Below are 115,343 nucleotides of genomic sequence, written 5' to 3'. Positions count from 1 at the left end.
GTGCAGACGACCCGCGCCGCGCTCGAAGACCTCAAGACGCGGCACATCGCCTTCCTGCGAGCGCGGCTCTCCTCGCCCGCGGCGCGCGCCGAGTGGCAGAAGACCGTGGCCGACGTGCTCGACGAGCTCCGGTTCGCGCCGCTCGGTCGCGTCGTCGAGCCGAGCTCGCTCGTCTCCGCCCTCGACGCGGCGATCACCAAGCAGACGGTCGACACCAAGCTGCGCCCCGCGATCGAGCGGCTCGCGCGCGAGGTGCACGCGGTCCTGGTGAAGGAGGACGCGACGATCGGCTCGTTCGTACCGGAGCACGCGAGGCGCGAGCTCGCCGCGCTCTTCGCGCGCCCCGACGTCCTGCCGCCGAAGCTCGTGCGCGAGATCGCCGAGAGCGAGGCGGCGCGCGAGGTCATGCGCGAGGTGATGGCCGACGCGCTGAAGCAGTTCTCCGAGCGCGTGAACCCGTTCGTCGCCGAGTGGGGGCTGCCCTCGCTGATGAAGAAGCTCGGGCCGTTCGGGCTCGGCGGCGTGGGCAAGGCGATCGACGGGCTGCGCGTAGATTTCGAGAAGCGGCTCGATCCGGAAATCCGGAAGTTTCTGCTGGGCTTCTCGGGCAAGGCCGTGAAGAACGCCGCGGAGTCGATCCTCGCGCGCGGCAGCGAGCCGCCCTTCGTCGCGCTGCGGCAGAGGCTGGCCGAGTTCCTCCTCGAGCAACGCTTCGCCGAGGTGATGCTCGACGTCGACGCGACGACGCAAGGCGCACGGATCGGCGTCGACGTGGCGGCGCACCTCGCGGCCCACGCGACGCTCGCGGCGCGGCGGCGGGCGTTCGTGCTCGCGTGGGTGAAGGAAAACGAAGAGAAGCCGGTCTCCGAGGTGCTCGCGTCGCTCGGGCTCCCGGACAAACCCCCGCGCGAGCTCGTCGAGAAGCTCGCGGACGCGACGTTCCCCGCGCTCCTCTCGACGCTGGGGACGCCGGCGGCGCAGGCGTGGCTCGCGTCGATCGTGGCCGAGTTTTACGATGGGCTCGTCGCTGCGGACGAGGGGACGGGCTGAGAGCCCCTCGCCCCCGGCCCCTCTCCCGCACGCGGGAGAGGGGTGAGGGAGGGCAGGTTCAGGCCGCGCGGCGGCGGCGCGTCGCGAGCAGGAGGCCCGCGACGAGGGTGAGCGTGATGGGCAACGCGCCGCCCTGCGAAGGCGCGGTGCGGCAACCACAACCTTCGGCGCTGCCCGGCGTGCCCGGCACCTCGTCGACGGGCGGCTTCGGCTCGCACTGGCCGGCCGCGTTCGTCGTCGAGTTGCACACCTGACCCTCGGGGCAGGTGTTGCCCTCGACGCCGCGGCAGCCGGCGACGCAGCTCCCGTCCTCGCAGATCATGCCGCTCGACGTGTTGCCGCAGTCCGCGTCCCGCCCGCAGCCGGGCGACGTCCCGAGGTCGTCGCCGGCGAAGAGCGGGTTCGTCTCGTCCGCGTCGACGACGCCGTTGCGGTTCTTGTCCTCGTCGCCGTCGTTCTTCGAGCCGCCGTCCGTGTCCGCGACGAGCACGAGCGTCTTCGTCACGCCGCTGTCCATGTCGGCGATGCACTTGTCCGCCGAGAGTTCCGTCCCCTCGCCGTCACACGCGCGGCCCGCCTCCGTGCCGTCGAACAGGCCGTCGTTGTCGGCGTCGAAGTCCTTCAGGTTGATGCCGCCATCGCCGTCGTTGTCGTCGCTCGGGTTCGGCTCGTCGCCGTCGGCGAGGCCGTCGTCGTCCGAGTCCGCGTCGTTCACGCCCGTCTTGAGCGCGCCCTCGAGCGCGTCGCTCAGGCCGTCGCCGTCGCTGTCCACGACGTTTTGATCGTCGTCGCCGCTCCGCGGGTCGAGCTCGCCCGCGTTGACCACGCCGTTCAGGTTCGCGTCCTCGGAGCCGTCGATCACGCCGCCCTTGTCGGTGTCGCGCGAGACCACGGACGTCTTCGTGCCGCCGAGATCGCCGTCGGCGCGGCAGTGGCCGGCCATCTTGTCCGTCGAGGGGTGCTGGCAACCCTTGCCCGCCTCGGTGCCGTCGAAGAGCGCGTCGTTGTCGCTGTCGACGTCGAGCACGTTGATGAGCCCGTCGCCGTCGGTGTCGTCGCTCGGGTTCCGCTCGTCGCCGTCGAGCAGTCCGTCGTCATCGCTGTCGGCGTCCTTCTCGTTCGTGCCGAGCGTCTTCTCCAGCGCGTCGCCGAGGCCGTCGTCGTCGAAGTCCTTCGTCTTGCTCGCGTCGCCGGGGTTCTGCGGGTCGCCCTCGTCGAGGTCGATGACGCCGTTCAGGTTCGGGTCCTCCGAGCCGTCGCTCTTGTCGTCGCCGTCGGTGTCGGCGTTCAGCGGATCGGTCACCGTCTGGCCGCTGTCGCCGTCGGGCTTGCAGTGGCCGAGCTCTGCCTCGGTGGCCGGGTCGTCGCAGTTCTTGCCGAGCTCGGTGCCGTCGAAGACGCCGTCGTCGTCGCTGTCGGGGTCGAGCGCGTTGATGAGCCCGTCGCCGTCCGAGTCCTCGTCCCAGAGCGGCTCGTCGTTGTCGAGCACGCCGTCGTCGTCGCTGTCGGCGTCGTTCGGGTCCGTGCCTTCGCGCTCCTCGACCCCGTCGAAGATGCCGTCGCCGTCCGCGTCGCCGCAGCCGTTGTCGACCGTGCCTTCGCAGTCGTTGTCCAGGCCGTCGAAGCAGACCTCGAAGACCGGCGTGCCCGCCGTGCCGCTGCAGACCACGGCGCCCTGGGCGCCGCAGACGTTCACGCCGCTCGCCTGGCACTCGCCGAGGCCCGACGTGCAAGCGTCCCCGAGCCCGAGGTCCTCGTCGACCTCGCCGTCGCAGTCGTTGTCCATGCCGTCGCAGAGCTCGGAGCCGGGGCCGTTGGCCATGGCGCTGCACTTCGTGCTCTCCGGCCCGTCGCAGACGATCTTGCCGTAGACCTGGCACACGCCGATGCCGTCGGAGCAGTCGACGCCGGTGCCGTAGCCCTCGTCGGCCTGACCGTCGCAATCGTCATCGATCGTGTTGCAGGTCTCGGGCACGCTGCCGGGCGCGACGTCGCCCACGCACTCGAGCACGCCTGCGTTGCAGTTCGTCACGCCCGGCTTGCAGATCGAGGGGAACGGCGTGTTGCAGGGCAGGTTCGACTCGGGGTTGTTGTCGTCGACCGTGCCGTTGCAGTCGTCGTCGATGTTGTTGCAGATCTCGGGCGACGGGTTCTTGGGCACGGCCGTGCACACGACGTTCGGCCCGGAGCACTTCAGGATCCCCGGCGTGTAACAAGCGCCGACACCCCCGCTGCAGGGCGTGCCGTACTGGGGGCACTGGGGCACGGTGATCGTGGCCGTGCAGTAGCCGCTGATGTTCTGCGGGGTCGTGAAGATGACCGCGAGCACGTGTGTGCCCGCGTCGAACTTGCTCGGCGTCCAGGTGAGCGTCGTCCCGAACGGGCTCGGGTTCGTGGTGTTGATGCCCGGGTTCAGGACGCCGATCGAGCCGATCGACGTCAACAGGAGCGTCGAGTTCGGCAGCGTGCCGGTGAAGGTCTTCGTCAGCGTATCGCCGACCTCGGCGACCCAGCTCCCGCTGCCCGTGCACGTGGGGACGGGCGACTGCACGAGCTCGAGGATGAAGTCGAGCGCGGCGCTGCTCACGTTGTTGTTCTGCGGGTTCGTCGACTCGAGGACGACCTGGACCGCATAACGCGAGCCGCCCACCCCGGCGGTCGTGTCCCAGGTGAGCGTGCAGCCGGGAGGGTTGCTGCTCTGCGTGAGGGTCGGCGCCGTGCCGCCGATCACGGGGGGCATGATCGTGGTCGTGTCGCCGATCTCGTTGTTCTTGGCGAAGCGGCAGCTCACCGGCGCGCCGTCGGGATCGATGGCCGGGATCTGGATCGTGCGGATCCCGCCCACCTGCATCTGGACGATCGCGGGGAGCACGGAGATCGCGTTGCCTCTGTTGCCCGGCGTGAGGTCGACCTTGGCCTCGACGCGGAAGGTATCGTCGCCGGCGTTGATGAGCTCCGAGATGCGGCAGCAGCTCGTGAAGAACGCCGTGTATTGCCCGGCCGTCGCGTAGGTGTGCAGGACGCGGTACCGGTAGAACGAGTATTCATTGCCCCCGGTGTCGAACCCCGTGCCGAGGAAGGTGCCCTGCGTGGAGGGGTTCGTGGAGCCGTCGCCGAAGTTGAGGATGGTCGAGTCGATGTAATCCGAGCGCCACGCGACCGTGACCTCGAACGCGACCGTGCGCGGCTCCTCGTTCGGATTGGGGACAGTCCAGGTGATGTTGCCGTAACGGAAGTGCGTCGCCTCTGCGCGCTGCGCGAACACGAAGACGCACAGCGCCGCAAGGACGGCGAGGAAGCCCTTGAATTTCGACATCGGTCCTCCGGAGGGCGCGAGCGAGGCGGGAGCCTCGGCGAAGGCGCTGCAAGTAAATGTGAGCGCGCCCAAGCTGGGTCGTACTCTGACCAGGGGGCCGGATGGTCGCCTTTCCCGCCGCGCTCCGCAAGCGCGGCGCTCAGACACGCACGTGTGTCCGCCGAGCCACGACGAACCCGTGGGCCCTCGCGAGAGGATCGATGTGCAGGGGGGTCAGGAAAAGTGCGCCAGCGCTTCGACGGCCGACTCGACGTCGCCGAAGCCACGCGAGGGGCAGGCGGGGACCGCGGGGGCGAAGGCCTCGACGTCGAGCAGGAGCTCCTGCCCCGCCTCGGCCGTCCAGAGCACGAGCGGGAGCCTCGGATACACCTTCCGCACCTCCTCGACCTCGGCGTGCGGGTGATCCTTGGTCGCGAGCACGAGCACGTGCGGCCTGCGCGACGAGACCGCGCTCCGGGCCCCGTCCAGGGCGGAGCAGGTCGCCACGTCGTAATGATGGGCCGTGAGAAACGACGCGAGATCACCTGCGCTCGTGGGGTCGGCGTCGATGACCAGGACGCGTATCGCGGAATCGTTCACCATGATGGTTCGCCCCTAGCAAAAGACACGCCGAAGGCCCAGCAGCCGGCAAAACCCACGAAGCGAGGTTCGGCGCGGCGCGAGGGGCGGCGTGGTGCGATCGGGGTTGCACATCACGTGCCGCGTCAATTCGCGGCAGGCGAGGCCAGGCGCGTAGCCCTAGCCGCCGAGATAGGCCGCGCGGACCTCTTCGTTCGCCGCGAGCGCTTTCGAATCGCCGCTCATCGCGATCTCGCCGGTACGGAGCACGTACGCCCGCATGCTGTATTTCAGCGCCAGGCGCGTGTTCTGCTCGACGAGCAGGATGGTCGTGCCGGCCTGCGCGACACGCGCGATCGCCTCGAAGATGTCCGCGACGAGCCGGGGCGCGATGCCGAGCGAAGGCTCGTCGAGCAGGAGCATGGAAGGCCGCGCCATCAGCGCGCGGCCAATCGCGAGCATCTGCTGCTCACCACCCGAGAGCGTGCCGCCCTCCTGCTTCATGCGCTCGCCGAGGCGCGGGAAGAGGCGCACCACGTCCTCGAGCGTCTCGTCCATCGTCACGCGGTCCTTGTGGTTCCACGCGCCGATCTCCAGGTTCTCGCGCACCGTGAGGTTCGGGAAGATCGCGCGGCCCTCGGGGACGAGCGAGATGCCGAGGCCAACGATCTGCTCGGCGGGCACGCCCGCGAGGTCCTTGCCGTCGTAGACGACCTTGCCCGAGGCGATCGGCAAGAGCCGCACGATCGTCTTCAGCGTCGTGGTCTTGCCCGCGCCGTTCGCGCCGATCATCGCGACGATCTCGCCGCGCCGCACCTCGAGGCTCACGCCCTTCAGCGCCTTGATCCCACCGTACGAGACCGCGAGGTCTTCGACGACGAGCAGCGGTGTGCCCGTCTCGGCCGCGGGCGCTTTGCGCGTGGGGTGCGCGGTCTTCACGTCGCGGCCTCCTCCTCTTGCGCGGCGGGTCGCGCGGCAGGCGCGCCCTCGTCCGGGGCCTCCTCGCCGAGGTACGCGGCGAGGACCTTGGGGTTCTTGCGGATCTCCTCGGGCTTGCCGTGGGCGATGGTCTCGCCGTGGTCGAGCACGTGGATCTCCTCGCACACGCCCATGACCACCTGCATGTTGTGCTCGACGAGGATCACCGTCAGGTCGAAGCGATCCCGAAGCCACTGGATCTGCTTCTTCAGGCCCTCGGCCTCGCCGTAGTTCATGCCCGCGGCCGGCTCGTCGAGCAGGAGGATCTTCGGCTCGAGCATCATCGCGCGGGCGATCTCCAGGCGGCGCTGGTTGCCGTACGAGAGCGAGGTCGAGGTCTCGTCGGCGAGTTTGTCGAGGTCGAAGATCGCGAGCAACTCGAGGGCGCGCTTCTGCATCTCGGCCTCGTCCCGGTAGAACGAGCCCGAGCGCAGGAGCGCCGAGAAGAGGCCCGAGCGCCTGCGGTTCTCGCACGCCACGAGCACGTTCTCGAGCACCGTGAGCTGGCCGAAGAGGCGGATGTTCTGGAAGGTGCGCGCGACGCCGCGGCGCGCGATCTGCGCGGGCTTCAGGAGCGAGAGCTCGTCACCGGCGAAGCGGATCGTGCCCGCGTCGGGCTTGTAGACGCCGGTCACGAGGTTGAAGACCGTCGTCTTGCCAGCGCCGTTCGGCCCGATGAGGCCGAAGATCGAGCGCTCGGGCACGCTGAAGGTCACGCCCCCGACGGCGCGCAGGCCGCCGAAGGTCTTGGTCACGCCCTGGAGCTCGAGCGCGCTCACTTCTCCGCCTTTCCCGTGAGCGGACCCGTGCCCTCCTCCGGGTGGGCCTCGGCCTCGGTGCGCGCCGGCAGAGGCTCGGGAGGAGCCTGGTTCAGGCGATGCCGCGGCTTGCGCCGCACGAGCTCACGCTCGCCGAAGATGCCCTCGGGGCGCAGGATCATGAGGCCGATCAAGACGGAGGCGTAGACGACCATGCGCAGCGCGTTGAGGTCGAGCGCAGGGTAAGCCGCTTGGAGCGCCTGCACCGACTCGAAGCGCTGGAGCTGCTCGATCATCTTCACCGTGAAGGTGACGAACACGCCGCCCACGATCGCGCCCGACACGCTGCCCGAGCCGCCGAGGATCACCATGGTGATCGCGTCGAACGAGTAGGCGAACGTGAACTGATCGGGCTGCACGGTGGGGTTGCCGTTGCGCATCGACGCGAGCATCGCGCCCGCGATGCCGGCCCCCGTCGCCGCGAGGACGAACGAGGTCACCTTGTACCGCGTCGGATCGACGCCCACGCTCGCCGTGGCGATCTCGTCCTCGCGCAGCGCCCGGAGCGCGCGCCCCCAGCCCGAGAACTTGAGCCGCCACGCGATGATCACGCAGACCACGACCGCGCCGAAGATCCAGAACGGGCCGGCGTACTGCGGCACGCCGTTGCGATCGGGACCGGCGTAGCCGTTCTGCCCGCCGAGGTAGGCGAGGAACTCGGCCACCGGCCCCTCGACGTCGCCGCCCGTCTGCGCCGTGGCGATCACGAGCCGGAAGATCTCCGCGAAGCCGAGCGTGACGATCGCCAGGTAGTCGCCCCGGAGCCGGAGGCTCGGCAAGCCCACGACGAACCCGAAGATCGCGGCCACGACGCCCGCCGCGAGGATCGCCGCGGGCATGACGATGAACGAGTTCGAGAAGAACACGTCCTCGGCGCCGAGCGCCTTGTGGATGTGGCCGGCGACGATGGCCGCGGTGTACGCGCCGATCCCCACGAAGCCCGCGTGGCCGATGGAGAACTGCCCCGCCATGCCGTTGATGACGTTCAGCGACAGGGCCACGATGACGTTGACCATGGCGAACAGCGCGAGCTGTTGCAGGGCCACGTCGGGGATCAAGAGGTCGAACGAGAACTCGAGCCCCACGACCGCGCCGATGAGGGCCAGCGTGACCAGGATGCGGCGCAGGAGGGAATCGGGCGACACGGCTCGGCTCGTCCGAGCAGCGTCCCCCACGGTCGAGGGGGGCATGGGCGGTGGAAAACTCGCGCGGTCGGCTCCCACGGTCAAGCAGGAGTGACGCGCGTTGCTACTTGACCACCCGCAGGTAGGGCGGCAACTCGCGGCGCGGCTTGCGGCCCGGCGCCGCGGGGGCAGGCGCGGGGCGCGCAGGCTCCGTGGCTTCCTCGATCTTCGGCTCTTCCGCGGCCTCGGCGGCCGCAGGTTCGACCGACGAACTCTCCTTCGCTGCCACCTCCGCCTCGCGCTCGGGCTCGGGCTCGGGCTCGGGCTCCGCGGGCACGACGCGCATGGGCGCCTCGGGCTGGGGCTTCTGCTCGGGCGGCGCGTCCGCGACCGCGGCGAGCTTGGCCCGCGGCTTCTTCTGCGCGGGCTTCTGCGCGTCCTTCGCCTGCTGCGGCGGGGCCTGCATCTGCGCCACCACCTCGGGCGGGATGTCGGTCGGCCACATCATGCCGCGGCCGTCCTCGCCGACGAGGGCGTAGATCGCGTTCCACGGCATGCGGCACCAGAAGGGGGCCCGATCGAACGAGAGCGTGCAGGTGATGCCCTCGTCGTCGACCTTGAGGTCGGTGATCGGGACGAACATGTTCATGCCGACCTGCAGGACGAGCTGCGGCTGGTCGAGGAAGCGCTTCGGCACCAGCACGCCCTGGCGTCGGGGGTCGAGGTGCACGAACATGCTGGGCCCCTCGAGCAGGGCGAGCGCGACCTCCTTCTTGGGCGGGAGCTTCTGGCGACCGTCGGACATCCTCTCTCCGATACCCTGTAAGCGCGCATCTCGCCAAGCCCGGAATGCGAGACCAGGCAGCCTCAGGCGAGGCGCAGGACCTCGGCGTACAGGGTCTCGTAGGCGGAGATCATCTGGCCGATGCCGTACCGCGCTTGCACGAGCGCGCGGCCGGCTCGGCCCATCTGCGCCCGATCGGGGCGCGTCCACACGCTCGAGATCGCGTCCGCGAGCGCGGCTGGCTCGCCCGCGGGGACGAGCAGGCCCGTCTCGCCGTGGGTCACGATCTCGGGATTTCCGCCGACGCGCGTGGCCACGATCGGCAGGCCCGCGGCGGCGGCTTCGAGGAGCGTGAGGCTCGTCCCCTCGGTGCGCGAGGCGAGCGTGAAGAGGTCGAAGCCGGGCAGGAGCACGGGCACGTCGTCGCGGTGCCCGAGGAAGTGCACCGCTCCTTGGAGCCCAAACTTCTTGACCAGCGCCTCGAGCGCCTCGCGCTCCGGCCCGTCGCCGACGAGCGTGAGCCGCGCGCCCGGGTGGCTCGTGCGCACGCGGGCGAAGGCCTGGATCAGCGTGGCGTGATCCTTCTCGGCCGAGAGGCGCGCCACGCAGCCCACGTGGAGCACGTCCGCGGGCACGTCGAGCGCCTGCCGGGCTCGCGCGGCGTCGCCGGGCTCGTAGACGCGCGTGTCCACGCCGTTGCGGATGGTCACGAGCCGCCGCGCGCTGCCGCGCTCGATCTCGAGGGCCACGCGCCGCGCGTCGTCGCTGACGGCCACGATACGATCCGAGAGGGCCGAGGCCATGCGGCTCGCGAGCACGCGCCCGGCGTCGTCCGGGTAGTTGCGCCCGTGCTTCGTGTGGACCACCCGCGGTCGCTTGCCGATCACGCGCCGCGCGGCGAGGGCCGCGAGCGCGCCGTGCACGTGCGGGCGCGGGTTGTGCGTGTGCACGAGGTCGATCCCTTCGCGGCCGAAGAGCTCCGCGAGATCACCGATCACCGCCGGATCGAGCCCCTGCCCGCGCCGGAGCAGGCGCAGCGGCACATCCATCGGCGCGAGGCGCGGCGCGAGCTCGCCCGGCTCGTCGAGCGCGATGATCATGGGATCGAAGCGCGCGCGGTCCATGCCCTGCACGAGGTCGAGCACCACGCGCTCGAGCCCGCCAGCCCGGAGCCCGAGCACCACGTGCGCGACCCGCGTGCGAAGCCGACGCGACCCGAGCCCGCCCCCGAGCGACGTCGGCTGGTCCCTCTCCCGGTTCGGCCGGGTGATCGTCACGCTGCCGAGATCCACGGGCACCTCCGAGACGGTAACGCGGTGTTTGCCCGCGGCGGTGAGCGGGATGTCGCGCACGAGCTGCACGTCGAGCGGCGCGTTCGGGCCGAGCACGAGCCGGAGGCGCTCGTCGACGAGCTTCGTCACCTCGGGCCCGTAGTCCGGGCCGGGCACGATCTTCAGCGTCACCGTGCGATCGGCGCGCTGGTGGACCTGGTAGCGCTCGACCGGCAGGTCCTTGAACAGGAAGGGGAACATCTCGCCGGCGACGATGCGGCTGTCCTCGCCGAGGATGAGGTCGAGCGTGCGCCCCTCGACCGAGGCGAGGCGCGGCAAACCACGGCCGCACGCGCAGGCCCCCGCCTTCGCGATCGCCACGTCCTCGTTGCGGTAGCGGATGAAGGGCATCGCGCGGTTGTAGAGGTCGGTGACGACCACCTCGCCGGGCGTGCCCACGGCGGCCGGGCGTCCTCCGGAGAGCAGCTCGACGAAGACCCCCTCGGCGTGCAGGTGCAGGCCCTCGTGACGCTCGCACTCGGCGCCGATGAGCATCACCTCGCGGCAGCCGTACCGATCGAAGACGGGCGCCCCGAACGCGCGCTCGATCACCTCGCGCTGATGATCGAAGACCTTCTCCGCGGCCGTGATGATGCCCCGCGGCGGCGGGATCTCGATGCCGTGCTCGAGCGCGGCGCGCGCGATCAAGAAGAGCGGCGTCGTGTACCCGACGACCACGCGCGGCGCATACGCGGCGATCTCGCGGACGGTCTCGCCGAGCCGATCGGCGCGCAGGTGGAAGGTCGAGATGTACTTGCGCCGCCACACGGCCTCGTGGATCGCGCGCTTCGTCGTGGCGAACCCCTTCTTCTCGCCCGGTGGCCTTCCCCAGACGTGCAGCTCCTTCTCGCCCATCTCCGCGCCCGCCCAGCCGTCGGCGCGCATCGCCGCCGCGACGCGCCGCTCGTAGGTCGCGTGGTCGAAGGCGAAGCGCATCGGGTCTCCGGTGGAGCCGCCCGTCGAGCTCGGATGCAGCTTGCCCTGGAACGTCTCGGCGACGAGCTCCTCGCCGTGCTTGCGCACGTCCTCCTTCGTCAGGATGGGGAAGGCGGCGAGGTCCTCGGGCGCCTTCACCTGGCTCGCGCGCACGCCGTACTCCGCGAAGCGCCTCCGGTAGAAGGGGATGTTCTGCTCGGCGTGGCGCAGCGCTTCGAGCAGCCGCCGGAACGCGTCCTCGGCGACCTCTTCGGGCCTGCGCCACTGCGACTGCTCGAGCTCGGAGAGCGCGCGGAGCGTGTCGCGCTTCCGGAGGTGGGTCTCGTACAGCGGGAAGAGCACGGACTGGAACAGGCTCGCGTACATCGCAGCGAGCGTCCTCCCGGACAGGCCCGTGTCAAGCGCGCGACTGTGCTGGATCCAGCAGCAAATCGGCCTCGATCACGTCCCGGTCGCCCTGCGTGCGTCCGGGTCTTCGGCGGCGCGCGGCGCGTCCGTCCGGCCCTCCGGTCCGAGGATCGCGACGAGCACACCGGCGAGGATGACGGCCCCGCCCACGAGCTCGAGGCCCGTCGGCAAGAGGCCGAGGAAGAGCGCGCCGATCACGATGCTGCCGAGCGTCTCGCCCGGCGACACGAGCGCCACGATCGCAGGCGGCAGCGTGCGCGCCGCGGCCTGCACCGAGGTGTGCCCGATGATCGTGGGGACGACAGCGATCACCACGAGCGCGACGAACGACCTCGCGGGCAACTGCGTCACGCCGTCGAGCGCGCCGAGCGGCGGGAGGACCACGAAGATCGTGATCGCGGCGACGCCGTAGATGAGCGAGCCCGCGTGCCGCGCCGGCAGCGCGTCCTTGATCGCGCGCGCGGCCGCCACGTAGAGCCCGTACAGCGAGACCGCGCCGAGCACGAAGAGGTCGCCGGAGAGCCTGTGATCCCCCGCGCCCGCGGCCTGCCCGATCACCACGGCGCCCGCGGTCGCGAGCAAGACGCCGATCTGCTCACGCCGCGTGGGGCGCACGCCGTGCACGAGGAACGCGCACACGACCACGCTGAGCGGCTCGAGCGAGACCAGCGAGACGGCGGCGGGCAACGAGGTCTGGAAGAGGCCGACCTGGAAGAGCGCGAAGTGCGCGCCGAGCAACACGCCACACGCGACGATGCGCAGCCGCACCGCGGGCGTCACGGCGCGCGCGTGCCGCACGACGCCCGCCGGATCGAAGGCGAAGAGCAGGATCGAGGCGAGCAGGACGCGCCCGAACGCGAGGAAGAGCGGGTGCGCGGGCCTGGCCACCATGGCCATCGGCGAGCTCACGGCGAAGGACAAACTTGCGAGCGCCACGATGAACGCGGCGCGCGCCCGCCCCGACGCGCCGCTCACAGGCTGATCTCGCCCGCCCACGAAGACGCGAACGCCACGCGCGCCGCCGCGACCCGCCCCTCGCCCTCCGCGCGGCCGAGCGTGATCATGAGCTTCGTCAGGGCCGCCTCGGTCGTCATGTCGCCCGCGCCGATCGCGCCTGCACGCGCGGCCGCGACGCCGCCCTGATACCGCGCGAGATCCACGGCGCCGCGCGTCGACTGGCTGACGATCACCACGGGCACGTCCGCCGCGCTCGCCGCCTCGATCACGGGCACGAGCGAGTTCGACAGGCGCGGCACGTTCCCCGCGCCGAAGCCCTCGATCACCACGCCGCGCACGCCCGCCGCGAGCGCGCCGGAGAGCAGCCGCGGATCGAGCCCCGGGAAGGCGCGCACCGCGAGCACGTGGGGCTCGAGCCTGCCGTCGAACGGCGCCCTCGGCCGCGGCGCGAGCACGTGCGGCGCGAGGTGCACGCCGAGGCCGAGCTCGGCGAGCGGCGGACACGCCGGTGATCCGAAGGCCTTCATCCCCCACGCGTCGAGCTTCGTCGCGCGGCAACCGCGGAGCAGCTCCGAGTGGAACGCGATGCCGACCTCGGGGATCCGCGTCGTGGCGAGGTGACACGCGTCGACGAGGTTCGTGCGCGCGTCGGTGCGCACGTCGATGAGCGGCTTCTGCGCGCCCGTCAGGATCACCGGCCGATCGAGCCCCGGCAGGAGGAACGCGAGCGCGCTGGCCGTGTAGGCCATCGTGTCGGTGCCGTGGACGATCACGAAGCCGTCGTACCGATCGAGCGAGCCGTGCACGCACGCGGCGAGCTCGACCCAGTGATGCGGCTGGAAGTCGGCCGAGTCGAGGTTGTAGAGGATCCTCGTCTCGATCTCGGCGAGCTTGCGCAGGACGGGCAGCTCCGCGACGAGGTCGCGCGTGTACACGTCGGGCTCGAGCGGCGTCGGATCGCCGCCGCGCATCATGAGCGTCCCGCCCGTGTGGATCAGCAAGAGCCGCACGGCCGCGAGACTAGCAAAGGTTTTACGTTCCGCTCATCCACCCGGCGAGAACATGATCGGGTAGACCACCGACACGATCCCGCCCTCGGGCTTCGGGAAGCTCAGGCCGTGAAAAGCGCGCACGATGCACGCGATGACGCCGCCGTCGGGCATGTCCGAGCCGCCGTTGCCGACGTTCGACACCGCGCCGTCGGCCCCGATCACGAACCGCACGGCGACGCGCCCCTGGAGGTTCGGGTTCAGCCGCAGGCCGTTCTCGTAACAGAGCCGGAAGCGCCCGAAGTTCTGCCGGATGATGCGACGGACCACCTCGGGCGGCAGACGACCGTTCAACGCCATCGCGCCCGGGCGCGTCTGCGTCGAGGCGCGCCCGGTGGGCGCGGGCTGCGGGGCCGGGGGCTTCGGCGGCTGCGGGGGCCGCTCGTAAAGCAGGCCGATCAGGCCGGTGTCGCGCGTGTCGCTCGGCTCCTCGGCGCGCGCGCGGGCGAACTCTTCCGCGGCCCAGCGCTCGCTCGCGGTCTGCAGGAACCGCATGTACGCGTCGTCTTGATCGGCCTCCGAACGAAGGCGACGCGCTCGCCGTCGCGCCCTGCGTTCGAGGGCCGCGAGCACGCTCTCTTCCCCTTCACGCTCGGCCCACTCCATCTCCTTCTCGGCGGCCCGCTCCAGCATCTGCTGGATGTAGAACCGCTGATCATCGGTGACGCCGTCGTAGTCGTCGTCGTCGATGGGCTGGAAGCGCGAGCCCACGAGCGCGAACACGAGCAGGTGGAGCAGCACCGAGGCCAGGTGCGAGAGCCCGAGGCGCCTCTCCATCACGGGCTGCCTGGGCGCGCGGGGAGCGCCTTCGCTGCCGGTGATCTCGATCGTGATCGGCCCGATGCGCACGGCGATCGTCGCGGCCAACCCGAGGAGCACCTCCGCCGCGTCTCGATGAACACGCGAAGCCTCGGCGAGGCCCCGCGCGACCGCGCGCGCCGCCGTCATCGGCTTGCCCCCGTCGATCACGACCTTCGCGCCCTTCGGCACGACGACGCGCACGTCTCCGTCCCAGCGCGCGAGCAGCACGGGCACGCGCGACGCGCCCACGATCTCGGCCGGCAACGCGACGTCGCAGCCCGGCTCGTCGCCCACGAAGAACGGGCGCGGCGGCGAGAGCTCGTGCGCGGCGAGCGTGCAGTCGTCCCCCCAGCGCACGACGACGTCGACGGCGCGCGCCGCGGCGCTCACCCTTGCATCTCGAACCGGCGGATCGGAGGCCACGGAGACACCGACCACGAAACCCTCCCGATCGTTCCAGCCGAGGACCTTCGCCTCGCTCGAAGGTACACGAGCTCCCGAGGCGCAGGAAGGGAGGGGGGCTCGCTCAGGCCCAGATCACCCGCACGCGCCGCCCTCCGCGCGTGACCACGTCCTCCTTGCGCACGGGCTTGCGCGCGAGCTTGCCCCGCGCGTCGAAGATCCAGAGCGTCCCGCGCGAGAGGCCGAGCTCGCCGAGGTACACATCGAGCTGCGCGAGCCCCTTCTTCAGCGGGTTCTTCTGCCCGCGCCGCCACACCTTGATCTCCATGGCTCGCCGCTGCTCGGCGCGCGTGCCGTCGGGCTTTCGATAGGGGTAACGCACCAGGAGATCGATCCGCCCTCGACCGACCCCGTACTCGCGATCGATGTACCCGCCGCCGTTGACGATCCGCTGCAAAAACGCCATCAGCACGAGCTGCGGCCCGGCCTCCGGGTAGGGCATCCGCGTCGCGAGCGCTTGCCCGTGCTCCCGCCAGAACCGCGAGAACGCCCGCAGGAGCTTGCGCCACGCGAGCCTGCCGTCCGGGAGCACGAACGCGCGAGGCTCGTCCATCACCTGATCCTCGGCCTTGTTCCCGAGGACCCGGACGATCACCTCCTTGTAGATCGGGTTCGCGATCCGCAAGGGCCGCGTCAGCACGAGGCCGAGGTCGCGCACGTAGGAGACGTCGTCGTCGTAGGTCACGTCGGCGCCTTCGTCCCCCGGCACGCCGACGAGCATCGGCTCGATCACGCGGCGCACGCGCGGCTCCATGAGCCTCGCCACGAGCGAGTCGAGGTGCGTCTGGCGCGCGAGGATGAGCCGCTCCTTCGCGGCGTCCACGTGCGCGGCCGTGATCGGCTCGGTCGCGGGCACGCGCATCACCTCGACGATCTCGCGAGCGAGCGCGTTGACGAGCCACGGCTGCCCGCCGGTGACCTCGAAGGCATGCGCGACGGCCTCGTCCGTGAACACCTGCCCCGTCTCGGTCGTGTGCTGGCGGTAGAGCTCCGCGACCTCCTCGCCCGAGAAGTTGCCGAGGCGCAAGGACGCGACCTTCACGTTGAACGGGCTCGAGGTGCCGAGCCGGTTCGGATCGCCGCCGCTCGCGACCTTGTACTCGCGCACGTCGCGCAAGCCGCAGAGCACGACGGATGCGGGGAAGGCGTGCGGTCGCTCGGCGTATCCCGCGCGGAGCTGCCGCAACACGCTGAGCAAGCTCTGCCCGCGCAGCGCGTCGATCTCGTCGAAGAAGAGCACGAGCGGCCGGGGACACGCTTCCGCCCAGGCCTTGAGGGCGCCGTACAGGAGGAATCCATCGGGGGCGACCTCCGAGAACGGCGGCGGCTGGAGCTCCGGCGGCAGGCTGGTCTCGGCGCGGCTTCGCAGCGAGGCGAGGATCGTCCGCTGGGCGCCCTCGAAGTCGTCGCCCGCGACCTCACCCGCCTCGCAGGAGAACTGCAGCGCCGCGTAACGACCCGAGGCCGTCAGCTCCTCCGCGAGCGCTCGCAACGCCGTGGTCTTGCCCGTCTGCCTGGGCGCATGGAGCACGAAGTAACCCATCGTCTCGATGAGCGCGATCGCCTCCGGGATGCGCCGCAGCGGCGGGAGCATGTAGTGCATCTCCGGCCGGCAAGGCCCCGCGGTGTTGAAGAGCTTCATGTGCGGGAGCATGCACCACGAGGGCCGCATCCGCACCGTCCCCGCTCGCCGACGAACTCGACCCCCGGCGAAGAAGGGCCTCGACCGACTTCGCCGGAGGTTGACCCCCAACGAAGACGGGCCTCGACCGACTTCGCCGGAGGTTGACCCCCGGCGAAGTCGGTCCTCGAACCCTCTCGCTCCCGATCAGCTCCCGGGCTGGAAGAGGATCGGGTAGGTCACGGTGACGATCCCGTCCTCCGGCGCGGGGAAGCTCATGCCGTAGAACGAGCGGACCACGCAGGAGACCACGTTCTGATCGGCGATGTCCGCGCCGCCGTTCGACACCTGCGACACCGCGCCGTCGCGACCGATCACGAACCGCACGGCCACGCGACCGCCGAGGTTCGGGTTCTGCCGCAGGCCCTGCTCGTAGCAGAACCGGAAACGCCCGAAGTTCTGCCGCACGGTCCGCTGGATGATCTCGGCGGGCAGACGACCACTCGCCGAGACGCCCTGGGGCCGCACGATCGGCGCGCTCGTCTTGTGCTCCCGCGGCTTGAACTGGCGGTTGAAGCCGCCCGGACCGCCGAGGTTCGCGCCGATCGTGCCGATACGATCGATCCCGATGCCCTCACCCTTGCCACCACCTCCCTGATCGAGCCCCGTCAAACCGAGCCCACCCGCGCCCGCGGCGTCGTCGAGCGTCGTGCCCCAGAGGTTGCCGACGGCGTCCCGCGGGTCGCTGCCGAGGGAGGTCTCGCCGCCCCAGGACGCGGTCACGGGGCTGCCCCCGTTCATCACGTTGAGCATGCCGATCATCCCGAAGTTGCGCGCCTCGTCGAGCGCCGCGTGCCGGGCGATCTGCGGGTCCGTGTTGTCCCTCGGCCCGCTGAACGCGAGCCGACCATCGGTGTTTCTGCTCGTCGTGCTGCCCGTCTTGCCCTCGCTGTCCCTGGCGCGCGCGCCGGAGCTGCCGCCGGGGCTCTGCGCGTCCGTCTCGACGAGCTCGGGCGTCTCCTTCTTCTCCTGCTCGCGCTCCGCGCTCACGTCGAGCGCGTGCTGGATGAAGTACTTGTCCTCCGCCGAGATCCCGTCCTGCTCGTCCACGCCGAGGGGCGGGAGGAAAAACGCGGCCGCCGCCAGCAGCCCCGCGTGCACCGCGAGCGAGACACCGTGCCAGGACAGACCCTTGCCCTGCGTCGCCACCACCGGGCCCTTGACCTTGCGGCCCGCCTTCACGCTCGCGACCTGGATCGTGAGATCGCCGATCGCCACCTTCACCATCTGGCCGAGCGAGAGCGCGATCTCCACGCTGCCCGCGAGCGCCGCGCACGGCGCCGCGTTCGTCGCGTCGACCGGGGCGCGCTTGCCCTCGGTCTCGATCGAGCCCTTCGCCGACGCCGGCACCACGACGCGCGCCTTGCCGTCCGCGCCCACGAGCACGACCGGGAGCCGCGAGGCGCCGAGCGTGGCCGAGGGGATCACGAAGTCGGCGTTCTCCTCGCCGACGTGGAACGGGCGCGCCGGCGAGAGGTGCGCGACGTGCAGGATCGAGTCGCCCCAGAGGATCATGATCTCGATCGCCTCCTCGGCGCGCTCGCACTCCTCGCTCGGGACCTCGGGGCCACTCTTGACGAGCGCGTACGTGTACGAACCCTCGGGCGCGTCGGCGCTCACCTCGACGGGCTCGTTCGTCTTGTCGGCGAAGAGGGCGCGGGGATCGAAGGGGCGCGCCTGGGCCGCGCCGAAGAGATCCACGGGCGCCTTGGCGACGAACGGGTTGTTCGAGTCGAGTGCCTGCTTCTTCTCGTTGCGATGCTCCATGACGAACCTCTCCTGATGTCCTCCGCGCTCTCGCGGGGATGGCTGCATTCGTTTGCCGTGAACCTCTGCTACGCGGGCGACCCTCGGCGACGCCCTCTCCAGGGCGTCCCTGCGTCTCATCCGGCGTTCAGCATCGCGTCCACGTACGAAGCGACAGCGAGATCGTGGACGGGTTCCAGAAAAGCGACAGGGGGCTGAAACGGCGGGGAATGAAGGGGATTCGTGGGCTCTGGGGCCCTAGCCCGCGCGTGTCTCGGCCGGAAGGGGGGCGCGGCCGAGCAGGGCCCTTCCCGACTCGACGAGCAGGGCCACGGCGAGGCCGACGAGCAGGACGCCGACGACGCCGTTCATGGTCGCCGTGTTCAACGAGAGGCCGCCGTCGCGCAGCGATCCGAAGGCGTGGCGGATCTGGGCGACGAGGGCCCAGAGGGTCACGGTCATGACGAAGAGCATGGGCACGGCCGTGTACCAGATGCGGCGCTTCTCGCGGTGGAGCCAGACGGTGATCGCGAGGAGCGTGAGCGCGGCGAGGAGCTGGTTGCTCGTGCCGAAGAGCGTCCAGAAATCGAGGTAGGCCGGCCGGACGCCGGGGCCCGGCGGGCGCGCGGTGGCGACGAAATACGCCGGCGGGAGCAGGGTCAAAGCCGCGGCGATCGCGCCCGCTTTGCGCTTCTTGCTCCAGCCGAAGAGCTCCTCGAGCACGTAACGGCCGAGGCGCGTGGAGACGTCGAGCGTGTCGAAGACGAAGGTGGAGAAGGCCATCGCGCCGAAGGTCGCGGCGAAGAGGAAATGCTCTTTGCCGAGGATCACGGTCATGAAGCGGCCCACGCCATCGCCGTAGATCTTGCCAGGACCAGGGAGCTTTCCCTCCGGCGCGAGGGTGATGACCGTCGTGAGCGCGATGATGGCGACGAAGGCCTCGAGGAGCATCGCGCCGTAACCGACGGGGTGCGTGTGCGACTCCTTGGCGATCTGCTTCGAGGTCGTGCCGGAGCAGACGAGGCCGTGGAAGCCCGAGCAAGCGCCACACGCGATGGTCACGAAGAGGAACGGAAAGAGCGCGCCGAAGGGGCCGCCGGCGTCGAAGGTCTTGAAGGCCGGCATGCGGATGTCGAACTCGCCGGGATAACGCAGGCCACCGAAGAAGAGGCCGATCATGCCGGCCGCGAGCGCGAGGTAGAGGACGAACCCGCCGAGGTAACCCCGCGGCTGGAGCAGCAGCCACACGGGCAGGAGCGAGGCGATGAAGCAGTAGACGAGGATGCCGAGGCCAAAGGCGCGTTGCGGGTTCTCGAAGGGGAGCACGAACGCCGTGGAGACCTTGGTGCCGAGCCAGACGACGCCGAGCGTCGCGGGCACGAAGACGAGCGTCATGAGCCAGAGCGGAGGCTTGAAGCGCCGCTCGACGAGGCCCATCACGACGGAGAGGCCGAGGTACATGACGCTCGCCGCCGCGACGGCGCCGCCCGGGTTGAAGCTGTAGGTGCCGCCCTCGAACTCCTCGGTCTTGCCCACGAACGTGCTCGCCGTGATGTCGGCGAAGGCCACGATCACGTAGATCAGCGCCAGCCAGATGAACGCGAGGATGAGCAGCCACGCGCGCCGGCCGAGCTGCCGACGGACGATCTCGGCCACGCTCTCGCCCTCGTGTCGCACGCTCGCCACGAGCGCGGAGAAGTCGTGCACGGCGCCGATGAAGATCACGCCGAAGCCGATCCAGAGCACGCACGGGCCCCAGCCGAACATCTGCGCCGCGAGGATCGGGCCCGCGATGGGGCCAGCCGCGGCGATGGCGCTGAAGTGCTGGCCGAGGAGGTAAAAGGGCTTCGTCGGCACGAAGTCCTCGCCGTCGGCGCGCGTGACCGCGGGCGTCACCTTGGCGTCGTCGAGCGCGTAGTTCCTCGCGACGAGGCGGCCGTAGGAGAAGTAGCCGACGGTGAGCAGGACGATGACGCCGAGCGCGAGCAGGGGCAACACGCGGCGAGTATACGGCCACGCCGCGCAGATCGAGGCGCTACGAGCTCCGCGCGAGGGCCTCGAGCGCCCGCTCCGCAGAGCGTCGCCTCGCGTCGGCCTCGTCCTTCAGCCTGCGCAGCTCCGCCTCCATCGGGCCGATGCGCTGCTGCATGGCGTCGAGCTCGCTCACGTACCGCGCGCGCAGCGCACCCTCCGGGCCCACGTCGCGCAGCACCGCGAGCTGCTCGGCGATCTTTCCGTGCCGGGCGAAGACGTCGACGAGCTCGCGATCGAGCCGCACCCGCTCCGCCTCGATCGAGGTCGCCTGCTCGAGGTCGCGCGAGAGCCCGGAGAGCTCGTCGAGGCGTGATGCTTCGACCCGCCCGGACGCTCGCCAGGCCTCGATCTGCGAAGGCGCGACAGACTCGTAGGCGAGGCGCGTCGCCTCGGTCCACGCCTCCGTGACCTCGATCGAGGCCTCGCCGCGCGACGGGGCCTCGACACGGAAGCGCGTGGCGCGTGACGTCTCCGCGAGCGGCGCGAGGCCGCTGGCCGTGAGCGTGCGGCCCTCCTTGCGCGAGAGCTCGACCACGACGTCGACGGCGGCGAGGTGATCGTTTCGCACGCAGACGACGTGGCGCTCCTCGACGCGCCGCTGCTCGATGAGGCCACCCGCCTCGAAGACGAGGCCCGCGAAGGTCGTGTCCCTGCGGCTCGTGCGGCTGCAACGGACCCCCGGGTCCTTCGTGAAGGTGACGCGCGCCGACGCGCCACGCGCCGCGGGGCCGAGGGCGGACTCGCCGACGTAACGGCCGTCGTCGTAGACCGCGCATCGGCCCTCTTCGAGGCGAACGCCGGTGTCGTTGTCGAAGCAGAGCACGAGGTCGGGGTTCGGGCCCGCGCCCTCGCGGAAGAGGCGCTCCTTGCGCACACGGACGCTCTTGGCGAGCACCGGGATCATGGCGGCGCCGCGGCGCGGGATGGAGACGGGACCCTCGGCGGTCCACTCCCTCGGCTCGGCGGCGATCGCGGCGGCGAGCTCGGCGGCGGCGAGCTCGGTGTCCATCGTGTCCGCCTCGTCGAGCCGCTCCTGCGCGCGGCCAGCGAGCGCGACGAGCGTGCCGAGCGGCGCGGCGGCGCGGATCGTGGCCGGCTGGCCGTGCGCGCGGCGGGTGCGCTCGAGCTTCGTGGCGTTCTCGGGCTCGTCGTCGTCGCCCCGCCGATCGACGCGCCCGAACGAGTCGCTCGTCGCCGCGGCGGGCTGCGCGGACGTGAGCACGAGCTCCACGTCCTCGAGGTCCTCTTCGAGCGGGTTCTGCACGAGGGCGAAGGCGAGGAGCCGCGCCTCCGCGCCGGAGAGCGCGAGGCGGTACGAGACCTGGAACGGCGCCGCGGGCACCACGTAGAGCACGCGCACGTCCTCGACGTGGCCCTCGAGCGTCACGCGCACGGCGCGACCGTCTCCGCCGGCGGAGGCGCGCCCGCGGCTCACGAGCACGTCGAGGCTGCCTTGCAGGGCGGGATCGGCGAGCTCGATCTTCCGCACCGAGGCGAGGTCGACGACCTCGATGTGCCCGGCGCCCGTGCGGAGCAGCAACCACCTGCGTGGACCTTGGCCGCCGGGCGACTCCTCGAAGCCGAGCACCTCGCCCTCGATCGGCCCGTCGCTGCCGGAGACCCGCACGCGCCGCCCGCGCGCGGCGTGCACGATGCCGCGCAGCGTCGCGCCGGGCTCGAAGCGGAGCTTTCGTTCGGCGAGCGCGGCGTCCGGATCCTCGGGCGCGTCGAAGCCGAGCGCCGTGGCGCGACCCTCGCCGCGCTCGACCCAGACCACGAGCGAGCGCAGCACCTCGCCGAGCTCGGCGCGGCCGAAGGGCAACTCGAAGCTTCCGTCGGCGCTGCCGCGTCGCTCGACGTGGGCGAGGCCTTCCTTGGAGAGGACCACGCGCCGGATGCGTGGCCCAAGGTTTCGTCCCATGCGGACGCAAGGGTATCGCCGAAGCGCACCCCGAGAAAAGCGCGGGCGCTTGACCCGCCGCATCGGCTCGGAAACGATGCCTCCATGCGCCACCTCCTCGTCGCCCTCGTCGCGCTCTCGGGCCTCCTCGCCGCATGCACCCACCGGCCGCCGCCCCGCGCCGCCGATCCGGGCTGCGGCTGCGCGGCACGGCAAAACAACCAGCAGCAGAACCAGTGGTCGCGTTGACGCGTGGGTCGCGCGGCCTGTCCGGGTCATCAAGACACCATGCGAATCCTGCCTGACGTCTCCGCGCGCCTCGCGCGCTTCGTGCCCACGCCCATCGACGCCGACCTCGACGCGCTCTCGCCGGAGGAGCGCGAGGTCCTCGCGCACCTCGTCCGGGCGTCCTTGCCGATCGACGAGATCTTTTTGCGGCAATCGTTCGCCGAGGCGCCCGCCTTGCGCGAGGCGCTGGCGAAGGAGGCGTCGCCACTCGCGAAGGACGCGCTCGTTTATTTCGACCTCTCGGCCGGGCCCTGGGACAGGCTCGATCAGGCGCCGTTCGTGGGCGAAATGCCGCGGCCGCCCGGCGCCGGTTATTACCCGGTCGACATGACGAAGGAGGAGCTCGAGGCGCACATGGCCGCGTCTCCGGGCGAGGCCGACGCGCTCCGGAGCCTCTACACGCTCGTCCGGCGCGCGGAGAAGGGGCTCGTGACGATCCCGTACCGCGACGCCTTCCGGGTATTCCTCGGGCCCGTCGCCAGGGAGCTCGAAGCGGCGCGGAAGGCGTCGAAAGACGAGGGGCTCTCGCATTACCTCGGCGCCGTCGTCGAGGCGCTCGGCGTCGATGATTATTACGCGAGCGACATCGCCTGGATGGATATGGCGAGCCGCGTCGAGGTCACGATCGGCCCCTACGAGACCTACGAGGATCGGCTCTTCGGGTACAAGGCCGCGTTCACCTCGTTCGTGACCGTGATCGACCCTTCGGCGTCGAGCACGCTCGCGCGGCTGAAGTCCGAGCTGCCCGCGATGGAGCAGAACCTCCCCCTGCCGGACGAGCACAAGAACCCGAACCGCGGCACCGATTCACCCATTCGCGTGGCCGACCTCGTCTTTTCGGCGGGCGACACCCGGGCGGGCGTGCAGACGCTCGCGTTCAACCTGCCGAACGACGAGCGGGTCCGCGAGGCGAAGGGGAGCAAAAACGTCCTGCTCCGCAATGTGATGAAGGCCAAATTCGAGGGGATCCTGAGGCCGATCGCGGCGCGTGTCCTCGCGCCCGAGGAGCTCGGGCGCCTCTCGGCCGACGCATTTTTCCACCACACGCTCCTGCACGAGCTCTCGCACGGCCTCGGGCCGGGCCGGATCGTCGTGGACGGCGCCTCCACGGAGGTGCGGCTCCGGCTCCTGGAGCTGCATTCGCCGCTCGAGGAGGCGAAGGCCGACGTGATGGGGATCTACAACCTCCTCTTTTTGATGGATCGTGGCGTCCTGCCGGCCGAGGGGCGGAGCGCGCTGTTCTCGACGTTCCTCGCCGGCATGTTCCGCGCGACGCGTTTCGGAGTCGAGGAGGCGCACGGCAAAGGGACGGCGCTCCAGTTCCATTGGCTGATGGAGAAGGGCGTCATCCGCGAGGACGCGGCGAGCGGGCTGTTCTCGATCGATCACGACGCTGTGCCCGCGGCGATCCGCGAGCTGCTCGGCGAGATCCTCCTCGTGCAGGCCCGCGGCGACAAGGAGGGGGCGCGGGCCATGTTGTCGAAATACGGCGTGATGTCGGCGGCGCTCGAACGGGCGCTCGGCAAGCTCGGCGATATCCCGGTGGATATCCGTCCGATCTATCCGGCCGCCGAGCGCCTGCTCGGCGTCAGGTCATAACTCGAGCGATGACGGGGACGTGACGCGGGCCGCCGGCTTGCGCGGCGGGGGCGGGATCTCCGGGTCGAGCGCGGCCGGATCCGCCTCCGCGGGCGGCGGCGGCATGGAGAACGGCGCGTTCACCAGCGTTCGCGTGCGCTCGTAGAGCGCGCGGCAAATCGCGAGCGACGGCGTCGTCCGGTTCTTGGCGAGCGCGTGGACCTCGGCCTGGACCGCCGCGTTGATGGGCGTGGCAATGCCGAGCGAGAGGCCGCGGCTCACGATTTCGCCGTTCAGGAAATCCACGGCGGGCGGGCGGCCTCGCTCGATCGCGGAGAGCATCGACGAGCGCATCTTGCGGAAGCGCGCGCCCACGGCGAGCAAAATGGCGTGCTTGGCGAAAAGCGAGGGCGAGCCGACGGAGGCGCGGTCGGCGTCGGAGAGCGCGATCCAGTCGAGATCGAGCGTACCCGAGACCTTCTGCAGCCGGACGCCCGAGGCGCGGGCGACGAGCACGACCTCGGTCATGATCTCCAGCGCGAGCCGACGAATGAAGCGATGGCGCAAGAGCACGCCGAGCCGCTCGCCGCCGAGCGCGCCGAGGGAGGTGATCGTGCAATTGATGGCGAGCTTCGACCAGCGCGCGCCGGCGAGGTTGTCGGTGAGGATCGTCTCGCCGATCGAGCCGAGCGCCTTCGCGAGCGGAGGAAGCCTCTCGTCCGGCAGCCCATCCATCCGCCCGAGGACGAATCCCCCGGGCGAGGTGCGCTCGTACACGCCGGGCTCCAGCATGGACGCGCCCCAGGCGACGACGCCGCCGAGCACCCGCTCGGGCCCCGCGATCCGCGCGATTCGTTCTTCGCACAGGCCGTTCTGGAACGTCACCATCGCGCCCGCCTCCGCGAGGAACGGAGCCACGCCGCGCGCGGCCTCCTCCACCTGCGGCGGCTGCGTGGCGAGCAGGATGTAATCAAACGGCTCGGTGCCCGCGGGCAGCGACGAGACGGCCCGCCCGCGCACCGTGCCGGGGCTGTTCTCGCCGAGGACGCGCAGGCCCTTCGTATTGATCGCGTCCGCGATTCGTGTATTCGTGGTCAGCGCCGTGACGTCGTGCCCACCCGCGAAGAGGTGCGCGGCCACGAGGCCACCGATTCCGCCGCATCCAACGACCAAAAAGCGCGGTCCAGAGGAGCGCGCGCCGCTCGAGACGTCGTCCTGGCTCATGAGGCAAGAGATTCTACAACCAATTCAGCGGCGCGCGAGCCAATTCCGCAATGCCGCACCGCATTATTGCTTGGGGACGAGCACCTCGATGGCGCCGGGCACCATCTCGACCTCGAGCGGCAAGCGGCCGAGCGGCTCGCCGTCGACGTCGAGCAGGAACCGATCCGCGACATCCTGGTTCAAAAGTTCCAATTGGATGCGCTCGCAGCGGTAGTGCTTCACGTCGAGCGAGTGCACGTGCGTGCCGGTGTACATGCGCGAGGAGACCATGAAAAAACGCAGCCTCGAGGCGGCGCCGAGGTCCACGACGTCGAAGAGCCCGTCGTCGGGGTGGGCCATCGGCGCGACCTGCATGCCGCTGCCGAAGAAGCGGCCGTTGCAGATGGCGAGGCAGCGCGTCTCGATCGTCTCCTCGCGCGAGCTGTCCTCCCGCCATATCGTGCATTTGACGCGGCCCACGACGCTCTGCGCGAGGCCTTTCACCGAGGACGTGAAATACGCCATCGTGCCGCCGAGCGTGCGCGTCGACTCGGCCACGAGCTGGTCGACGAGGCCGCTCATGCCGACGGAGAGGATGTTCACGAAAAAAGAGCTCTTCCGCTCCCCGGCTTGCGTCGCGTACGAGAATCGGCCGATGTCCACCGCGCGCGTCTTGCCCTCGGCGATGGCCTCGCAATAACGGTCGAGGCGGTTCTCGAAGCCGAGCGTGCGCCGGTAGTCGCCACCCGTGCCAGCGCCGATGATGCCGAGCTTCGGCGGCTTCTTGCCCGCCTCGCGCGCCTCCATGAGCCCGCAGACGACCTCGTGGATCGAGCCGTCGCCCCCGACCGCGACCACCATCTCCCGCCCCTCGCCCGCCGCGTCGCGCGCGATGTCGACCGCGTGGCGCGCGCGCTCGGTGAACGCGACGTCCACGTGCCCGAGGTGGCGCTCGATCGGGCCGCGCATCTTCTCGAAGAGCGCGCCGGTCTTTCCGCCAGCCGAGCGAGGGTTCACGATGAGGAGCGGCTTCATCGATCCAACCCTTGCCACGACATGACCGCGCGCCACAAGATCGAACCGGCCTCGTTCTCCACTCCGTGACGCGCCGCGAAATGTTTTTCGCGCCTCGCGCCACGAACGAAGGACCCGAACGACACGAGAGCGTCACGAAGGAACAATGGTCGACAAACGAAAAACGCCGGCGGACGAGGTGGTGATCGCGGGGCGAGGCCTGCATACGGGTGAGGTCGCCGAGGTGCGCATTCGGCCCGTCGCGCCGGGCGAAGGCCGCTTCTTCGTGCGGATGGATCTGCCGGACGCGCCCGTGATCCGGGCCCGCGCGACGTTCGTCGCCGATACGACCCGCTCGACCACGCTCGCGAATGGAGACACGAAGATCAGGACGCCGGAGCATTTGCTCGCGGCGCTCGCCATGATGGACGTGGACGACGCGCGAATCGAGCTCACGGGGCCGGAGGTGCCGATCCTCGACGGCTCGGCCCTGCCGTGGGCGGAGGCGCTCGCGCGGGTGGGGCTCTCGGCGGCCTACGCGCCGCGGCTCGAGACGACGCTCGAAGCGCCGATCTGGATCCCCTCGATGGAGGGCGGGTTCGTCGCGGCCGTCCCCTCCCCCGAATTGCGTTTTTCCTGTGGAATCGCGTTCGACGCGGCGCCGATCGGCGAGCAATGGTTCTCCTTCGTCGCCTCACCCGAGCGATTCTTGCGAGACATCGCCCCGGCGCGGACGTTCGGCACCCTCGCGGACGTGGAGATGATGCGGGCGCGCGGGTTGCTCGCGGGGGCAAACCTCGATGTGGGGATCGTTTGTGATCAGACGAGGTGGCTGAACGGCCCGCTGCGCTTCCCGGAGGAGCCCGCGCGCCACAAGCTGCTCGATTTCGTGGGGGATCTGTCGCTCGTCGATCCGCTGCCGCGGGCGCATTACCTCGCGTTCAAGGCGGGGCACGCTTTGCACGTGCGGCTCGCGAGGCGGCTTTTGGAGGGCGGGTAGCCGGGCGTCAGGCGTCGGGATCCCGCAGCAGATAACCCGCCATTTCATCGATCAGCGGGATCGCGTCCGGCTCGCTCGCCTCGGCGACCTTGCGGGCCGCGTCGAGCGCGCGCCGCGCCGTCTTCACGTCGTTCGTGGCCACGCAGAGCTGCGTCGTCGCGAGCAGCACGGGCAGGAGCGCGGCCGGATCCTCGGCGAGCTCGGCGGCCATGCGGGCCCGCGGCAAGAGCGCGCGCGCGCCTTCGATGTCGCCCACGGACAGCGCCGCCACGATCTTGTTCGAGAAGAGCACCGCGCGCTGGACCGGATCCTCGGCTTGTCGCTCCAGGTCGTCCGCCGACATCGAGGCGAGCCGCTCCATCTCGAAGGCCTGCGCGAGCCCGGCGCGCAGCCGCCCGAGGCCCTCGACGTGCTCGGGCAGGTTCGCCGCCTCGGCGTCCTTCTGCGCCCGATCGAGCACCAAGAGCGCCTCCTCCCCGCGCCCGAGGCTCGCCAGCGCCCGCGCCTCGAGCGCCCGCGAAGGCGCGAGCAGGTCGGGCGTCGCCGATAACGACGGCTGGAGCGCCTTCACCCGCGAGAGCGCGTCCTCGAATTGCCCCGCCCCGAGCTCGTTCGCGGCGAGCGCGAGCGCGCTCCGCGGATCGTCCGTCCCTTCAACCGTCATGACAAACCTCTCCGTGGCGCCTCAGCGCTCCTCCGCGGGCCGCCGGGAGGGCGGCACGTAATGGGTCGAAAAACCCTTTTTTTCGAGCCAGGAGGCGAGCAGCTCGCCCCGCTTCGGCTCCTCGAGCCCCGACTCTTCGAGGCCGAGATCGACGGCGACGCTCGCCATGAGCGAGCAGGGGTGCTCGCCGGGCGCTTGCTTCGCCTTCTCCGTCTCCTCCTTGCATACCCGGAACACCGCCTCGTACTTCTCGAGCGCCGCCTTGGCCTTCGCTTCCTTCGAGCAGCCGAGGGCGAGCAAGGGGAAGGCGAGGACGAGCGCGGGGAGGGCGCGCAGGGAGCGTGTTTCCATGGTCGGTGTTCCTGCCGCGCGGGCGGCGGCGCACCGTACACGAGGGTGGGGCGAAACGGAAGGGGCGGGCCCGATCGAGATCAGCCGCGACGCAAGACCACGGCGGCCTGCGGCTCGATCACCCGGAAGGTGAACGACTCCGTGAGGAAGAGCTCGACCTTGTTTTTCTCGTGATACGTGTATCCGATCGAGAGGTCCTGCCCCACCGTCAGCTCGAAATCGCCGCCGCGCACGGAGAGCAGCACCGCGCCGGTGAGCGCGGGCGCCCAGACGACCGGGTGATCGATGATCTGTCGCTCGATGCGCTTCAAGATCGGATACCCGTCGTCCGAGCCCGCCGCGAGCTCGTCGTATTCACGCGAGCCAGCCACGAGCACGTACGGGCCCGTCACCCCGGCCGATCGCAGGACCTCCTTCGCCTGCACGACCGCCGCGGGGAACGCCGTGACGGACGGGACACGCACGGGCGGGTGCGGGCTCTTCTGCACGATGCCGGGGATGTCGCCCTCGGCATAACCGTGGAAGATGGCGCCGTCCTCGACACGCGCGATCCGCTCGGCCGCCTGCACCACGGCCGAGAGGTCGACGTCCGCCGCCCCGCGCGCGACGGCGTCGAGATCGGGGAGGTCGAGCACGATGGGCGTCCGGAGCTCGAGCAGCGGCTGGGACGTGCGTTGCCCGATGGTCACGCCGGGGACGGGGCCCTCGCCGAGCGGCCGGAGCCGGCCCGTGTTCCGCGCGGCATATCCCCAGCCGAACGGGCCGCGAAAATCGACGAGCTTGCGCGCCGCGAGGCTCAATTCGAGGACGCGCCGCGCCTCGGCGTCGATGAGCTCGAACGCCTCGGGCAGGATCGGAGCGAGATTGCGGCGAAGCAGATCCATGGCCATGGCTCACCTCCCCTTCAAGCTGCCGATGCCGAGCCCACGACCCGAGCCCAGTTGAGGCCTCGCGGGCGCCGCCGCCTTTTCGTCTTCGCCCCCGCCCTCCCCTCCTTCCGAGCGCTCCTCGATCTCGGTGATGGGCGCGGTCTTCAACAAATACGTGCGGATTTTTTCGTCGAATAACGCGTCTTTCCGGCGAATCCATTCGAGGTTCATCATGGCGTGCTCGATCTCCTCCTCGCGGTTGTGCAGGAGGACGGCCTCGAGCTCCGGGTCGGTCGTGACCTCGGCGCGTTGCGCATACCAATCGATGGCCTCGAGCTCTTCGATCAAAGACCAGATCGCCCGGTGCATCTCCCGGGCGCCAGGGGACAGGACGTCGTATGGCTCGTGATAGGTCTCGCTGCCCATACCCCTGGGATGAAGAACCCGCGCGCGAGGTCGCGGAGCGTCGAGGGCGAAGGGCGCGCAGGCGGGCCGGTCAGTAGTGCATACGCGGCGCGCCGGGCTGCGCTTGCCCGGCTCCCTGCTTGACCGCATTCACGAGCAGGAAGATCGACACCGGCACGAGCACGGCCGCGAGGACGTGCATGCCCATCGTGAGGACCTGCAAGAGCGTGAACAACGTCCCGAAGCCGAAGTAGCTCAGGGCGAAGCTCAGGACCATCCGCACGAGGGAGGCGAAGGCCGTGAGCGCACCCGCGCCCGCGAGGGCCAAACCCGCGCCCCCATGCGCGCGCCGCACCGTGCCGAGACCCACCACGACGAAGGCGACCCCGAAGAGGATCGTGATGCCCGTGGACGCGAAGCTGAGCAACCCTGCGCCGAGCCCGCTCATCCCGCCCATGCCCCACCGCCCTTCTGCTGCCGCGCCTCGGCGAGCTTGTACGAGGCGAACGCGACCCCGCCGTAAAACACCGTGCCCGTCCCGAGCCAGATCACGGTGCCGAGGGCGTTCCAGATCATCATCGAGTCGTAGTCGGCCTTCACCGTCATCGCGTCGAGGAGGATATCGAGCCCGAGGCCGAAGAGCCGCACGCCGCCCGCGCCCGCGAAGATCAAGCCCGCCGTCTGGTTCACGGGCCGCACGAGGGCGAGCCCCAGCACGAGCACGGCGATGGCCACGAGCACGTACACGCCCGTGCTCATCACGCCGAGCAATGACAAAAAACCACGTTCTGCCGAGTCCATCCGCCCTCCTGCGCGCCTCCAACGAACGGGCGCGACGTTACAGGTGACCAGGACACACCACGAGGAGCAAGGCTCTCGACCGGACCCGCCCGAATTCATGCTACGACGCGCCGCGTGTCTCTCGCCGCCGGGCTCGCCGTCCTCGCGCTCGCCGTCCTCCTCGGCGGCCTCGCCGCGATCTGGCGTGACCACGGGCAACGCGTCATGCCGGGGCTCGGGACGTTCGCGATGGTCGGCTCGGCCGCGATCGCGCTCTTGCACCTCCTGCCCGAGGCGATCGCCGACGCCGGATGGCTCGCGCTCGGCGCGGCCGTGGCGGGCTTCCTCGTGCCTTTCCTGATCGAGCGGCTCGTGGCGCCGCGCCACGCGCACGCGCACGCACACGGGCACGGGCACGCACACACGGACGGGCCGGCGCTGCTCGTGGGGTACCTGGCGGTGCTCTTGCACCAGGCCGGCGAGGGCACGGCCGTCGCTTCGCTCGCGCGCGCAGCGGAGCTTCAGCCGACGCTCGTCCTCGCGATCGCGGGGCACACGGTGCCGCTCGCGATGGTGGTGGCGATCCAGGCGCTCGAGCACGTCGAGGGGCCGAAGAAGCGGGTCGTCGCGGCGCTCGCGCTCGTCGGGTGTGTGGTCGCGACGGCGTGCGGCGCGGTGTCGCTCGACCTCGTGGGCGAGGAGCGGCTCGCGGCGGTCCGGCCGTGGCTCGTGGCGTCGGTGGCGGGGCTCCTGCTGCACGCGCTCACGCACGCGCCGAAGGTGGGCGACGAGAACACGCGCAGCCGCGTGACGGAGATCGTGGCGGGCCTCGTGGGTCTGTCGATCGCGCTCGTGAGCCTCGAGCCCGACGGGTGGGTGCTGCACCTCGGCTGGCCCGTGCGGGTGCTCGGCGTCGTGCTCCTCGTCGCGGCGGTGGTGGTGAAGGGCCTCGTCAGTGGCGCGCGAACGGTCGCGGAACATCCGCTGCGATCGGACGGACGAGATCCTCGGGCCGGATGAGCCACGTCGGCTCGGGGACGTCCTCGAGCTCGTAGAAGCCGCCGCAGAAGACCTCGTGCGGGCACGCCTCGCAGACGGGCTTCTTCACGCGCCGCTCGCGCAGGTACTCGAAGAGGTTCACCTCCTCGTTGTTCACGAAGAGCATGTGCCGCTCGAGCTTGAGCATGTCGCCGAGGAGGAAGTCCTCGTAGCCGGGCATGAAGCAGAAGGGCAGGTTGATGACCTGGATCTTCATGCGATCGCGGAACGCGTCGATGGTCCGTTTCGTCTCCGCGGCGGCGGCGGCCGTGTCGGGGCAGACCGAGCTCGTGGCGCGCCCGAAGGGCGTGAGGAACTGGATGTTGAACCAGCGCAGGCCGAGGTCGAAGACGAGCGCGGCGACGTCGAAGAGCTTCTTGTGGTTCGACTTCGTGAGCGTGATGTTCGCGCCGAGCTCGACGCCCGGCGGGGCGAGGCGGACGAAGTTCTTCACGCCCGCGACGGTCTGATCGAAGGCCTCGGCGACGCCCACGTTCTGCGCGTGGGTCTGCGCGTCGGGGCCGTGGATGCTCGTGAGGATCGAGGTGACGCCGGAGTGGACGAGCTCTCTCGCGTACGCCTCGTAGCTCGACATGCGCGCGTTCGTGGTGACGTTGACGCGCTCGTAGCCGATGCGGCGCGCGAACTGGACGAGGCGGACGAGGTTCGGGTTGAGCGTGGGCTCGCCGCCGTCGAAGTCGAGCAGCGTGACGCCGAGCTTGCGGTACTTCACGAGCAGCTCGCGTTGCCGATCGAGGTCGCCGTCGAACTGCGAGCGCGTGCCGGTCGCGCAGAAGGTGCAGCGGTTGTTGCACTTGTAGGTGACGTTCATGATCACCTTCTTCGGCCCCTCGGAGGCCCGGATGCGCTCGTCGAACGTCCACTTGAAGCGGCGCAGGTCCTCCTCGGTGAAGGCGTCGGTCGCGATCGTGGGCACCTGCTGGAAGCGCGGGCCCCAGTCGCTCACCACGGGCAACGCGCGGCCCTTCTTTTTGGCCTCGGCGCCGAGGCGCGTGCCGGGCAGCGGCGTCGCGAACTGCACGCTCGGGAAGGCGCCCGTCTGCTCGAAGAGGTCGAGCGCGAAGGCGAGCGTGCCGTTGATGTCGCGCTTCGTCTCGCCGGGCAGGCCGATCATGAAGTGCACGAGCATCGGCAGCTCCGCCTGCTGCGCGAGCCGGGCCGCGGCCTGGATGGCCGAGAGGTCGAGCTGCTTGTCCACGACCTCGTCGACGACCCTCTGCACGCCGCTCTCGGCGCTCACGCTCAGCGTGGTCATGCGGCCCTTCATGGCCTCGACGTGACGCGCAAGGACGTAGTCGGCGCGGACGCCGTTGGGGATCTCGAAGCCGAGATCGTGCTTCTCGAGCAGGTCGAGCACGGCGTCGAAGTGCCGCTCGTTCACGTTGACGAGCTCGTCGAGCAGGTGCACGCGACGCACGCCACGCGCGGCGAGATCACCGAGGAGGCGGTCGAGGTAGGCGGGCGCGTAGCGGCGCTGGGTCTTCGGCCGGACGAGCTCGCCGTCCTTGCGGGCCGTGGGGTTACTGGAGCAGTGGACGCAGCGGTAGGGGCAACCGCGGCTCGTCAGGACGGGCGCGCTCTTGCCGCCGATCGGGAAGGCCCAGTGGGGCCGGCCGAGGCCGCGGATCGTGGCCTCGTGGAAGGCGAAGTAGGCGGGCAGATCGACGAGGTCCCACGCGGGCAAGGGCAGATCGTCGAGGCGCGGCGGCTCCTCGGGGACGAGGGCGAAGGGCTCCTTCGGCGGGCCTCGCCGGACGAGGTCTTCGAGCACGCGCGCGAGCACGCCCTCCGCCTCGTAGCGGATCAAAACGGAGACCTCGGGGTAGGCGGCGAGGATCTCGTGCGAGGGGACGTCGACGACGTGCTGGCCGCTCTGGTAGAGGTCTGCCAAGACAAGGGGACGATCAGGACGATGCGCGGCGAGATCAGCGAGGAGCTTCGCGAGCAGTTCGTCGCGCGAAGGCGGCCGATGGAAGGGCGTGTACGCGACGAGCACGACGTCCGTCTCGTCGGAGACACGCGCGAGGACCCGGCCGAGCGGCGCGCCGAGGAGCACGTACCCCGGGTCGTCCTCGCGGCTCGTGAGCGTCGCGCCCTCCATCGCGAGGGCGTCGACGAGGTCGACCTCGAACCCGGCCTCGCGCAGGACGGCGGCCGCCTGGAGGGCGCCGAGGTCGGCGAAGTACGGGTAGTCGATGAAGTCGCGCGAGACGCGGATCGGAGGGAAGACGATCGCGATGCGGGACATCGGCCGTATCGTATAAGGGAAGGGCTCCGCATGGCGAAGGTTGTTTCCCCGAAAAAAGTGGCTGCGTTGTCCATCGCCCTGCTCGCGCCGCTCGCGTGGGCCGAGCCCGCGAGCGCGCAGCAAGGTCCACGCGGCGGCCGCAGCACGACGGACGCCCAGGCCGAGGCGAACAAAGAGCAGGCCGGCGTCCGCACGCTCGGCACGAGTGGCCTCGAGGACGAGAACGACCCGACGATGCGCGAGGTGAAGCCCGAGCGGCGGAGCAGCTTCACGTTCGGGATCGCGCTCGGCGCGTCGCTCGGGAGCGTGTCGGGTTTCCCGAACGATCCGACGAAGATCGGCCTCGCGCGGTACTACACGGACACGGGCGTGGGCGCGGGCTTCGGCGGGCGCGCCTGGATGGGCGTGGCGCTACGGGATTTCTTGACGTTTGGCCTGACGTTCGGGTCGCTCGGGATCGACGCGGGCGAGACCGTGATGTTCAGCGGGATGGTCGGGTTTCACACGGAGGTCTTCCCGCTCTACACGCTCGGCGGCCCGCTCCGGGACCTCGGGCTCATGGTCGAGACGGGCGTGGGGACGGCGATCGTGACGCCGCCCGACGACCAGGACACGCTGCTCGTCGACGGAGGTTTGACCTCGGCCCTCGGGCTCGGCGTGTTTTACGAGGGGCTCCGTTTCGGGAAGAAGCTCGGGATGGGGCCGTATCTCTCGTACGATTACATGTACGGCAATTCGATCCGCGGCGGGGCCTTCGTGCTCGGCTGGCGGACGGCGCTGTATCCGCGGCACAAATGAGCTAACCGCGGACGAACACCTCGTCCCATTCTTCCTCGCCCAGCAGCCACTCCAGCGCTTTTCGTCGCTCCAGGATGACGTGCGGCTGGATCTTCCCCGGCAAGCTCATGCGCTTGCGGGCCGCGACCTCGAGCCCGCGGTGCAGGCAACGGGCGAGGTCGCAGGCGGAGAGGACCTCGTCGTGGCGGCGCAATCGGCTGCGCTTGCGCAAGGCGCGGACGTCGCGGGCGTCGTCGAGCTCGCCGAAGATCATGGCGAGCTCGGGGCCACAGATACGCGCGTAATCGAGGGCGCGAAAGAGCGAGGTCGCCCAGCCGAGCGCCCAGAGCGCCTCCATGCGGTCGAGCAGGCCCGCGGGCACGTCCTCCGCGCGCCCCTCGAGCACACGCGCCTCCGAGGGCGAGAGCGCGCCCGTCACGCCGATCTCGTTCACCCAGTCGAAGGCGACCTCGGGCGGCATGCCGGAGGCGCACGCGATCACCGCGTCGAGCGCGAGCATCCGGTCGACGACCTCGTCCTTGTCCCGTAAAACCCCGCGGTCCGTGAGCAGCGGCAAGCTCACGTCGGCCGGATACCCGAGCCGCCGCGCCATGAAAAGCGAGCGCTGGCGGATCATACGCAGCGCCTCGGCATCCACGGGCGCAGGCCCCGGCGCGCGTCCCCCCGGCGCCCTCATGATTTGCCTCGCCATACGGCCGATACGACCCGCTCGTGCCCGCCGAGGTCTCTTCGGGTCTCGATTTCGGAAAAACCCCGCTCGGCGAAGAGGGCAGAGACGTCGGGCGCCTGGCCGGCCATCACCTCGACGGCGAGCACGCCGCCCGGGGCGAGGAAACGCGGGGCCTCCGCGGCGATGCGGCGGAGGAGGTCGAGCCCGTCCGCGCCCCCCGCGAGCGCGAGCCGCGGCTCGAAGCCACGCACGTCCACCATGAGCGTGTCGATCTCCGCGTCCGGGATGTACGGCGGGTTCGCCGTGACCAGGTCGAAGGCGACGTCACGACCTTCGAGCGCGGCGAAGAGATCCGAGACGCCGATCGCGCAGTTCGTGGCCCCGAGGCGCACCACGTTCTCCCGCGCGACCTCGGCCGCGTCGGGCGAGAGGTCGAGGCCGAGCACGCACGTCGTCGGACGCTCACGCGCGAGCGAGATCGCGACACAACCCGAGCCCGTGCAGAGGTCGAGCACGCGGGCCGAGAGGTCGAGGTGGCGCGTGCGCTCGAGCGCGACCTCGACGAGGGTCTCGGTGTCGGGGCGCGGGACGAGCACGCGCTTGTCGACGCGGAACGGCCTGCCATAGAACTCGCGCACGCCGAGCAGATACGCGATCGGCTCGCCGCTCCTGCGACGCACGAAGAGCTCGCGGTACCGGGTGAGCTCGGGCCTGGCGAGGGGGCGCTCGGCGTCGACGATGAGCTTGATGCGGTCGATGCCGAGGACGTGGCAGAGCAAGAGCTCGGCATCGAGGCGCGCCGACGGGAACCCGCGCTTCTTGAGGTCGTCGACCGCCCACGCGAGCACGCGGCGGATCGTCCACGTCTCGCCCGCCGCCTCGCCACGCGTCGCCGTCACGTCTCTTCGCCCGCCTTGGCCGCGCGGCCGATCGCCGCGGCGACCACGCCCTCGACCTCGCGCCGGATCTCGTCGCGCCGCTCGGGCGTCCTCGCCTCGAAGCGCAAGACGAGCACGGGCTGCGTGTTCGACGCGCGGCAGAGGCCCCACGCGCCCTCGCCGAAATCGAAGCGCCCGCCGTCGATGTCGAGCACGGGCCGCTCGGCGCGGTAGTGCTCGACCACGCGGGCGACCACGGCGAACTTGATCGCGTCGGGGCAATCGACGCGGATCTCGGGGGTGGCGAAGGTCTCGGGCACGTCGGCGAGCAGCTCGCGCAAGGTCTTGCCCTCGGCCGCGACGATCTCCACGAGGCGCACCGTGGCGTAGATCGCGTCGTCGAAGCCCGGCCAGCGGTCCGCGAAGAACATGTGCCCGCTCATCTCACCCGCGAGCAGCGCGCGTTCTTCCTTCATCTTCGCCTTGATGAGCGAGTGCCCCGTCTTCCACACGAGCGGGCGTCCGCCGTGTTTCTCGATGTCGGCGTAGAGCGTCTCGGAGCACTTCACCTCGCCGAGGATCGTGGCGCCGGGGTGCTCGCGGAGAAGGGCGCGGGCGTAGAGCAGGAGCAGTTTGTCCCCCCAGACCACCTCGCCCGTCTCGTCGATCGCGCCGATCCGGTCGCCGTCGCCGTCCCACGCGACGCCGAGCGTGGCGCCCGTGGCGAGCACGCGCTCGCGAAGCGCGGCGAGGTTCTCGGGGACCGTCGGGTCGGGGTGGTGGTTCGGGAAGGTGCCGTCGATGTCGCAATAAAGCGCCTCGGGCGAGAGGCCGAGGGCGCCGAGGGTCGCGACGCCGAGCGGGCCAGCCGCGCCGTTGCCCGCGTCGATGACGAAACGAACGTCGGTGCGGGCGAGGCGGCTCGATTGGCGCACGGACGCGATGTACGCGTCCTCGACGCGGGTCTCCGTGCGTTTTCCGCGCGCCGGCGGCGGCTCCGCGCGGGCAGCGCCTTGCTCGATGAGATCGGCGAGGGCCTGGATGTCCTTGCCGTAAAACGAGCCCTTGCCGCGCATCATCTTGAAGCCGTTGTCGGGCGCGGGGTTGTGGCTCGCGGTGATCATCACCGCGCCGTGTGTCTCGAGGTGATGTCCGGCGAAGTAGAGCATCGGCGTCGGGCCCACGCCGACGAAGACCACGTCGGCGCCGCCCGCGAGCAGGCCCTCGGTGAGCGCGGCGAAGAGGCGCTCGCTCGAGAGGCGTCCGTCACGCGCCACGGCGACGCGGGGCGACGAGACCTCGCGACGGAGCACGAACGCGAAGGCACGACCGAGCTCGCGGGCGAGGTCGTCGGAGAGGTCACGATCGGCGACGCCGCGGATGTCGTACTCGCGGAAGATGTGGCGCGGGATCTTCATGAGGATGCCTACTCGCCCGCGGATTTGGCACGTCGGGCGAGGGAACGAAACCCCAAAGTTGTCACGCGGCCGTGCTCGCTCGCTGCGCACGAGCGCCGCACCAACGGGGAACGCGGCTTGCACGAACGCCCGGGCGTGAACCGTCTCAGCGACCAGGATCTGAGGGCGTCGGGCACGACCATGGTGCCCGTGGATCAACAACGACGAGCGCTCGAGCACCGGCTCGAGCTGGCGAAGGAGCGCCTCGTCGCGGATCTCAGCCGTGTCTCGTCGATGCTGAAATCGAGCGCCGGCTCGATGCGCAAGAACATCGTGCGCGCAGCGGCCACGATCGGAGGGCTCTTGCTCCTCGGGATCGTGTCGGCCGTGGTGCGCCGACGTCGGCGCCTCCAGTGGCGCTCGTTGTGAAGGGAGCGAGCGATGAACCAGGATCGACCATCGAACGGAAACGGGCACGCGCTCGTGCGTGGCACGTCGATGCGCACGCCACCTCCCGAGGTCCGGGAGCGCGCGCTGCCGCCGAGCGCGCGGCGGCCGGCCGGCGAGGGGATGTCGACCGGAGAGGCGATCGCGGCCGTCGCGCGCGACACGATCGACGTGGCGTCGGAGCTCGTGCGTGACGGCATCGCGCTCGGCAAGCTCGAAGCGCAGCGGGCCGTGGGCGAGATGGTGCCGCGCGTGGTGTGGGGCGTCATCGCGTTCGCCTGCGGCGCCGCGGCGGGCGTGTTGTTGATCATCGCGGTGATGATCGGGCTCGGCGCGATCATCCCCTCGGTCGCGGGCAGGCTCGCGATCCTCGCGGGTGTGCTCTTCGTGGTCGCCTTCTTCGGCGCGGTGCGCGCGATGCGCTCGGGGCGGGCGAGCGCGAGCGAGACGATGAGCGAGACGGAGGTGCCGGTCGACGAGGGCGTGCGCCTGGAGGAACGTGCGGGCGCGACGCTCCCGGGCGAGCCGGGTCGATCGCGGCCGATGGTGGGGCCGTAGGCTAGTCGAGGTCGTTGTACCCGACCGGCGGCTCGGCGAGTTTTGCGGCCTTCGCGGCGCCGCGGAACACGTAGTCCGAGTAGCTGTAGGGCCCGTCGGACCAGACGAAGAAGTCCTCGCGCAGCTCGCCGCCCGGGGCGCCATCGAGCAGCTCCGGCGCGGCGAGGATCGGGCCTTCCTGGAAAACGGGCGCGGAGGCGTCGACCTCCTCGCCCGCTTCTTCCATGGCCTCGAGCGCGCCGCGGTGCCGATCGGCGTCGAGCTCGTCGACGGGCAAGAGCTCCCAGTCGAGCAGGATGAGCTCGGGGTGCGGGGGTTCGTCCGCGGAGGCCTCGAAGGGCTCGTGGGTCTGCGGGGGTAGGCTCGTCTCGGCGAGAGCCTCGCGCAGGGCTTGTTTGTAACGCTCGGCGTCCTCGCCCGGGGTCCAGAAGGCGCGGAACACGGCGCAGACTTCGTCGGCGGTGGCCGGTCGCCACAAGGAGGGATCGCGGGAAGCGATCTCGAGGCCCCTCTCGCGCTCGCGACGCGCGGCGAAGGCCCTGGCGTGCGGGGCGAAGGCGGGCAGATCGGCGAGGGCGCGATCGACGGTCCAGTGGATGCGGTGATCGACCTCGCGGACGTAGCGGTGTTTGCCGAGGGCCCGCAGGAGGCGCTCGATGTCTTCGGTGGTGCGCGCGGAGAAGGACCAGGCGAGCATCATGGGAGGTCTCTATCGATCAGTCGTTGCACGAGGTGCGCGCGCCAATCTTCGCCGCGCCGACGTCGACGGTGCAGCGCGTGACGCAGGCGTCGATCACGGGGGCCTTCGTGTCGACGCACATCTTCTGGCAGGCGTCGCGGAGCGCGGCCTTCATGACGGGCCCCTTCTCATCGCCCTGGCCACGCGCGGAGCCCTTGAACGTGCCGGTGCCGGCGGTGATCTCGGTCGTGCACTCGACGCTGCCCTTGCAGGCGGTGAGGACGAGCAGGAGGAGCGGCAGCACGAAGAGGCGCGCGTGCAGGTTCGTCGGAGAGGCCTTCCGGTTCACGGCGCGGAAGATAGCGCAGGTCGCGCAGCCGATGAGGACGACCTTCAGCAAACCCCCGCCGCGATCGTCTTCCCCAGCGCCAGCATGCCGTGGTAGCCCGCGCTGCTCGCTTGCGCGGTCACCAGCGCCACGAGCGCGTCGCCCAGCGGCACGAGGTACCGCCACTGCCGCCACTCGGCGCCTTCGTGCACGGAACGGATCTCGATCGCCTCGATCACCCCGCGCGCGCCCCTGAGCTCCACGCGGCCCACGAGCTCCGAACCCGCCCCCATGAGGGTGCCGAGCGCCGGCGCATCCGCGCGCGCGAACGGGCCCTGCACGTAGAGCTTCTCGTCGGGTTGTCCGCCGGCGAGGGTGAGCTCCACCGGCCAGCTCACGTGATCCTTGGTGGACCAAACACGTGTCCCCGCCGGCCACGGCATCCGGTACCCCGCGTCGCAGCCGAGCAACCATCCAGGCGCCTCGAGCGGCTGATCGACGTAAAAATCGAGGAGCACCTCCTCCGGGCTCGTGGTGCCGACGCCGAGGGTGATCTGCATCCGATCGCCCTTCCTCCCGATCCGCAGCTCGGCCGGGCTCGAGGCGCGGTGGTGGACGATCACCACGTCCCCCGAGGCCAGGCGCCCCAGCTCGAAGGGAAGACGAGGCACGAGGCGCCAGCCATGACCGATGAGCGTAACTTGCCTTGGACGCACAAAAGTTTACGTCTATGACATAATAATCAGGAACTCCAGCGTCTCGACGTCAACCTCCCGGGGCCGGGTCGCCGCCTTTCGTCCGCCACCCGCCCGAGAAGTGCCCGAGCGACCCGTCCGACCGCCGCACCGTCACCGGCGGCGCCCAGTAGCTGTTCGGCGGCGGCACCTCCCAGCGCCCGCGCCGCCAGAGCCAGCGCCGACGCTCCCAGGTCCACTCCCCGTCGATCCAGACCTCTTTGTCGCCCGGCCGCGGCGGGACGATCTCCACGCGGGCCGCCGGCGGCGGGTACGGCACGATCACCGGCGCCTCCCGCACGTGCGGGCCGATCTCGGGCAGCGGGACCGGCGAGCCGCCGCAGCCGAGGAGCCACGCGCAGACGAGGAGGCTCAGCCCCCGGCCCATCCGAAAAACGCCTCGACGGCCCAGCGGCCGAAAAAGAGGTACTCCAGCGTGGCGAGCACCAGGAACGGGCCAAACGCCAGGCGCGCCTGCCCGAACCCCTCCCCCGCCTCCTCCGCGAGCGGGTCGTCGGCGAGCTCCTTCTCCGCCTCCGCGCGCTCCTCCGGCGTCATCGCCTCGAGCTCCTTCCGGATCTCCTCACGCTCGAGCCGCACCGCCTCCGGCTCCTCGATCTTGCCCCGCACCACGAGCAGACCGATCGCCGCGAGCGTGCCCTGCACCGCGCCCGCGCAGAGCACCACGAGCGCCCCGCCCCAGCCGAACCAGGCGCCCGCGAGCAACAGGAGCTTCGCGTCGCCGAGCCCCATGCCCGCCCCGCCCCGCAGGCGCGGGTAGATCACGATGAACGGCAGCCACACCACGCCGAACCCCACGGCCGCGCCGATCAGCGAGTCGACGAACGAGAGGTCACGAAACGAGGCCGTCGCGAAGCCGAGCACCGCGCCGCCGAGCGTGATCTCGTCGGGCAGGATCATGTGCTCGAGGTCGATGAACGCCGCGGCCACGAGGCCGAGCACGAGCGCGAGGTCGGCGACGTAGATCGCCCCCGCGCGCGCGAGCGAGGTGGTCGGGTCGAGCGGCGCGATGAGCACGTGCACGATCGCCACCGAGAGCACGCCGCCGATCGCCTCGACGAGCGGATACCGCGGCGAGACGGCCACGCCGCAGCAACGCGCCTTGCCACGCAGCAAGAGCCAGCCGAGGACCGGGATGTTGTCCCAGGGGCGGATCGGCGTCTCGCAGGCGGGGCAACACGAGGCGGGGCGGACGACGCTTTTCCCGCGCGGAACGCGGTAAATCACGACGTTCAGGAAGCTGCCCCAGAGCAGGCCGAAGATCAGCGCGAAGCCGTAGAGGACCGGGAGGGGCACGTCGCCGAGCATCAGCAAGGGAGCCGCAGCATAACGCGAGGCTTTGCCGCAGCACGCCGGGTCTGGCATAAACCGCCGTCCACGCATGAAATTCCAGGGAAATGCGACCGCCCTCTCGCTGCTCGCCGCCCTCGTGGCGCCCCTGGGCTGCACCTCGGGCGGAGGCAGCTCCGGCGCGGGCAACACGGACGGCGGGCCGGCCGTCGTGCTCTCGCCGAAGGGCAAGGTGCTCGAGGCGGCCGAGAACGAGAAGGACCCGGACGCCGGCGCCACGAAGACCGAGGCCGCGAAGAGCGAGCGGGTGGAGATCCCCGGCGGCACGTTCGTCGCAGGCTCGACCCCGGGCGACAAGGGCCGCGACCCGGTGCTCGAGGCCGCCGAGCTCGAGGTGAAGCTCGGCGACTACACGATCGACCGGTATCTTTACCCGAACGACCCGCAAAAACCGCCGCTGACGGGCGTGTCGCGCGCCAAGGCGGCCGAGCTCTGCGAGCAGACCGGCGGGCGTCTCTGCACCGAGCTCGAATGGGAGCGGGCCTGCAAAGGGCCCGAGGGCACGGACTACGCGGGCCGGGCCTCGTGGGACACGAAATGCGCGAAGGAGCCGGCCTCCTGCGCGTCGGGCTTCGGCGTGCTCGGCATGGGCGCGGCGTACCGCGAATGGACGGCGAGCGAGGTCCTGCCGATCGAGGACATGCAGCCACGCGCGGCGGCCGTGCGCGGGGCGCGGGGCAGCGCCTCCGGGCCGGATCACAGGTGCGCGCACAGGACCGCGATCGACCCGGGCGCGAGCGCGGAGGACCTCGGCTTTCGTTGCTGCCGCGGCGCCCCGAACGCGAGCGTGATCCCGTCGCCGCAATGGGAGCAGACCTACAAGCGCGTGGAGCTGCCGGTGAAGGACCTCGCCGAGATGTTCGCCTCGGTGCCGGCGTTCTCCTCGCTCGACCGGGAGATCACGTATTTCAAGGAGCCGGACGACGTGAACGTGGTGCTCGCCCGGGGCGACGCGGGCGGGCCGCCGCCGAACACCGTGCTCACGACCTCGCCGCTGCTCTGGAACCCGGTGCCGGGCGAGCAGATCGTGGTGCTCGCGGGCCGGGCCGGCAAAGACTCGTTCGTCGTGGCCTTTTATCGATTGCCAGGGGATCGATACCGCATCGCCTCGACGCTCGTCCTGAAAGACGAGAAGGGCCCGATCGCCCTCGGCTTCAATGGTTACGTCCGCAAACGCCTGTCCTGGGCGACGTGCTGGGATTGTCGGGGCGAGTCGGGGAACGTGACCTACCGCGACGACGGGCGCGTGGTGATCACGCAGAAGTGAGGCCGCCTCAAGGCGACGCCAGGTAATCGTGATAGTGGTGGAAATACTTCACCAGCCGCTCGGTCGCGTCGGCGAACTCGGGGAAGTCGAGCGACTCGGTCGGCAGCTCCGCGCAGAGCACCACCTCGCCCCCGCTGCCCTGCGCGAACTTCGCGATGCGCATGTCGCGGTTCAGGAGCAGCAGCCGGCGCGGCAGCTCCGGCGAGGGCTGGATGCGCGAGGAGAGCACGGGCAGCAGCGAGAGCATGAGCCAGTGCTCGCTGCACTGGATGAAGTACGGGGGGAGCGCCTCGGCGCCGGGCCGACGCGGGAAGACACGCAGCGTCTTCGGGCCTTCGTCCTTGACCTCGTAATCGAGCCTCTCGAGCCAACCGCGGACCGTCTCGACGTCCATCGCCGGGCAGCCTAGCGTTCTTCCGGGCGGTTGGCGACGAGACAGAGCCGGGCCCGGCCATCGTCCTCGTGCGTGATGTCGAGCCGGCTGCCGATCAGGGTCGCCGCGATGCGGACGCAGTAGAGCGAGAGCCCCCGGCCATACGTCGCCTGGATGTACCGCCGCCGCTGCGCCGCCGGCGCGCCCGGGGGCGGCGGCTCGACCACGATGTGGGATCGCGCCCGGTAGCGGACCTCGACCCGCACCTCGTCGCCCGCGCGCGTCGCCGACAGCGTGACGCTCGACTTCGGCGCCGCGCGCTCGATCCCGAACGCGATCAAATTCTCGATCGCCCGCCCGCAGAGCGAACGATCACAGCGCACGAGCACCCGACCCGGCTGGAGCGACGGATCCAGCGCGAGCTCGACCTCCGCCGCCGCGGCCTGCTTGTCGAGCCGCCCGATCGCCTCCCGCCCGAGCTGGGCGACGTCGAACCCCGTGACCGCCCCCTGCGGCCCGCCCCGCCGCGCCACGAGGTCGAGGTTGCTCGCGAGGCGGCGCAGCACGTCGCAGAGCATCTGCGCGTCGGAGAGCGCCTCGGCCGCCTCCGCGCTCGTCCCCGGCGCGAGCGCGCTCTCGAGGAAGCTCAGGTTCGTGATCAGCGCGGCGATGGGGTTGTTGAGGTCGTGCGCCATCACGGCCATCAACTCTTCGAGCGAAGCATCGCCGCCCACGTCGGACATCGTCGGCCAGGATACCGCGAAGCGGCAGTCCAGGCACGGAAACGAGACCGATCTCCGGAAGAAACCTACAAACAGAGGACCGCGGCGTCCCCACGTTCAGCGATACGGGCCGCGATCAGCGTGAGCAGGCTCTTCCGGCGCTCGTCGAGGTCCACGAGCGTGCGCGGCGGGAGGAGCCAGGTCTCGAACGGGCCCGACACGAACAGCGCCCGCGCCCTTTCCCGATCGAGCGCGAGGAGCGCCCTCTCCAGGCCACGCGGGAAACGCGCCACGGGGCGGAGGCGCGCGAGCAGGACGTCGAGCGCGCGCGGCTCGACCTTCGCGGGGAACGCCGATCGGTTGTCGGTGAGGTGAATCGCGCTGCCGGCGGGGTCGAGGTGCAGGCCGCGACGGAGCACGTTGCCGCTGAGGTAGTCGAGGACGAGCGTCTCGACGTAGTCGGCGAGCAGCGCGCTGTTCTCGCCGAGGAGCGGCTCGGGCGAGGCGGCCCAGCGGGCCCACGTCTCGGCTTCGAGGGAGTGCTCGAGCGTCACGTCGCGCCCCGCGGGGACGCGCCACGCCTCGGCGCCCTCGCCCCGCCCGGGGGCGAACATCAAGGCGTCGACGGTGCCGTCGTTCTGCACGACGGCGTGTCGCGCGAGGTAGTCGCGCAGGTCCTTCTGCCCGGCGAAGAGGGCGCCTAGCTCGCCCGTGCCGATGCGCCGGAGCACGGCGGCGGGCACGACACGCGCGCCGAGCGCCCACGCGAGCCGCTCGAACGCGAGGCTCCGCCGCCACACGACGGGGTTCTCGGCGAGGGACAGGAAGAGCAGCGCAGGCGCGGAGCCCGGCGGGTCTCGCCGCTCGATCGTGACGCGAAACAGCCCCGGCCGGTGCCAGCCGACGATCGAGGCCGAGGTGATCGGCGCCCGCAGGAGCTCACGCCGCAGGGGATCTGCGGCCGAGGCGGGCGGGGACGCGGGCGCGGCGCTCGCGACCGGCGCGGCGGAGAGCGCGGGCTGCGCGCGGGGCGGCGGATCGGCCTCCGTCGGCCGCTCCCGTGAACAGGCCCCGAGGACGAGCGCCGCCGCGGCGATCCGCGAGAGCGCGCCCTCCTTGCGGCTCATCCCAGCACGCGCTCGCGCAAGAACCGCTGGATCCGGTCGCGCACGAGATCGGGCCGCTCGATCGGCACGGCGTGCGAGCCGCCGTTCACCATGAGCAGCTCGCCGTGCGGCAACGCGGCGGCCATCTCCTCGGCGTAACGGGGCGGCGTGAAGGTGTCGCGATCCCCCGCGATCACGAGCGCGGGCACCTCGACCTTCGGCAGGAGGTCCGCGGCCGAGTGCTCGCCGGCGGACCGGAGCATGCGCAGGAACATGGGCACGTCGATGTCGACCATGTGCTTGAGGTACGGCATCACGTCGTCGGGGCGGATCGAGCGATCGATCTCGCCCGTCATCATGGCGAGGCGCAGGGCCATCTCGGCGGGCACCCGGGCCCAGAGCGCGCGCACGATCTCGGGGTGGGCGTCGACGCGCTCGATGAGCTTCGGCAGCATCTGCGCGAGCACGTCGGTGCCCTTGAAGGTGTGGGTGATCCGCCCCGGCGCGCCGCAGATCAGGACGAGCGCGCGCACCTTCTCGGGCCTCGTGCGGTAGGCCTCGAGCGAGACCTGGCAGCCCATCGAGTGGCCCACGAGCACGACCTCGGGGTCGCCGACGGCGCGGCGGACCGCGTCGAGGTCGTTCGCGTGGTCGGCGAGCTCGATCCGCCTGGGATCGGCGGGCAGGCTGCTACGGCCGTGGCCGCGGTAGTTCCAGTGGGCGACGCTGGAGGCGCTGGAGAGGTCGTCCCACAGGTACTTCCAGATGAAGCCGTCGCAGGCGATCCCGTCGGTGAGCAGGACCGTGAGATCCGAGGGGCCCCGCCTGCGCCGCACGAAGAGGCGCGTCGTGTCCGGGGCCATGGCGAACGAGGCCGTCTGTGGCGCGCTCCCGCTCGAAGGAGGGGGAAAACTGCTCGTCGTCAATCGCCCAGATCCTCTTCGCCTTCCCCGACCTCGTTCACGCTCGGGAGTTTCTTGATCTCGAGGCGGGCGAGCTTCCACGCGCGCTGGACCACCCACGACAAGGACCGATCGAGCCGCGCCGCTTCTTCCTTGATCTCCTGGAGCATGTCCTCGGGGAAATACAGGCTTTGCTTGCGCTTGTCGGTCTTCGCCGCCCCGTTGTTCTTCGCCAGCGTGTCTTTGTCGTTCATGGCTCCCCGAAGGCGTGAGCTAGCTACAAGGGAATACCTTAGCGCACGCGGGATGCACGAGGAAGCTCCGCAGGACCCACGCTCACGTCGCATGCGTGCTCCTCCTCACAGCGAATTCGCTGAAATCTTACCTTCCGCCGAACCCGCGTCCGTCCCGGCACGCCCCTCTCCGTTCTCGTCAGGCGGCATGGTAGGTTCGCTCCATGTCGGGCGACTTCGTGCTCGTCGTGGACGCGGATCTCTCCGCTTACCGGGCCCTCGTCGAGGGGCTGCCGTCCGATACGTACGACGTCGTCTCGGTGGCCACGGCGAGGGCCGGGTTCAACGTCGCCTGCGTCCTCGAGCCCCACGTGATCGTGGCCTCGCTCGACCTGCCCGACGCCGACGCGCTGGAGCTCGCCTCCGTGATCCGGGGCCACGACACCCGCGTCGCCTACACGCCGCTCGTCGTCCTGACCACGTCGGACGATGAAGGCACGCGCCTCACCGTGCTCGGGAGCGGCGCCGACGTCGTGCTCTCCGCCCCCATCGACCCCGCCGAGCTCGTCGCCCAGGTGAACGCCATGATCGCCATGGGCGAGCGCATCCGCGAGCTCGAGCGAGGCCAGTCGATCCTGCCCCCCGCGAGCGACGGCGAGGCCTTCGCCGTGCTCGGTGACCCCACGAAGATGTCGATCGCCAGCGTGCTCGGCGCCCTCGAGCTCGAACAAAGGAGCGGCGAGCTCAGGTTCTCGAGCACCACGAGCCCGAGCCGGCTTTCCATGTACATCAGCTCCGGCGTGATCACCTCGGGCACGCTGGACGGGCAGAGCATCTCCGCGCTGGAAGCCCTCAAGGCGGCGCTCGTGTGGTCGGGTACACAGTTCGGCTTCGTGGCGCGGGAAGCCGCGCCGGCGCCGCCGGGGGCGCAGACGCTCGGGGCGCTCCTGATCGCGGCGTTCCACGAGACCGAGCCGAGCGAGCGGCTGGCGCAGGAGATCGTGACGAGCCATCGGCTCTTCAGCGACACGGCGTCGAGCCTGAAGCTGACGGAGTCGATCGCGGGGCTACGCGCGGCGGCGAGCCTGCGGTTCGGCGAGACGTCGTCGGGCCTGCGGCTCGAAGACACGGCGGCGGGGCGGAGGTTCTTGCGCGACACGGCGGCGGGCCTGCGGCTCGCGAGCACGATCGCGGGGGCGCGGCTCTCCGATTCGGTGGCGGGGCTCAAGCTCGGGGACACGGCGGCGGGGATCCGCGTGGGGAACACGACGAGCGGCAAGGTCGCGCCGGCGCCCGCGGACCTGACGAGCACGCTGACGAGCTTCGACGAGCGGGCGACACCCGTGCCGTCGCAGCAGCCGCGGCCCTCGAAGCCCGACGTCTCCGCCGAGAAGGCGGCCATGCGAGGCACGCTGCGGGGGCTCGAGGTCGAGCAGGTGATCAAGTCGTCGAGGCGCGGGAGCTAGGCGAGGTTCCGCGAGGGCGGGGTCGTTCGCAACAAGGGCGGGGTCGTTCGCAACAAGGGCGGGGTCGTTCGCGCCGAGGGCGGAGTCGCTCGCGCCGAGGGCGGAGTCGTGTCCCGCAAGGGCGGGGTCGTTCGCAAGAAGGGCGGAGTCGTGTCCCGCAAGGGCGGGGTCGTGTCCCGCGAGGGCGGGGTCGTGTCCCGCAAGGGCGGGGTCGTGTCCCGCGAGGGCGGAGTCGTGTCCCGCAAGGGCGGAGTCGTGTCCCGCAAGGGCGGGGTCGTGTCCCGCAAGGGCGGGGTCGTGTCCCGCAAGGGCGGAGTCGTGTCCCGCGAGGGCCGAGTCGTGTCCCGCGAGGGCCGAGTCGTGTCCCGCAAGGGCCGAGTCGTGTCCCGCGAGGGCCGAGTCGTGTCCCGCGAGGACTCAGGCGATCGCCGCAGGCTCGACGATCCGCCCCGCGATCGCGCTCGCCGCGACCACGAGCGGGCTCGCGAGGTACACCTTGCCGGGCCCCGATCGCCCGGGGAAGTTCCGGTTGATCGCCGAGACCGTCACCTCGTCCGCGGTGAACGACACGCCCGGCCCCGCCTTGATGCAGGCGCCACACGAAGGGTCCACGAGCTCGGCGCCCGCGCGCTGGAAGATCTCGATGTAACCCTTCTGCTCGGCGTACCTCCGGATGTCCTGCGAGCCGAACTGGATGTAGAGGTGCACGCCCTCGGCCACGCGCTTGCCCCGCTCGACCGCGGCGCGCAGGACCTCGGCGTACATGTCCATGTCCGCCTTCTTCCCGCCCGTGCACGAGCCGCCGTAGGCCACGTTGATCTTCACCGCGCCACCCGCGACCTCCTCGAGCGAGCGCAGAGGCACGCCGTTGCGCGGGTCACCCGGGGTCGCGACCATCGGCTCGATTGCGCCGAGATCGACGTCGAAGACGGCCATGTAGGTCGCGCCCTCGTCCGCGCGCACGATCCGCGCGCGCACCTCGTCCGCGTCGAGGCCACGTTGCTTGACGAGGTAGTCGACCACGACCTCGTCCGCCTCGATGATCCCCGTGAAGCCGCCCGCCTCGACGGCCATGTTCGTGAGCGTCGCCCGCTCGTCGAGCCCCATCGCGCGCACGCCCTCGCCCGCGAACTCGAGCACCTTGCCGATGCCCTCGCCGCTCTTCCAGAACGGCTGCGAGAGCAGGTAGAGCATCACGTCCTTGGCCGTGACGCCCGGCCGCAACTTGCCGTGCAAGTTGAAGCGCGCCGATTCGGGCACGGCGACGCGGATGTCACGCGTGAGCCAGGCGTTCGCCATGTCCGTCGAGCCCACGCCAAACGCGAAGCAGCCGAGCGCGCCCGCCATACACGTGTGCGAGTCCGTGCCCGCCACGACCTGACCGGGCAGGGCGATCTCCTCGATCACCTTGTTGTGGCAGATCGCCTCGGATCCCACGGTCTTTCCTCCACGCACGACCTCGCCGTAGAGCTTGACGTGGTGCTTCTGCGTGAAGGCCTCCTGCACCGTGGCGAGCGAGGCGGCCTGCTCCCGGAGGCCCATCTTCTTGTGGGCGTCGGACATCACGAGGTCGAGGAACGTGAGGTGATCGCGGAACGCGTACACGCTCTCCGGCGCCTCGACCTTCGCGTCGGGGCCAAAGCCCGCCCGGAAGAGCGACTCGGCCATGGGCGTGACGTACTCGTGCGAGAAGCGGACGTCGGTGCGCACGAAGAGAGCGTCGCCAGGCTTGACGGCCGCGACGCCGATCTTGCCCGTCTTCGCGTCCACGATCGCGTGCGCCGCGATGATCTTCTCGCAGAGCGTCATCGGCCGCGAAGGCGTGTCGATCGTCGGCGGCGAGACCTCACCGGCGAGGCGCGCCTTGTTGTACGTGAACAGGCCCCCGTACTCGACGACGTCGCGGCTGATCGGGTCGAGCCCACGCGTGAACTCGCCGATCGGGATCTCCTCGCCAGCGCGGACGCGGTCGAGGACGCCGAAATCCGTGGTCGTGAGCAGGCCGATGTTCTGGCAGTTCTGCCCGTAGATCTTCTCGATGCTCCTGGCGACGACGATCTGGATGCCCGCCTCGCGCTCGGAGTACGGCGCCGTCTCGCGCGAGGATCCGCAGCCCTTCGAGCGGCCGCTGACGATCACGCCGAAGCCGCCGCTCTTGATCGCGTCACGCTCGATGAGCCCGCCGCGCAGACCGACGAGGCAATACCGCGCGAGCGTCTCGTCGTAGTAGTAACAAACCCAGCCCGGCGTGAGCTCGTCCGTCGAGATGTTGTTCACGAGGGCGTGCTCGTCGGGGTCGAACTCGATCGAGCCGCCCGCGAGCTGGAGCTTCAGCGCCTCGGGATCCTCGGTCAGGTACAGGATACGTCCGCTCGGGCGGACCGACGTGCGGCGGGGGATGGGCATGTTCCTCGCGGTTTTAATCCGATCCCGTACGAGATCCAATCCGGGACTCTCCGCAAATTTTTCCGGCGCCTTGACGCGTCGTGGCAGCGCGGCTCCTACCACCTGCCGCAGCCGACGTCGTCGAGGCGGATCCGCTTCAGCCACGCCCAGCCGAAGTGACCTCGGCCCACCTCGACGAACACGTCCTGCCCCTCGTGGAGCGAGGAGAAGAGCTCGCGCTGGACCGGCAGCTCGACCGACGAGGCCTCCACCGGCAGGCCGTCGAGCTCGACGAAATACGAGGTGCTCGTCTGGTAGGTCCGCGATCCCTTCGCGGCCACGCGCGCCTGCCGGCACGTCGGCGCGCTCTCGTCCATGCGGCCGTTCATGGCGATCGCGGTCCCCGCGCCGGAGAGCGGCAAGGCGAGGAGGAGCAGCCCAAAACACGCGCCGAAGAGGCGAAAGCTCACCGAGCGACCACGCACGAGCACGCCCACCAAGGGCATCATGCCGAGCCACGCGACGAGCCCGAGCGCCGCGCCCACGGCCGCGGCCCGGCTCCCGAGCGGGAAGTAGACGCCGCGCGCCCACGACAGGAGGTAAAACCCCACGAACGCGAGCACCGCCGACACCACGGCCGTGACCGGCCCCGCGAGCCAGAGCGACGGCGGAGCCCGCCTCGAAGAGGGCGCAGGCAAGGCATCCGCGATCGCCCCGAGCTCGCCGCACACCCGAGCGAGCGCCTCCGCGTCGAACCGATCACCCGCCTCCCGCGCGGCGCGGAGCTTCCCCGCGCCGTCGTGGATCGCGACCGCGGAGAAACCTCGATCGAGCAGCGCGAGCACGTGCCCTCGCACGCCCGCCTCGCCGAGCACGCGCTTCACGCTTTCGTCCGGCGCGTCCGACTCGACGTACACCGCGGCGTCGAAGGCCACGTCTCCCGTCTGCACCTCGCGGTTGATCCGGAGCTTCTTGCCGAGCATGTCGACCGAGGTCTCGCGCCGGATCACGATCGGCGGCCGCGGCGCCTGGCCCTCGTGGAGATCCGCCTCGACCTCGAGCTCCGCCCTCCCTCCGCGCCCGTGCCGCAGCCGCAAGAGGAACGGCCGGCCCTGCGACGTGACCCGGAGCGCGCCATCCACCTTCTCCGCGGAGAGCTGCTCGCCGAGCGCGAGGAAGCGCCGATCGAGCTCGGCGCGCTCGGCGTCGTGCTTCCGGCCGAGCCTCACCAGGACGAGCACGAGGACGGCCGCGAGCAGGAGGCAAACCACGAGGGCGACGGCAAGCACGGCCCCTATCCTAGCGTGGTAGCCTGCCCGGGATGGCCGACGAATTCGACCTCGTGGTGCGCGGAGGCGACGTCATCGACGGCACGGGCAGGCCACGCTTCGTGGCCGACGTCGGCGTCAAAGACGGGCGCGTCGCGGCGCTCACCGTCCCCGGCGCGATCACGGGAAAGGAGACGCTCGACGCCCGCGGCCTCGTGGTCGCGCCCGGCTTCGTCGACATCCACTCGCACGCCGACTGGCTCTTGCCGCTCGAGGACCACGGCGAGATCCTCGCGCCGATGCTGCGGCAGGGCGTGACCACGCTCGTCGTCGGCAACTGCGGCCACTCGCTCGCGCCCGTCACGGACGCCTCCACGCGCCTCGCCGACGCCTCGTCGGAGATCCTGCGCGACCGCGCCTTCCCCTACACGTGGCGCTCGACGGCCGAGATGCTCGACGCGATCGAGGCGCGCGGCGTGGCCTTCAACGTGGCGTTCCTCGCGGGGCACGGGACGATCCGTCAATCGGTGATGGGCAACGCGCCACGCGCGCCCTCGCCGGGCGAGCTCGAAGCGCTCCGGCGCGCCACACGCGAGGCCTTGCGCGAAGGCGCGTTTGGCCTCTCCGCCGGCCTCGCCTACAAGCCCGGCGTGTTCGCGGACGCGGACGAGCTCGCCTCGCTTTGCAGCGTCGTCGCGGACGAGGGCGCGATCTTCACGGTGCACGGCCGCGCCTACGTGTGGATCTCGCCCTTCTACAAGCCGATGCTGCTCGGCAAGCCGCACAACGTGCGCTCCGTCGACGAGCTCGTCACGGCGGCGAAACGAGGCGGCGCGCGCCTGCAGCTCTCGCACCAGATCTTCATCGGCCGCCGGACCTGGCGCACCTACCCCGCCGTGCTCCGGCGCATCGAGGCGGCCGTCGCCGCGGGCGTCGACGTCGCCTTCGACGCCTTCCCCTACACCGTCGGCAACACGACCATCAACGCGATCCTGCCCGCGTGGGTGCTCGACCATTTCGAGGAGCGCATCCGCGACCCCGAGGTCCTCGCGCGGCTGCGGCGCGAGTTCACCATGTTCCGCCTCGCGCTCGGGCTCGACTGGTCCGACATCACCGTCACCTGGGGCGCGGGCAGCGCCACGCTCGAGCCCTTCGAAGGCCTGCACATCGCGGAGATCGCCCGCCGCCTCGGCGTCTCGCCCTTCGACGCCTACGTCCACGTCTCGCGCGAGAGCGCAGGCTCGGCGCGTGTGCTCATCGGGACCTATTCGGGCGACGACGCGCACGAGGAGCCGCTGCGCGCCGTGCTCTCGCACCGGCTCTGCGCGTTCGAGACCGACGCGATCCTCACGCGCCGCGGCCGCTTCCACAACCCCGCCTCCTTCGGCACCTTCCCGCGCGTGCTCGGCCGCTACAGCCGCGATCAGGGCCTCTTCTCGCTCGAAGAGGCCGTCCGCCGCATGACGTCCTTCCCCGCCGAGCGCGTGGGCCTTCCGGGCATCGGTCGCCTCGCGCCCGGCCACGCGGCCGACCTCGTGCTCTTCGATCCGCGCCGCGTCGGCGAGGGCGGCCCGAACGCGCCGCCCGTGGGGATCAACAAGGTGATCCTCGCGGGCCACGTCGTCGTCGACCACAACACCACGCACCTCGACCGACCACGCGGCCGCGTCTTGCGGCGGCGCTAGACCTCGGAGGTGGTGTGCGCATCCCTCCTTCCGAGCCGGCGAATGCCTGCTAGAGTCCGGCGCCCCCCGCATGCGGACGCGGGGATTGCCGATAACGCCGGATGATTCGTTCTCCCCGCACCCCCGTCGCGATCCTGGGCGCTGGCCTGACTGGCATGTCGGCGTCGTTTCACCTCGGCCGCGCGGGCGCGTCGCATCGTATCTTCGAACGGCTCGACCGGCCGGGCGGGCATGCGATCACGCTGGAGGACGAGGGCTACCGCTTCGACCGGACGGGCCACCTCCTGCACCTGCGGGATCCGGAGCTGCGCGCGCTCGCGCTCGGCTGGATCGGCGACGACTGGGTCGAGGTCGAGCGCCGCTCGCGCATCTGGTCGCACGGCACCTACACCCGGTATCCCTTCCAGGCGAACACCTTCGGCCTGCCGCCCGAGGTCGCCTACGAGTGCCTGCACGGGTTCGTTCGGGCGCACCATAACGCCGACAAACCCGCGCCGAGGAACTTCGAGGAGTTTTGCCTCCAGCATTTCGGCGAGGGGATCAGCAAGCATTTCATGATCCCCTACAACACGCGGCTCTGGGGCGTGTCTCCGCGGGAGATCACGGCCGCGTGGTGCTCGCGGTTCGTGCCGCTGCCAAAGCTCGAGGACGTGCTCGCCGGCGCGGTGGGGCTGAACGACCGGGAGCTCGGGTACAACACGCGGTTCGTCTATCCGCGCCTCGGCATCGGCGCGCTCGCCGAGGGCATGGCCCGGAGCCTGCCCGAGCGGATCGAGCTCGGCCGCGCGCCACGATCGATCGATTGGAGGGCGCGCGAGCTCCATTTCGAGGACGAGGCCGTGCCGTACGACGTGCTCGTCTCCACGGCGCCCTTGAACGTGCTCGTCGAGCGGCTCGCAGGCGCCCCGGCGAACGTCGTCGAGGCCGCGCGCCGCCTGCGCTGCACGCACCTGTATTACCTCGACGTCGCGCTCGACGGCCCCTGCGGAGAGCCGCTGCACTGGGTGTACGTGCCCGAGGAGAAATATCCGTTTTACCGGGTCGGCTGTTACTCGAATTTCTCCGACGCGATGGCCCCGCCTGGCAAGGCGAACCTCTACGTGGAGCTCGCGGACCGGAGCGAGCCCGACCTCCCCGCGCTCTTGCCCCGCGTCGCCGAGGGCCTGCGGGAGATGCGCCTCATCGACGCGCCGAAGCAGATCCGCTTCGCCCGCTTGCGCCGCATCGACCATGCCTACGTGATCTTCGACCACGCGTATTTCGAGTCGCTCGAGGTCGTCTTGCCGTTCCTCGAGGCGAACGGCATCGTGACCGCGGGCCGGTACGGCGGATGGAATTACTCGTCGATGGAGGACGCGCTGCGCTTCGGCCGTGACGCCGCGACGAAGGCCGTCTCCTCGCTCGGCGGTGGGGCGGCGGAGGAGCCGTGAGCCCGATGGATCCCCGGATATCGATCGTCATCCCCGTCTACAACGAGGAGGCCATCCTGCACGCCGCGGTCGTCGACCTGCGCGAGCGGCTGCGCCCCTTTGGTTGGTCCTACGAGATCGTACTCGCCGAGAATGGCTCGCGCGACCGCACGGTCGAGATCGCGGCCGAGCTCGCCGCGAAATACCCCGAGGTCCGGTTCTTCTCGTTCGGCGAGCCGAACTACGGCGGCGCCCTCAAGCGAGGGATCGTCGAGGAGGCGCGCGGCGAGCTCGTCCTCTGCGACGAGATCGACCTCTGCGACGCCGATTTCCACAAGCGCGCGGTCGATCTGCTCAGCGAAGGCTCCGTGGACATGGTGATCGGCTCCAAGCTGCTCGACGGCTCGGCCGACGAGCGCCCGCTCGCGCGTCACGCGGCCAGCATCTTCTACAACGGCCTCTTGCGCGTGACGCTCGGCTTCCAGGGCACGGACACGCACGGGCTGAAGGCGTTCCGGCGGCGCACGCTCCTGCCGATCGCCCGCGCGTGTGTGGTCGAGAAGGACGTCTTCGCGAGCGAGTTCGTGATCCGCGCCTACAGGCACGGCCTGTCGATCCAGGAGATCCCCGTCCGCGTGAAGGAAAAGCGTCCCCCCTCGATCAACCTCGCCAAGCGCGTGCCCAATGTGCTGAAGAGCCTGGCGAAGCTCACCTGGGCGATCCGGATCAAGGGGTAGCCTCGGGCCGGCGTGCTATGACGCGCACCATGCCGCGCCCCGTCAAGAACTCCGCCAAAGCCGAGCCTCGCCGATCCGACCACGACGTCGACGTCGTCGTGATCGGCGGCGGCGTGAACGGGACCGGCGTCGCCCGCGACGCCTCCATGCGAGGCCTGCGCGTCGCGCTCTTCGAACGCAACGACCTCGCCTTCGGCGCGAGCGGCAACAACAGCGGCCTCATCCACGGCGGCCCGCGGTACATGCTGAACGACCCGAACGTGACGGCGACCTCGTGCCGCGACTCGGGCTACATCCAGCGCATCGCGCCGCACATGCTTCACCGCGTCCCGTTCTTGATGCCCGTCGAGAACAAGGGCCGCGCGAAGATCATGTTCGCCCTCATCGACGCGTTTTTCGAGGCCTACGACCGCTACCAGCCGCTCAAGCACGGCAAGAAGCACGCGATGCTCACGGCCGAGGAGATGCAGCGCCTCGAGCCGGGCCTGCGCGGCAACATGGTCGGCGGCATCAGCTTCGACGAGTGGGGCATCGACGGCGCGCGGCTCTGCGCGGCCAACGCCGTCGACGCGAGCGAGCGCGGCGCGCGTATCTTCGTCGGCTGCACGGTGGAGCGGATCGAGCGGCGCGAGGACACGGGCGAGGTCGTCGCGGTCCATTACCGCGACCGGCGCACGGGCGGGACGGGCTCGCTGCGCACGGGCACGGTCATCAACGCGACGGGCGCGTGGGCCCCGATCACGGCGTCGCTCGGCCGCGTCGCGCCGACCCGCGCGCGCGTCCGCCCCGGCAAGGGCATCCACGTCGTCTACGACCGGCGCCTCTTGAACTACGCCGTCGCCGCGCAGACCATCGACGGCCGGCAGATCTTCGTCGCGCCCTGGCAGAACATGACGATCGTCGGCACGACCGACGACGACTTCTACGGCGACCTCGACGAGGTCCGCGCGACGAGCGAGGAGGTGCGTTACCTCGTGCAGGGCGTCGCCCGCGTCTTCCCGCAGATCCACACGGCGCGCGCGATCGGCACCTACGCCGGCGTCAGGCCGACGCTCTACGCCTACGGCCCGCACGAGGATCGGCTCTCGCGCGAGCACGAGATCGTCGACCACGCCGAGCACCAGGCGCCGGGCGTCTACTCGATGATCGGCGGCAAGCTCGCGAGCTACCGCATCTTCGCCGAGGAGATGACCGACGTCCTCGCGGCGCGCTTCGACCTCGGCGCGCGCTGCGCCACGCACGAGCGCCCGCTGCCCGGCGGCGACGCGCCCGTCGACGCGATCGAGCTCGCCGCGCGGATGGAGATCGATCCCGTCGCGGCGCGGCGGCTCGTGTTCCGGCACGGGTCACGCTCGCTGCGCATCGCCGAGCGCGTGCACGAGCGTCCCCGCGAGGCGGCGATCGTGTGCGCGTGCGAGCCGGTGATCGAGGCCGAGGTGCGGCACGTGGTGCGGACCGAGTGGGCCCGCTCGGTCTCCGATGTCGCGCGCAGGACGCGGCTCGGCCTCGGCGCGTGCGGCGGCATGCGTTGCGCCGCGCGTTGTGGGCAAATCGTGGCGCAGGAGCTCGAGCTGCCGCCGCGCGAGGGCCTGCAACAAGCAGCGCGTTTCCTCGCGCGCCAGGCGCAGACCCGCGCCGTCGCGCTCGGGCCCGAGCAGGCGCAGCAGGAGGCGCTGGCGATCGCCGCGGTCCGCGCCGAGCTCGGCGTGGACGCGCGCGACCTCGAAGAAGGCGAGGCCGCGTGAGCCACAAGGTCCTCGTCCTCGGCGCGGGCGCGGCGGGCCTCTCGGCCGCGTTCGCCGCGAAGAACAGCGGCGCCGACGTCGTCCTCGTCTCGGCCGGCGCGGGCGCGAGCTCGCTCGGCGGCGGCGCCGTCGACGACGTGCCCTGGGAGGAGCGCGTGCGCGCGGCGCGTACGCTCGGCAGCCCGATCGAGCTCCACGCCATTTCATTGGAGGTCCAATCGTTCTCCGACGCGCTCGGGATCTGGGACCTGCCGGATCAGGCCCCGCCTCCGTTCGTCGCGACGGTCGCGGGCCGCCTTCGCCCCGCGCGTGGCCGCGACAAGGGCCTGCTCGATCTCGGCGCGCTCCGGGGCAAGCGGGTGCTCTTGCCCCGGACCCCGCGCGCCGGCTGGGACGCCGACGCCATCGCCGCGACGCTCTCCGACGATCCGCTCGCGCGCCGCGCGGGCCTCCGCTTCGAGGCCTTCGACGCGCCCGTCCTGCGCTTCGCCGACGAGGCGCGGATCTCCGACGGAGACCTCGCGGCGCGGCACGACGACCCGGCGCGGATCGGCTGGCTCGCCGAGCGTTTGCGCGAGGCCATCGGCGCGGAGACGCGCCTCCGCGACGGCGAACCCGCTTCTGCGGTGCTGCTCGGCTCCTGGCTCGGCGCGCGCGCGGCGAGCGCGGCAGAGCTCTCCGCGCGGGTCGGTGTTCCCGTCGGCGAGGCGCTCGTCGGCGTCGGCTCTGCGGCGGGCCTGCGCTTCGATGCGGCGCAGAAGAGGCTGCTCGACGCGCTCGGCGTGCAGCGGATCCGCGACCGCGCCGTCTCGCTCGTCCACGACGGCGCGCGTTTCCTCCTCACGCGCTCGCACGACACCGCGCGGATCGCGGCCGACGCCGTGGTGATCGCGATGGGCGGCGTCGCGGGCGGCGGCATCGTCTACGAGCCTCCCGAGCATGGAGCCGGCGAGGACCTCCCGCCGAGGGGCCGTGTCCCCTTCGCGCTCTCGATCGACGCGCCCGTCGCGCTCGCGCTCGGCCGGGGCCCGCTCGACGTCGTCGCTTCGATGCAAGGCCCCGAGCTCGATCAGACCGCGTGGCCCAGGGACGCCGCGCCTTCCGCGCTCGAAGCCGTCGGCGTACATGCGCCCGGCGGCCGCGCCGCGCCGGGCCTCTTCGTCGCGGGCGACGCCCTCGCGGGCCGCCCGCGCACGCTGCTCGAGGCCGTCACGTCGGGCCTGCGCGCGGGCCGCGCTGCAGCCTCTGCCTAACGCGCCGCCGTCCCGAGCCGCTCGATCAGCATCTTGTAGCCCGTGGCCAGCACGAAGTCGGAGCCCTTCGTCGGGTCCGTCGGCACGTCGCGCGCGGGCCCCGTATCGTCGGCGGTCGCTCGCACGATCGGCCCACGCGCGACGTTCGTGTTCCCGGTCCCGCCGCCTGCTTCTGCGGGCAGATGCCCGTCGAGGTCGCTCTCGCGCACCACCTCGCCGGGCTGCAGCGGCCGGCTCGCCTCGACCACCACATCGGGCTTGATCCCTTGCGCCTGGATCGACCGACCGCTCGGCGTGTAGTAGCGCATCGTCGTGAGCCGCATCCCGGCGCCGCCCGGCAGATCGAAGATCGTCTGCACGCTCCCCTTGCCGAACGTCGACGACCCGATCACCTGCGCGCGTCGGTTGTCCTGCAGCGCGCCTGCGACGAGCTCCGACGAGCTCGCCGAGTACTCGTTCACGAGCGCCACGATCGGGAGGTTCGCGAGCGCGCCGCCTCCGTTCGCCTTCGCGGTGTCGATCACCTTGCCGCGATGCCGCGTCGTGTAGATGAGGCCCGTGTCGAGCATCTCGTCGGCCACCGCCTCGGCCTCGTCGACGAGCCCGCCGGGGTTGTTGCGCATGTCGAGCAAGACGCCGCGCAGCGGCCGCTGGCTCTCCTCGCGCAGCTTCTTCGTCACGCGCAGGAGCTCCTCGTGCGTCCCGGCCTGGAACTGGCGCAGCTTCACGTACCCCACGTCGTTGTCCAGCCGCTTGCCCACCACGCTCGCCACGTGGATCTCCTCGCGCGCGAGGTCGAGCTGGATCGGCTCCGAGACGCCTTGCCTGCGCAGCGTGAGCCGCACGCGTGACCCTGCGGGGCCTCGCATCAACCCGATGATCTTCTCGAGCCGCTCGCCGCGCACGGGCTTGCCCTCGATCGCCACGATCTCGTCGCCGGGCTTCACCCCGGCGCGCGCGGCGGGTGAACCCTCCATCGGCGCGAGCACCGTCACGCGCTCGTCGCGGAAGTCGACCTCGACGCCGATGCCGCCGAATTTCCCCTCGGTGTCGCTCTGGAAGAGCGCGTACTCCTTCGGGTCCATGTACGCCGAGTGCGGATCGAGCTCGGCCACCATCCCCTTGATCGCGCCCTCCACGATCTTGTTTCGTTGCGCGGGATCCACGTAGTGGTTCTCGACGAGCACGAGCACCCAGGAGAGCTGGTCGAAGGGGTCGTACGGGCTACTCGCCTGGTTCCTCGCGTGTACGGCCTGGCTCGTCACCGCGCCGCCGGCGAAAGCGGCGAGCACGAGTCCGGCGGTCCGGAGCCATCGGGGAGCGGACATGCGCATGCCCCGACCATAGCAGCCCGCGGCCTGGATCACGGCTCGGCAGCCGGGGCCGAGGAGCCTGGCGAGGGGGCCCCCGTCGTGACGCGCGCCCGCCGGGGGCAGCAAAATCCAGGCGCCCGAGGGCCAGGCTCGTCCCAAGCATCGGCGCGTTGCTTTGTCCAACCGGCCATGTTCGGTTATGTTCGCGCGCCTGAACGTGGCTCGGGGCGCTCATCGGAGAGACCGTCGGGGGCAAGGCCCGCCCCTCTCGGGGGTCCTTCCGCTCGGCGATCCCTCGTCCCCGGCCACGGATTTCGGGCAGATCACATCTTCGCGCTCCTCGTCGGACTCACGGAAGTCGTGCGTGGTCCGGCCGCGGCGGGACCCGCCCAGGGCGCCCTCCCTTCGTTTCACGCACCAGCGAGCCTTCCAAGATGGGCAAACCGACGGATCGTGAGCTCGTGGAGCAGGCACGCGCCGGGAACGCGCAAGCGTTCGGGACGCTCGTGCAGCGTTACCAGCGGCGCATCTTCCGCCTCGCGTTCCACCTCGTGCGTACGGGCGCGGAGGCCGAGGACGTGACGCAAGAGACCTTCGTTCGAGCCTACCAGGCGCTCGACCGCTTCGACGGCCGGAGCGAGCCGTTCACGTGGCTCTATCGCATCGCCGTCAACCTCTCGCTCAACACCATCCGCGCCCGCAAGCCGAAGCGCGACGCCGTGCCCGCGGACGACCCGCGCATCGAGCCCCTGCTCGCCGAGCATCGCTCGTCGCACGGCTCGGATCCGGCGCGCATCGCGCAGGAGCGTCAGCTCACGAAGGCGCTGTGCGAGGGCATCGACAAGCTGTCGGACACGCTCCGGACCACGCTGGTCCTCGTGTGCATCGACGGCATGGGCCACGAAGAGGCCGCGCGGGTGCTCGATTGTCCCGAAGGCACGGTCGCGTGGCGCGTGCACGAAGCGCGGCGCAAGCTGCGCGAGCATCTCGAAAAGCAAGGGTTTGGAGGGGACGCGGCATGAGCCCCCACGACAAGATCGACAAGACCGACAAGACCGATCTCGGTTCCAAGGTCGACACGCTCCTCGGCTCCTGGCCTGCGCCGTCCATGGACGACGCGGCCTGGGAGGAGCGCTCGGCCTCGATCGTCGCGGCTGCACAGGCCGCTCCGCGCGCGGACGACGCGGCGCTCTCGGCGCTGCTCGCGCCGCCTGTGCTGTCGCCAGAGGAGGGGGAGGCAGAACGCTCGATTGCTTCGGAGGGCCCCGCGCGGCCTGTTGTTGCTTCAGGAGAAAAAAAGATGTCTCAGGATTCGAACTCCGGCTCGTCGGCCAAGCCCCCCGAGAGCATGCCCACGAGCGCTGCGACCTCCAAGCGACCTTCGCTGAAGGAGCTCGCCGCGAGGGCCAGCCAGGCGGGCGCGTCCCGAGCGAGCATCCCTGGCCCTTCCTCGATCCCGCCGGCCGCGATCAGCAAGCCGCCGTCGGAGGCGCCTCCCGCGCCCGTCACGCGCACGCCGCTGCCCTCCGCGCCTCCCCCCAAGGCCTCCGAGGCGGGCAAGGAGGACTCGGGCGTCGTCGATCTCAACCTCATCAACAAGACGGCGACGGCCGAGCAGATCGCGGCGGCCGAGAAGGCCAAGCCCGCGACGCACGACCTCGCGTTCGACGGCGACGAGAAGGCCGCGGCGGCGAGCGGCAAGGTCACGAGCCTCGCCGAGGCCCGCGAGAAGAAGGCCGAGAAGAAGGGCGGCGGCGCGACGTGGGGCATCCTCGTCGCGGTCGTCGGCATCGCCGCGGCGGTCGCGATCGTGATGCGCGGCCAGGGCTCGAAGGAGAACACGCAGGCGGCGAACGTCGGGCAGGAAAAACCGGCGGTCGCAGCCGAGGCGCCGAAGGCGGTCGAGCAGAAGATCGCCGAGGCGCCGCCGCCGGCGCCGACGGGTTTGTCCGTGGACTCGCTGCCGACGGAGCCCTCGCCCTCGGACGCGCAGAAGGCCGCGCAGCCGACGGCGGGCGCCGCGGGCGAAGATCCGGGCAAGGTCGCCGCGGCGACGCCCACGCCGGCCGCGGCCGACACGCAGAAGGCGCTCACGGGCCCGGCCCCGACGATCGGCGCGAAGCCCGGCGATCTCGCGGGCGCGATGGCGCAGGCCGTCGGCGGCTCGACCGAGACGAACGACGAACCCAAGGACGCGGTCCCCGCGGCCGGCAACAACAAGGGCAACCAGACGATCCCGGAGCAACCTTCGCAGGGCTCGGTCGCGAGCGCGGTCGGCTCGGTGATGGGCGGCGCGAAGGCGTGCGTCGCGGGCGCGGACGACGTGTCACGCGCGCAGATCACGTTCTCGTCGAGCGGCTCCGTGTCGAACGTCAGCGTGACGGGCTGGGCCGCGAGCAACGGGCAGAGCGGGTGCGTCAAGTCCGCGCTGAAGGGCGCGAACGTCGGCGCGTTCTCGAAGCCCTCGTTCACCGTCGGCGTGACGATCCGGCCCTGAACGGCCGTATCGCGTCGGCCGGGCCCAACAAAAGGGGGGTTCGGCCGGCGCGACGGATCGCGTGGAAAACACCCGTCTTGCCTTGACAGGGCGGGCCCTCCGAATAGACTCCGCCCCCCCATGGTCTCCGCAACGCAGCAAAGCAGCCGCATCCGCAAGCGGAAGGCGCGGCGCGCAGGCACGGCCCGCAAGCGCGATCTCCGCGCACACGGCACGCCGAAGTTTCCGATCCACCTCGAGGGTTACGACCCGAACGCGCCCGATGCCCGGCCCACGGCGGCGAGCGCGACCGCGAAGAAGTAGGGATTTGCTCCATGGCCAATCACGCATCTGCCGAAAAGCGCAACCGCCAGCGCATCAAGAGGACGGCTCGTAACCGCGCCGCCAAGTCCGCCCTCCGCACCGAGCTGAAGAAGGCGCGCGCCCAGATCGTGGCCGCCCCCGCGGACTCGACGAACACCGTTCGTGAGGCCATCGGCGCGCTCGACATGGCCGCGCACAAGGGCACGATCCCCCGCAAGCGCGCCTCGCGCCTGCAGGGTCGCCTCGCCCGCGCGCTGCACAAGGCGAGCAAGGCCGTCGAGACCCGCGGCTGATCTCGGCCTCGGCCGAGCAAGCATCGGACCGCTACACACCTCGAAACATCGAGGCGTGCGGCGGTTTGTTGCATTTTGTCTCCGCCGCCTCCCCTCCCCTCCCCTCTCCCGCGCGCGGGAGAGGGGTTGGGGGTGAGGGGTGAGGGGTGAGGGGTGAGGGATGAGGGCTTGTCGGCCGGGGGCTAATGTGCGTCGGCCCAGGTCGACCCCGCGCCCACGTTCACCACGAGCGGCACGTCGAGCGGGAACACCGTCTCCATCACCTCGCGCACCTTCTCCTTCGCCTCCTCCACGCGATCCGCGGGCACCTCGAAGGTGAGCTCGTCGTGGACCGTCAGGACCATCCGCGCGCCCGGGACCACCGGCTCGCCCAGACGAACCATCGCGAGCTTCAAGAGATCCGCGCTCGACCCCTGGATCGGCGTGTTCTGCGCGATGCGCTCGGCGTAGGCGCGCCGGCCGCGATCGGAGCTGTGCACGTCGGGCACCATGCGCCTTCGACCGAGCATCGTCTGGACGACCTGCGTGTGCCGCGCCTCCGTCATCGTGCGCTCCATGAACTCGTGCACGCCGCGGTAACGCTGGAAGTACGCGTCGATGAAGCGCGCGGCATCGGCGCGCGGGATGTCGAGCCGCCTCGCGAGCGCGGCCTCGCCCATGCCGTAGATCACGCCGAAGTTGATCGTCTTGCTCCGCGCGCGCATCTCGGCCGTCACCTCGGAGGCCTCGACGCCGAAGATCTCCATCGCCGTGCGCGTGTGCACGTCCTGCCCCGTGCGGAAGGCGTCGACGAGCACCGGGTCCTTCGACAGATGCGCGAGCACGCGGAGCTCGATCTGCGAGTAGTCGGCGCTGAGCACGACGTACCCCGGCGGCGCCACGAACGCGCGCCGGATGTGGCGGCCTAGCTCGGTCCGGATCGGGATGTTCTGCAGGTTCGGGTCCTGCGACGAGAGGCGGCCCGTGGCCGCGACGGCCTGGCTCCAGCGCGTGTGGATGCGCCCGGTCTCCGGGTGCACGAGCTTCGGAAGCGCGTCGACGTACGTGCCCTTGAGCTTCGCGATCGCGCGATGTTCGAGCACGATCCCCGGCAGCGGGTGATCCTCGGAGAGCTGCTCGAGCACGTCCGCGTCCGTCGAGCGGCCCGTCTTCGTCTTGCGCAGGCTGCGCAGCTTGAGCTCGTCGAACAGGATGGTCTCGAGCTGCCTCGGCGAGGCGAGGTTCCACTCCTTGCCCGCGGCGTCGTGCGCGCGCTTCTCGAGGACCGCGAGCTCCTTGGCCATCTCCTCGCCGAGCGAGGCGAGCGCCTTCGGATCGACGAGCACGCCCGTGTACTCCATCTGCGCGAGCACGGACGCGAGCGGGAGCTCGATCTTCGTGAAGAGGTCACCGAGGTGCGCGGCCTCGAGGCGCGGCGTCTGCTGCTCGGCGAGCGTGAGCACCACCTCGGGGAAGGCGGCGGCGTAGCCGGTCGCTTGCTCGATCTCGACGTCGTCGAGCGCGCGCTGCGCTTGCCCGCGCTTCTTCGGCGCGAGCTCCTCGAAGGGCTGCATCTTCACGCCCGCGTCGCGCTCGGCGACGTCGGCGAGCTCGTGCGAGGCCTCCGCGTCGAGCAGGTAACTCGCGAGCATCGTGTCGAACGTGACGCCGCGGAGCGAGAGGCCGTGCCGGCGCAAGAGGACGTCCGAGAACTTCAGGTCGTGGCCGAGCTTCACGATCGCGGGGTCGGCGAGGATCGGGCCGAGGACCGCGGCGATGTCGGCCATGACGAGCTGCGCCGGCACGCCGAGGTAACGATGGCCGATCGGCACGTAGACGCTCTGGCCACGCTCGTGGGCGAGCGCGAGGCCGCAGACGTGCGCGCGCATGGCCTCGCGCGAGGTCGCGTGGACCTCGATCGCGAGCCTGCCGGCCTTCTGCACCTCGGCGGCGAACGCTGCGAGCTCGTCACGCGTGGTGATCGCGCGCCGCTTGCCGCCGACGGGCGCCGAGGCGGGCACGGCCTTGATGAAGCGCGTGAAGCCGAGCTCCGTGAAGAGAGCCCGCAGCCGCGCGACGTCAGCGCCGCCGTAGCGGAGGGCCTCGAAGTCGAAGTCGACCTCCGCCTCCATGTGCAAGCTGACGAGCTTCTGCGAGAGGCGCGCGTCCGCCTCGTGCTCGCGCAAGTTGTCGCGGATCTTCTGGCGCTTGACGCGATCGAGCCCCGCGTACACGCCGTCGAGCGTGCCGAACTCCTTCAAGAGGTCCGCGGCCGTCTTCAAGCCGACGCCGGGCACGCCGGGCACGTTGTCGCTCGTGTCGCCGACGAGCGCGAGCAGGTCGCGGAGCTGCGCGGGCGGCACGCCGAACTTCTCCTCGACCTCGGTCGGGCCGTAGACCTTGTCGCGACCGTCCCAGAGCATCACGCGATCGGCGTCGACGAGCTGCATCAGGTCCTTGTCGCTGCTCACGATCACGACGCGCAGGCCCCGCTCCTTCGCGCGCGCGACCGCGACGGCGAGCAGATCGTCGGCCTCGAGGCCCTCGGCGATGTAGATCGGGATGCGGTAGGCCTCGACGATCTCCTTGCAGCGCGCCATCTGCACGTGGAGGTCCGGCGGCGGCGCGGGGCGATGCGCCTTGTAACGCTCGTCGAGATCGTCGCGGAACGTGCGCCCGGGCGAGTCCATCGCGACCGCGAGGAACGCCGGTTTGCGCTCGTCGACGAGCTTCGACAGCATGCTCACGGTGCCGTAGGTGGCGTGCGTGGGCTCGCCCGTGGGGCTCGTGAGGGGCGTCTGGATCGCGTGGTAGGCGCGGAAGACGTACCCCGACAGGTCGATGATGTAGAGGACATCGGGCGCGCCCGGCGGCGGCAGCTCGGCCTTGCGGGTGACCATGGGCCGAGCATGTAGCACGGCCACGAGGCGAATAGATCGACCGGACGAACGCTACCGCTCGATGCGCTCGCGCGTCACCATCACCTCGACGCTTGCCTCGCCCTCACGCGCGACCGAGATCGTGACGCGCGAGCCGGCGGGCCCGCGGAGCCTCTGGATCGCGTCGGGCAGCGTCATCTCGAGGGCCGATACGCCGTCGATGCGCAGAAGCTTGTCCCCGCGCTGGAGCCCCGCCTTCGCCCCAGGGCCGTTCTCGACGAGCGACGAGACGACGATGCCAGTCGCCGTGGGCACGAGGATCGCGCCGATGCCCTCGAGCTCGCTCTCGCTGCCGCCGTCGCCGCGGGCGCGGAGCGTGATGTCCTCGCGGATGGTCGACGCGCCGCGCGTGGTCAAACCCGGCACGATCCGGCTCTTGTAACTCGCGTGCTCCACGCGCACCGAGAAGGGCCCAGGCGGCACGCCCACGAGCGAGAACGCGCCTTCCGCGTCCGTCGTCACGGGCGTCGCGATGTCGAAGCCTCCACCACCCGCGATGCCGTCGAGCCGCACCGTGGCCCCCGCGATGGGCTTCTTCGTCTCCTCGTCGAGCACCGTGCCCGAGAGCGTCGCCGTACGCGGCAGGGCGATGCGCACGTTGCGCGCCGTCTGTCCGACCTCGACCTCGACCGTCTCGCTCTTGCCCGGCGGATGCCCCTCCGCGCTCGCGCCGAGCACGTACTTCCCCGGCGGGAGTTTTTCCATGCGGAACGCCCCTGCCGGGTCGTCCACCTTCCTCGGCCGACCACGTACGCCGATGTCGACGCCCTCGGTGTTCGGCAAGAAGAGCTCGACCGTGAGGCGATACGACGGCACCGGCGCGCCTTGCTCGTCGACGACCACGCCCTCGATCGCGCCGCCCGCGCCGAGCTTCACGACGTTGTCCTTGCCGAGCTCGACGCGCACGCGCTCGGACGAAGGGTGCTGCGAGTGATGCGCGACGACGAGGCACCCCGAGGCCTCCGCAGGCAGGCGGAAATGACCTTCCATGTCGCTCAGGGTCGTCATCTGCGCGCCGCGATCGTCGCAGCCGACGGCCGCGCGCGCGACCGGTTGCCCGTCGGAGTCGACCACGGTCCCGGTCACCTCGTCCTCGGCCGGCAGCTCGTCCTCCTTGGCGATCGCGGGCTTCGACGGAGCGCGCGGCGCGGGCGTCGAGCTCGCCGCAGGCACGTGCTCGGGCGTCGCGAGGGCCGCGGCGGTGGCGCGCGGGCGCGGCGGCTTCGCGGGCGGACCGGGGCGCGGCAAGACGAGCCACACGACGAGCGGAAGCACCAGCATCGCGACGAAGGTCGCGAGCGCGTACGACCAGGCGCGCCGGGGCGCGGTCACGGCTCGACGCCTGGCTCCCCGCCTGCGTCGGGCGCGGCGCTTTTGATGTCGTCGAGCTCGCCGGGCGAGGTCTCACCGGCGGGGCCGAGCGCAGGCCCTTCGGGCTCGGCAGGCCACGGCGTCTCGCTGGACGAGCCGCCGCAGCCGAGGAGCGAAAGGACGCAGAGGACGAGGAAGGATCGCGAACGCATGCGCGGACTATAACCGAGCGAAGGGTGCCCAGCCGGCGGGACGCTAGCGGGTCTCGGCGAGGTTCGTGCGCGCGATCCAGGCGCAGAGAGCCGCGTTCAGGACGCACCACGCGACGAGCGCCACGCGACCGAAGGGGCCGGCCGCGTCGCCGAGCGCGACGAGCGAGAGCAGGTACGCCCCCGTGCCCACGGCGAGCCCGGCGATGGCCGGACGCAGCCGCTTCACGCCGAAGAACACGGCCGTGAAGAGGAAGGGCACGAGCGCGTTCGCGAGCGGCAAGAAGCGGTGCAGCGAGACGCCCACGAGCAGATCGAGGTCCGCGATCGGGCGCGCGGCGACGTCGACCCAGAAGTCCGCGCGCGGCAAGAGCCAGGGCGCGAAGAAGAAGAGGCCCGGACCCGCTGCGAGCGCGGGCAGGAGGAAGTCGAGGCGCAGCGGGCTCTTCGCGTCCTTGTTCTTCTTGCGCGCCGCACGCGCGACGAAGGCCGTCATCAGGACGAGCGCGACGAGCCGCGTGAAGGCGTGCTGCTTCGTCACGGACACGGCCGCCTCGGCCGCGTCGAGCACGCCCGCGCCGTAGAGCTTCTTTCCACCGTCGGAGCTGTCGACCACGCGCGCGCTCTTGCGCAGCGCGTCCTCGACCGCGGCCGGGTCGGTCACGCCGAGGCCCATCACCAGCGCGGCCGCGCCGGCGACGTGCGGAGACGCCATCGACGTGCCGTTCCAGCCGGGGAACTGCTCGCACTTGTTGCGGCCCTTGTTGCACACCGTCTGCTGCACGACCTTCACGCCCGGCGCGGCGAGATCCACGCCCTCGCCGCGCGACGAGAACGAGGCGAGCTTGTCGTTCGGATCGGTCGCGGAGACGCCGATGACGCCGTCGGAGGCGCCGGGGTACTGCACGCTGCCGCCGGTGTTGCCCGCGGCGGCGACGACCACCGCGCCCATGCTCCTCGCGTGGTCGATCGCCTTCTGGATCACCTTCGCGTTGCGCGGGCCGCCGAGGCTCAGGTTGATCACGTGCGCGCCGTTGTCGGCGGCCCAGCGGATGCCGTCGGCCACGTCCGCCGTCGTGCCCCAGCCGTTCTCGTTCAGCACCTTCACAGGCATCAGCCGCGCGCCGAAGGCCACGCCCGACGCGCCGATGCCGTTGTTCGTCGACTGCGCGATCGTGCCGGCCACGTGCGTGCCGTGGCCTTGATCGTCGTTCGCGTGCTCGGTGCCGGTCACGAAGTTCCAGCCCGGAGCGCACTCGGTCGCGGCGAGATCGCTGCCCTTCGTGTACGGCCCGTGGTCCTCGCAGGCGATGCCCGTGTCGACGACGGCGACGGTCACGCCGCGGCCGGCCGAGAAGTCCCACGCCCGCTGCGCGCCGATGCGCTGCATGTGCCACTGCTCGCCCGCGAGCGGATCGTTCGGCACGAACGACGCGCGGACCTTCGCGAGCGGCTCGGCGAACTCGACGCGTGGATCACGCGAGAGGCGATCGAGCACGCTCTGCATGTCGCCCGCAGGCACGCTGGCGATCTGCATCTTCGTCGTCGGCTCGAGATCGGTCGGCGTGAAGGCGAGCCCGAAGTCCGCGGCGAGCGAGAGCAGCGAGGGCGCGTCGAGGTCGTCCCGAGCGTCCACCACGATCTGCCCCGGAACGTCCCAGCTCGTCTCGCCGAGACCTTCCGGCGTCGACAAGAACCCTTCCGTCGCGATCGCGACCGGCTCGTAGAGCGGGCCGAGCAGCTCCTCGACGGTCGTCGTCGTGCCGCTCGGACGCGAGGGATCCACGAGCGAGCGCTCGGGTCGCTGGGCGCTCGCGGCGCTTACGGTGACGACGAGCGCGGAGGCGACGAGCGTCGCGACGAGCGCGGTCGGGAGAGCGGCAGGCGTTCGCATGCCGCTATCCTAGCGCAGCGCGGAAGCCGGGTCCCGTGGGCATGAAGCCGCCGAGCGGGGCGACCTTGGACGCATCGCGGCGCGTGCGCGGCTTGGCAGCACTACCGAAGTCGTGGTAGCGGCCGCTTCCATGGAGTTCTTGATTCCCTCGCGAACCGCGCGCCCCGCAGACGACCCCATCTTCGCGCTGAACGCGGAAGCGCAGGCAAGAAAGAAGTCCGGTGAGCCGGTCATCAACGCGACGGTCGGCGCGCTGCTCGACGACGACGGCAAGCTCGCGATCATCGGCGCCGTGGTCGAAGCGCTGCGCTCGCTCCCGCCCGAGGTCGGCGCCGCGTACGCGCCCATCGCCGGCCCGCAGGCCTTCTTGCAGGGCGTGATCGACGACCTCTTCGCGGGCCGCCCCGAGGCCTCGCTCGCGACCGCGGTCGCCACGCCCGGCGGCACCGGCGCGCTGCGCCACGCGATCACGACGTTCCTCGAGCCGCAGCAGATGCTCCTCACGACGGGCTTCTACTGGGGCCCCTACAAGACCCTCGCGGACGAGGCGGATCGCACCCTCGCCACCTTCCGCATGTTCGACGACAAGGGCCGCCTCGACGTCGCCGACTTCGAGCGCAAGCTCGGCGGCGTCCTCGACGCGCAGGGGCGCGCCCTCGTCTTTTTGAACACGCCTTGCCACAACCCTACGGGTTATTCGCTCGACGAAAAAGACTGGAGCGGCATCGTCGACGTCGTCGGGCGCGCCGCCTCGCGCGGGCCCATCACCGTCCTGCTCGACGTCGCTTACGGACGGTACGCGAAGGCGAACCTCACCGACACCTTCGCGCCGGCGCTCCGCCTCGCGGAGAAGGCCATGGTCCTCTTCGCATGGTCCGCGTCGAAGTCGTTCACCCAGTACGGCCTGCGCGTCGGCGCGCTCGTCGCCCTCTGCCCCGACGCCCAGGAGCGCGCGCGTGTCCAGAACGCGCTCACGTACGCGAGCCGCGGCACCTGGTCGAACTGCAACGCCGCCGGCATGAACGCCATCGCCAAGGTCCTCTCCGATCCCGAGCTCCGCGCTCGTGTCGACGCCGAGCGGGCCACGTGGAAGGACCTCCTCGACCGCCGCGTCGCGCGCTGGAACACCCTCGCCACCGCCGCGGGCCTCGCCTATCCCCGCATCGACGGCGGGTTCTTCAGCACCGTGTTTTGCGAGGACGCGCCGCGCGCCGCCGCGCGCCTCCGCGAAGAGGGCATCTTCGTCGTCCCGGTCCAGGGCGCGCTCCGCGTCGGCCTCTGCTCGGTCCCGGAGCGGGACATCGAGCGCCTCGTCGACGGCCTGCGGCGAGCGACGAATCCCTGACGCCGCGGCCTCCCTCGACGACCGCGACGAAATTCGACCGTTCTGGTAAGGTCTCGGCTCCATCGGCGCGTCCGCGCGGCGCGCCTCGGAGGCCGTGAGAATGGGAAGGTTCGAGATGGGTGCGACTCGCCAAAGGCCGTGGGGGCTCGTGGGTGTCTCGGCAGCGCTCGTGATGCTGCTCGGGGCATGTGGGGATATCTTGACCCTCCCCGGCGTGGAGCCGACCGGCGGCACGGGCGGCGCGGGCGCAGGTGCAGGCGGGGCGGGCGGAGACGGCGGCGGCGTGCCGACGAGCTGCGTCTCGAACTCCGATTGCCCCGCGCCCACCGCGGTCTGCGACACAAAGAAGGCCACGTGCGTCGAGTGCCTCGAGATCACGGACTGCTCCTTCCGACCGGGCACGGTCTGCTCCGAGGGCCAGTGCGTCTGCCCGAACGCGGGCGACTCGTTCTGCGGCGAGCCCGCGCGTTGCGTCGATCTGCAATCGGACAGCCAGGACTGCGGCACGTGCGGGCAGGCCTGCTTCGGCGCGTGCACCGAGGGCAAGTGCGCCGACGCCTGGGAGCCGACGCCGACGCAGGATGCGCCCGCCGCGCGCTCGCATCACGTCGCGGTGTGGACCGGCGCGACGATGATCGTGTGGAGCGGCAACACGCCGAGCGGCACCACGAACAGCGGCGGCATGTTCGACCTCGCCACGCGCAAGTGGACGCCCACGAGCACCGCGAACGTCCCCGCGCCGCGCTCACGCGCGCGCGCCGTCTGGACGGGCACGCACATGGTCGTCTGGGGCGGTGAGAACGGCAGCCCGCTCCAGTCGGGCGGCGTCTTCAACCCCATCTCGAACACGTGGTCCACGATGACCACGGCCGGCGCGCCCTCGCCTCGCTCCGGGCACACGATGGTGTGGACCGGCTCGAAGGTGCTCGTGTGGGGCGGGTTCGACGGGACGAACTACCTCGGCGACGGCGGCGCGTACGACGTCACCGAGGATCGCTGGGATCCGATCCCGGCGGGCGGCACGCCGCCGAGCGCGCGCTCGGATCACTCGGCGGTATGGACCGGCTCGGACATGATCGTGTTCGGCGGCTACGGCTCCAACGGCGTCGAGGTCACCTACCTCGGCGACGGCGCCGAGTTCGATCCGGGCACCGGCGTCTGGAGCGTCGTCAAGGACGGCCAGCCGCCGGCGCGCGCGCGCCACACGGCCGAGTTTACGGGCACCGAGATGATCGTGTGGGGCGGCTACGACATGCTCGGGCCCGCCTCGATCGGCGCGCGTTACAAGCCGAAGATCGAGTGGAGCTTCATGACGACCGAGGGCGCGCCCGAGCTCCGGCAGTACCACACGGCCGTGTGGATCGCGCCGCGGCTCATCGTGTGGGGCGGCCAGAACGTGGGCGGCACCTACCTCAACACGGGTGCGCTCTACAACCCGATGACGAACGCGTGGAGCGCGAAGCCGATCCCGACGGCGCCCATGGGCCGCGCGCACCACACGGCCATCAGCACGAACAGCAAGATGATCATCTGGGGCGGCGTCACGCCCGGCGGCGCCGTCACCAACACCGGCGGCATCCTCGATCCGTCGATCCTGCCCTGAGCGATGCGCTGGGCGCGCCTCGCCCTCGCGCTCGTCGTCCTCCTCGGGCTCGCGTCGTGCTCGGACCGAAGCACGCGCCGCGAACCCGAGGCGGACGTCACGCTCGTCCTCGCCGCGTACTCCGCGCCGCGTGACGCGTTCGAACGTGGCCTCCTCCCCGCCTTCCGGGCCCGCTACGAGGCTCGTACTGGCAAGCGCCTCCGCGTGCGCGCCTCGTACCTCGCGAGCGGCGCGCAGTCTCGCGCCGTCGCCTCCGGCTTTCCTGCCGACGTCGTCGTGCTCGCGCTCGCCCCCGACGTCACGCGCCTCGAGAAGGAGCACCTCATCACGCACGACTGGCGCGCGCGCGGCAGGCGCGGCGCCTTCACCACCTCTGTCGTGGCCCTCGCGGTTCGTCCGGGCAACCCCGAGGGCATCACGGGCTTCTCGGATCTCGCGCGCCCCGGCCTCGACGTGCTCATGCCGAACCCGAAGACGAGCGGCGGCGCGATGTGGAACGTCAGCGCCCTCTGGGCCTCGGCGCTCCGCGGACATGCGGGCGTCGCCGCGAACGACGAGGGCGCCGCGCGCGGATATCTCCGCGGCGTGCTCGGGAACGTCGCGATCATGGACAAGGGCGCGCGCGAGAGCCTCATCACCTTCGAGAGGGGCGTCGGCGACGTGGCCGTCACCTACGAGAGCGAGGTCTTCGCGGGCCGCGCCGCGGGCCGCACCTACGACATGGTGATCCCCCCCGGGGCGATGGTCGTCGAGGTCATGGCGGCCGTCGTCGACGTGAACGCCAAAAAGCACGGCCTCTTGCCCGAGGCCGAGGCCTTCGTCGATTATTTGAGCTCCAACGAAGCCGCGCACATCCTCGCGAAGTACGGCTTCCGCAGCGACGACCCGGCCGTGCGCGCCGCGCACGCGCTCACGTTCCCCGAGGTCGAAGCCCCCGCGCGGATCGACGATCTCGGCGGCTGGGACGAGGCCCAGCCGAAGCTCTTCGCGAAGGACGGCGTCTTTCCGCGCACGTGGGAGAGCGTGTACGCGGAGCCGTGAGCGCTATTCGAGCGCGCCTTCTTCCACCACGGCGACGGACTTGTCCTGCTTCTTCTGCTGCGCCCACATCACGGCCTGACGTGGCCGGATGAAGCCTGCGCCCTGCTGGATCTTCGGGAACTGCGGCATCGGCGCGGCCGTGGCGAGCAGGCCCTCGCGGATCTGCGCGGGCGTGAGCTCGGGGTTCGCCTCGAGCATCTGCGCCGCCACGCTCGCGGCGATCGGCGCGGCGAACGAGGTCCCGTCGACGTGCTGGTAGTCGACGCCGATGTACTTCTGCCGGTTGATCCGCGCGGAGACGGCGTCGATGAGCCCGTTCACGCTGCTCCGCTCCTCGTGGCTCGCCCGCTGCTTCTGCTCGGAGAAACCCTGCTCGACCGAGAGCTCTTCGAGCACGGAGAGCACCTGGAACAGCGCGACCGCTTCGCGCGCGACGAGCGTGCCGGGCAGCATCGGCGCGGGCACCCAGATCGCGGGGGCGACGAGGTCCGGCTTGTCGAGGCCCGGGCGGACCGTGCCGTAACTCGAGGGCCAGAGCGACGCGTCGCCTTCACGTTCGCCCTTGTCGTCGAGGCCGCCGACGGTGATCGCCTCGGGCGCGGACGCGGGCGCGCGCGAGGGCCGGCCGGGCGTGTTGCCTGCGGCGGCGAAGACGGTGATCCCCGCGGCGACGACCTCGGCGACGGCGGCCTCGACCTCGGCGAGGTCGGGGTCGTTCGACGGCGCGGCGAGCGAGACGTTGAGCACGCGAATATTGAGGTGCGGGTATCGCAACGGAAAGCGGATCGCGTGCGCGACGTTCTTGCCCGTGATTTTCCCCTCGCTGCTCATCGCCTTGATGAGCACGACCTCGGCCTCCGACGCGAGCCCGCGGTACCTGCCCCCCGAAACGTAACCGTTGCCCGCGGCGGTGCAGGCGGTCATCGTGCCGTGCCAGGACGCGGCGCGCGGGGTGAAGAAGTCGTCGGCGACGGCCTCGTCGCGCGTCGCGTCGGCGTAGGCCTTGATGCGGCGCTTCGGGCGCATGAGGTCGGGGTGCGGGTAGAAGCCGCTGTCGACGAGGGCGATGACGACGCCGCGGCCGGTGAAGCGAGGGTTGGCGTCGAGGCGCTCGGGGATCGAGAGGAGCTGGGGGCGGGCCATCGGAGCGGAGGGTTGTGGCACCGAAGAGGGGGGGAGGGCAATGGACGTCGCCCCGGATTTCGCGAGGTTTGGCGCGCGCCGGCGCCGCCAGCACCGACGTGCGCGGCGAATGAGCAGCTTGACATGAGCGCGCTAACAACGTTACCCTGAGGCCCTATGTTGGCCTTTGGCCCCAAGCTGCTGGCGCTCCTGCAGTCTCGCAGGGAAGTCTACATTAAAGCCCTGAAGATTGCAATCAGGAATTCTCAGGAGCTCATTCCGGTCGCGCGACCGGAATACGATCAAGATGCGCTGGCGCAGATCATCGACGGGTACATGGCGATGATCACCGAGGCCTTGGAGGGCCGCGATCCGCCCGAGATCGCGACGATGTATTTCGAGGCCATCATTCCGTCGCTCGTGGCCGCCGGGGAGCGCGTGGACAGCATGGTCCACGTCACCGTGGGCATGATGGTCCTCATCGCCGACGACGTGGGCCGGAACGTGGACGCCGACATCCGCGACGAGAGCATGGATTGGCTCTCCAAGTTCTTCGCCACCTGGGTCACCCGCATCATCACGGTGCGCGGCGGCCCGGTGAGCAGCATGCGCCCGCTGCGCTAGATGATCCCCCGCAAGGCGAGCTGAATCGCCAGCATCTCGTCGAGGATCTCCCCGAACGCTTCGAGGTCGACGCTCGTATTGCTCCGCAGCCCGAGCACCTCGGCCCGCTTTCGCTCCCAGGTCAAGAGCAGCTTGGTCTCGACGCCGGAGTCGCGGAGCTGGCTGGCGAGCGTCCGCGGCGGCTGGCTCTCGATTTCCCGGACCGAAAGCACGCCTTGCTCCACCGCGTGCGCGAACACGCCGCTCGTGAAATCCCGGCTCAGGATCTCCCGCTCCCACGTGGTGACCATGTTGCCGATACGCCCGAGCTCTTGCGCCAGGAGGGCGACCTTCCGGAGCTGGCCGAGCTCGGCCAGGGGGACTTCGGGCGAGCACATCAGATCGAGCGTCGCATTGCACATCATGTGCATGTTGTGGGGCACGTAGGCGTCGTGCTCGGCCGCATTCTGCAGCGCGGGAATCTGGTTGACGAGCAGCGAGTATCGCATCGAATTGATGACCTGGTGCCAGTCGTACTGGAGCACCCGGCAGAACTCGGAATACCTCGGCAATCGCTCGATCATGTCCCACATCCTCTCCCAGAGGGACGAGGCGAATTCGAGGTAGGGATCGGCGGCGGGGACGGGCGCCGTCCCCTGCCCCGTCAGGCGGCGGCCAAAGAGGGCGATGAGCTGCTCGAGCCGCTCGCGATCCTGCTGCTCATCCGCGAGGTCGTCGAGCAGGACGTCGGCCATGGCGCCGAGGGTCTTGATGTCGTTCACCAGCGGCTTCAGATCGTGGCTCACGGAGGGGAACATCACGACATCCATCCCCATTCGTGTCGACTTCCACAGGAATTTGTTCCTGTGGGGCATACCCACCGCCTGATACTCCTGGATGAAGGATTCGAGCAGCGGTGATAGCGGATACCTGCCGATCCGCTCCTTCATCGCAACGAACGAGCACTCCGGAAGGAACAGGAGCGGGACGAGCCGCGAGGGCGCGTCGTTTGCTCGGCGCAGGAGGTCGTTTCGCAGCTCCCCGAGCCGCTGCAGCGTCGCGTCGCCGCTCGATACCCTGGTGAATCGGAGTACGAACCCGGGCGTGCTCGCGATGGGGCGCGCGTCGGCGCCGTGGCAGCGGACCTCGCCCTCGGCGACGATGTCCTCGCCGCCGGGGCAAACCAGATGAATGGTGACGACGCTGCCGGGGGCGGGAGAACTCGCCGCAGGGATGAAGAGGCCGCGTTCGTTGATGTTCGACACCGACGCCACGAACGACTGCTGCCCGTGCTGGACGCGGCAGGCGAGCGAAGGAGGCGCTATGACCGAGGTGCCGGGGTGCGAGCAGGGTTCCAGGTCGATGATTTCGGGCCCGCCTCCGCGGTCGTCGCCGAATTGCTCATCGAAACGCGCTCGACTCTGCTTGTGCGTACCCATGGGGATGCCCTCGAACAACGTCCCGGTGTGGAAAGACGCGCGCACAATCGATCCGCGCGGCTCGGACGAACCTGGGCGCTCGGCGCCGTCGCCCTCGACCCTCGTCCGGCAATCGTTACGGACCTCTCCTCCTGTCCGTCGCAGTCGCTTCGTACCGACGCTCCATCTTAAACGATTATCTCAGTCGGTCTCGATCTGCCAAGCAAGAAGCGCGGACTGGGGGCCGATCGGCCGCGCGCACCCGCGGGCCGTCAGCGCGCCCAGGATGCCACCACCGACCGCTCGCTGCGGGGCGATTTTTTTCGCCGCAATGGTGCGTTGTGACCGATGCCTGCCGCGGCTCGCGCGGCCCCCGTCGTTCGCCCGAGCCCACGGTGCGCGCCTCGCGCCTCACGACTCTTCACGAGCGTCTCCCCGGTGTACATCCGCGTCAAGTACATTCAAGTGCGCCTCTTGGGCAAAATTTCGGCGGTGAAGGCGCCGCGCCAATCTCATGACTCATGGTCACGACGTGTGAAAAACCTAACCTCCGAGACGGATATCAATGGCAGGCACATTGCGGGTCGGAGCACGGGGGCTCTCCGATACGACACGAACACGCTTTTGGCGCTGCGGTCGGGGGGTGGGGCGGCTTCGAATCCGACCGCCTCTGGCCAAGCATCGGTCCGAAAAGATGCTCCTGCCGGCCCCCCGTGTCGGTCGCGGCGATGGCGAGCGGCACCGTGTGATCGAGCCCGACCAGGCTCCCCGCGCGCTGATGGCTGAAGCTGGCGGCCGAGGAGGACGGCGCAGGTGCCAGCGCCCTACCTCGGGAGCCACGCGTCGACGCCGCCACCACAAATCGACACATTCGTCAACCAAGTTTTGTGTGACACAAACCACATTCAATCTTGGGTTTACGTGTGATATGGTACATGGTCTCCCGTTTCGCGTCCCACCCCGTCATGACGAACCTCCTCCTCTGCCCTGGCGTGGGCGCTGGGGAAGCTCCTGACCCGGCGTTCGAGGGCTCTTGTGAGCAACGGAGCCCCGTGGTAGGAGGAGGCATGGAATCGTGGGCTGCTGAAGTCGTCGAGCTGTGGAAGAAAAACAGGATTCCGCTCGCAGAGCGTACCCTGCAAGCCCTGCAGCAGAATCCGCATGTGCCGGTGAAGTCGTACACGTTCGAGGATTTCATCCAGATGGTGGACGGGACCGGCGCCATGATCGCGGAGGAGCTCGAGGCCCGGGGGTCCGACGTTCGTGATACGTGGTTGAACTCCGTGGTGCCCGGGATCCTGTCCCAAGGACAGCCCCTGTCCGCGCTCGTGGGACAGGTCACCATGAATGCGATTGTCATCTACAACCTGCTCGTGCCCCTCGCGAGTGAAGAACACCGAGCCAAGATCGGCAGCTTCATCCAGAACTGGTACGCAAAGTTCAATACCGATCTCGTCGCGGTCGGACTCGAGTACGCGAAGGGCGGTTGAGCGCTGCGCCATGCCGCGTGAGCTCCTCGCGCCGAGCATCGGCCCGCGGCCGGAGCATCATTCGCACGTGGTCACGCCCGGCGACCTTCATCGGGATGATTCGACACCGCACCACCCCCCTCGTCCCGTGACGAACCCGAGGGCGCTCGCGGCGGACAAGCTGGCAGAACGCCACGCATCATTACAAGCGATGCCTTAGCGCGGCATCGGGGGTCTCGTATGACGACGACGCGGCACCCATCCGGCGGCTCCACGCTCGAACGTGCCCTCCTGGCCATCGAGAAGCTGGAGTCCAAGCTCGCCGCCGTGGAGCGCTCCCGCACCGAGCCCCTCGCGATCGTGGGGATGGGCTGTCGATTCCCCGGCGGCGCGGAGAGCCCCGAGGCGCTCTGGCGGATACTCCTCTCGGGAATCGACGTCGTGACGAAGATCCCGGAGGAGCGCTGGGGCCATAAAACGTCGTCCCCCTTCCCCGTGGAGCGCTGGGCTGGGCAAATCGAGGACATCGACGCGTTCGACGCGTCGTTCTTCGGCCTCGGCCCTCAGGAGGCTGCCGACGCCGATCCCCAGCACCGCATGCTGCTCGAGGTGACCTGGCAGGCCCTCGAGAACGCGGGCATCACGCCCGAAAGGCTGTTCGGCAGCAAGACGGCCGTATTCATGGGGATCACGTCGCACGATTACATTCAGCGCATCACGGCGACGGCAGTCGAACCCCGCCCCTATATTCCCACGGGAAATGCCGTCTCCTTCGCCGCGAGCAGGATCTCGCACGTGCTCGGGCTCCGCGGCCCGTGCATGAGCATCAATACCGCGTGCTCTTCGTCCCTCGTCGCGCTGCACCTGGCCTGCCAGAGCCTGCGCCGGGGCGAGTGCGACATGGCCATCGTGGGCGGCGCGAACGTCATCCTCTCCGCCGAGGTCTCGCGCCAGCTCGTGTCGCTCCAGATCTTGTCCCCGGACGGGCATTGCCGGACGTTCGACGCAAGCGGCAACGGGTTCGTCCGCTCGGAGGGGGCGGGCGTCGTCGTGCTCTCGCGGCTCTCGGATGCAAAGCGGCGCGGAGACAGGATCTTGGCCCTCGTGCGCGGCTCGGCGATCAATCAAAACGGCCGCTCGACGAGCCTGGCGGCCCCGAACGTCCAGGCGCAAGCCGCCGTGATCCAGGCCGCGCTCGAGGATGCGCGCGTGCCGCCCGAGCGTATCGGGTACGTCGAGGTCGCCAGCAATGGCTCTCCCATGGGTGATCCCATCGAGCTCGACGCGCTGAAGGAGGCGCTCGGGAAGCCGCGCGAGGACGGCTCGGCGTGCGTGCTCGGCTCGATCAAGACGAACATCGGCCACACCGAGGCGGCCTCCGGCATGGCGTCCCTCATCAAGGCCGCGCTCGTGCTCAACCACGGGCTCGTGCCGAGGAACCTCCACTTCCAAGCCTTGAACCCCCACGCCTCGATCGAGGGCACGCCCTTCGTCCTTCCGACCCGCGAGGTAGAATGGGCGCCGGGCCCATCGTCGAGAATGGCGGGCGTGAGCGCGACGGGGCTCAGCGGGGCGAACGCGCACGTCATCCTCGAGGAGCCACCCCCGGCCTCTCGCGAAGCAGGGAAGCCAGAGCGACCGGCGCACGTCTTCGTGCTCTCGGGGAAAACGGCCGAGGGCCTACGGGATCGGGCCGAGCAGATGCTCCGCCACCTCGCGGCGCACCCCGAGCAGCACCTCGGGGACGTCTGTCATACCCTGGGCGCTGGACGCTCGCATTTCGAGCATCGCTGGGCTGCGGTCGTTTCGAGCCATTCCGAGGCGCTCGGCCGCCTGAGCGATTTCGTGAAAAATGTCCGGAGCGGGTACCTCACGGGGCGCCTCGAGAAGGCATCGGCTCGGAGGCGCATCGGCTTCTCGTTCACGGGGAGCCCCGCCGACGCGGTGGGATCCATTCCCTCGATCGAGCAAGCCCCGCCGGCGCTGAAGGAAGCGCTGCGCCGCGGTGACGACGCCGTTCGCGCGCGGCTCGGTCGTAGCGTCTCGAGATTGCTGGAGGGCGACGATGGCGCGTATTCCCCGGGCAGCGCCGTCGACAGCGAGCTCGCGCTCTTCGTCCTGCAATGCGCCCTGGTCGAGGCATTTCGCGCGTGGGGCATCGAGCCTTCCGGCGTGCTCGGCGTGGGCACGGGTGAGTGCGTCGCTGCGTGGGCCGCCGGCGCGCTCGAGTACGACGACGCGCTCGCGCTCGCCATGGCTCGCGCTCGGCTCGTCGACGGCGGCGATACCGGCGAGCTCGCCGCCGCGCTTTCGAAGATCAGGTTCGCCTCTCCGCGGCGCACCTTCCTCCCGAGCCTGGGCGGCGATTGCACCGTCTCCTCCCTGGCCACGACCGCGTACTGGCAGCGGCAGGTTCACGACGCGCCGGATCCCGAGGCGGGCCTCCGGGCGCTCTCGTCCCCGGCGTTCGTCGCGCTCGTGCGGATTGGCCGCCAGCGCGCGGCCCAGGACGCACAGCCGCGCGCGAACGCGGCCCCGGAGCTCCTTTCGTCCTTGCACGGCGACGCGCCGCCCGCGCGCGCGCTCCTCGATTGCCTTGCCAGCCTCTACGTGCGGGGGATCGAGCCGCGGTGGGATCAGCTCGACGCGCCGCACCCCTATCGCCGCGTCGGGCTGCCCACGTATCCATTTCAACGAGAACGTTATTGGTTTGGCTCGCCAACCATCGAGACGCCGGTGGAGGCCCACCCCGACGGCCATCCCCTCCTCGGTCATCCCCTCGCCCCCCGCGCGGATCAGCCCGACGTACGCGCATGGGAGAAGACATTCGACGACGCGCGGCGCGGCGGGCTCGGCGTGCAGCGCCTCGTGGAGACGTCCTCGCTCTCATCAGGAGGGCTCGTGGAGGTCGCGATCGCCGCGGGCCGGGAAATCTTCGGCGACGGTCCCTGGGAGATCGGCCTCGCCCTCGGCGATCCTCCGATCATCGCCGAGGGCGAGACAACCACGATGCAAGTCATCGTGACGCCGGAGGGCACGAGCGCGGCGTCCATGGGCATCTTCTTCGAGGCGTCCGACGGACGCGCGTGGAAGCGGGTGGCGAGCGGCGCCATTCGTCCGAAACCGTCCACGGACGAGGACGACGACGTGGCGCCTCCCAGCATGCGGCCCGGTCGACGGCAAAGCGTGCCTTCGACCCTCTGGGAGACGCGGCTCGAGGCGCTCGGCCTCGGCCCCGAGGCCCTGCACATCGACCAGCTCTGGCGCAAGCCCGAGGAGACGCTCGCGCGCGTCTCGATCACGAGGAACCGCGCCGCGAGCTCCTTCGTGCGTGCCGCGGCTGCCATTGCGTCGATCACCCACCCCGCCGCGCACGGCAGAGCCTGGATGATCGACTCCGTCGAGGGTGTCTCCGTACGCCCGGCCGAGGCGGATGGCCGCGCGTGGTTACGGCTGAACTGGGTGACCAACGACGCGTGGTCCGGCCGCGTGAGCGCCGAGCTCGTCGACGGCGAGGGGTGCGTGACCGCGTCCGCGCGACGGATCGACCTTCGCGCGCAGGACCCCGCGTCCGCGCTCCGCGCCGCGGGCAAAGACCCCTTCGAGCATGCCTTCGTCGAACAGGTTTGGCGAGACGCACCACCGTCCGCGCCGCGCCCTGCGACGAAGCGACGATGGCTCATCGTGGCGGACGCTGGAGGCGTGGGCCGCGCCCTCGCCGAGCAGCTCGACGTCGGGGGCGACATGACCGCGATCGTGCCCGCCGCGGATCTGGAGGAACGAGTCCTGCCACTCGAAATGGTGCTTGGTGTCTCCGGGCCCTTCACGGGCGTGGTGTACCTGGGCGCGCTCGACGCGACCTCCAACGACGCACTCACGCCGTCGACGTTCGAGCGTGAGGCGTGTCGAAATACGACCGTCGCGCTTCGTGTCATCGACCGGCTCGCGTCGCAGGTACAGGTGCCGAAGCTCTGGCTCGTCACGCGCGGAGCACGACCCGTCCTGGATACGGACGTGGCGCTCGCCCAGGCGGGTCTTTGCGGGATCGGAAATGCCTTGTCGCTGGAGCGTCCGGACATGTGGGGCGGCTCGATCGACCTCGATCCCGGGCCGGACACCGACGGAGCGGAGATCACGCGCTTGGCACAGGCGCTCCTGTCGTCGAGCGCCGAGGATCAGGTCGCTCTGCGCGCCGAGAAGCGCTACGTGGCGCGGCTCGCGCGGGCCCCGATCCCCGTCGCTCGACCCCTCGACGTTCGTTCGGACCGCACCCATGTCTTGACAGGCGCGCAAAGCGCTCTCGGCCAAGAGGCCATGCGCAGGCTCGTCGAGCTCGGCGCGCGTTCGTTCTTGTGGATCGAGCCGACGACCGGCGCGGACCCCCAAGCTCCTGATGAGCTCGGCAGGTTGTCTCGATGCTTCGTATCCCAAGGCGTGGAGATCATCGTCGCGCACGCCGACGCGGCGGACACGGATTCGCTGCGCCTGGCATTCTCTCGCGCCCCTCTCCCCATCGGGGGGATCGTCCATGCGTCGGGCGCCAAAGACAGCACTCCGTGCCGGCTCACGAGCCGGGACGCCACGCAGGCCCTGCACGAGACGATTCGCACGAAAACGCTCCTGCACTGGGCCCTGCATGCGCTCACGAGGGACGTCGCGCTGGATTATTTCATCGTCTTTTCCTCGGCTGCCTCGGCGCTCGGCTGGGAGGGGCTCGGATCCGACGGCGTCGCGGCCGCGTTCCTCGATGGTATCTCGCGTCATCGTCGGCGCCGCGGGCTGCCCGCGACAACCGCGTACATCGCGTTCCCCCACGAAGAGCGGCCCGGTCGCACGGAGCTCCAGCAGGACATCCTGGCCGCGGGGCTTCAAGGTATGCCTCCGTCGCTTTCGTGGCAGGCCGCGGAGCGAATGGCGTCGGAGGGGACGCCTGCTGCGATCGCCGCCTGGGTGGACTGGGAGCTCTTCCAGCAATCCCATCGCGCGCACATGGGGCGGCCCTTGCTCGAAGGGCTCGTCGCCGTCCGCGGCGCGAGCTCGGGCGCCGCCGCTTTGAGCAAGCGCATCGCCGCCGCAGAGCCCGAGCAGGCGCGGCGGCTCGTCGAGATCGTCGTGCGCCGCGAGGTCGCGCGGGTCCTCGGCGCTCGCCTCGAAGAGCTGCCGCAGAGCGACCGCGCGGAGCTGTCCTCGCTCGGCCTGGATTCGATCATGGGCGTCCAGCTCCTCACCAGCGTCGGCCATGCGCTGCACGTCACCCTGCCCGTGACCACGTTGCTCCATCACCCCACGATCGAATCGATCACGCGCCGTGTCCTCGGCACGCTGCGCAAGGACGACCCCCCGGGCGGCGAGGGCGCGGATCCGAGCGGCCCGCCGGGCCGGCAGGGCCTGCTCGTGGAGCTCGTCCGTGAGGATTCGAAACCCCCCTTCTTCTTCGCTCCTCCGCTGAACGGCACCGGCCTCGTCTTCCAGTCGCTCGTCCACCATTTCGGGAAGGTTCACCCATTCTATAGCTTCAACGTCCCCGGCGTAGATACCGACGAACCCGTGGCGGATCGCGTGGAGCTCATCGCGAGCCGCTTCGTCCAGGAGATACGCAAAGTGCGGCCCCGCGGCCCTCATCGGCTCGGCGGGTACTCCTTTGGCGCCATGGTGGCCTTCGAGATGGCCCAGATGTTGACGCGCAGCGGGGAGCTGGTCGAAAAGCTCGTTCTCGTGGACATGCCGGTGTTACGGCAATCGGACGACCCAGGGACCGTCCTGCTCCGCGTGGCTCGGCTCTTTTCGATGCCCATCGACGACGAGGACGCGTTCTGCCGGCTCGGCCACGAGGAACAGGTCGCGGAGCTCGCGTCGATCCTCGCCGAGATCTTGATGTTGCCGCCCGAGCAGGGTGAGTCCAGGGAAAAGCTGCGGATGTACCGGGCTCACTTCAGCGCCATGCAATCGTACGAGCCGTCGCCTTACAGCGGGGCGATCACGCTGCTGCGCGCGCGGCACACGGTCGATCACATCGCCGTCGCAGGACTCTCGCCCGACGATCCCACCTTCGGCTGGGGGGCGCTCTGCGCTCGCCCTGTGCGGATCCTGGACATGCCGGGGAACCACTTCGAGGCCCTCTTCGAGCCCGCCGTGGTGGAGTTCGCCCGCATGCTCCGGCTGGCGCTCGACGAGGACGAGCCCGGCTGACCCCACCTCAATCGAAATACTTCTCGAGGGACGCGAGTTTTGCTTCGAGCCGCGCCTCCACGTCGCCTTCCTGCGGCGAATCCGGGTCCGCGGCGGCCTCCACGCCTGCGCTGATCATCGGCGGCCCATGCTCGGAGGGCAGCGCCTCCCCCGCGAGGCCGAGCCTATCGAGCAAGTGCTCGACCAGCGCCGCGGGGGTGGGGTACGCAAAAAGCAGCGTCGGCGCGAGCTTCAACCCGAGGTCGGGCTCGAGGCGATTTCGTAGCTCGAGGGCCATGAGCGAATCCATTCCGACGCTGGAGAAAGGCGCATCTCGGTCGATCCGCGAGGGATCGAGCTGCAACACCTGACCCACCCGCGCAAGGACGTGCTCCTCGAGCTGCCCGAGGCGCGCCTCGGGCGGTGCGCTCCTCAATGAATCGAGGAAATCGCCTCCCCCTTTCACGAGCTCGGGCGAAGCGGGCCGACGCGGAAGGTCCGAGAAGAATGGCGAACGAGCCATGTGGGGGTTGGCTTCGAGCCATTGCTGGACGTCCATCCGCGCCACGGCCACCACGGGCCGAGGATGCACGAGGAGCCGCGCGAGCGCGCGGAGGCCCTCGTTCGGCGTGAGACTCGCCCCGCCACGGGACGCGATTCGTTTGCCCCGGATAACCATCGCTGCTGCGAGGCCCACCTCGGCGAAGGGACCCCACTGGATACTCATCGCCGAGAGGCCCTCGGACGCCCGCGCAGCGCAGAGCCCGTCGAGGAAGGCATTCGCCGCGGCGTAATTCATCTGTCCGGGTGACCCGAGCAGGCTCGCCGCGGAGGAATAGGTGACGAAGAAATCGAGGTCGGCGGCTCGCGTGGCCGCGTGCAGGTTCCACGCGCCCCACGCCTTCGGCTCGAACACACGACGGAGATCCTCCGGGGTCGTGTCGAGGAGCGTGCGATCCGCGAGGACGGCGGCAGCGTGCACCACCCCACGTAGCTTCGGCATCGTCGCCGAGAGCGACGCCATCAGCGCCTCGACCTCCGACCTGCGAGACACGTCCACCTGCTCGACGCGCACCTCCGCGCCCGCCGATTCCATGGCTCGGATCCGCTCGCGAGCGTCCTCCGTGGGCGCGCGTCGGCCGACGAGGACCAGGTGCCGGGCGCCTCGTTCTACCATCCACGGGGCCAGCGACAGCCCGAGCCCACCGAGGCCACCCGTCACGAGATACGTGGCGTCCGCGACAAACTCGTGCTCGCGCGCGTCCACCGCGGCGACGTGGCCTCGAACGAGCCTCGCCACGTGACGATGCTTTTGGCGTAGCGCGACCTGGTCCTCTCCGTCCTCCTGGAGGAGCTCGTCGAGGAGGTCACGCGCTTCATCGGTCGCTCCTGCCGGCTCCAGGTCGACACAGGCGCTCTGCAATCGGGGATGCTCGAGCACGAGCGAACGGACGAGCCCCCAGAGCGACGCCTGGATGGGTGATGCCGAGCTCCCTTTCGCCTCCACCGCCTGGGCCCCGCGGGTCACCCAGTACATGCGCGGGTTGTCGCGCCAATCGCGGCGCACGATGGCCCGCGAGAGCCAGACCGCCGCGCCCACGCTCTGCTCGAGGTCGCGCGCGAGTGTCTCGTTCGTCGTTTCTTCCCACGGCGCCGCGTCCAGGCCGAAGAGATGCACGACGCCTCGACACCGCTCCTTGCCCCCGAAGACGTCCGCCAGCAATCGCTCGTGGTGTTCCGGCTTCGACGGGTCGATCCGCCACGACCCCTCGTCGACGCGCTCGTAGCGGGTGCCCGCCTCCACGAACACGCAATCGCCCCCCTGCTCCCGCAAGAGCCCGGCGAGCCTCTTTCCCACGCCGCCGCGGTCCACGAGCAGGAGCCACGCGCCCTCGACAGACCCGAGCCGCCCCGTCGCGGACGCGTGTTGCTTTCGCCGCCATTGCACGGTGAACACGCATTCATCCAGCGGGTCGGAGGACACATCGGCCTTGGCCTGCGCCCGAAAATCGGATTCGATCCAGAAACGTTCTCTTTGCCAGGGGTACGCTGGAAGCGAGACGACGCGCCCGCCACCGACGTTCACGCCCCGGAAGTTCACATCGACGCCCTGGGCGTACAGCGCTCCCAGCGCCTCCAGCATCGCGCGCCGCTCGGGCGTGTTCCGGCGCAGCGTCCCCAGCGCGCGGACGTCGGCGCCCGACGCGGCCGCGCATTGCTGCAAATTCGCGAGGAGCACCGGGTGGGGTCCAATTTCGAGGAGCGTGTGCGCCTCCCCCGCCGCGAGGACTGCGAGCACGGCGCGGGCGAGGTCGACCGTCGCTCGAACATTTCTCCCCCAATAGGCTGCGTCGAGGGCTTCCCCCCGGATCGCCTCGCCCGTCACGGTGCTGTACATCGGGAGCGTGGTCGGCCTCGCGTCGAGGCTCCCGAGCGCAGCTCTCAGCTCGCGCGCGAGCGTCTCCATCTGTGGACTGTGAAATGCATAATTCACGCGCAGGGGCCTCGTGGGCACGCGCCGTTGCGCGAGCTCGTCCAGGAGGTCGTCGATGGCGGAGGATTGTCCAGACAAGACGACGGAGTCCGGATCGTTCACCGCGGCGATCGATACCAGGTCCTCCTTCCCTTCCAGCAGGCGCGCCGCGCGGTCGGCGGAGAGCGCCACCCACGCCATTTTCCCGAGGCCCGTCGCCTTCTGCATGATTCGCCCGCGCAGGACCGCGAGGCGGAGAGCCTCCTCGAGCGGGAGCGCTCCAGCGACGTGCGCGGCCGCGATCTCCCCGACGCTGTGGCCAATCACGGCGCTCGGCTCGACGCCCCACGAGCGCAAGAGCTCGACGAGCGAGCCCTGGAGCGCGACCATCGCCGGTTGCACGATCTCCGTCTCGCCGAGCCGGGACCGATCCTCGGGCGCCCCGAGCTCCTCCAGCAGCGACCACGGGACGTACCTCCGCAGGATCGAATCGCACGCCTCGAGCTTCGCCCGGTACACAGGCTCCTCCGCGAAGAGCTTCGCCCCCATCCCCGCCCATTGCGAGCCCTGCCCGGAGAAGACGTACACCACGCGCGGCGGGCCCTTGGCGTCCACCCTCCCTCGCGCCACGCCTGCCGCTTCCTCGCCTCGTGCATACCGCGAAAGCGCTTCCGAGAGCTCCTCCCGCGACGATCTCACCACCGCCAGCCGGTGCTCGTGGTACATTCGGCGCACGCTCGCCGTGTAGGCTATGTCCGCGAGCCCATCGCCATCCTCGCTCGACAGGCGCTCCGCATATGCACCCGCGAGCGTCGCGAGCGCGGCCCCGCTCTTCGCCGATAGCGGCAACAAATATGCGGACCCCTCTCTCATGGGCCCCTTCTCCTCCGCGGGGCCCTCCTCCAGGATCACGTGGGCGTTCGTTCCGCTGAAACCAAACGAGCTCACCCCCGCTCGGCGCGGCTCGTGGCCGCGCGGCCAGGGCACGGGCTCGGTCGGAACGACCAGCGGAGAGCCCTGCAGGTCGATGCGCGGATTCAGCCGACGGAAATGGAGGTTCTTCGGGATTCGCTGGTGCTCCATGGCGAGCACGATCTTGATCAGGCCAGCGATCCCCGCGGCCCCCTCCAGGTGCCCGATGTTGCTCTTCACGGCGCCGAGCACGCACGACGAGCCGTCGGCCCGCGGCTCTCCGAACACCTCCCGCAGCGCCTCCGCTTCGATGGGATCGCCGAGCGACGTCCCGGTCCCGTGCATCTCGATGTACCCGATGTCGGACGGGGAGAGGTGCGCCCGCTCCAGCGCCTGCCGGAGCATCACCTGCTGGGAGAGCACGTTGGGCGTGGTCAGCCCGGTGGATCGGCCGTCTTGATTGACGGACCAGCCTCGGATCAGCGCGCGAACGCGGTCACCGTCGCGGAGGGCGTCCGACAGGCGCTTCAGCACCACCACACCACAACCCTCGCCGCGGACGAACCCGTTGGCGCGAGAGTCCAGCGCCTTGCAGCGCCCATCCGGGGACATGGCTTGCGTCTCGACCAGCATCGCCATGGTCATCGGCGAGAGAATGGCGTTCACGCCGCCCGCCAGCACGAGATCGCTGTCCCCCATTCGCAGGGACTGACAAGCTTGTGCCACCGCGACGAGCGACGAGGAGCAAGCCGTATCCATGGATACGGCGGGGCCCTGGAGCCCCAGGACGAAGGACACCCGACCCGCCAGCGTGTTCAAGGCCGTTCCGGTGGCGCAATAGGCGTCGTATCGACCGGCTCGCGCCTGCGAGACGATGTGCTGATAATCCACGGAACACGCGCCGATGAAGACCCCGGTCCGGCTCCCCAAGAGGGAGCTCGGCGCGAGCCCCGCGTCCTCGAGCGCCCACCAGGCCACCTCGAGCAGCATTCTCTGCTGTGGATCGAGCGTCTCCGCCTCGCGCGGCGAGACACCGAAGAAGGCCGCATCGAACCCCTTCACGTCGTCGAGGAGCGCCGCCCACCGCGCCTCGGGTCTCTGGCCTGGAATCGCCTCCGCGGGCCATCGCTCGGCCGGGATTTCCCGTACGGCATCGACCCCGCCGTCGAGCGTGCGCCAGAATGCCTCGTCCCCCTCGCCTTCGCCGGGGAAGCGGCAGCCGACGCCGATGATCGCGATCGGCTCGTTCGCGGCGCGCTCCATCGCCTCGATGCGCGCCTTCATCTTCTCGAGCGCGGCGATCGCGCGTTGCAGCGGCGTACCCTCGCTCCCGGCCTGCTCGCGCCGCGGCGGGGAGCCACGGAAGGTGCTCATCCCAGGTACTCCTCGAAGGCCTCGAGTTTGTCGACGAGCGCCGATTCGTCCTCCTCGACGCCGAGATCACCGTCGATTTCGTCAGCAATGCCCGCGCCATCGTCGATCGACGCGGAAGGGGCGCTCGGGGCTTCAGCGTCGGGCGGGTGCGTCGGGAACATCCGATCGCCGAGGTGCGCCGCGAGCGCCTTCGTCGTCGCGTACGTGAAGAGCAGCGCCGCGGAGAGCTTGAGCCCGAGGCTCGCCTCCAGGCGATTCCGCAGCTCCAGGCTCATCAAAGAATCCATGCCGAGGCTCGCGAAGGGCGCGGCCTTGTCGATCCGCCCAGGCTCGAGCCGCAGCACGCGCGCCAGCTGCTCGATCAGATGCGACTCCAGGAGGCTCGCTCTCTCCGCCGGCGCCGCGCGCTCGAGCGCTTCGCGGAGCCCGCTCGCCTCGGCAGCGCCCTGCCCGTCTGCCCGCTCGCGCATGAGCTGGGCGAGGTAAGGGGCTCCTGCCATTTGCGGATAAAACTCCACCCACTGACGCACGTCGAACCGCACGAGGCCCACGACCGGCCGAGGTCGCTCGAGGAGCCTTCCGAACAGGAGGTTCCCCTCTTCGGGGTTGAAGCTGTCGCTCCCGCGCGAGGCGACGCGTGCGCCGCGGACGTCGGACGCCGCCGCGAGCCCCACCTCCGAGAACGCGCCCCACTGGATACTCGTCGCGGGCAAACCCTCCGACGCGCGCGACTGGCAGAGCGCGTCGAGAAACGCGTTCGCCGCCGCATAATTCGATTGTCCAGGCGAACCCAGCAAGGCCGACGCGGAGGAGTACGTGACGAAGAAATCCAGCGAGCATCCTCGCGTCGCATCGTGCAGGTTCCACCCCCCGAACACCTTGGGCTCCATGGGCCGGAGCAGCTTCCCTTCGTCGAGGTTCGGCAGCGTGGCGTCGTCGAGGAGCCCTGCCGCGTGCACGACACCACGGAGCGGCGGCATCGAGCGCTCGATCTCCGCGATCACGGCATCCACGTCGGCCCGCCTCGATACATCGCCGCGCAACGCGCGGACCTGCGCGCCGGCCTCCGTGAGTCTCCGCATCACCTCCCGCGCCGCCTCGTTCGGCGCGCCTCGCCCCATGAGCGCCAGGTGCCGCGCCCCCTGCGCGATCAACCACTTCGCCAAGGACAAACCCAAGCCGCCGAGCCCGCCCGTGACGAGGTACGTGCCGTCCTCTCGCACGTGCGCGCCCCTCCGCTCGGACGACGACACGAGCCGCGCGTCTTGGTCCTTCATTCGCACCGCGATCTTCCCTTTGTGTCTGGCCTGCGCCATCAGCCGGAACGCCGCGTCCGCGGCGCTCGCAGGGAATACGGTCACGGGTTCGGGCTCGAATGTGCCATCCTCGAAGCGCTCCAGGACCTCTCCCAGCAGCGCGCCGTATTGCTCGGGCCGCTGCTCCGCCATGCCGGCGAGGTCGATCGCGGTGTACGAGAGGCTCTTTCGGAAAGGCAACATGCCCATCCGGCTGTTCTCGTAGATGTCCTTCTTGCTGATGTCCAGGAACCGACCATAAGGCGCCAGCACCTCGAGGCTCCGGCGAAGCCCGTCGCCCGTCAGCGAGTTCAGCACCACGTCCACGCCGCGCCCGGACGTACACGCGAGCACCTCGTCCGCGAACGCGAGCGAACGCGAATCCATCACGTGCTCGATCCCCAGCGAGCGCAAATACGCACGTTTCTCCTCGCTCCCGGCCGTCGCGAAGATCTCCGCGCCCACCGCCCGGGCATACTGGATGGCCGCGAGCCCCGTCCCGCCCGTCGCGGCGTGGATCAGGACTCGCTCGCCGCGCTGAAGCCGCCCTACGTGATGGAGGGCCCAGTATACGGTCATGAAGACCGCCGGGATCGTCGCGGCCTGCTCGAACGACATCCCCTTGGATTTCGGCTTGACGAATTCGACCCGCGTCGTCACGTGGCTCGCGAGGCTCGACGCGGCGGACACGATCACCTCCTGGCCCACGTGGACGCCCGCGACGCCCTCCCCGAGCGCCACGACCCTCCCGGCGCACTCGCCTCCGAGCTCGATGGCGTTCGGATCCATTCCAGGATAAATCCCCATGGCCTTCATCACGTCGAGGAAATTCAGCCCTGCCGCCTCGACCTCGATTTCCACCTCCCCGGGCCCCGGAGGCCTGCGCTCCATCGGCCGCAACGAGAGCCGCTCGAGCACGCCCGGCTCGTGAATCTCCAGCCGATAGGCCCGGCCCGCCACGGGCTCCAGCCGCTCGGGCGCGCCGCCATCACCCCCGAGCTGCGCTCGCACGAGCCGCGCCACGTACCTTCCTCCCGGCCTGAACGCGATTTGATCCTCGTCACCGCCCGACAGGATCTCGCGTAGCACGAGCTCCGGCTCCTCCGAGCTCGCCTGCAGCGAAAGGTCGATCCGGATACACTCGAGGTCGGGCTGCTCCATCGCGAGGGCCCGCCCGAAGCCCCACAGCGTCGATTGCGTAATCGACAAAGGCTCGGGCGCATCCCCCACGGCCTGCGCGCCGCGGGTCAAGAGATACAGCCGCGGTGCGTCCCGCCAGCCCTGACGCAGCAGCGCCTGGGCCGCGCACATCGCGCTCGTGATGCCGCGCCGAAGATCCGGCGCGATCGTCGCCTCGCTCGTCTCGCTCCACCGCGACCCGTCGAGGGCTCCACAATGAACGACCCCTCGGCACCCGCGCTTCCCGAAGGCTTCCCTCAGGACGTCGTCCCAGTGGGAAGGGTTCGTCACGTCTATGCAGTACCGGCCCTGGCCGAAGCGCACATACCCCTCACCCGACGCCACCTCCACGCACGTCGCCCCAGCCGCTCGGAGCCGATCGGCCAGCGTCGCGCCCAGCCCCCGCTCGTCGACGAGCACGAGCCACGCGGAGGTGTCCCCCTTCGCCTCGCGTCGCTCCCCGACGTCCATCCTCTCCCAGGAAACTTCGTATACACAGCTGGCGAAAACATCCCTCTGCGCCGCTTCGGCATCCGCCAACCTCTGCACGCGAAGCTCGCCGATCTCGATCAGGACCCGGCCAGCCTCGTCGTGCACCGTCAGGGTCGCCGCGGGCTCCCCGCTCCTCTCGGATTTCACAGCCCGACCATGCACCCAGACCTCACGGCCAGGCCTTTCGAACACCTGCAATCCGGTCACGGCAACCGGGACGAGCGTCCCTTCGCCACACGTCGATCGCAATGCCACCCCGCCCACCTGGAAACACGCATCCAGGAGGGCCGGGTGCACCAGGTAGTCGCTGCCGCCAGAGCCGATCGCCTCCGGCAGGCGCACGCGAGCCACGGCCTCGTCCTTCCCGATCACGATCCGCGCAATGCCCTGGAAGCGCTCCCCATACGACAAACCTCGCGCCTCCATCTGCTCGTAATGCAATGCGCCCTCGATGACCTCCGGGCACCGGGCCTCCACGTCCTCGATCCGCCCGCCCGCAGGCACCGGCTGCATCCCCATCACGCGCAGCACGCCCGACGCGTGCCGCACCCATTCCTTCGTGTCTCCCTCGCGGCTCGAGATCGTCACGGAGGCACGGCCTCCGCCCTCCTCCACCAGCGATACTTGCACGAGCCGCTCCTGGCCCTCCGGTAACGCGAGCATCCGATCGAACGATATCTCCTCGATGCGGGCCTCGCCCGGGCCGTAGATTCGAGCTGCCGCCGCGAGGCCGAGCTCCACGTATCCCGCGCCCGGAAAAACCACCTCGCCTTGCACGCGGTGATCTGCGAGGTACGGGAACGCCTTCACGCTCACCCGTCGCTCCCACAGGTGCGTCTCCGGCTGCGCCGCAGGGGTGAGCCCCACCCCGAGGAGCGGGTGGCTCCCTGACGCCTCGATCACCCGCGTCCTCCGCGTGTCGACGTCGATCGCGTATCGCTCACGCTGCCAGGCGTACGCGGGCAGAGAGACGACACGCCCGCCCTCCGGGTAAAGCTTGCTCCACGCGACGTCGTATCCGCGCGTATGAAGTGTGCCCAGCGCGGCCAGCATCGATCGACGCTCGTCCGCGTGCCGCCTCGTCGACGCAACCGCGACGCCCTCGACCTTCGCCTCCTCGAGGTTCTCCTCGATCGAGGGCAAGAGGATGGGGTGCGGGCTCATCTCCACGAAGACGTCGTGGCCCTCCACCATCAGCGCCTGCACCACCTGCGAGAATCGCACCGGCTCCCGGAGGTTCTTCCACCAGTACGCAGCCGAGAGCTCGTCGCCGCGGAGCGGCGCACCCGTCACCGTCGAGCGCATCGCGATCGCGCCCGGCGACGAACGAACGTCCGCCGTCGCGGAGAGCAAATCATCCCGCAATGGATCCACCTGGGGGCCATGCGACGCCACGTCCACCCTGACGCGACGGCAGAACACACCTCGCTTTTCCAGCCCGCCGAGCACCTCCTCCAGCGCGATCGGGTCCCCCGAGAGCACCGTGGATCGCGGGCCATTACTCACGGCGACGCCGAGGCGGTTTTCGAAGCCCGCGATGGCCTGCTCCGCTTCGGCCATCGTCAGCTCGACGAGCCCCATCGACCCATTGCCGCTGATGCGCCGGAGCAGACGGCTGCGTCGGCAGATCACCTTGGCCCCATCCGCGAGGCTCAACATCCCCGCCACGTGCGCCGCGGCGACCTCGCCCATGCTATGACCAACGACACAATCGGGCTCCACGCCCCACGAGCGCCAGAGCGACGCGAGCGCCACCTCGATCGCGAAGAGCACGGGCTGCACAACGTCGATCTCGCCGAGCCGCGAACGCGCCTCGTCCGCCGCGAGCTCGTCGAGCACCGAGAACCCCGCCTCTCGCTCGATGGCCTCGCTGCAAGCTCGAAGCGCGGCCGCGAACGCCGGCTCCTCGGCCAGGAGCCCTCGCCCCATCCCGAGCCATTGTGATCCCTGCCCAGGAAAAACGAAGACGACCTTGGGGCGCGGCCGGCCCGAGACGACCTGTCCACGCGACACGCCGGCGGGCCATTCTCCCTGCGCGCACGAGGACAGGAGCGCCACGAGCTCCTCCTTGGTCGCCCCCTCGGCCACCAGCCGATGCTCGTGATGCGTGCGGCGTACGCTCGCCGTGTAGCAGATGTCCGGCAGGGAGGCGGCGTCCGCCGAGGACAACCATTCCGCATGAGACCGCGTCAGCGCCTTCAAAGCTTCGACGCTCCGCGCCGATAGAGGCAGCAGATGGCTCGAGGTCGCTCTCCCGTTCGTCGCCTCGGGCGGAGCCTCCTCGAGGAGCACGTGCGCGTTCGTCCCGCTGATCCCGAAAGAGCTCACCCCCGCGCGACGCGGCTTGCCGCCGGGCAGCCAGGGCAGGTTCTCCGTGGGGACGACAAAAGGGGTGCCCTGAAGCTCGATGCGCGGGTTGAGCGCTCGGAAATGCAGGTTTTTCGGGACGACCCCATGTCGGAGCACCTGCACGACCTTGATGAGCCCCGCCACGCCCGCCGCGCCCTCGAGGTGTCCGATGTTGGTCTTCACCGCGCCCAACACGCACGATGAACCATCGGGCCGCGCCTCGCCGAACACCTCCCGCAGCGCGTCCACCTCGATCGGATCGCCGAGCGGCGTCCCTGTCCCGTGCATCTCCACGTATCCGACGTCCGCAGGCGAGAGCCGGGCGGCCCCGAGCGCCTGCCGGAGCAGCGCCTGCTGCGCCAGCACATTGGGCGTCGTCAGCCCCGTCGAACGGCCGTCCTGATTGACCGCCGATCCCCGGATCAACGCGAGGACCCGATCGCCGTCACGGCGCGCGTCCGAGAGCCGTTTGAGCACCAAAATGCCGCAGCCCTCGCCACGCACGTAACCATTGGCGCGCGCGTCGAGCGTCTTGCACCGCCCGTCGGGCGAGAGCGCGCGCATCGCGGCCATCGCCACCATGGGCTCCCACGCGAGGAGCGCATTCACACCGCCCGCCAGCACGAGATCACTCTCTCCCTCGCGGAGGCTCTGACAGCCGAGGTGAATGGCGACCAGCGAGGACGAGCAAGCCGTATCGAGCGCCACCGCAGGGCCCTGGAGCCCGAAGACATACGAGAGCCTGCCCGCCGCGGTGGCCATGACGGTGCCCGTCACGCCATAAGCATCCAGATACTCCGGCGTGGTCAGAACCATGCGCTGGTAATCGAGCGTGGTGCACCCGACGAACACGCCGGTCCTCGAGCCAACGAGCGCCTGCGGAAGCTGCCCCGCGTCCTCGACGGCCTCCCACGTCACCTCGAGCAACAGGCGCTGCTGCGGGTCCAAGGTCTCTGCCTCGCGCGGCGAGATGCCGAAGAAGCCCGCGTCGAAATCGTAAATGTCGTCGAGCAGGGCCGCATGGCCCGCGCCGAGTTTGTCCTCCGGCAGGGTCCCCGCGGGCCAGCGGGCCGGCGAGACCTCGCGCACGCCGTCGACGCCCGCGAGCAGCGCGCGCCAGTACGCGTCGGGATCCGTGCTCCCTCCAGGGAACCGGCACGCCATACCCACCAAGGCGATTGGCTCCTCCGCGGCGAGCGGCGTCGCGGGCGCCATGGACGTGGTCGAAACGACACGCGCGGCGCCCGCGACCGACGGCTTCGACGCCGCGATTTTCACGAGCACGCTCTCCGCCAGCTGCTCCACGTTCGCATACGTGAAGAGCAACGTCGCGGGCAGCTTCGACCCGAGGCTCGCTTCGAGTCGATTGCGCACCTCGACGCTCATGAGCGAGTCCACGCCCAGCGTCTGGAATGGCGCCCTCGGGTCGATCGTCGCGGGATCCATGCGTAAGACGTGGCCGAGCTGCTCCCGGACGTGCGCGACGAGCAAAACGAGCCGCTCCGCGCCGACCGCCGCTTCGAGCGTCTGGCGGAATCGAGCCGCCCCCTCGGGCCGCCGCTCCGCCGCTCCGCCCGCCGTCACGAGCTCCGAGTAAAATGCGCTCTGGGCCAGGTGGGGGAACGTCTCCAGCATTTGCCGACCGGCAAACCGCATCACGGCGACCTCGGCCCGGGGCCGCGCGAGCAGCTGCGCCAGCGCCTCGACGCCCTGCGCCTGGGTCAATCCATCGAGCGTGCTCTGCCGCGCCTCTCCGCCTTCGTCCGAAAATGCGCCCCATTGAACGCTCATCGCCGGGAGGCCTGCGTCGTGCCCGCGACGCGCCACCGCGTCGAGGAACGCGCTGCTCGCGGTATATCCTGCCCGCCCCGCGAGCCCGAGCACCGCCGAGGCCGAGGAGAACAAAACAAAGAAATCGAGCGGACGGCCGCTCATCGCCCGATGAAGATGCCACGCGCCGAGCATCCTTTTCGAGGCCGTCCGCCGGAGGCGCTCCTCATCGAGCTCCAGCGTCGGCGCGCTCTCGCCGTCCACGTCCGGCACGTGCACGACGCCGCGCAAGGGCGGGAGGAGACGCTCGATCTCCGCGAGCAATGCCTCGACGTCGGCGCGTCGGGATACGTCCGCCGGGAACAAAAGGACGCTCGCCCCAGCCTCCTCCATCGCGCGGATCTCGCCTCGCTCGTCCTCCGCCAGCGCGCGGGAGGGCGCGAGCGCCACATGTCGCGCTCCCTGCGCAACCATCCACCGCGCCGTCGCGAGCCCACGCCCGGAAAGCTTGCCCGAAAGGAGGTACGCCGCGTCCGGCCGAACCTCGAATGCGCGCGCGGGAGCCGCGTGGAAGCTCGTGCGGGCGAGCCTCGCGACATAACGGCCATCGCTGCGAATCGCGACCTGATCCTCCCCATCCGCCGCGCCGAGCTCCTCCAGGAGCGCGCGCGCGTCCTCGCCCTCGGCCGCCGCATCGAGGTCGATGCGGGCGATTTCGAGCTCCGGATGCTCGAGCAAGAGGGTACGGGCGAGCCCCCAGAGAGGCGCCTGCGACGGAGAGGCCAGCCCCGAGCCAGCAACCGCCTGCGCCCCGCGGGTGACCCAGCAGAGGCGAGGGTTGTCCCGCCACCCCTTTCGTTGCACGGCCTCGGCGAGGAAGAGCGGCGAGAGGATGGTTCGGTGCTGGTCCGACGCCAGCGCCTCCTCCGTCGCCTCGTTCCACGGCGTCGTATCCAGGCCGAACATGTGCACGATACCACGGCAACGGACGCCTCTGGGGAATGCCTCCTCGAGGAGCCTCCGATAATCGTCGCGTCTCGCTGGATCGATGCGGAACGAGGTCGCGTCCAGCCGCTCGTACGGCGCGCCGGGCTCGACGCGCACGCAGGGGATGCCGTACCCATGCAAGAGATGGGCGAGCGCGTCCCCCGTCCCCGCGCGGTCGACGAGGAGGAGCCATGCGCCATCGGCGGGCGCGAGCGTCTTTGCGGAGGGGGTACGGTCTTTGCGGCGCCACTGCACCTCGTACACGAAGTCATCCAGCGACTCGCGCGGCCGCTCTCCCCGAGGAACGTGGTGCTCGGCCGCCTCGATCCAGTACCGCTTTCGTTGCCAGGGATAAGGAGGGAGCGCGGCGATGCGCCCGCCGACGGGGTGAATCGCCCCCCAATCCATCGACACGCCGTCGACATACAGCCCGCCCAGCGTCTCCAGGATGGAGCGGAGCTCCTCCCCTTGTCGCCGCAGGGTCGAAAGGACGGTCGCGTCCGCGCCGCGCGCCGCCACGCATTGCTCCAGGTTCGCAACCAGGACGGGGTGGGGCCCGAGCTCGACGAAGAGGTTGTACCCTTCGGCGAGCGCCGTCTCCACGGCACGCAACAGATCGACCGTCTCGCGTACGTTTCTCTGCCAGTACCGGGCGTCGAGCAGCTCGCCCGCGATCCGCGCCCCGGTCACGGTGCTGATCATGGGGACCGAGTTCACCCTCGCGTCGACGCGCCCGAGCCCCTCCGCGAGCTCCTGGGCGAGCGGCTCCATCTGCGGGCTATGGAACGCATACTTCACGCGCAGCGGGCGCGTCGAAACCCCGCGCGCCGCGAGCTCGCCGAGCTTGGCCTCGAGCGCAGCCGTTTCACCGGACAAGACCACCGAGACCGGGTCGTTGACCGCAGCGATCGAGACCCGGGTTTCTCGCCCGGCGATGGTGGCCGCTGCATCCTCCGGCGGCAAAGAGGCCCACGCCATCCTGCCGTGGCCGGTCGCCTTCTGCATGATCCGCGCGCGCAGCGCGACGAGCCGCACCGCCTCCTCCAGCGAGAGCGCCCCCGACAGGTGCGCCGCCGCCACCTCCCCCACGCTATGGCCGATCAACGCCCCAGGCGTGACTCCCCAGGAACCGAGGAGCCTCGCGAGCCCCACTTGAATCGCAAAAATGGCCGGCTGCGCGATTTCCGTCTCGCCGAGGCGGGATCGCTCTTCGTGCGCCGACATCTCCTCCACGAGAGAGAACCGCGCGTGCCGGCTCAGGAGCGCGTCGATTTCCTCGACCGCCGCGCGGAAGACCGGCTGCTCCGCGAGGAGCTGCCGGCCCATCCCAGCCCATTGCGAGCCCTGGCCGGAGAACACGTAGACGGGCCTCGGGCGGCCGAGGCCCGCGGCCGCCGCGCGCGAGGCGACGGAGCTCGTATCCCCGGCGGCGAAGGACGACAGGCGCTCCGCCATTTCGGCGCGCGTCTTCCCGACGATGGCAATACGATGCTCATGATGCGCCCGCCGCGCGCTCGCCGTGTACACGATGTCGTGCAGCGAGACCTCGCTCTCGCGGGACAGCCATTCGCCATAGCAGCAGGCGAGCGCCGTCAGCGCCTCCGGGCTCCTCGCGGACAGCGGCAAGAGATACGCGGATGCCTCCGGCGACGGCACTCTCGCCGGCTCCGCAGGCGGCTCCTCCAGGATTACGTGTGCATTCGTTCCGCTGAGGCCGAACGAGCTGACGCCGGCGCGGCGGGGCTTGCCACCGCGGGGCCACGAGACGTGCTCCGTGGGGATCGAGAAAGGCACCTCATCCAGGGAGATTCGCGGGTTCAATCGCCGGAAGTGGAGGTTTTTCGGGATACGCTCGTGCTCGAACGCGAGCACCGCCTTGATGAACCCCGCCACCCCCGCCGCGCCCTCCAGGTGCCCGATGTTCGTCTTGACTGCCCCGAGGACGATCGAGGAGCCATCCGCTCTTTGCACGCCGAGCACGTCTCGCAGCGCCTCGAACTCGATCGGATCTCCGAGAGAGGTGCCCGTGCCGTGCATCTCGATGTACCCGATATCGAGAGGAGAGAGGCGCGCCCTCTCGAGCGCCTGCCGGAGCATAACCTGCTGGGACAGCACGTTCGGCGTGGTCAGGCCGGTGGAACGACCATCCTGATTGACGGCCCATCCCCGGATGACGGCCCGGATGCGGTCGCCGTCACGCTGCGCGTCAGAGAGCCGCTTGAGCGCCACGATGCCGCAGCCCTCGCCGCGCACGAACCCGTTCGCCCGAGCATCGAGCGTCTTGCAGCGCCCATCCGGTGAGAGCGCCTGCGTCTCGGCCAGCATGGCCATCACGCGCGGCGACAGAAGCACGTTCACGCCGCCCGCCAGGGCCATGTCGCTATCGCCGGCACGAAGGCTCTGGCAAGCCTGGGCAATGGCCACGAGCGACGAGGAGCACGCCGTGTCGACCGATATGCATGGCCCCTGCAGACCGAGCACGTACGCAATTCGACCCGCAGCCGTGCTGTGGAGGTTCCCGGTGGTACAATAGGCGTCGTAGCGGCCGAAGCGCGCGTCCACGACCAGCTCGTGATAATCCGCGCCGCACATGCCCACGAAGACGCCCGTGCGACTGCCAGCGAGGCGCTCGGGATGAACGCTGGCGTCCTCGAGGGCCCCCCAGGTCACCTCGAGCAGCATGCGCTGCTGAGGGTCGAGCGTCTCCGCTTCCCGCGGGGAAATCCCGAAGAAGGTCGCGTCGAATCCGGCGACGTCGTCGAGCAGCCCCGCCCAGAGCACCTCCGAGCGCTCGCCCGGAATGGCATCCTCGGGCCAGCGCTCCGCCGGTATTCGTTGAATGGCGTCCACGCCATGCTCGAGGTTACGCCAGAACGCCTCCGGCCCCGCGCCTCCCCCCGGAAACCTGCACCCGAGACCGATGACCGCAATCGGCTCGACCGCCGCCCGCTCGGCGTGGGCGACCTTCGCCTTCAGTTCGTTGATGATCCCTACAGCGTCACGAAGCCGGCTGCGATACTCGTCGAGCGGGTTGCTCACGGGGATTTCTCCGTCTTCAGGTCCCGGACCGAGGCATCGAACGCGGCGATCAAATCGTCATCCTGCGCGGGGATCGGATGGCCCGTCCGCGCCGTATCCGGGATGGGCTCGAGGGGCTCGGGCTCCGGCTGCAGCGGAGGCGGCTCCACCGGCGAAGCACGCGCCTCGAGCTGGCGAAGGAGATACTCCGCCAGCGCCGCAGGGTTCGGATACGTGAACAGCAGCGTCGCGGAGAGCCTCACGCCGAGGGCCGCCTCCAGGCGGTTGCGGAGCTCGAGGCTCATCAGCGAATCGACGCCGAGGGCCGCGAACGGCACGGCGCGCTCGATCCGGGAAGGCTCCATCCGCACGACCCGGCCGAGGTGCTCGATGACGAGCTTCTCGAGCAACGCCGCCCGCTCCCCGGAAGGGGCACGGTCGAGGGTCTCCCGGAATGGCATGTCTCTCGCCGCGGCCGGCCCGGCCCTCTCTTCGCTCAGCACGCGGAGGAATGGCGTGCCCGCGGCCTGCGGATACGAATCCATCCATTGGCGAACGGCGAAACGCACGAGCCCCACCTCCACCTTGGGGTGCTCCATCAGGCGCCCGAGGAGCCGTAGCCCCTCCTCGGCCGTGAAGCTCGACATCCCCTGGGCCGACAACCGCTCGCCTCGATTGTCTTGCGCCGCCGCGAGCCCGACCCCCGCGAATGGGCCCCATTGAATGCTCATCCCCGGCAGCCCTTGCGCGGCGCGGGCCTGACAGAGCGCGTCCAAAAACGCGTTCGCGCCCGCGTACCCCGCCTGGCCGGCCGTGCCGAGGAGGCCCGCGACGGACGAATACATGATGAAAAAATCGAGCGGGAGGCCCCGCGTGGCTTCGTGCAGGTTCCACGCGCCCAGCGCCTTCGGCGCGATGGGACGCGTCCATTGCTCCTCACCCATATCGGCCAGCGTGCGGTCGTCGAGCACCGCCGCCGCATGGACGATGCCCCGGAGCGGAGGCATCGCGCCGCGAAGGTCCGCGAGCAAGGCATCCACGTCGACCCGGCGCGACACGTCTGCACGAATGACGCGTACCTCGGCGCCCGCTGCCTCCATCTCTCGTATCGCCGCCTGCGCGACGTCGGCAGGCGCGCTCCTTCCGACGAGCGCGAGATGCCGCGCCCCCTGCTTCACCATCCATTGCGCGAGGACCACGCCCAGGCCGCCGAGGCCCCCCGTGACGAGGTACGCGGCGTCCTCGCGCAGGCGCACGCGGGTGCTCGACGTCGCGATACGCGCGTCGGGATCCTGCAGCAGAATCGCCAGCTTGCCGGTATGGCGCCCCTGCGCCATGAACGCGAACGCTTCGCTGGCTCGGGAGACCGGAAAGGCGCGGCAAGGCAGGGGCGCGAACACGCCGGCGGCAAACTGATCCCGCACCTCTCGGAGCAGCTCCGCGACCATCGCGGGACGCTGGAACATCATCCCGCGCAGGTCGACGAGCGAAAACGAGAGGTTTTTCAAGAAGGGACGAACTCCGAGCGTCCGGTTTTCGTAGTAATCCTTCTTCCCGAGCTCGATGAAACGCCCGTGGTCCCGCAAGAGCCCGAAACTCGCCTCGATGAACTCTCCGGAGAGGGAGTTCAACACGACGTCGATACCCTCACCCCCGGTGATGTGGTGGACGTCGTCGACGAACGACAAGGAGCGCGAATCCATCACGTGATGGACGCCCATCACTCGGAGGAGCGCACGTTTTTCCTCGCTGCCCGCGGTCGCGAAGATCTCCGCGCCCACGTGCTTCGCCCATTGAATGGCTGCCATTCCCACGCCTCCCGCGCCGGCATGGATGAGGACGCGCTCACCTCTCCGGAGCCGCGCTACGTGCGCGAGGGAATGATATGCGGTCAGAAATGCGACGGGCGTCGTCGCCGCCTCCTCCCAGCGTACATGCGAGGGCTTGGGCAAGACGAGGTGACGGGAGGTCCGCACGTGGGTCGCCATCGAAGCAGGGCCGAGCGCCATGACCTCCTGACCCACCTCGAAATCGGTCACCCCTTCGCCGAGCGCGACCACCCGCCCAGCACACTCGACGCCGAGCCTCAGGCCCGCTTCGGCCGGCGCGGCGACGTCGTCGGGCAAAACACCCATGGCGAGCAGCACATCCAGGAAGTTGAGCCCCGCCGCCTCGACGTCGATCTCCACCTCACCCGGACCCGGCGGTCGCCTCTCGACCTCCCGCAGATCGAATACATCGAGGATCCCAGGCTTGTGGATTTCCAGCCGAAATGGCCTCCCCCTCGCCGCCTCCTGCCTGCGCTGCTCGAGGGACGGATCCCCTTGCTCGATCTTCCCCCGAACGAGCCGCGCCACGAAGCGCCCTGCCGAGCGCAACGCGACCTGATCCTCGCCATCACCGTCGAAGAACTCCCGCACCAAGAGCGACCCGTCCCCCGCGTCGCCCGAAGGGTCGAGGTCGATCCGCGTACACTCGAGCTCCGGGTGCTCCAGCGCGAGCGTGCGACCGAGCCCCCAAAGCGGCGCCTGCGCCACCGAGACGCTCTTCTGACCCTCCCAAACCGCCTGCGCTCCCCGCGTCACGAGGAAGAGCCGCGGTGCGTCGCGCCAACCCTGGCGCAACAAGGCCTGCACGATCCGCACGACGGACAGAGCGCCAGCCCGCATCTCCTGCATGAGCGTCTCGCCGCTCGTTCGCTCCCACGGCGCAGCGTCGAGCGCATGGCAATGGACCACGCCCTTGCACGGCTGCTGCCTCCCGAAAGCTTCGTCGAGCAAACGCCGGAGCTGGGTGGAGTCCGTCGCATCCAGCCGATACGAATCCGTACCCACGTGCTCGAAGCGCAGACCGGGCCCGACCTCCACGCACCGCTCCCCGCGCTCGCGCAAGAGCTTCGCGACGCGAGCGCCGGTCCCCGCGCCGTCCAGGAACACGATCCACGCGCCCCGCCCGGGGAGCGGCCGAGACGACCCCTCCAGGTCCTTCCTCCGCCATTCGACGACGAATACGCAATCATCGAACGGATCCTTGGCCGGCAGGGCGTCGATCCGCTGCAGGCGCAGGCCTCTCACGTCGAGCAGAAGCCGCCCTGCCTCGTCCGTCACGACGAGGTCGACGTCGACGACGCCCGTGTCGGCCTCGGAGGCCGGCGCTCGCCGCGCATGAACCCATGCTTCCCGGGAAAGGCGATGATGCACGCCGATCCGCGCGATCCGCACGGGCAGGTACGTCTCCCCCGCATGCGCGCTCGGCAGGAGCGCCGTGGCGAGCTGAAAGCAAGCGTCGAGCAGCGCGGGATGCGCGTGGTACGTCCCGATCGATTGCTCCTCGGGCAACCGTACGTGCCCGAGCACCTCCCCCTCCCCCAAGGAGATCCGTCGAATACCCCGAAAACTCGGGCCGTAGCGCAAGCCGCGCTCGCCCATGCGCGCATAATGTTGGGCAGGATCGACCTCTCCCACGCACTGGCTCGCGATTCTGCGGAGTGGCAGGCTCGCCTCGTCGAGGTCGGTCGTGGCTGCCATACGCACGAGAGCCGTCGCGTGCCGAACCCACCGATCCTCTCCTTGCTCACGGCTGCCGATCACGAGCGAGGCGCGCCGTCCGCCTTCATCCACGAGCGATACCTGCACGACGCGCCCGACCTCCGGACGAAGCGCGAGCATGTGCTCGAACGAAATCCCCTCGAGCAGCGCCTGCTCCCCGCCGAAGACATCCGAAATGGCCTCGAGCGCCATCTCCACGTACCCTGCGCCCGGAAATACCACGGCGTCATGCACGCGGTGATCCCCGAGCCAAGGGAACTTTTCGAGGCCCAAACGCCCCTCCCAGTAATGCGTGGAGGCTTGGGCGAATGGACGGAATTTCGTGCCGAGCAGGGGGATCGCCTCATGGTCCGCGCCCGCCGCGCCGCCGTCGGCGTCGCCCGCTCGAGCCTCGCCGAGCGCGCCTCTCTCGCGCAATACGGCGAGGGCCTCTTCCAGCGTGCGACGCGCGTCCGCCTCCCGTCGCATCGAGGGAAGCGCGGCGCCCTCGCGGCGCTTCTCCCGCAGGTTTTCCTCGATGGACGGCAGGAGGATCGGATGGGGGCTCATCTCCACGAAAATGGTGTGCCCCTCGTCGATGAGCATACGCGTGACCTGGGAGAACAGAACCGGCGCCCGCAGGTTCTTCACCCAGTAGGACGGCACGAGCTCGGCCCCGGCGACGAAATCACCGGTGACCGTGGAGCACATGCGGATCTTCGCTCTCCCCGGCCGGAGCTCGCTCAATGCAGCGAGCAGATCCTCCCGGAGCGGATCGACCTGCGGGCTGTGCGACGCCACGTCGACCTTCACGCGCCGGCAATAAATGCCGCTCTTTTCGAGGTTCGAAAGGACGATATCGAGCGCGCCGGGCTCTCCCGCGATGACGGTTGCTCGCGGGCCATTGCTGACGGCGACGCTCAATCGGTCCTCGTACCCAGCGAGGGCCTTGACCGCATCCTCGATGGAGAGCTCGACGAGCGCCATCGCGCCCTTGCCGCTCACGCGCCGGAGGAGGCGGCTCCGCCGGCAAATGATCCCGACCGCGTCCTCGAGCCCGAGCGCGCCGGCGACGTGGGCCGCAGCGACTTCACCCATGCTGTGCCCGATCACGCAATCGGGGCGCAGGCCGCGCGAACGCCATAGCGCGGCGAGCGCGACCTCTACCGCAAAAAGGACGGGTTGAACGACGTCCACCTCCGCGAGACGGGACCTGGACTCGTCCGCGTGGAGCTCGGCGAGCACGGAGATGCCCGCCTCTTTCTGGATCGCAGCGTCGCTCGACTCGATGGAAGCGCGGAACACCGGCTCCTCCGCGAGGAGCTGCTTGCCCATCCCGACCCATTGCGAGCCCTGCCCAGGGAATACGAAGACCACGCGCGCGCGCTGCCGCGGCCGTGGCAATGCGTGACGCGCATCCGCGCCGTGCCCGACGGCCCGCCCCTGCGGCGTCTCGACCCAGTAGCGCTCTTGCTGCCACGGATACGTCGGCAGGAGGACGGGGCGACCGCCTTGCGGGACCAGCCGCAACCACTCCACCGAGCAGCCACGCGTATAAAGCGCGCCGGTCGCCTCGAGCAGCGCCCGACGATCGCCCCGATCCCGCTGCAAGGAAGCGACCGCCAGGCCGCCCTCCACGCCCTTCGCGGCAATACATTGCCGCAGGTGATCCACGAGCACCGGATCCGGCCCGACCTCCAGGAAGAGCTGATACCCGTCGTGAATCGCCGCTCCCACGGCGCCCGCGAGATCGACCGTCTCCCGGACGTTTCGCCCCCAATATCGAACGTCGAGCTCCTTGCCCTCCACGCACTCGGCGAGCACCGTGCTGTACATGGCGAGGGTCGCCCGCCGAGCGTCGACGCGCACGAGTCGCTCCATGAGCTCCTGCGCGACTCCATCCATGTGCGGGCCCTGATACGTGTAGGTCGCGGGCAAGGCACGGCAGGAGACGCCCCGCCGCTCGAGCTGCGCGACGACCTCGTCCATGGCGAGGACCTGCCCCGCGAGCACGCAGGATCCAGGATCATCGATCGCGCCCACGATCAGCCGATCCTCGTATCCGGCGATCGCCTTGCGCGCCACGTCGAGGGGCGCCGCGATGGACACCATCTTCGCAGCGTCGGTGGCCTTTTGCATGATCCGTCCGCGAATCGCGACCAGCCGAATGGCCTCGTCCAGAGACAGAATGCCCGCGATATAGGCCGCTGCGATCTCTCCCACGCCATGCCCGATCACGGCGTCCGGCGCGATCCCCCACGAGCGCAGGAGCTCCACGAGCGCGACCTGGAGCGAAAAAATCAGCGGCTGCGCGACGTGCGTCTCCGACATGCGCGACATCGACTCCACCGAGTCGAGCTCGTCGAGGATGCTCCAACCAAGCCTCCCCGTGAGCAGCGCGTCGCACGAGTCGAAGACCGATCGAAATGCCGACTCCTCCTCGTAGAGCTTGCGCCCCATGCCGAGCCACTGCGATCCCTGACCCGAAAAAACGAAGACGGCCTTTGCACGCGCCGGCGTCGCTTTGCCTCGCACGACACCGACGGGCGCATCTCCACGCAAGATTGCGGCGAGAGACGCGGCGAGCTCGGCCCTCGTGCCGCCCACGAGCGCGAGGCGATGCTCGAAATGGCTGCGGCGCACGCTGGCGGTGTACGCGATGTCGAGCAGGCGCGGACCATCCGCGCTCAGGAGGAACCGGTGATACGAACGGGCGAGGTCGAGGAGCGCTTCGGGGGTCTTCGCCGAGAGGGGCAAGAGATAAGCGCTCGCCTCCCTTCCGAGGATCTCCTCCAGGTTCCTCGGCGCCTCCTCGAGGACGACGTGCGCGTTCGTCCCGCTGATACCGAACGAGCTCACGCCGCCGATACGCGGCCGGAGCCCCGGCTTCCAGGGCACCGGGTTCTGCGCGATTTCGAGCGACGTCCCGCGGAGATCGATCCGCGGGTTCAGGGAGCGAAAATGGAGGTTGCCCGGGATGCGCTCGTTCTGGAGCGAGAGGGCGACCTTCATGAGCCCCGCCACGCCCGCCGCGGCCTCGAGGTGCCCGATGTTCGTCTTGACCGCGCCGAGAATGCAGGTCGACCCCTTCTCCCGTGGTCCGCCGAGCACGGCCTTCAATGCCTCGACCTCGATCGGATCACCGAGCGAGGTCCCCGTCCCGTGGGCCTCGACATAGCCGACGTCGGAAGGCGCGACGCGCGCGCTCTCGAGCGCCTGGCGGAGCAAGGTCTGCTGCGAGAGCACGTTCGGCGCCGTGAGCCCCGTCGATCGGCCGTCCTGGTTCACCGCCGAGCCACGGATCACCGCGATGATCGGATCCCCGTCGCGCTCGGCGTCCGAAAGGCGCTTCAGCACCACGATGCCGCAACCCTCGCCTCGAACAAACCCATTCGCGCGCGCGTCGAACGTCTTGCAACGGCCGTCCGGCGAGAGCGCCTGCGTCTTGCTGAGCAGCTTCGTCGTCGCCGGAGACAGCATCAGGTTGACGCCGCCGGCCAGCGCGAGGTTGCTCTCGCCATTACGAAGGCTCTGGCAGGCGAGGTGAATCGCCGTGAGCGACGAGGAGCACGCCGTCTCCACCGACATGGCCGGCCCCTGCAAGCCGAGGACGTACGAGAGCCGGCCAGCCGCCGTGCTGAGGGCGTTCCCGGTGAAGCTGTATGCGTCGAGTTTGTCCGGGCTCAGAGCGAGGACACGCTGCTGATAATCGAGCGCCCAGATCCCGATGTACACGCCCGTCCGGCTGCCCATGAGCCGCTCGGGCAATTGCCCCGCGCGCTCGAGCGCCTCCCAGGCCACCTCCAGGAGGAGCCGCTGCTGCGGGTCCAGGCTCTCCGCCTCGCGCGGCGAAATGCCGAAGAAGGTCGCGTCGAACCGATCGACACCGTCGAGAAACGACCCCCACCGGAGCGCGCCCGCCTCGGCCTCCATGTCCTGGCCCTCCTGCTCCAGGCTCCAGCGCTCGGGCGGGACCTCGCGAATCGTGTCGACGCCGTCCTCGAGCAGGCGAAAGAACGCCTCCGGCGTATTCGCGCCCCCCGGAAAGCGGCACCCCATGCCGATGATCGCAATGGGCTCGATGCGCGCCCGCTCGATACTCTCGATCTTCGCGCGCATCTTCTGGATCGTCATGATCGCGCGCTGCATCGACGAGAGCCCCGACGCGGGCGGGGCATCGTCGTCGTGCTGCTGCGTCATGCTCGGGGGAGGATCGGGGCGTCTCGTGGTCACGACAGGTAGTCCTCCGAGCGGGCCAGCTCCTCCTCGAGCTCGAGCAGGATGTCGGCCTCCGACTGCGTAATGTGTCTGGGCGACTGCACCCGGATCGGTTCACTCGGCCGCGCGGGCAAGGCCGACGAGCGCTCCGCCCGCGGCGCCGCCATCGACGGGGGCGACGTGTCCGTGGGGCGCCTGCCGGGCGCGAGGCTCATCCGATCGAGCAGGTGATCGGCGAGCGACGCGGGGTTCGGATAGGTGAACAGGAGCGTCGCCGAGAGCCGCACGCCGAGGCTCGATTCGAGCCGATTGCGGAGCTCCAGGCTCAGGAGCGAATCCATGCCGAGGCTCGTGAACGAGGCGAGCCGATCGATCCGCGCGATATCGAGCCGAAGCACCTGGCCCACGTGCTCCAGGATGTGCTTCTCCAGCATGGGGAGCCGCTCCGGCGGCGGCCTGCGCTCGAGCAGGCTCCGGAACGAGACCCGGCTCGAAGGCGGCCTGTCCGTCGTTTTTTGGTCCCGCTGGAGCTCCGACCAGAAGGGGATGTCGCCGACCTGCGGGTAATATTCGACCCACTGGCGCACGGAGAGGCGAAGCACGCCGATCTCGGCGCGCGGCCGCTCGAGCAGCTTGGCGAACGCGAGGAGCCCGTGCGCGGGCGAGAGGCTCTCGATGCCCCGATGCGAGAGGCGCTTGCCGCGGTTGTCCTGCGTCGCGGCGAGGCCGACATCGGCGAACGGCCCCCAGTGAATGCTCGTCGCGGGGCGGCCCGTGCGCCTGCGCGCGTGGGAGAGCGCGTCGAGGAACGCATTGGCCGCGGCATAATTGCCCTGCCCAGGGGCGCCGAGGAGCGACGCCGAGGAGGAATAAAGAACGAAGAAATCGAGCTTCTGATCGAGGGTATGCGCGTGCAGGTTGAAGGCCCCGCGCACCTTCGGCGCCATCACCCGCGAGAAGCGCTCCTCGTCCATTTCGAGCAGCGTCCGATCGTCGAGGATACCGGCGGCGTGGACGATCCCCCGCAGCGGGGGCATTCGTTTCTCGAGCTCCGCGAGCATCGCGTCGACCTGGTCCTCGCGCGTCACGTCGGCAGCGAGCACGGCCACCTTGGCCCCGGCCTTCTCCATGGCCGAAATGGCCTCGCGCGCCGCCTCGGAGGGGGCGCCGCGCGAGACGAGCGCGAGGTGCCGAGCGCCGCGCTCGACCATCCACCGGGAGAGGGACAAACCGAGGCCGCCGAGGCCGCCCGTGATCAGATACGTCGCATTCGCTTGGATGGTCGGCTTCGGCTCCTCCGCGGGCAGAATGCGGACGTCCGGCTCGCTCATCGTGACCACGATCTTGCCGATGTGCTTCGCCGAGGCCATGAGGCGATAGGCGTCGCGGACCTGTTCCACCGGGAATTCCTTCACCGGGAGCGGCTGGAAGACGCCCATGTCGAAGAGCTGCATGACCTCCTGGAGCAGGGCGCCGAGCAGCGCAGGCCGCTCGACCGACATGCCGGCGAGGTCCACGGCCGCATACGAGAGGCTCTTGCGGAATGGCGTCATCGCGAGCTGGCCGTTGTCGTAAATGTCGCGCTTGCTGAGCTCGACGAACCGACCATACGGCGCGAGGATCTCGAGGCTGCGCGTGCGCCCGTCCCCCGTGAGGGTGTTGAGGACGACGTCGACGCCCTGACCGCTGGTCTGCTCCAGGATCTGCCCGGCGAAATCGAGCGACCGGGAGTCCATGGCGTGCTCGATGCCGAGAGATCGCAAATACGCGCGCTTGTCCTCGCTGCCCGCCGTCGCGAAGATCTGGGCGCCGAGGAACCGCGCGAGCTGAATGGCCGCGAGCCCCGTGCCGCCCGTCGCGGTGTGGATCAAGACCCGCTCGTCGTGGCCGAGGCGCGCGAGCTTGTTCAGCGCGTAATACACGGTCATGAAGACGACCGGCACGGACGCCGCCTCGGCGAAGCTCAGCTTCGAAGGCTTTGGCGCGACGAACTCCGCGAGCGTGGTGACGTGCGAGCTGAACGCTCCCGCGGCGAACGCGACGACCTCCTGCCCCACCCGGAACGGCTCGACGCCCTCGCCCACGGCGACCACGCGCCCGGCGCATTCGAGGCCGAGCTGCAAAGGCCCAGGGGACATGCCGGGGTAGATGCCCATGGCCTTCATGACGTCGATGAAATTGAGCCCCGCCGCCTCGACCTGGATCTCCACCTCGCCGGGACCGGGAGGACGACGCGGGATCTCCCGCAGGACGAGCCGATCGATGACGCCGAGCTCCTGGCTCTCGAGCTGGAACGCCCTGCCCTTCGCAGGCTCGGGCGGCGCATTGCCCCCGGCCGCATCGGCCGCCTCGAACGAGCTGTGCACGAGCCGCGCGACGAACCGGCCCTCCTTGCGATACGCGATCTGATCCTCGCGATCCCGGACGGCGATCTCGCGGAGCAGGAGCGAGGCCTCGTCCGCGCTGCGGTACGGATCGATGTCGATACGCGTGCATTCGAGCTCCGGGTGCTCGAGCGCGATCGTGCGGCCGAGCCCCCAGAGCGTCGATTGCGCCACGGAGAGTGGTGTCCCGGTCGAGAGGACGGCCTGCGCACCGCGCGTGATCAGCCACAACCGCGGCACGTCGCGCCATCCCTGCCGCAGGACGGCCTGGACCAGATAAAGCGCGCTCAGGCAGCCATGCGACACGTCGCGCTCGATCGTCTCGTTCGTGGTCTGCTCCCACGGGGTCGCGTCGAGCGCGAACAGGTGGACGATCCCACGACAATGGACCTCGCGGCCGAACGCCTCGCGCAAGACGCGCTGGTAATGCTCCGGGTTCGTCGGGTCGATCTCGAAGAGGCCCGCTTCGAGGCGGGAGAATCGCGCGCCGGCGCGCACGCGCACGCACGTCTCGCCGCGCGCGAGCAGGAGAAACGCCATCGACGCCGCCGTCCCGCCCTCGTCCACGAAGAACAGCCACGCGCCGGGGCTCCCAGCGTGCTTGATCCGCACGGACTCGCCGTCGAGATCCTTCTTGCGCCACTCGACCGTGTAAATGGCGTCGTCGAGCGCGTTCGCGGATGCCGACTTTCCGCTCTCCAGCCGCTTGATACGGAGCCCCTGCACCTCCGCCTGCACCCGGCCGTCCGCGTCGATGACGTGGACGTCCCCCGCCGGGTTGGCCTTGTCGTCGCTCGGGTGGAGCTGCGCGTGGACCCACACCTCCTGCCCGAGCGTGCGGTGGAGCCGGATTCGATCGATGCCGGAGAGCACGTACGTGCCGAGCGGCTCCGCCTCCGCGGCGACGTGGACCCCCACGAGGACCTGGAAACACGCGTCGAGCAGCGCCGGGTGGACCTGATACTGGTCCACGTTCACCGCGACGTCGGCCGGCAAGAACACGCGGGCGAGGCCCTCCTCGACGCCGAGCCACATCTGCTCGAGGCCGCGGAAGCTCCTGCCATACATGAGCCCGCCCTCCTCCATGCGGCGATAAAATGCCTCCGCATCGAGCACCGTCGGGCACCGCGCCTGGAGCACGCGAGGACGCTCGCGCGAAATGCGCGCGCCCGGCGCGCCCACGCCCGTGCGCACCTTGCCCGCCGCGTGCCGCGTCCACGTCTTCGCGTCCCCCTCGCGGCTCGAGACCTGGAAGGAAGCGCGCCCCGACTCCTCGTCCACGAGGACGACCTGGACGCGCCGATCCGGGTCCTTGGCAATCGGGAGCATCCGGTCGAAGGTGACCTCTTCGAGCGCGACCGAGACCTTGCCGTGCACCTCGGCGACCGCGGCGAGGGCCATCTCCACGTACCCCGCGCCCGGGAAGATGGCCTCGTTCTGCACGCGATGATGCGCGAGGTAGGGCAACGTCGTCGTGCTGAGCGATTGCTCCCAGAAATGGAGGGTGGGCTCGACCGAGAGCTGCAGGGGCCGGCCGAGCAGCGGGTGCGCCGCGGGATCGACGACGGCGGCCTGGGAGAACCATGGCCGCGACGAAGGCATCCGCGATTTCACCTCGTCGGGCAGCCAGTACCTGTCCCGCTGCCAGGGATACGTGGGGAGCGAAATGCACCGCCCGCCGCGCGGAAAGAGCCTGCCCCACACGAGCTCGTGGCCCTTCACGTGGAGCGCGCCGAGCGCGTCCACGAGGCAATGGCGCTCGTCCTCGTTGCGCTTCAGCGACGCAATGGCCGCCCCCTCCTTCGAAAGGGCGCGCAGCGTCTCCTCGATCGAATGCAAGAGGATCGGGTGAGGGCTGATCTCGACGAAGAGGGGTTGCCCCTCCTCGGCGGACTTCGCGACGGCCTTGCCGAACAGGACGGGCGCGCGGAGGTTCTTCACCCAGTACGACGCGTCGAGCTCCGCGCCCGCGACGAGACCACCCGTGACGGTCGAGCGCATCGCGATCTGCGCCGCCCTCGGCTGGAGGTCGGCGAGCGCGGCGGAGAGGTCCTGCTTGAGGACGTCCATCTGCGGGCTGTGCGAGGCGACGTCGACCTTCACCCGGCGACAGAAGACACCGCGCCCTTCGAGCTTCGCGAGCACCTCCTCGAGCGCCGCAGGCTCGCCCGAAATCACGGTGGAGCGCGGGCCATTGCTCACCGCCACGCTGAGCCTGTCCTCGTAACCCACGAGGGCACGCTCGGCCTCGTCCATCGTGAGCTCGACGAGCGCCATCGCCCCGAGCCCCGCCACGCGCCGGAGCAGCTTGCTACGCCGGCAGATGACCTTCGCCGCGTCCTCGAGCGAGAGCACACCCGCGACGTGCGCCGCCGCGATCTCGCCCATGCTGTGGCCGATCACGCAGTCGGGCTCGACGCCCCACGCGCGCCACAATGCGGCGAGCGCGACCTCGATCGCGAAGAGCATGGGCTGTACGACGTCGATACGAGCGAGCTGCGAGTGGGTCTCGTCCGCGAGCAGCTCCTCGATGACCGAGAAGCCAGCCTCGCGCCGGATCACCGCGTCGCAATCCTCGATCGCCTCGCGAAACACGGGCTTTTGCACGAAGAGCGAGCGGCCCATGCCGACCCACTGCGAGCCCTGCCCCGGGAACACGAAGACGAGGCCACGCGGGCCGCCGATCGGCACCGCACCCGCGCGCGCGAGGGGATGATCTCGCCCCTCGGCGAGCGCGCGCATTCCATCGAGGACCTCGGCCCGCGTGCGCGCCGCGACGACGCCACGCACGCGGTGGTGCGCGCGGCGAACGCTCATCGTGTAGCAGGCGTCCCGCAGGACGATCCGGCTCGATTTCTCGATGTGATGCACGAGGCGCCGCGCAGCCTCGCGCATCGCCGTCTCGGTCTGACCCGAGACGGGCAGGAGATGCACGTGCCCCGTCTCGGTCGCCTCGTCGTCCGCGCGGCGATCGACGACGCTCGCGCCGTTCACGAAGAGCTGCCCCACGGCCTCGCGGATGGAGCGACCCTCGTCCTCGCCGCGCCAGAGCGACGCCACCGCCGCGGCCGTGGCCTGCTTGTCCACGTGGCGGATGCACTCCTCGATCGAATGCTTGACGATCGGGTGCGGCGAAATCTCCAGGAAAACCGCGAGCCCATCGTCGAGGAGGCGCCGGATGGCGCTGGCGAACCGGACAGGCTCGCGGAGCTGCCGCGACCAGTACGACGTGTCGAGATCCTCGCCGCGGATCCGCTCGCCCGTGAGACCAGAGACGACGGGGACGCGCGCGCTCATCGGGTGGAGCCCCACGAGCAGAGGCGGCAGCTCACCCTCGAGGTAGGCCATCTGCGGCCCATGCACGGCCGCCCCTGTGTTGACGAGACGCGCGAAGACCCCGCGGGAGGCACACGACGCCGCGAGGCCCGCGAGCGCGCCGCCGTCGCCGGAGAAGACCGTCGAGGTGGGGCTCGCGGCGATGGCCGCGTGAATGCGCCCGCCCGATGCCGCGGCGAGCGACTGAGCCTCGTCCCAGCCGACGCCCGCGAGCAACATCATCCCCTGGCCCGCCGAGCGCTGCACGAGCCTCGCCTGATGCGCGATCACCCGCGCCGCGTCGTCGAGCGAGAGGACACCCGCGACGTGCGCCGCCGAGACCTCGCCGATGCTGTGGCCGATCACCGCGCCCGGCTCGAGGCCGAGGTCGGAGAGCAGCTCCGCCAGCGCGACCTGGAACGCGAAGAGCACGGGCCACATCACGTCGATACGATCGGCCGCGACGCGCGGCGATCCGGCCATGATCTCGTCGAGCACCGACCAGCCGAGCAGCGGCCCGAGCACGCGATCACAACGCGTGAGCGCCGCGCGGAAGCTCGGCTCCGAGAGCACGAGCGAGCGGCCCATCCCCGGCCACTGCGAGCCCTGCCCCGAGAACACCCACACCACGCGGCGAGACCCGCGGGCCGCGCCGCGGAAGATCCCGCGCCCCTCGGCGCCGCCACGGGCCGCGACGAGCCGCTCCTCGATGCCGCTCTTCGTGCTCGCCACGACCGCGAGCCGCTGGCCCATGCCCGCCGCGGGGCCACGCAGGATCCGGCCCGCGATGACCTCCTCGCCCCGGAACGACTCGAGCGCGAGCCCGATCGAGGCGCCCATCGCCTCCGGAGCGCCCGCCTCGAGGAGGGCCACGCTCGCCGCCGAGCGGGCCATGCTCTCCAGGATCACGTGCGCGTTCGTGCCGCCATAACCGAACGAGCTCACGCCCGCGCGGCGCAGCTCGCCCTCCGGCGCGGGCCAGGGCTCGGCCTTGGTGACGACGCGCAGGCGCAGCCGCTCGAAGTCGATGTTCGGGTTCGGCGACTCGTAATGCAGGCTCGGCGGCAGCACGTCGTGGTGCATCGCGAGCGCCACCTTCATGAGCCCCGCGATCCCCGCGGCCGCCTCGAGGTGCCCGACGTTCGTCTTGATGGAACCGATGCAGAGCGGGCGCTCGGGCGCGTGCTCGGCCCCGATCACCGCCCCGAGCGCGCCCGCCTCGATCGGATCGCCGAGCGGCGTGCCCGTGCCGTGCGCCTCGACGTACTGGATGTCCGAAGGCGCGACGCCGGCCGCGCGGCAAGCGTCCCGGAGCATCACATGCTGGGCGAGCGGGTTCGGCGCCGTGAGGCCGTTGCTCGCGCCGTCGTTGTTCACGGCGCTGCCGCGCACGACCGCGTAGATGCGGTCGCCGTCCCGGATCGCGTCCGAGAGGCGCTTCAGCACGACGAGCCCCGCGCCCTCGCTGCGCACGTAGCCGTTGCCGCGCGCGTCGAAGGCGCGGCAGCGGCCGTCGGGGCTCATCGCGTTCAGCTTGGTGAAGCCCATCGTCGTCTCGGGCACGAGCATCAAGCTCACGCCGCCGGCGATCGCGACGTTCGTCTCGCCGCTGCGCAGGCTCTGGGCCGCGAGGTGCACGGCGACGAGCGACGACGAGCAAGCCGTGTCCACGGTCATGCTCGGGCCCTGGAGGCCGAAGGCGTACGAGACGCGGTTCGCGATGATGCACGACGCGCCGCCCGTGCTCGTGTGCGCGGTGATCGACTCGCGCCCCGCGCGATCCTGGAGCAGGGCGTGGTCGAGGAAGAGCGCGCCGACGAAGACGCCCGTGCGGCTGCCCTTCAGCGTGGGCGGCGGGATCCCGGCGTCCTCGAGCGCCTCCAGCGCGAGCTCGAGCGCGAGCCTCTGCTGCGGATCCATCTGCACCGCCTCGCGCGGCGAGATGCCGAAGAACTGCGGGTCGAAGTTGTCGACCTGGTCGAGGAACCCACCCCAGCGCGTGTTCAGCTTCCCCGCGGCGGCGGTGTCCTGATCGTAGAGCTCGCCTGCGTCCCAGCGATCACGCGGCACCTCGGTGATGGCGTCGATGCCGTCGTGCAGCAGGCGCCAGAACGCGTCGAGGTCCGGCGCCTTCGGCAAGCGGCACGCCATGCCCACGATGGCGATGGGCTCGTTCTCCCGCGCCGGTTGCGCCGGAGGGCGGGGCGCGGAGAGCGCGGGCGGCGAGGACGAACCCCTGGTCGTTGTCAAGAACTTCGCCAGCGCCTTGGGGGTCGGGTGCTCCCAGACGAGGGTCGGCGAGAGGCTCCGCCCGAGGTGCTTGGCGAGGTCCGCGATGAGCTTCGTGGCCCCGAGGGAGTCGAGGCCGTAGCGATGGAACCGCTCGCGTGGGTCGATGGTCCGTGGATCGATCCCCCGAAGCTCGGCGAGGCGGGAGACCAGCCAGGCCGAAAGGTTCTCTACGTTGGGTGGAGTCATCGACGCGTAACCCGACCTCGTCTCCTGGAAGGAGCATATACCCCGAGGAGGCGAACCGACGCACCAGGTAGCCCGTGGCGCGTGTTTCTCGCCGCCCGCGAAGGCAGCGCCCGGCGGGGGCCACGGAGGCGAGCCTCCGCGCGGCGAGGGCCTCGGCGCACGTGGCCCTCGGATCCCCGCTGAAGATCCATCGAAGCAGGGAGGGCGTCGGGCATAGAGTCCAGGGAATCCTAAACGAACACGACCCGTTTGCCCATCGCAC

Annotated in this window: 74 protein-coding genes (1 of these 74 cut by a window edge); 25 read left to right on the top strand and 49 right to left on the bottom strand. The window is 70.3% G+C overall.

Annotated features, from left to right (window positions below):
* Nucleotides 1-1,050, top strand: partial view of a hypothetical protein gene (locus GF068_RS23495; RefSeq protein ID WP_153821657.1) — the 3' portion only. Its footprint begins 15 nt before the window's first position; the window shows 1,050 of its 1,065 coding nt (coding positions 16-1,065); its start codon lies beyond the left edge, outside the window; it ends in the stop codon at nt 1,048-1,050.
* Between the two features lie 58 nt (nt 1,051-1,108).
* On the opposite strand, the gene GF068_RS23490 is transcribed toward GF068_RS23495, so the two are convergent.
* The 14 genes from GF068_RS23490 to GF068_RS23420 all read right to left on the bottom strand — a co-directional run bounded on the left by GF068_RS23490 (nt 1,109) and on the right by GF068_RS23420 (nt 21,954).
* A complete protein-coding gene (locus tag GF068_RS23490) occupies nt 1,109-4,366 on the bottom strand; it encodes a MopE-related protein (RefSeq protein ID WP_153821656.1) in 3,258 nt (1,085 codons plus the stop codon).
* Between the two features lie 213 nt (nt 4,367-4,579).
* Nucleotides 4,580-4,948 (bottom strand): DNA-binding transcriptional response regulator, encoded by a 369-nt coding sequence (locus tag GF068_RS23485; protein ID WP_153821655.1) that lies wholly within the window; start codon nt 4,946-4,948, stop codon nt 4,580-4,582.
* 156 nt (nt 4,949-5,104) lie between these two features.
* Nucleotides 5,105-5,863, bottom strand: a complete 759-nt coding sequence (locus GF068_RS23480) for an ABC transporter ATP-binding protein (protein WP_420814125.1) — start codon at nt 5,861-5,863, stop codon at nt 5,105-5,107.
* Nucleotides 5,860-6,681 carry an ABC transporter ATP-binding protein gene (locus GF068_RS23475; RefSeq protein WP_338046533.1) on the bottom strand — a complete coding sequence of 274 codons (822 nt, stop codon included), beginning with the start codon at nt 6,679-6,681 and terminating at the stop codon, nt 5,860-5,862. Before GF068_RS23475 ends, GF068_RS23480 begins: the two co-directional genes overlap by 4 nt.
* Nucleotides 6,678-7,865 (bottom strand): branched-chain amino acid ABC transporter permease, encoded by a 1,188-nt coding sequence (locus GF068_RS23470; protein WP_338046532.1) that lies wholly within the window; start codon nt 7,863-7,865, stop codon nt 6,678-6,680. The genes GF068_RS23475 and GF068_RS23470 overlap by 4 nt, the downstream gene beginning before the upstream one ends.
* Before the next feature lie 103 nt (nt 7,866-7,968).
* Nucleotides 7,969-8,649 (bottom strand): ClpXP protease specificity-enhancing factor SspB, encoded by a 681-nt coding sequence (locus GF068_RS23465; RefSeq protein ID WP_153821653.1) that lies wholly within the window; start codon nt 8,647-8,649, stop codon nt 7,969-7,971.
* A 62-nt stretch (nt 8,650-8,711) separates the two neighbouring features.
* Nucleotides 8,712-11,261: a glycosyltransferase gene (locus tag GF068_RS45320; protein WP_240807229.1), complete on the bottom strand. Its 2,550-nt coding sequence runs from the start codon at nt 11,259-11,261 to the stop codon at nt 8,712-8,714.
* 75 nt (nt 11,262-11,336) lie between these two features.
* The gene (locus GF068_RS47125) at nt 11,337-12,278 is read right to left on the bottom strand and encodes a DMT family transporter (RefSeq protein WP_338046531.1); all 942 of its coding nucleotides are present in this window, start codon (nt 12,276-12,278) and stop codon (nt 11,337-11,339) included.
* On the bottom strand, nt 12,275-13,270 hold the full coding sequence (locus tag GF068_RS23445) for an asparaginase domain-containing protein (RefSeq protein WP_153821652.1): 996 nt from the start codon (nt 13,268-13,270) through the stop codon (nt 12,275-12,277). The genes GF068_RS47125 and GF068_RS23445 overlap by 4 nt, the downstream gene beginning before the upstream one ends.
* A gap of 33 nt (nt 13,271-13,303) precedes the next feature.
* Nucleotides 13,304-14,548: an AgmX/PglI C-terminal domain-containing protein gene (locus GF068_RS47120; protein ID WP_338046530.1), complete on the bottom strand. Its 1,245-nt coding sequence runs from the start codon at nt 14,546-14,548 to the stop codon at nt 13,304-13,306.
* 88 nt (nt 14,549-14,636) lie between these two features.
* Nucleotides 14,637-16,214, bottom strand: coding sequence for an ATP-binding protein (locus tag GF068_RS23435; RefSeq protein ID WP_153821651.1), 1,578 nt, complete (start codon nt 16,212-16,214; stop codon nt 14,637-14,639).
* A 186-nt stretch (nt 16,215-16,400) separates the two neighbouring features.
* On the bottom strand, nt 16,401-18,020 hold the full coding sequence (locus GF068_RS23430) for an AgmX/PglI C-terminal domain-containing protein (RefSeq protein ID WP_153821650.1): 1,620 nt from the start codon (nt 18,018-18,020) through the stop codon (nt 16,401-16,403).
* 237 nt (nt 18,021-18,257) lie between these two features.
* Nucleotides 18,258-19,997 (bottom strand): carbon starvation CstA family protein, encoded by a 1,740-nt coding sequence (locus GF068_RS23425; protein WP_338046529.1) that lies wholly within the window; start codon nt 19,995-19,997, stop codon nt 18,258-18,260.
* 37 nt (nt 19,998-20,034) lie between these two features.
* Nucleotides 20,035-21,954, bottom strand: a complete 1,920-nt coding sequence (locus GF068_RS23420; protein WP_153821648.1) for a DUF4139 domain-containing protein — start codon at nt 21,952-21,954, stop codon at nt 20,035-20,037.
* A gap of 84 nt (nt 21,955-22,038) precedes the next feature.
* On the opposite strand from GF068_RS23420, the gene GF068_RS23415 reads away from it, so the two are divergent.
* Complete coding sequence (locus GF068_RS23415; RefSeq protein WP_153821647.1) at nt 22,039-22,182, top strand: hypothetical protein; 144 nt, start codon at nt 22,039-22,041, stop codon at nt 22,180-22,182.
* Between the two features lie 39 nt (nt 22,183-22,221).
* Nucleotides 22,222-23,820 carry a dipeptidyl-peptidase 3 family protein gene (locus tag GF068_RS23410; RefSeq protein WP_153821646.1) on the top strand — a complete coding sequence of 533 codons (1,599 nt, stop codon included), beginning with the start codon at nt 22,222-22,224 and terminating at the stop codon, nt 23,818-23,820.
* On the opposite strand, the gene GF068_RS23405 is transcribed toward GF068_RS23410, so the two are convergent.
* Nucleotides 23,815-25,023: a ketopantoate reductase family protein gene (locus GF068_RS23405; RefSeq protein WP_153821645.1), complete on the bottom strand. Its 1,209-nt coding sequence runs from the start codon at nt 25,021-25,023 to the stop codon at nt 23,815-23,817. The genes GF068_RS23410 and GF068_RS23405 overlap by 6 nt on opposite strands.
* Nucleotides 25,024-25,086: 63 nt before the next feature.
* Nucleotides 25,087-26,037, bottom strand: coding sequence for a diacylglycerol/lipid kinase family protein (locus GF068_RS23400; protein WP_153821644.1), 951 nt, complete (start codon nt 26,035-26,037; stop codon nt 25,087-25,089).
* Nucleotides 26,038-26,182: 145 nt separating this feature from the next.
* On the opposite strand from GF068_RS23400, the gene lpxC reads away from it, so the two are divergent.
* Nucleotides 26,183-27,016, top strand: a complete 834-nt coding sequence (gene lpxC / locus GF068_RS23395; RefSeq protein WP_153821643.1) for a UDP-3-O-acyl-N-acetylglucosamine deacetylase — start codon at nt 26,183-26,185, stop codon at nt 27,014-27,016.
* A 7-nt stretch (nt 27,017-27,023) separates the two neighbouring features.
* Here the strand turns inward: lpxC and GF068_RS23390 are convergent, their stop codons facing one another.
* The 6 genes from GF068_RS23390 to GF068_RS23365 form a co-directional block, all read right to left on the bottom strand.
* A complete protein-coding gene (locus tag GF068_RS23390; RefSeq protein WP_153821642.1) occupies nt 27,024-27,680 on the bottom strand; it encodes a hypothetical protein in 657 nt (218 codons plus the stop codon).
* A 21-nt stretch (nt 27,681-27,701) separates the two neighbouring features.
* Nucleotides 27,702-28,031, bottom strand: a complete 330-nt coding sequence (locus tag GF068_RS23385; RefSeq protein ID WP_153821641.1) for a hypothetical protein — start codon at nt 28,029-28,031, stop codon at nt 27,702-27,704.
* Between the two features lie 80 nt (nt 28,032-28,111).
* A complete protein-coding gene (locus tag GF068_RS23380) occupies nt 28,112-28,921 on the bottom strand; it encodes a family 1 encapsulin nanocompartment shell protein (RefSeq protein ID WP_153821640.1) in 810 nt (269 codons plus the stop codon).
* Between the two features lie 3 nt (nt 28,922-28,924).
* On the bottom strand, nt 28,925-29,326 hold the full coding sequence (locus GF068_RS23375) for an encapsulin-associated ferritin-like protein (RefSeq protein WP_153821639.1): 402 nt from the start codon (nt 29,324-29,326) through the stop codon (nt 28,925-28,927).
* Nucleotides 29,327-29,396: 70 nt separating this feature from the next.
* On the bottom strand, nt 29,397-29,762 hold the full coding sequence (locus tag GF068_RS23370; protein ID WP_153821638.1) for a hypothetical protein: 366 nt from the start codon (nt 29,760-29,762) through the stop codon (nt 29,397-29,399).
* Nucleotides 29,750-30,106 carry a hypothetical protein gene (locus tag GF068_RS23365; protein ID WP_153821637.1) on the bottom strand — a complete coding sequence of 119 codons (357 nt, stop codon included), beginning with the start codon at nt 30,104-30,106 and terminating at the stop codon, nt 29,750-29,752. The genes GF068_RS23370 and GF068_RS23365 overlap by 13 nt, the downstream gene beginning before the upstream one ends.
* A 114-nt stretch (nt 30,107-30,220) precedes the next feature.
* Here GF068_RS23365 and GF068_RS23360 point away from each other — a divergent pair, with 114 nt between their 5' ends.
* Nucleotides 30,221-31,105 (top strand): ZIP family metal transporter, encoded by an 885-nt coding sequence (locus GF068_RS23360; RefSeq protein ID WP_206079525.1) that lies wholly within the window; start codon nt 30,221-30,223, stop codon nt 31,103-31,105.
* Here the strand turns inward: GF068_RS23360 and GF068_RS23355 are convergent.
* Entirely contained in the window at nt 31,038-33,392 is a 2,355-nt protein-coding gene (locus GF068_RS23355) for a radical SAM protein (protein WP_153821636.1), read from the bottom strand. The genes GF068_RS23360 and GF068_RS23355 overlap by 68 nt on opposite strands.
* A 30-nt stretch (nt 33,393-33,422) precedes the next feature.
* On the opposite strand from GF068_RS23355, the gene GF068_RS23350 reads away from it, so the two are divergent.
* Nucleotides 33,423-34,190, top strand: a complete 768-nt coding sequence (locus GF068_RS23350; RefSeq protein ID WP_153821635.1) for a hypothetical protein — start codon at nt 33,423-33,425, stop codon at nt 34,188-34,190.
* Between the two features lies 1 nt (nt 34,191).
* On the opposite strand, the gene GF068_RS23345 is transcribed toward GF068_RS23350, so the two are convergent.
* The 3 genes from GF068_RS23345 to GF068_RS23335 are packed head-to-tail and all read right to left on the bottom strand — an operon-like array spanning nt 34,192 to nt 37,156.
* Entirely contained in the window at nt 34,192-34,866 is a 675-nt protein-coding gene (locus GF068_RS23345; protein WP_170319629.1) for a DUF4272 domain-containing protein, read from the bottom strand.
* Nucleotides 34,863-35,759, bottom strand: a complete 897-nt coding sequence (prmC, locus tag GF068_RS23340; protein WP_338046528.1) for a peptide chain release factor N(5)-glutamine methyltransferase — start codon at nt 35,757-35,759, stop codon at nt 34,863-34,865. The genes GF068_RS23345 and prmC overlap by 4 nt, the downstream gene beginning before the upstream one ends.
* Nucleotides 35,756-37,156, bottom strand: a complete 1,401-nt coding sequence (locus GF068_RS23335; RefSeq protein ID WP_153821633.1) for a phosphomannomutase/phosphoglucomutase — start codon at nt 37,154-37,156, stop codon at nt 35,756-35,758. The genes prmC and GF068_RS23335 overlap by 4 nt, the downstream gene beginning before the upstream one ends.
* Before the next feature lie 135 nt (nt 37,157-37,291).
* Between GF068_RS23335 and GF068_RS23330 the strand changes: the two genes are divergently transcribed.
* Together GF068_RS23330 and GF068_RS23325 are read left to right on the top strand one after the other, a co-directional pair.
* Nucleotides 37,292-37,564, top strand: coding sequence for a hypothetical protein (locus tag GF068_RS23330; RefSeq protein ID WP_153821632.1), 273 nt, complete (start codon nt 37,292-37,294; stop codon nt 37,562-37,564).
* A gap of 12 nt (nt 37,565-37,576) precedes the next feature.
* Nucleotides 37,577-38,140 (top strand): phage holin family protein, encoded by a 564-nt coding sequence (locus GF068_RS23325; protein ID WP_153821631.1) that lies wholly within the window; start codon nt 37,577-37,579, stop codon nt 38,138-38,140.
* Between the two features lies 1 nt (nt 38,141).
* Here the strand turns inward: GF068_RS23325 and GF068_RS23320 are convergent, their stop codons facing one another.
* The 5 genes from GF068_RS23320 to GF068_RS23300 form a co-directional block, all read right to left on the bottom strand.
* Nucleotides 38,142-38,840, bottom strand: coding sequence for a hypothetical protein (locus GF068_RS23320; RefSeq protein ID WP_153821630.1), 699 nt, complete (start codon nt 38,838-38,840; stop codon nt 38,142-38,144).
* Nucleotides 38,841-38,856: 16 nt separating this feature from the next.
* On the bottom strand, nt 38,857-39,219 hold the full coding sequence (locus tag GF068_RS23315) for a hypothetical protein (RefSeq protein WP_153821629.1): 363 nt from the start codon (nt 39,217-39,219) through the stop codon (nt 38,857-38,859).
* The gene (locus tag GF068_RS23310) at nt 39,213-39,818 is read right to left on the bottom strand and encodes a hypothetical protein (RefSeq protein ID WP_153821628.1); all 606 of its coding nucleotides are present in this window, start codon (nt 39,816-39,818) and stop codon (nt 39,213-39,215) included. Before GF068_RS23310 ends, GF068_RS23315 begins: the two co-directional genes overlap by 7 nt.
* Before the next feature lie 94 nt (nt 39,819-39,912).
* Nucleotides 39,913-40,269, bottom strand: a complete 357-nt coding sequence (locus GF068_RS23305; protein ID WP_153821627.1) for a hypothetical protein — start codon at nt 40,267-40,269, stop codon at nt 39,913-39,915.
* The gene (locus tag GF068_RS23300; RefSeq protein WP_153821831.1) at nt 40,254-41,210 is read right to left on the bottom strand and encodes a prepilin peptidase; all 957 of its coding nucleotides are present in this window, start codon (nt 41,208-41,210) and stop codon (nt 40,254-40,256) included. The genes GF068_RS23305 and GF068_RS23300 overlap by 16 nt, the downstream gene beginning before the upstream one ends.
* Nucleotides 41,211-41,283: 73 nt before the next feature.
* Between GF068_RS23300 and GF068_RS23295 the strand changes: the two genes are divergently transcribed.
* Nucleotides 41,284-42,519 carry a formylglycine-generating enzyme family protein gene (locus GF068_RS23295; RefSeq protein ID WP_153821626.1) on the top strand — a complete coding sequence of 412 codons (1,236 nt, stop codon included), beginning with the start codon at nt 41,284-41,286 and terminating at the stop codon, nt 42,517-42,519.
* A gap of 7 nt (nt 42,520-42,526) precedes the next feature.
* On the opposite strand, the gene GF068_RS23290 is transcribed toward GF068_RS23295, so the two are convergent.
* The 5 genes from GF068_RS23290 to GF068_RS23270 all read right to left on the bottom strand — a co-directional run bounded on the left by GF068_RS23290 (nt 42,527) and on the right by GF068_RS23270 (nt 45,876).
* On the bottom strand, nt 42,527-42,913 hold the full coding sequence (locus GF068_RS23290) for a YbjN domain-containing protein (RefSeq protein WP_153821625.1): 387 nt from the start codon (nt 42,911-42,913) through the stop codon (nt 42,527-42,529).
* A gap of 11 nt (nt 42,914-42,924) precedes the next feature.
* Nucleotides 42,925-43,635, bottom strand: a complete 711-nt coding sequence (locus GF068_RS23285; RefSeq protein WP_153821624.1) for a histidine kinase dimerization/phospho-acceptor domain-containing protein — start codon at nt 43,633-43,635, stop codon at nt 42,925-42,927.
* Between the two features lie 65 nt (nt 43,636-43,700).
* Nucleotides 43,701-44,741 carry a hypothetical protein gene (locus GF068_RS23280; protein WP_153821623.1) on the bottom strand — a complete coding sequence of 347 codons (1,041 nt, stop codon included), beginning with the start codon at nt 44,739-44,741 and terminating at the stop codon, nt 43,701-43,703.
* Entirely contained in the window at nt 44,738-45,646 is a 909-nt protein-coding gene (locus GF068_RS23275; RefSeq protein ID WP_240807227.1) for an alpha/beta fold hydrolase, read from the bottom strand. Before GF068_RS23275 ends, GF068_RS23280 begins: the two co-directional genes overlap by 4 nt.
* Nucleotides 45,643-45,876: a TIGR04563 family protein gene (locus GF068_RS23270; protein WP_153821622.1), complete on the bottom strand. Its 234-nt coding sequence runs from the start codon at nt 45,874-45,876 to the stop codon at nt 45,643-45,645. The genes GF068_RS23275 and GF068_RS23270 overlap by 4 nt, the downstream gene beginning before the upstream one ends.
* A gap of 203 nt (nt 45,877-46,079) precedes the next feature.
* Between GF068_RS23270 and GF068_RS23265 the strand changes: the two genes are divergently transcribed.
* Nucleotides 46,080-47,321, top strand: coding sequence for a response regulator (locus tag GF068_RS23265; RefSeq protein WP_153821621.1), 1,242 nt, complete (start codon nt 46,080-46,082; stop codon nt 47,319-47,321).
* A 417-nt stretch (nt 47,322-47,738) separates the two neighbouring features.
* Here GF068_RS23265 and GF068_RS23260 read toward each other — a convergent pair whose 3' ends face one another.
* Together GF068_RS23260 and GF068_RS23255 are read right to left on the bottom strand one after the other, a co-directional pair.
* Nucleotides 47,739-49,727 carry an aconitase family protein gene (locus tag GF068_RS23260; protein WP_153821620.1) on the bottom strand — a complete coding sequence of 663 codons (1,989 nt, stop codon included), beginning with the start codon at nt 49,725-49,727 and terminating at the stop codon, nt 47,739-47,741.
* A gap of 95 nt (nt 49,728-49,822) precedes the next feature.
* Entirely contained in the window at nt 49,823-50,995 is a 1,173-nt protein-coding gene (locus GF068_RS23255) for a hypothetical protein (RefSeq protein WP_153821619.1), read from the bottom strand.
* A gap of 32 nt (nt 50,996-51,027) precedes the next feature.
* On the opposite strand from GF068_RS23255, the gene GF068_RS23250 reads away from it, so the two are divergent.
* The 5 genes from GF068_RS23250 (at nt 51,028) to GF068_RS23230 (ending at nt 57,803) form a co-directional block, all read left to right on the top strand.
* Nucleotides 51,028-52,659, top strand: coding sequence for an N-acyl-D-amino-acid deacylase family protein (locus GF068_RS23250; protein ID WP_153821618.1), 1,632 nt, complete (start codon nt 51,028-51,030; stop codon nt 52,657-52,659).
* 101 nt (nt 52,660-52,760) lie between these two features.
* Nucleotides 52,761-54,089 (top strand): protoporphyrinogen/coproporphyrinogen oxidase, encoded by a 1,329-nt coding sequence (locus GF068_RS23245; RefSeq protein WP_153821617.1) that lies wholly within the window; start codon nt 52,761-52,763, stop codon nt 54,087-54,089.
* Between the two features lie 5 nt (nt 54,090-54,094).
* Complete coding sequence (locus GF068_RS23240; protein WP_153821616.1) at nt 54,095-54,805, top strand: glycosyltransferase family 2 protein; 711 nt, start codon at nt 54,095-54,097, stop codon at nt 54,803-54,805.
* Between the two features lie 29 nt (nt 54,806-54,834).
* Entirely contained in the window at nt 54,835-56,550 is a 1,716-nt protein-coding gene (locus GF068_RS23235; protein WP_153821615.1) for a glycerol-3-phosphate dehydrogenase/oxidase, read from the top strand.
* Complete coding sequence (locus GF068_RS23230; RefSeq protein ID WP_206079524.1) at nt 56,547-57,803, top strand: FAD-binding protein; 1,257 nt, start codon at nt 56,547-56,549, stop codon at nt 57,801-57,803. The genes GF068_RS23235 and GF068_RS23230 overlap by 4 nt, the downstream gene beginning before the upstream one ends.
* On the opposite strand, the gene GF068_RS23225 is transcribed toward GF068_RS23230, so the two are convergent.
* A complete protein-coding gene (locus GF068_RS23225) occupies nt 57,800-59,137 on the bottom strand; it encodes a S41 family peptidase (RefSeq protein ID WP_240807222.1) in 1,338 nt (445 codons plus the stop codon). The genes GF068_RS23230 and GF068_RS23225 overlap by 4 nt on opposite strands.
* Before the next feature lie 413 nt (nt 59,138-59,550).
* On the opposite strand from GF068_RS23225, the gene GF068_RS23220 reads away from it, so the two are divergent.
* From GF068_RS23220 to rpsT, 4 genes are all read left to right on the top strand, one after another.
* The gene (locus tag GF068_RS23220; RefSeq protein ID WP_153821614.1) at nt 59,551-60,138 is read left to right on the top strand and encodes an RNA polymerase sigma factor; all 588 of its coding nucleotides are present in this window, start codon (nt 59,551-59,553) and stop codon (nt 60,136-60,138) included.
* Complete coding sequence (locus tag GF068_RS23215; protein WP_153821613.1) at nt 60,135-61,613, top strand: hypothetical protein; 1,479 nt, start codon at nt 60,135-60,137, stop codon at nt 61,611-61,613. The genes GF068_RS23220 and GF068_RS23215 overlap by 4 nt, the downstream gene beginning before the upstream one ends.
* A 120-nt stretch (nt 61,614-61,733) precedes the next feature.
* Entirely contained in the window at nt 61,734-61,916 is a 183-nt protein-coding gene (locus tag GF068_RS23210; protein ID WP_153821612.1) for a hypothetical protein, read from the top strand.
* 11 nt (nt 61,917-61,927) lie between these two features.
* Entirely contained in the window at nt 61,928-62,209 is a 282-nt protein-coding gene (gene rpsT / locus GF068_RS23205; RefSeq protein WP_153821611.1) for a 30S ribosomal protein S20, read from the top strand.
* A gap of 182 nt (nt 62,210-62,391) precedes the next feature.
* Here the strand turns inward: rpsT and polA are convergent, their stop codons facing one another.
* From polA to GF068_RS23185, 4 genes are read right to left on the bottom strand one after another with little or no spacing between them, the layout of a single operon-like run.
* Complete coding sequence (gene polA, locus GF068_RS23200) at nt 62,392-65,088, bottom strand: DNA polymerase I (RefSeq protein WP_153821610.1); 2,697 nt, start codon at nt 65,086-65,088, stop codon at nt 62,392-62,394.
* Nucleotides 65,089-65,139: 51 nt separating this feature from the next.
* Nucleotides 65,140-66,459: a carboxypeptidase regulatory-like domain-containing protein gene (locus GF068_RS23195; protein ID WP_153821609.1), complete on the bottom strand. Its 1,320-nt coding sequence runs from the start codon at nt 66,457-66,459 to the stop codon at nt 65,140-65,142.
* On the bottom strand, nt 66,456-66,650 hold the full coding sequence (locus tag GF068_RS23190) for a hypothetical protein (RefSeq protein ID WP_153821608.1): 195 nt from the start codon (nt 66,648-66,650) through the stop codon (nt 66,456-66,458). Before GF068_RS23190 ends, GF068_RS23195 begins: the two co-directional genes overlap by 4 nt.
* Before the next feature lie 43 nt (nt 66,651-66,693).
* Nucleotides 66,694-68,541 carry a S8 family peptidase gene (locus GF068_RS23185; protein ID WP_153821607.1) on the bottom strand — a complete coding sequence of 616 codons (1,848 nt, stop codon included), beginning with the start codon at nt 68,539-68,541 and terminating at the stop codon, nt 66,694-66,696.
* Nucleotides 68,542-68,671: 130 nt separating this feature from the next.
* Between GF068_RS23185 and GF068_RS23180 the strand changes: the two genes are divergently transcribed.
* The 3 genes from GF068_RS23180 to GF068_RS23170 all read left to right on the top strand — a co-directional run bounded on the left by GF068_RS23180 (nt 68,672) and on the right by GF068_RS23170 (nt 72,530).
* A complete protein-coding gene (locus GF068_RS23180; RefSeq protein ID WP_153821606.1) occupies nt 68,672-69,886 on the top strand; it encodes an aminotransferase class I/II-fold pyridoxal phosphate-dependent enzyme in 1,215 nt (404 codons plus the stop codon).
* 115 nt (nt 69,887-70,001) lie between these two features.
* Nucleotides 70,002-71,489: a Kelch repeat-containing protein gene (locus GF068_RS23175; RefSeq protein ID WP_170319628.1), complete on the top strand. Its 1,488-nt coding sequence runs from the start codon at nt 70,002-70,004 to the stop codon at nt 71,487-71,489.
* Between the two features lie 3 nt (nt 71,490-71,492).
* Nucleotides 71,493-72,530: a sulfate ABC transporter substrate-binding protein gene (locus tag GF068_RS23170; protein WP_153821604.1), complete on the top strand. Its 1,038-nt coding sequence runs from the start codon at nt 71,493-71,495 to the stop codon at nt 72,528-72,530.
* Between the two features lie 3 nt (nt 72,531-72,533).
* Here the strand turns inward: GF068_RS23170 and GF068_RS23165 are convergent, their stop codons facing one another.
* Complete coding sequence (locus GF068_RS23165; RefSeq protein WP_153821603.1) at nt 72,534-73,673, bottom strand: S8 family serine peptidase; 1,140 nt, start codon at nt 73,671-73,673, stop codon at nt 72,534-72,536.
* Nucleotides 73,674-73,829: 156 nt separating this feature from the next.
* Here GF068_RS23165 and GF068_RS23160 point away from each other — a divergent pair, with 156 nt between their 5' ends.
* Complete coding sequence (locus GF068_RS23160; protein ID WP_153821602.1) at nt 73,830-74,276, top strand: hypothetical protein; 447 nt, start codon at nt 73,830-73,832, stop codon at nt 74,274-74,276.
* On the opposite strand, the gene GF068_RS23155 is transcribed toward GF068_RS23160, so the two are convergent.
* A complete protein-coding gene (locus GF068_RS23155; RefSeq protein WP_153821601.1) occupies nt 74,273-75,694 on the bottom strand; it encodes a PilZ domain-containing protein in 1,422 nt (473 codons plus the stop codon). The two genes, GF068_RS23160 and GF068_RS23155, sit on opposite strands and share 4 nt — an antisense overlap.
* A gap of 1,046 nt (nt 75,695-76,740) precedes the next feature.
* On the opposite strand from GF068_RS23155, the gene GF068_RS23150 reads away from it, so the two are divergent.
* Entirely contained in the window at nt 76,741-77,163 is a 423-nt protein-coding gene (locus GF068_RS23150; protein WP_153821600.1) for a hypothetical protein, read from the top strand.
* 219 nt (nt 77,164-77,382) lie between these two features.
* Nucleotides 77,383-83,331, top strand: a complete 5,949-nt coding sequence (locus tag GF068_RS23145) for a type I polyketide synthase (protein ID WP_153821599.1) — start codon at nt 77,383-77,385, stop codon at nt 83,329-83,331.
* A 7-nt stretch (nt 83,332-83,338) separates the two neighbouring features.
* On the opposite strand, the gene GF068_RS23140 is transcribed toward GF068_RS23145, so the two are convergent.
* The 4 genes from GF068_RS23140 to GF068_RS23125 are packed head-to-tail and all read right to left on the bottom strand — an operon-like array spanning nt 83,339 to nt 115,081.
* The gene (locus GF068_RS23140; RefSeq protein WP_153821598.1) at nt 83,339-88,069 is read right to left on the bottom strand and encodes a type I polyketide synthase; all 4,731 of its coding nucleotides are present in this window, start codon (nt 88,067-88,069) and stop codon (nt 83,339-83,341) included.
* Nucleotides 88,066-99,180, bottom strand: coding sequence for a type I polyketide synthase (locus GF068_RS23135; protein ID WP_153821597.1), 11,115 nt, complete (start codon nt 99,178-99,180; stop codon nt 88,066-88,068). The genes GF068_RS23140 and GF068_RS23135 overlap by 4 nt, the downstream gene beginning before the upstream one ends.
* Nucleotides 99,177-106,919, bottom strand: a complete 7,743-nt coding sequence (locus GF068_RS23130) for a type I polyketide synthase (protein WP_153821596.1) — start codon at nt 106,917-106,919, stop codon at nt 99,177-99,179. Before GF068_RS23130 ends, GF068_RS23135 begins: the two co-directional genes overlap by 4 nt.
* Complete coding sequence (locus GF068_RS23125) at nt 106,916-115,081, bottom strand: type I polyketide synthase (RefSeq protein ID WP_153821595.1); 8,166 nt, start codon at nt 115,079-115,081, stop codon at nt 106,916-106,918. Before GF068_RS23125 ends, GF068_RS23130 begins: the two co-directional genes overlap by 4 nt.
* Nucleotides 115,082-115,343: the final 262 nt, after the last annotated feature.

Source organism: Polyangium spumosum, assembly GCF_009649845.1.
Classification (GTDB): domain Bacteria; phylum Myxococcota_A; class Polyangia; order Polyangiales; family Polyangiaceae; genus Polyangium; species Polyangium spumosum.
Note: the sequence above shows the minus strand (reverse complement) of the source record. Positions and strands in the feature narration are given on the sequence as shown.

Excerpts from the sequence above, each read along its gene's own strand:
- GF068_RS23490 (WP_153821656.1), bottom strand. The coding sequence starts at position 4,366 with ATGTCGAAATTCAAGGGCTTCCTCGCCGTCCTTGCGGCGCTGTGCGTC.
- GF068_RS23485 (WP_153821655.1), bottom strand. The coding sequence starts at position 4,948 with ATGGTGAACGATTCCGCGATACGCGTCCTGGTCATCGACGCCGACCCC.
- GF068_RS23465 (WP_153821653.1), bottom strand. The coding sequence starts at position 8,649 with ATGTCCGACGGTCGCCAGAAGCTCCCGCCCAAGAAGGAGGTCGCGCTC.
- GF068_RS45320 (WP_240807229.1), bottom strand. The coding sequence starts at position 11,261 with ATGTACGCGAGCCTGTTCCAGTCCGTGCTCTTCCCGCTGTACGAGACC.
- GF068_RS23435 (WP_153821651.1), bottom strand. The coding sequence starts at position 16,214 with ATGAAGCTCTTCAACACCGCGGGGCCTTGCCGGCCGGAGATGCACTAC.
- GF068_RS23430 (WP_153821650.1), bottom strand. The coding sequence starts at position 18,020 with ATGGAGCATCGCAACGAGAAGAAGCAGGCACTCGACTCGAACAACCCG.
- GF068_RS23420 (WP_153821648.1), bottom strand. The coding sequence starts at position 21,954 with ATGGGACGAAACCTTGGGCCACGCATCCGGCGCGTGGTCCTCTCCAAG.
- GF068_RS23415 (WP_153821647.1), top strand. The coding sequence starts at position 22,039 with ATGCGCCACCTCCTCGTCGCCCTCGTCGCGCTCTCGGGCCTCCTCGCC.
- GF068_RS23410 (WP_153821646.1), top strand. The coding sequence starts at position 22,222 with ATGCGAATCCTGCCTGACGTCTCCGCGCGCCTCGCGCGCTTCGTGCCC.
- GF068_RS23405 (WP_153821645.1), bottom strand. The coding sequence starts at position 25,023 with ATGAGCCAGGACGACGTCTCGAGCGGCGCGCGCTCCTCTGGACCGCGC.
- GF068_RS23400 (WP_153821644.1), bottom strand. The coding sequence starts at position 26,037 with ATGAAGCCGCTCCTCATCGTGAACCCTCGCTCGGCTGGCGGAAAGACC.
- lpxC (WP_153821643.1), top strand. The coding sequence starts at position 26,183 with ATGGTCGACAAACGAAAAACGCCGGCGGACGAGGTGGTGATCGCGGGG.
- GF068_RS23390 (WP_153821642.1), bottom strand. The coding sequence starts at position 27,680 with ATGACGGTTGAAGGGACGGACGATCCGCGGAGCGCGCTCGCGCTCGCC.
- GF068_RS23385 (WP_153821641.1), bottom strand. The coding sequence starts at position 28,031 with ATGGAAACACGCTCCCTGCGCGCCCTCCCCGCGCTCGTCCTCGCCTTC.
- GF068_RS23380 (WP_153821640.1), bottom strand. The coding sequence starts at position 28,921 with ATGGCCATGGATCTGCTTCGCCGCAATCTCGCTCCGATCCTGCCCGAG.
- GF068_RS23375 (WP_153821639.1), bottom strand. The coding sequence starts at position 29,326 with ATGGGCAGCGAGACCTATCACGAGCCATACGACGTCCTGTCCCCTGGC.
- GF068_RS23370 (WP_153821638.1), bottom strand. The coding sequence starts at position 29,762 with ATGGGCGGGATGAGCGGGCTCGGCGCAGGGTTGCTCAGCTTCGCGTCC.
- GF068_RS23365 (WP_153821637.1), bottom strand. The coding sequence starts at position 30,106 with ATGGACTCGGCAGAACGTGGTTTTTTGTCATTGCTCGGCGTGATGAGC.
- GF068_RS23355 (WP_153821636.1), bottom strand. The coding sequence starts at position 33,392 with ATGTCCCGCATCGCGATCGTCTTCCCTCCGATCCGCGTCTCGCGCGAC.
- GF068_RS23350 (WP_153821635.1), top strand. The coding sequence starts at position 33,423 with ATGGCGAAGGTTGTTTCCCCGAAAAAAGTGGCTGCGTTGTCCATCGCC.
- GF068_RS23345 (WP_170319629.1), bottom strand. The coding sequence starts at position 34,866 with ATGAGGGCGCCGGGGGGACGCGCGCCGGGGCCTGCGCCCGTGGATGCC.
- GF068_RS23335 (WP_153821633.1), bottom strand. The coding sequence starts at position 37,156 with ATGAAGATCCCGCGCCACATCTTCCGCGAGTACGACATCCGCGGCGTC.
- GF068_RS23325 (WP_153821631.1), top strand. The coding sequence starts at position 37,577 with ATGAACCAGGATCGACCATCGAACGGAAACGGGCACGCGCTCGTGCGT.
- GF068_RS23320 (WP_153821630.1), bottom strand. The coding sequence starts at position 38,840 with ATGATGCTCGCCTGGTCCTTCTCCGCGCGCACCACCGAAGACATCGAG.
- GF068_RS23305 (WP_153821627.1), bottom strand. The coding sequence starts at position 40,269 with ATGGGCCGGGGGCTGAGCCTCCTCGTCTGCGCGTGGCTCCTCGGCTGC.
- GF068_RS23300 (WP_153821831.1), bottom strand. The coding sequence starts at position 41,210 with ATGCTCGGCGACGTGCCCCTCCCGGTCCTCTACGGCTTCGCGCTGATC.
- GF068_RS23295 (WP_153821626.1), top strand. The coding sequence starts at position 41,284 with ATGAAATTCCAGGGAAATGCGACCGCCCTCTCGCTGCTCGCCGCCCTC.
- GF068_RS23290 (WP_153821625.1), bottom strand. The coding sequence starts at position 42,913 with ATGGACGTCGAGACGGTCCGCGGTTGGCTCGAGAGGCTCGATTACGAG.
- GF068_RS23285 (WP_153821624.1), bottom strand. The coding sequence starts at position 43,635 with ATGTCCGACGTGGGCGGCGATGCTTCGCTCGAAGAGTTGATGGCCGTG.
- GF068_RS23280 (WP_153821623.1), bottom strand. The coding sequence starts at position 44,741 with ATGAGCCGCAAGGAGGGCGCGCTCTCGCGGATCGCCGCGGCGGCGCTC.
- GF068_RS23270 (WP_153821622.1), bottom strand. The coding sequence starts at position 45,876 with ATGAACGACAAAGACACGCTGGCGAAGAACAACGGGGCGGCGAAGACC.
- GF068_RS23265 (WP_153821621.1), top strand. The coding sequence starts at position 46,080 with ATGTCGGGCGACTTCGTGCTCGTCGTGGACGCGGATCTCTCCGCTTAC.
- GF068_RS23260 (WP_153821620.1), bottom strand. The coding sequence starts at position 49,727 with ATGCCCATCCCCCGCCGCACGTCGGTCCGCCCGAGCGGACGTATCCTG.
- GF068_RS23250 (WP_153821618.1), top strand. The coding sequence starts at position 51,028 with ATGGCCGACGAATTCGACCTCGTGGTGCGCGGAGGCGACGTCATCGAC.
- GF068_RS23245 (WP_153821617.1), top strand. The coding sequence starts at position 52,761 with ATGATTCGTTCTCCCCGCACCCCCGTCGCGATCCTGGGCGCTGGCCTG.
- GF068_RS23240 (WP_153821616.1), top strand. The coding sequence starts at position 54,095 with ATGGATCCCCGGATATCGATCGTCATCCCCGTCTACAACGAGGAGGCC.
- GF068_RS23235 (WP_153821615.1), top strand. The coding sequence starts at position 54,835 with ATGCCGCGCCCCGTCAAGAACTCCGCCAAAGCCGAGCCTCGCCGATCC.
- GF068_RS23225 (WP_240807222.1), bottom strand. The coding sequence starts at position 59,137 with ATGCGCATGTCCGCTCCCCGATGGCTCCGGACCGCCGGACTCGTGCTC.
- GF068_RS23220 (WP_153821614.1), top strand. The coding sequence starts at position 59,551 with ATGGGCAAACCGACGGATCGTGAGCTCGTGGAGCAGGCACGCGCCGGG.
- GF068_RS23215 (WP_153821613.1), top strand. The coding sequence starts at position 60,135 with ATGAGCCCCCACGACAAGATCGACAAGACCGACAAGACCGATCTCGGT.
- GF068_RS23210 (WP_153821612.1), top strand. The coding sequence starts at position 61,734 with ATGGTCTCCGCAACGCAGCAAAGCAGCCGCATCCGCAAGCGGAAGGCG.
- rpsT (WP_153821611.1), top strand. The coding sequence starts at position 61,928 with ATGGCCAATCACGCATCTGCCGAAAAGCGCAACCGCCAGCGCATCAAG.
- polA (WP_153821610.1), bottom strand. The coding sequence starts at position 65,088 with ATGGTCACCCGCAAGGCCGAGCTGCCGCCGCCGGGCGCGCCCGATGTC.
- GF068_RS23190 (WP_153821608.1), bottom strand. The coding sequence starts at position 66,650 with ATGCGTTCGCGATCCTTCCTCGTCCTCTGCGTCCTTTCGCTCCTCGGC.
- GF068_RS23185 (WP_153821607.1), bottom strand. The coding sequence starts at position 68,541 with ATGCGAACGCCTGCCGCTCTCCCGACCGCGCTCGTCGCGACGCTCGTC.
- GF068_RS23180 (WP_153821606.1), top strand. The coding sequence starts at position 68,672 with ATGGAGTTCTTGATTCCCTCGCGAACCGCGCGCCCCGCAGACGACCCC.
- GF068_RS23175 (WP_170319628.1), top strand. The coding sequence starts at position 70,002 with ATGGGTGCGACTCGCCAAAGGCCGTGGGGGCTCGTGGGTGTCTCGGCA.
- GF068_RS23170 (WP_153821604.1), top strand. The coding sequence starts at position 71,493 with ATGCGCTGGGCGCGCCTCGCCCTCGCGCTCGTCGTCCTCCTCGGGCTC.
- GF068_RS23165 (WP_153821603.1), bottom strand. The coding sequence starts at position 73,673 with ATGGCCCGCCCCCAGCTCCTCTCGATCCCCGAGCGCCTCGACGCCAAC.
- GF068_RS23160 (WP_153821602.1), top strand. The coding sequence starts at position 73,830 with ATGTTGGCCTTTGGCCCCAAGCTGCTGGCGCTCCTGCAGTCTCGCAGG.
- GF068_RS23155 (WP_153821601.1), bottom strand. The coding sequence starts at position 75,694 with ATGGGTACGCACAAGCAGAGTCGAGCGCGTTTCGATGAGCAATTCGGC.
- GF068_RS23150 (WP_153821600.1), top strand. The coding sequence starts at position 76,741 with ATGGAATCGTGGGCTGCTGAAGTCGTCGAGCTGTGGAAGAAAAACAGG.
- GF068_RS23145 (WP_153821599.1), top strand. The coding sequence starts at position 77,383 with ATGACGACGACGCGGCACCCATCCGGCGGCTCCACGCTCGAACGTGCC.
- GF068_RS23140 (WP_153821598.1), bottom strand. The coding sequence starts at position 88,069 with ATGAGCACCTTCCGTGGCTCCCCGCCGCGGCGCGAGCAGGCCGGGAGC.
- GF068_RS23125 (WP_153821595.1), bottom strand. The coding sequence starts at position 115,081 with ATGACTCCACCCAACGTAGAGAACCTTTCGGCCTGGCTGGTCTCCCGC.